73 protein-coding genes (1 of these 73 cut by a window edge) are annotated in these 88,969 nt (G+C 59.6%); 57 read left to right on the top strand and 16 right to left on the bottom strand.

What is annotated here, in order from left to right; genetic code table 11:
• Positions 1-731: 731 nt before the first annotated feature.
• From mraZ to QP982_RS06680, 20 genes are all read left to right on the top strand, one after another.
• Positions 732-1,163, top strand: coding sequence for a division/cell wall cluster transcriptional repressor MraZ (gene mraZ / locus QP982_RS06775; RefSeq protein ID WP_005510286.1), 432 nt, complete (start codon positions 732-734; stop codon positions 1,161-1,163).
• Positions 1,164-1,423: 260 nt separating this feature from the next.
• Positions 1,424-2,464, top strand: coding sequence for a 16S rRNA (cytosine(1402)-N(4))-methyltransferase RsmH (gene rsmH / locus QP982_RS06770; protein ID WP_070767281.1), 1,041 nt, complete (start codon positions 1,424-1,426; stop codon positions 2,462-2,464).
• A 64-nt stretch (positions 2,465-2,528) separates the two neighbouring features.
• The gene (gene ftsL, locus QP982_RS06765) at positions 2,529-3,359 is read left to right on the top strand and encodes a cell division protein FtsL (protein ID WP_070866631.1); all 831 of its coding nucleotides are present in this window, start codon (positions 2,529-2,531) and stop codon (positions 3,357-3,359) included.
• A 341-nt stretch (positions 3,360-3,700) separates the two neighbouring features.
• Entirely contained in the window at positions 3,701-5,611 is a 1,911-nt protein-coding gene (locus tag QP982_RS06760; protein WP_048731186.1) for a peptidoglycan D,D-transpeptidase FtsI family protein, read from the top strand.
• A gap of 138 nt (positions 5,612-5,749) precedes the next feature.
• Entirely contained in the window at positions 5,750-7,324 is a 1,575-nt protein-coding gene (locus tag QP982_RS06755; RefSeq protein WP_016423004.1) for a UDP-N-acetylmuramoyl-L-alanyl-D-glutamate--2,6-diaminopimelate ligase, read from the top strand.
• 132 nt (positions 7,325-7,456) lie between these two features.
• Positions 7,457-8,983 carry a UDP-N-acetylmuramoyl-tripeptide--D-alanyl-D-alanine ligase gene (locus QP982_RS06750; RefSeq protein WP_016423003.1) on the top strand — a complete coding sequence of 509 codons (1,527 nt, stop codon included), beginning with the start codon at positions 7,457-7,459 and terminating at the stop codon, positions 8,981-8,983.
• The gene (gene mraY, locus QP982_RS06745; RefSeq protein ID WP_016423002.1) at positions 8,984-10,090 is read left to right on the top strand and encodes a phospho-N-acetylmuramoyl-pentapeptide-transferase; all 1,107 of its coding nucleotides are present in this window, start codon (positions 8,984-8,986) and stop codon (positions 10,088-10,090) included. It abuts the gene before it with no gap.
• Positions 10,087-11,565: a UDP-N-acetylmuramoyl-L-alanine--D-glutamate ligase gene (gene murD / locus QP982_RS06740; protein WP_016423001.1), complete on the top strand. Its 1,479-nt coding sequence runs from the start codon at positions 10,087-10,089 to the stop codon at positions 11,563-11,565. The genes mraY and murD overlap by 4 nt, the downstream gene beginning before the upstream one ends.
• Positions 11,558-13,366: a putative lipid II flippase FtsW gene (ftsW, locus tag QP982_RS06735; RefSeq protein ID WP_016423000.1), complete on the top strand. Its 1,809-nt coding sequence runs from the start codon at positions 11,558-11,560 to the stop codon at positions 13,364-13,366. Before murD ends, ftsW begins: the two co-directional genes overlap by 8 nt.
• 4 nt (positions 13,367-13,370) lie before the next feature.
• Positions 13,371-14,543, top strand: a complete 1,173-nt coding sequence (gene murG, locus QP982_RS06730; RefSeq protein WP_016422999.1) for an undecaprenyldiphospho-muramoylpentapeptide beta-N-acetylglucosaminyltransferase — start codon at positions 13,371-13,373, stop codon at positions 14,541-14,543.
• 13 nt (positions 14,544-14,556) lie between these two features.
• Positions 14,557-16,050 (top strand): UDP-N-acetylmuramate--L-alanine ligase, encoded by a 1,494-nt coding sequence (murC, locus tag QP982_RS06725; protein ID WP_284870340.1) that lies wholly within the window; start codon positions 14,557-14,559, stop codon positions 16,048-16,050.
• 4 nt (positions 16,051-16,054) lie between these two features.
• Positions 16,055-16,831, top strand: a complete 777-nt coding sequence (locus QP982_RS06720) for a cell division protein FtsQ/DivIB (RefSeq protein WP_016422997.1) — start codon at positions 16,055-16,057, stop codon at positions 16,829-16,831.
• Positions 16,832-17,099: 268 nt separating this feature from the next.
• On the top strand, positions 17,100-18,407 hold the full coding sequence (ftsZ, locus tag QP982_RS06715) for a cell division protein FtsZ (protein WP_016422996.1): 1,308 nt from the start codon (positions 17,100-17,102) through the stop codon (positions 18,405-18,407).
• Between the two features lie 6 nt (positions 18,408-18,413).
• A complete protein-coding gene (pgeF, locus tag QP982_RS06710) occupies positions 18,414-19,136 on the top strand; it encodes a peptidoglycan editing factor PgeF (RefSeq protein ID WP_284870339.1) in 723 nt (240 codons plus the stop codon).
• Positions 19,137-19,258: 122 nt separating this feature from the next.
• Positions 19,259-19,780, top strand: coding sequence for a cell division protein SepF (gene sepF / locus QP982_RS06705; protein WP_016422994.1), 522 nt, complete (start codon positions 19,259-19,261; stop codon positions 19,778-19,780).
• Between the two features lie 63 nt (positions 19,781-19,843).
• Positions 19,844-20,143: a YggT family protein gene (locus QP982_RS06700; RefSeq protein WP_016422993.1), complete on the top strand. Its 300-nt coding sequence runs from the start codon at positions 19,844-19,846 to the stop codon at positions 20,141-20,143.
• 398 nt (positions 20,144-20,541) lie between these two features.
• Positions 20,542-21,555 (top strand): DivIVA domain-containing protein, encoded by a 1,014-nt coding sequence (locus QP982_RS06695; RefSeq protein WP_016422992.1) that lies wholly within the window; start codon positions 20,542-20,544, stop codon positions 21,553-21,555.
• 420 nt (positions 21,556-21,975) lie between these two features.
• A complete protein-coding gene (gene ileS, locus QP982_RS06690; RefSeq protein ID WP_284870338.1) occupies positions 21,976-25,236 on the top strand; it encodes an isoleucine--tRNA ligase in 3,261 nt (1,086 codons plus the stop codon).
• A gap of 15 nt (positions 25,237-25,251) precedes the next feature.
• Positions 25,252-26,718, top strand: coding sequence for a DNA polymerase IV (locus tag QP982_RS06685; RefSeq protein WP_284870337.1), 1,467 nt, complete (start codon positions 25,252-25,254; stop codon positions 26,716-26,718).
• 66 nt (positions 26,719-26,784) lie between these two features.
• On the top strand, positions 26,785-27,447 hold the full coding sequence (locus QP982_RS06680; RefSeq protein ID WP_016422989.1) for a sugar O-acetyltransferase: 663 nt from the start codon (positions 26,785-26,787) through the stop codon (positions 27,445-27,447).
• A 1-nt stretch (position 27,448) separates the two neighbouring features.
• On the opposite strand, the gene QP982_RS06675 is transcribed toward QP982_RS06680, so the two are convergent.
• On the bottom strand, positions 27,449-28,426 hold the full coding sequence (locus tag QP982_RS06675; RefSeq protein ID WP_502870638.1) for an asparaginase: 978 nt from the start codon (positions 28,424-28,426) through the stop codon (positions 27,449-27,451).
• A gap of 100 nt (positions 28,427-28,526) precedes the next feature.
• Here QP982_RS06675 and QP982_RS06670 point away from each other — a divergent pair, with 100 nt between their 5' ends.
• Positions 28,527-29,303, top strand: coding sequence for a WKL family lipoprotein (locus QP982_RS06670; RefSeq protein WP_070600860.1), 777 nt, complete (start codon positions 28,527-28,529; stop codon positions 29,301-29,303).
• Between the two features lie 170 nt (positions 29,304-29,473).
• Here QP982_RS06670 and QP982_RS06665 read toward each other — a convergent pair whose 3' ends face one another.
• Positions 29,474-30,502 (bottom strand): hypothetical protein, encoded by a 1,029-nt coding sequence (locus QP982_RS06665; RefSeq protein WP_241482437.1) that lies wholly within the window; start codon positions 30,500-30,502, stop codon positions 29,474-29,476.
• Positions 30,503-30,592: 90 nt separating this feature from the next.
• Here QP982_RS06665 and lspA point away from each other — a divergent pair, with 90 nt between their 5' ends.
• The 4 genes from lspA to rarD all read left to right on the top strand — a co-directional run bounded on the left by lspA (position 30,593) and on the right by rarD (position 33,956).
• Positions 30,593-31,162 carry a signal peptidase II gene (gene lspA / locus QP982_RS06660; protein ID WP_016422985.1) on the top strand — a complete coding sequence of 190 codons (570 nt, stop codon included), beginning with the start codon at positions 30,593-30,595 and terminating at the stop codon, positions 31,160-31,162.
• Positions 31,163-31,230: 68 nt separating this feature from the next.
• Positions 31,231-32,142: an RluA family pseudouridine synthase gene (locus QP982_RS06655; RefSeq protein ID WP_042389388.1), complete on the top strand. Its 912-nt coding sequence runs from the start codon at positions 31,231-31,233 to the stop codon at positions 32,140-32,142.
• A complete protein-coding gene (locus QP982_RS06650; RefSeq protein ID WP_048734791.1) occupies positions 32,139-32,864 on the top strand; it encodes a hypothetical protein in 726 nt (241 codons plus the stop codon). Before QP982_RS06655 ends, QP982_RS06650 begins: the two co-directional genes overlap by 4 nt.
• Before the next feature lie 123 nt (positions 32,865-32,987).
• Positions 32,988-33,956, top strand: a complete 969-nt coding sequence (gene rarD / locus QP982_RS06645) for an EamA family transporter RarD (RefSeq protein ID WP_049190448.1) — start codon at positions 32,988-32,990, stop codon at positions 33,954-33,956.
• Here the strand turns inward: rarD and QP982_RS06640 are convergent.
• From QP982_RS06640 to QP982_RS06630, 3 genes are all read right to left on the bottom strand, one after another.
• Entirely contained in the window at positions 33,953-35,380 is a 1,428-nt protein-coding gene (locus QP982_RS06640; protein WP_048734784.1) for a D-arabinono-1,4-lactone oxidase, read from the bottom strand. The two genes, rarD and QP982_RS06640, sit on opposite strands and share 4 nt — an antisense overlap.
• Complete coding sequence (locus tag QP982_RS06635; RefSeq protein WP_049190443.1) at positions 35,377-36,666, bottom strand: alanine racemase; 1,290 nt, start codon at positions 36,664-36,666, stop codon at positions 35,377-35,379. Before QP982_RS06635 ends, QP982_RS06640 begins: the two co-directional genes overlap by 4 nt.
• Positions 36,667-36,746: 80 nt before the next feature.
• Positions 36,747-36,911, bottom strand: coding sequence for a hypothetical protein (locus QP982_RS06630; RefSeq protein WP_016422979.1), 165 nt, complete (start codon positions 36,909-36,911; stop codon positions 36,747-36,749).
• A gap of 243 nt (positions 36,912-37,154) precedes the next feature.
• Between QP982_RS06630 and dnaE the strand changes: the two genes are divergently transcribed.
• The 3 genes from dnaE (at position 37,155) to QP982_RS06615 (ending at position 45,851) form a co-directional block, all read left to right on the top strand.
• Positions 37,155-40,712 carry a DNA polymerase III subunit alpha gene (gene dnaE / locus QP982_RS06625; RefSeq protein ID WP_070856471.1) on the top strand — a complete coding sequence of 1,186 codons (3,558 nt, stop codon included), beginning with the start codon at positions 37,155-37,157 and terminating at the stop codon, positions 40,710-40,712.
• Positions 40,713-40,768: 56 nt separating this feature from the next.
• Positions 40,769-42,064 carry a threonine ammonia-lyase IlvA gene (ilvA, locus tag QP982_RS06620; protein ID WP_284870335.1) on the top strand — a complete coding sequence of 432 codons (1,296 nt, stop codon included), beginning with the start codon at positions 40,769-40,771 and terminating at the stop codon, positions 42,062-42,064.
• Between the two features lie 106 nt (positions 42,065-42,170).
• The gene (locus tag QP982_RS06615; protein WP_284870334.1) at positions 42,171-45,851 is read left to right on the top strand and encodes a hypothetical protein; all 3,681 of its coding nucleotides are present in this window, start codon (positions 42,171-42,173) and stop codon (positions 45,849-45,851) included.
• On the opposite strand, the gene treZ is transcribed toward QP982_RS06615, so the two are convergent.
• The gene (gene treZ, locus QP982_RS06610) at positions 45,848-47,764 is read right to left on the bottom strand and encodes a malto-oligosyltrehalose trehalohydrolase (protein WP_284870333.1); all 1,917 of its coding nucleotides are present in this window, start codon (positions 47,762-47,764) and stop codon (positions 45,848-45,850) included. The genes QP982_RS06615 and treZ overlap by 4 nt on opposite strands.
• A 130-nt stretch (positions 47,765-47,894) precedes the next feature.
• Between treZ and QP982_RS06605 the strand changes: the two genes are divergently transcribed.
• Complete coding sequence (locus QP982_RS06605) at positions 47,895-48,596, top strand: YigZ family protein (protein ID WP_502870637.1); 702 nt, start codon at positions 47,895-47,897, stop codon at positions 48,594-48,596.
• Between the two features lie 6 nt (positions 48,597-48,602).
• On the opposite strand, the gene QP982_RS06600 is transcribed toward QP982_RS06605, so the two are convergent.
• Positions 48,603-49,349: a helix-turn-helix domain-containing protein gene (locus QP982_RS06600; RefSeq protein ID WP_016422973.1), complete on the bottom strand. Its 747-nt coding sequence runs from the start codon at positions 49,347-49,349 to the stop codon at positions 48,603-48,605.
• A gap of 152 nt (positions 49,350-49,501) precedes the next feature.
• Between QP982_RS06600 and QP982_RS06595 the strand changes: the two genes are divergently transcribed.
• Positions 49,502-49,747 (top strand): hypothetical protein, encoded by a 246-nt coding sequence (locus tag QP982_RS06595; RefSeq protein ID WP_005510313.1) that lies wholly within the window; start codon positions 49,502-49,504, stop codon positions 49,745-49,747.
• On the top strand, positions 49,748-50,140 hold the full coding sequence (locus QP982_RS06590; RefSeq protein WP_080969602.1) for an RNA-binding S4 domain-containing protein: 393 nt from the start codon (positions 49,748-49,750) through the stop codon (positions 50,138-50,140).
• On the opposite strand, the gene QP982_RS06585 is transcribed toward QP982_RS06590, so the two are convergent.
• From QP982_RS06585 to QP982_RS06575, 3 genes are all read right to left on the bottom strand, one after another.
• Positions 50,088-51,254, bottom strand: coding sequence for a GTP pyrophosphokinase (locus QP982_RS06585; protein ID WP_284870331.1), 1,167 nt, complete (start codon positions 51,252-51,254; stop codon positions 50,088-50,090). The two genes, QP982_RS06590 and QP982_RS06585, sit on opposite strands and share 53 nt — an antisense overlap.
• Entirely contained in the window at positions 51,244-53,706 is a 2,463-nt protein-coding gene (treY, locus tag QP982_RS06580; protein ID WP_070429576.1) for a malto-oligosyltrehalose synthase, read from the bottom strand. The genes QP982_RS06585 and treY overlap by 11 nt, the downstream gene beginning before the upstream one ends.
• Before the next feature lie 113 nt (positions 53,707-53,819).
• A complete protein-coding gene (locus tag QP982_RS06575; protein WP_070652771.1) occupies positions 53,820-55,463 on the bottom strand; it encodes an exonuclease domain-containing protein in 1,644 nt (547 codons plus the stop codon).
• Between the two features lie 323 nt (positions 55,464-55,786).
• Between QP982_RS06575 and QP982_RS06570 the strand changes: the two genes are divergently transcribed.
• Positions 55,787-56,029: a HigA family addiction module antitoxin gene (locus tag QP982_RS06570; protein WP_005510305.1), complete on the top strand. Its 243-nt coding sequence runs from the start codon at positions 55,787-55,789 to the stop codon at positions 56,027-56,029.
• 172 nt (positions 56,030-56,201) lie between these two features.
• Here the strand turns inward: QP982_RS06570 and glgX are convergent, their stop codons facing one another.
• Complete coding sequence (gene glgX, locus QP982_RS06565) at positions 56,202-58,343, bottom strand: glycogen debranching protein GlgX (RefSeq protein WP_048734718.1); 2,142 nt, start codon at positions 58,341-58,343, stop codon at positions 56,202-56,204.
• 274 nt (positions 58,344-58,617) lie between these two features.
• Here glgX and QP982_RS06560 point away from each other — a divergent pair, with 274 nt between their 5' ends.
• The 5 genes from QP982_RS06560 to QP982_RS06540 all read left to right on the top strand — a co-directional run bounded on the left by QP982_RS06560 (position 58,618) and on the right by QP982_RS06540 (position 63,941).
• On the top strand, positions 58,618-60,114 hold the full coding sequence (locus QP982_RS06560) for a methylmalonyl-CoA carboxytransferase subunit 5S (protein ID WP_070652772.1): 1,497 nt from the start codon (positions 58,618-58,620) through the stop codon (positions 60,112-60,114).
• A gap of 23 nt (positions 60,115-60,137) precedes the next feature.
• Positions 60,138-61,751 carry an acyl-CoA carboxylase subunit beta gene (locus QP982_RS06555; protein ID WP_070652773.1) on the top strand — a complete coding sequence of 538 codons (1,614 nt, stop codon included), beginning with the start codon at positions 60,138-60,140 and terminating at the stop codon, positions 61,749-61,751.
• Positions 61,751-62,056 carry a hypothetical protein gene (locus QP982_RS06550; RefSeq protein WP_016422965.1) on the top strand — a complete coding sequence of 102 codons (306 nt, stop codon included), beginning with the start codon at positions 61,751-61,753 and terminating at the stop codon, positions 62,054-62,056. Before QP982_RS06555 ends, QP982_RS06550 begins: the two co-directional genes overlap by 1 nt.
• Before the next feature lie 71 nt (positions 62,057-62,127).
• Entirely contained in the window at positions 62,128-62,487 is a 360-nt protein-coding gene (locus QP982_RS06545; protein WP_016422964.1) for a biotin/lipoyl-containing protein, read from the top strand.
• A gap of 89 nt (positions 62,488-62,576) precedes the next feature.
• Positions 62,577-63,941: a Na+/H+ antiporter family protein gene (locus QP982_RS06540; protein ID WP_016422963.1), complete on the top strand. Its 1,365-nt coding sequence runs from the start codon at positions 62,577-62,579 to the stop codon at positions 63,939-63,941.
• A gap of 40 nt (positions 63,942-63,981) precedes the next feature.
• Here the strand turns inward: QP982_RS06540 and QP982_RS06535 are convergent, their stop codons facing one another.
• The gene (locus tag QP982_RS06535) at positions 63,982-64,650 is read right to left on the bottom strand and encodes a TetR family transcriptional regulator (RefSeq protein ID WP_284870330.1); all 669 of its coding nucleotides are present in this window, start codon (positions 64,648-64,650) and stop codon (positions 63,982-63,984) included.
• 191 nt (positions 64,651-64,841) lie between these two features.
• On the opposite strand from QP982_RS06535, the gene bioB reads away from it, so the two are divergent.
• The 6 genes from bioB to nadC all read left to right on the top strand — a co-directional run bounded on the left by bioB (position 64,842) and on the right by nadC (position 70,624).
• Complete coding sequence (gene bioB, locus QP982_RS06530) at positions 64,842-65,849, top strand: biotin synthase BioB (RefSeq protein ID WP_284870329.1); 1,008 nt, start codon at positions 64,842-64,844, stop codon at positions 65,847-65,849.
• Positions 65,836-66,138: a biotin synthase auxiliary protein BsaP gene (gene bsaP / locus QP982_RS06525; RefSeq protein ID WP_016422960.1), complete on the top strand. Its 303-nt coding sequence runs from the start codon at positions 65,836-65,838 to the stop codon at positions 66,136-66,138. Before bioB ends, bsaP begins: the two co-directional genes overlap by 14 nt.
• Before the next feature lie 75 nt (positions 66,139-66,213).
• Entirely contained in the window at positions 66,214-66,792 is a 579-nt protein-coding gene (locus QP982_RS06520; protein ID WP_049190416.1) for a hypothetical protein, read from the top strand.
• Positions 66,793-67,089: 297 nt separating this feature from the next.
• A complete protein-coding gene (gene nadA / locus QP982_RS06515) occupies positions 67,090-68,166 on the top strand; it encodes a quinolinate synthase NadA (RefSeq protein WP_502870636.1) in 1,077 nt (358 codons plus the stop codon).
• Between the two features lie 10 nt (positions 68,167-68,176).
• Positions 68,177-69,736, top strand: a complete 1,560-nt coding sequence (gene nadB / locus QP982_RS06510; RefSeq protein ID WP_284870341.1) for an L-aspartate oxidase — start codon at positions 68,177-68,179, stop codon at positions 69,734-69,736.
• 6 nt (positions 69,737-69,742) lie between these two features.
• Complete coding sequence (nadC, locus tag QP982_RS06505) at positions 69,743-70,624, top strand: carboxylating nicotinate-nucleotide diphosphorylase (protein WP_016422956.1); 882 nt, start codon at positions 69,743-69,745, stop codon at positions 70,622-70,624.
• A 35-nt stretch (positions 70,625-70,659) separates the two neighbouring features.
• Here the strand turns inward: nadC and QP982_RS06500 are convergent, their stop codons facing one another.
• From QP982_RS06500 to QP982_RS06490, 3 genes are all read right to left on the bottom strand, one after another.
• The gene (locus QP982_RS06500; protein ID WP_070606981.1) at positions 70,660-71,235 is read right to left on the bottom strand and encodes a hypothetical protein; all 576 of its coding nucleotides are present in this window, start codon (positions 71,233-71,235) and stop codon (positions 70,660-70,662) included.
• 50 nt (positions 71,236-71,285) lie between these two features.
• Positions 71,286-73,076 carry a hypothetical protein gene (locus QP982_RS06495; protein ID WP_284870328.1) on the bottom strand — a complete coding sequence of 597 codons (1,791 nt, stop codon included), beginning with the start codon at positions 73,074-73,076 and terminating at the stop codon, positions 71,286-71,288.
• A 77-nt stretch (positions 73,077-73,153) separates the two neighbouring features.
• Positions 73,154-74,860: a hypothetical protein gene (locus QP982_RS06490; protein ID WP_284870327.1), complete on the bottom strand. Its 1,707-nt coding sequence runs from the start codon at positions 74,858-74,860 to the stop codon at positions 73,154-73,156.
• 296 nt (positions 74,861-75,156) lie between these two features.
• Between QP982_RS06490 and hisD the strand changes: the two genes are divergently transcribed.
• The 5 genes from hisD to QP982_RS06470 all read left to right on the top strand — a co-directional run bounded on the left by hisD (position 75,157) and on the right by QP982_RS06470 (position 80,038).
• Complete coding sequence (hisD, locus tag QP982_RS06485) at positions 75,157-76,506, top strand: histidinol dehydrogenase (protein WP_284870326.1); 1,350 nt, start codon at positions 75,157-75,159, stop codon at positions 76,504-76,506.
• On the top strand, positions 76,506-77,648 hold the full coding sequence (locus tag QP982_RS06480) for a histidinol-phosphate transaminase (RefSeq protein ID WP_070429587.1): 1,143 nt from the start codon (positions 76,506-76,508) through the stop codon (positions 77,646-77,648). Before hisD ends, QP982_RS06480 begins: the two co-directional genes overlap by 1 nt.
• 45 nt (positions 77,649-77,693) lie before the next feature.
• Positions 77,694-78,332 (top strand): imidazoleglycerol-phosphate dehydratase HisB, encoded by a 639-nt coding sequence (gene hisB / locus QP982_RS06475; RefSeq protein WP_005510321.1) that lies wholly within the window; start codon positions 77,694-77,696, stop codon positions 78,330-78,332.
• A 71-nt stretch (positions 78,333-78,403) separates the two neighbouring features.
• Positions 78,404-78,616, top strand: a complete 213-nt coding sequence (locus QP982_RS10700) for a CG2302 family histidine operon protein (protein ID WP_016422950.1) — start codon at positions 78,404-78,406, stop codon at positions 78,614-78,616.
• The gene (locus QP982_RS06470; protein WP_016422949.1) at positions 78,617-80,038 is read left to right on the top strand and encodes an MFS transporter; all 1,422 of its coding nucleotides are present in this window, start codon (positions 78,617-78,619) and stop codon (positions 80,036-80,038) included.
• Positions 80,039-80,143: 105 nt separating this feature from the next.
• Here the strand turns inward: QP982_RS06470 and QP982_RS06465 are convergent, their stop codons facing one another.
• A complete protein-coding gene (locus QP982_RS06465) occupies positions 80,144-80,767 on the bottom strand; it encodes an arsenate-mycothiol transferase ArsC (protein WP_284870325.1) in 624 nt (207 codons plus the stop codon).
• Between the two features lie 189 nt (positions 80,768-80,956).
• On the opposite strand from QP982_RS06465, the gene hisH reads away from it, so the two are divergent.
• From hisH to trpB, 9 genes are all read left to right on the top strand, one after another.
• A complete protein-coding gene (gene hisH / locus QP982_RS06460) occupies positions 80,957-81,655 on the top strand; it encodes an imidazole glycerol phosphate synthase subunit HisH (protein ID WP_016422947.1) in 699 nt (232 codons plus the stop codon).
• 147 nt (positions 81,656-81,802) lie between these two features.
• Complete coding sequence (priA, locus tag QP982_RS06455) at positions 81,803-82,537, top strand: bifunctional 1-(5-phosphoribosyl)-5-((5-phosphoribosylamino)methylideneamino)imidazole-4-carboxamide isomerase/phosphoribosylanthranilate isomerase PriA (protein ID WP_016422946.1); 735 nt, start codon at positions 81,803-81,805, stop codon at positions 82,535-82,537.
• Between the two features lie 103 nt (positions 82,538-82,640).
• Positions 82,641-83,453, top strand: a complete 813-nt coding sequence (locus QP982_RS06450; protein ID WP_284870324.1) for an inositol monophosphatase family protein — start codon at positions 82,641-82,643, stop codon at positions 83,451-83,453.
• An 83-nt stretch (positions 83,454-83,536) separates the two neighbouring features.
• Positions 83,537-84,313, top strand: a complete 777-nt coding sequence (gene hisF / locus QP982_RS06445; RefSeq protein WP_070566039.1) for an imidazole glycerol phosphate synthase subunit HisF — start codon at positions 83,537-83,539, stop codon at positions 84,311-84,313.
• Positions 84,310-84,708 carry a phosphoribosyl-AMP cyclohydrolase gene (gene hisI / locus QP982_RS06440; protein ID WP_070566041.1) on the top strand — a complete coding sequence of 133 codons (399 nt, stop codon included), beginning with the start codon at positions 84,310-84,312 and terminating at the stop codon, positions 84,706-84,708. Before hisF ends, hisI begins: the two co-directional genes overlap by 4 nt.
• A 110-nt stretch (positions 84,709-84,818) precedes the next feature.
• The gene (locus QP982_RS06435; RefSeq protein WP_070566043.1) at positions 84,819-86,363 is read left to right on the top strand and encodes an anthranilate synthase component I; all 1,545 of its coding nucleotides are present in this window, start codon (positions 84,819-84,821) and stop codon (positions 86,361-86,363) included.
• A gap of 7 nt (positions 86,364-86,370) precedes the next feature.
• The gene (locus QP982_RS06430; RefSeq protein ID WP_016422943.1) at positions 86,371-87,021 is read left to right on the top strand and encodes a TIGR02234 family membrane protein; all 651 of its coding nucleotides are present in this window, start codon (positions 86,371-86,373) and stop codon (positions 87,019-87,021) included.
• A gap of 4 nt (positions 87,022-87,025) precedes the next feature.
• Complete coding sequence (trpC, locus tag QP982_RS06425) at positions 87,026-87,832, top strand: indole-3-glycerol phosphate synthase TrpC (RefSeq protein ID WP_016422942.1); 807 nt, start codon at positions 87,026-87,028, stop codon at positions 87,830-87,832.
• A 147-nt stretch (positions 87,833-87,979) separates the two neighbouring features.
• On the top strand, positions 87,980-88,969 hold the 5' portion of the coding sequence (gene trpB, locus QP982_RS06420; protein WP_016422941.1) for a tryptophan synthase subunit beta. 300 nt of this gene lie beyond the right edge of the window; only the first 990 of its 1,290 coding nucleotides appear in the window; it begins with the start codon at positions 87,980-87,982; the stop codon falls past the right edge of the window.

Here is an 88,969-nt window from a genome sequence, read left to right as displayed (position 1 = left end):
GCTATTCTTTGGTGATTTGTGGTGTGTGGTCTGGGGTTATGGTGGCATGCGGACACACTTTTCTTTACTTAACCCTCACTTTTTTGTTTTTCTAGACGTGAATCGTCTCCACAAGATCTCACCCACTTTGCCCCACCCCGAGTCCCCACTTTCCTCCACTTAGCTATTGGGGTGAGGGAATTCTTATCTTCGGTCGTTGCTGGTATTTCCGAATGTTTGGCTCTGGCGACACAAAATTGCAGGTCAACGCGCTAATTCTGGCGATCAGGTTCAATCTGGATAGTTTCTAGCAGGTAGGTGGTGGGTAGTGGGGCGTAAACTGCTTTCTGTTAACAATGTGGTTGGTGTGGCGTCGTTGTCGGCGTGGTCGCGGGTGGGTGCCCCACTTTTTATTCGCACTTTAATTGTCGAGAGGATTCTTTAAAGTCCCAGGTCAATTGGGTTAAAATGGATGTCCTGGCGGTGGGGTTGCGCTGATGCTGTGACTATTTTTCTCCTTCTTGTGTTGATAGTGGCAGATAGTGGGGTAAAGTGGGGCGTGATGTTGATTGAGGTTGGTCAACATTGCAGAAGTGAATATCCGATTTGCGCTTAAAGTTTGGCGAGATTTTGGCACAGCGGGAAAGCACAGCCCTCTGGCTCTGCTTGAAGGCAACGCCTAAATCCCTGAATTCGGTAAGCGTTTGTGCGTTGACATTGAGGTTGACACGGGGATAGGAGGCCAGTGACGCATGTTTCTGGGCACCTATACGCCGAAGCTTGATGACAAAGGGCGCCTGACGTTGCCGGCGAAGTTCCGTGAGGATCTCGCAGGTGGCCTGATGGTCACTAAAGGGCAGGATCATTCTCTGGCGGTGTATCCGAAAGAGGAGTTCGTCAAATTAGCTCAGCGGGCTACTAAGGCCTCTCGTACGAATGCCAAGGCGCGAGCTTTCATCCGAAATCTTGCGGCGAGCACAGATGAGCAGCGTCCTGATGGCTCGGGGCGAATCACGTTATCGATGGATCACCGTCGGTACGCGAATCTCTCCAAGGAGTGCGTGGTTATCGGCTCTATTGACTTTCTGGAGATCTGGGACAAAGAGTCCTGGGAGGCCTACCAGGCGGAGCATGAAGCTGATTTCTCCGAAGGTGAGGATGACTCGCTGTTCGGCGTTTTATAAACCGCTTGGAATAACCGAAAAGAGGGAATGTCCGCATGGACTCTGCCTGATAGCCCCTGGTGTACTTCCCCGATACCAGGTTCTGTCAGGCGGGGCCCTGTGAACATCCCCGCTTTTTGTTTTAAGCACCGATAGCAGCATTCCCAGTAGTGCTCATGAGGTGCGGTCTGGTTGCTGGCGCGGCACTCGTCGTTAAGCAAACCGGGAATACACTCGATAGATTCTCTGACCAGTGCGAACATACCCGGTGAGGAGGGGAAATGAACGGATCGGCACCTGCGGATGATCGCAAGTCCGGCGAGTTTGGTCATGTCCCCGTTTTGCTTCACCGAGTAACTGATTTATTGCGCCCGGGCATCGAGGCACTGGGTGACGACGCAGTAGTTGTCGACGGCACTCTTGGTGCCGGTGGACACACGGAATACCTGTTGGAGCAGTTCCCGAAGCTCTGCGTTGTTGGACTCGATCGCGATGACAATGCATTGCGAGGGGCAGAAGAACGTCTCGCGCGCTTCGGTGATCGCTTTGTAGGGTTCCGTGTGCGTTTCGATTCGCTCGCCGAGGTGCTCAGTGGTGAAATTTCTGCAGCCGCTGGTGGAAGTGGCGCGGAGGACATTCTCGCCCGCGCCGCTGAGAAGGGCATTGCAGGTGCGCTTTTCGACCTCGGTGTTTCCTCGATGCAGCTTGACCAGGTCAATCGTGGATTCGCCTACCGAGTCGACGCCCCGCTGGACATGCGCATGGATGCAAGCCAGGGGATTACCGCAGCGGATGTGCTCAATACCTATTCGCACGGTGATATCGCGCGCATCCTATCGACTTACGGCGACGAGCGCTTCGCCGGCAAGATCGCCTCGGCAGTCCTGCGTGAGCGGGAGAAGGAACCGTTTACGACTTCCGGTCGTCTGGTTGAGCTGCTCTACGAAACCATTCCGGCGGCATCTCGTCGTAAGGGCGGACACCCGGCCAAGCGTACGTTCCAGGCTCTTCGTATCGAGGTAAATCGTGAGCTTGAAGCTCTGGAAAATGTGCTGCCGCAGGTCTGCGATGCACTCGCAGTCGATGGGCGTGCAGTGTTCATGAGCTACCAGAGTCTGGAAGACCGCATCGTCAAGAAGGACTTTGCGGAGCGCGTGAAGTCGACAACCCCACCGGGGCTCCCGATGGAGCTTCCGGGGCATGAACCGCACTTTGCTCTCATCACGAGAGGTGCGGAGAAGGCGTCGGCAAGCGAGATCGAAGACAACCCCCGAGCCGCACCGGTGAGAGTTCGCTGTATCGAGCGAATTCGAGCCGATTGACCCAAACCTTTCAACCGCACCAAACGCACCCTTAACGATCTAAGTACTGGGAGAACTTTCGAGCATGGCAACGACAATCACGGAGCACGCCCCCACCCGGCGCACCTCCCGCGGCGCATCTGCAACCGTCGCCGGTGCCAAGACGAAGACTCGTCAGCGCGGTCGCAGCGCCCGCACGAAACAGGATCTTTATCAGCGCCGGCGGTTTGGGCGCACAGGTTCTCAGCAGGTCATCTCGGTGCGTGGGCGTCGCGTTACGACGTCCTCGAGGGATAACCACAAGTTTGCCGGTGCGGCCGTGATGATCATTCTCGTCGTTGCCGGAATCGTGGCGGCGATGTGGCTGTCGGGTATTTCGACCTCGACATCCTTGCAGCTGGATGCTGCGCAGACCAAGGAAAAGGAGCTGCGTAACCAGCTTGAAGTGCTCGAGCGGGATGTTGCTTACATGAAGTCAACCGGTGCTATCGCGCAGCGTGCTGTGGAAGAGGGCATGGTCAATCCGGAGCAGCCTGCCGTTTTGACGACTGATCCGGAAGGCAAGGTCGTGGAAGTGCGACCGGGCGATGAGAAGCAGCAGAAGATTGTCGACCTCAACAGTGAGTCGCCGAATAATCCGCATGCGCCGTCGTCGAACCCGAAGGACACCGAGAATGTTCCGGGGATGCAGGCACCGGCTATTGAGGAAGCGCATCCACGTCCGAACGGGTTGCCGGCTACTGCTCCGTATGCGCCGCAGAACCACGCACCAGCACCAGCACCAGCACCTGCGCCGGCTCCGGCACCCGCGCCTGAGGCTGAAGCGCCAGCGCCAGCTCCGGAAGCGCCCGAAGCGCCAGCCGCGGCGCCGGAAGCACCGGAAGCTCCGGCACCCGAGCCAGCTCCAGCACCGTAGGAACTTAGAAAACAAACTGGGCCAAACTGGCCAACTGTCCGATATTCTGGCGGTTCCACTGTTTCTGGTCAGTCGACTGTAGACTAATTAATTCAGTACTCGCGATGGCAGGGAATACCGCCTAACGTTATCGCGCGCGGGAGAATCGACTTAGTAGAAAGCACTAGCGCATGATTCGATCTGAAGACGACTACCCCAACCGTGGAGGGGGGTATGACTTCGGCGAACGTGCTTACCGAATTACATCCCGTGAGCGCAGAGGCCAAAGTCGCGTTCGGGATGGTCAGCGCAGCCGGGGGCTCGATGCTAAAACCAACCGAAGCGTGCCCCCGCGCGAAAAAATGCGCATTAGTAATAAGGACTTCATCCGACGTCGCAACTGGCTGCAGTTTATAGGCGCTATCGCAGTTGTAGTGCTGGTCTCCCGTTTGGCTTGGGTGCAGCTCGTCGCAGGTCCTGACCTGTCGGCGGCGGCGCAGAATCAGCGCACGGTGGAAGTTGTTGATGCAGCTCGGCGCGGTGCGATTCTCGATCGTAACGGAGCTCAGCTTGCCTTCACTATGGAGGCACGCAGTATTACCGTTCACCCGAACACTTTGCGCAAGTGGATTGGGGACGCCCATAAGCAGCGCCCGGATGATGTCGCTACCTACGATGAACGCCTCGAGCAGATCGCCAAGGATTTGCCGAAGCTACTCGACGTGGCCGACATCGACGCGGAGAAGTCGGGAAGCAGTCGCCGTCGTCAAGCGGAACCCGAAACCGAGGAGAACTCGGTGATGAGCGCGCCGTCCCGGGTGAGCTCGAAGGACATTCTGGAGAAGCTGCGCAATGAGGACAGCACCTATGAGGTGCTCGTGCGTAATGTCGACCCGGACAAGGCCGCTGCCATCGTGGAAAAGTATCCGGAACTGGTGGCGGAGCGTCAGGATATTCGCCAGTACCCGAATGGGGCGACGGCGGCTAACGTCATCGGCAAGATTGGCATGGATGGCGTCGGCCAGTTCGGCTTTGAAGCCTCTCGTGATGCCACTTTGCAGGGTATTAACGGTGGCAAGACCATTGATATCGCCTCTAACGGTGTGGCAATCCCGGGATCCACGCGCGATGTCCACGCAGCTGTGGACGGTACGACTTACGAGCTGACCCTGGACCTCGACATGCAGTACTTTGTCCAGCAGCAGGTCAACCAGGCGAAGGCCAACTCGGGAGCGAAGGATGCGTCGGCAGTCGTGCTCGACGCGAAGACCGGCGAAGTGCTTGCAATGGCGCAGGCGGACACGGCTAACCCGAATAAGGATATGGGGGCCGAGCTCGAAGAGGGGCGCACTATCGGAAACTCCGCTGTATCGAACCCATTTGAGCCGGGCTCTGTAGCAAAGATCATTACCGCCGCGGCCGCTATCGAAGATGGCAAGACCACACCGGATGAGGTTCTGCAGGTCCCGGGCACGATTGATATGGCGGGTGTCACCGTGCGCGATGCATGGGAGCACGGCACGGAAGCTTTCACGACGACCGGTGTATTCGGCAAGTCCTCCAATGTCGGCACCCTAATGCTGGCAGAGCGTTTGGGTCAGGACCGCTTCGCTGAGATGCTGCATCTCTTCGGGCTGGGGCAGTCCACGGGTATCGAGTTGCCCAGTGAATCGTCCGGCTTTGTGCCACAGCGTCCGCAGTGGTCCGGCGGTACATTTGCGAACCTGCCCATTGGTCAGGGTATGGCCATGACACTGCTGCAGATGACAGGAGTTTTCCAGGCAATCGCCAACGATGGCGAGCGCATCCCGCCGCGTATGATTCGTTCGACAATTTCCCCGGACGGCACGAAGACGGCAACAGAGCGCCCGGAAACAGTGCGTGTGGTTAGCCCGGAGACCGCCCAAACTGTGCGCGCTATGTTTGAAGGCGTTATGCAGTCTGATCCCACGGGGCAGCAGTCGGGTACCGCGGCCGGCAATAGTATTGAGGGATACTCGCTCACAGGCAAGACAGGTACGGCGCAGAAGTTTGACCCCGACACCGGCGCGTACTCGAATTCCAAGTACCACATCACGTTTGCAGGCATCGCGCCTGCCGACGATCCCCGTTTTGTCATTGGCATTATGCTTGACGAACCCCAGCGTGGTGTCCATGGTGACGGCGGTCAGTCAGCAGCCCCACTGTTTAAGGACATCGCCGCTTGGGCGCTTAACCGCTACAACGTACCGCCGTCGCCACCCCGCGAGGGCAAGTTGTTGCTGCAGCCGTAACGAGGTCACCACCACAATGAAGTTACCGCGACAGCACTAATACACAGACTTTTATTACTTTGGTTTCTGCAAAGTGAATCTCTTGAATTTTTCCAATTTGTTGTACACCAACGACTGACTTGAAAGAGGGAACAGCCAATGACCGCCACCCTTGCGAAATTGTGTAACCTCGCGCATGGCCGACTTGACGGCATTACCGAATCCGCGGCGGCAGGAGCGGATATCGCCGCAATCGAACTCAACGCTGCCGAAGTGCCTGAAGGCGGAATGTTTGCTGCCGTCCCAGGTACTCGCACGCATGGTGCGCGCTACGCGCAGCAGTCGGCTGCTACAGCGATCCTGACTGATGAGGAAGGTCTGAAAATCCTGCGGGAAGCAGGGGAGACTCGACCAGTCCTGGTTGTCGACGATGTCCGGGCCGTCATGGGGCACGTTGCTGCAGAAATCTACGATCACCCCTCGGATTCACTGACCATCATTGGGGTTACCGGCACCTCTGGCAAGACCACCACGACCTACATGCTGGAGGGCGCGCTCCTGGCAGCTGGATGCTCGACAGGCATCATTGGTACTACCGGCACGCGCATCAATGGCCGTGCCGTTCCGTCGAGCCTGACTACCCCAGAGGCTCCAGCCCTCCAGCGCCTGTTCCACCAGATGCTCTCCGAGGGTGTGACGCACGTTGTCATGGAGGTTTCTTCCCACGCACTGTCGTTGGGACGTGTAGACGGAGTCAGTTTCGACGTCGGCTGTTTCCTCAACCTCTCGCAGGATCACCTGGACTTCCACAAGACCTTGGAAGAGTATTTCCAAGCCAAGGCCAAGCTCTTTGATCCTGAAGGTCCGACACATGCACCGAAGGCTGTCGTGTGCATCGACGACGACTGGGGTGTCCGCATGGCAGATATCGCTGCCGGCGACCCGGATGTCCAAGTCACCACTGTCCATACTCAGCATCGCGTAACCGACAAGACGCCAGCTGCCGAGGTCTTTGCAGAATGGCACGCCGCTGCAGCCACTGTCGCCACTAACGGTGTCCAGCATGTGGAGCTAACGCGAAACAACACTGACACAGTTGAGGTGGAAGTTCCTCTGCCGGGTGCTTTCAACGTTGCCAATGCCGCAGTCGCATGGGCTGTGCTCGATGCGATTGGGCATGCCAATGACGCGGCCAAGAGCGGTCTGGCACAGGTGCGTGTGCCAGGCCGCATGGAGCGCATCGATCGCGGACAGGACTTCCTGGCTGTGGTGGACTATGCCCACAAGCCAGCCGCAGTAGCTGAAGTGTTGGCCACCTTGCGTGCACAGACCGAAGGTCGCGTGCTGGTTGTCGTCGGCGCCGGTGGCGACCGCGATAGTGCCAAGCGTCCAATTATGGGAGCTGAGGCTGCATGCGGTGCCGATGTCGTCATCATCACCGATGACAATCCACGCTCCGAGGTGCCCTCTGAAATCCGTGCGGCCGTGGTCGCCGGTGCGAAGGAAGCGGTTGCCAGCAGCAAGGCCAGTTCTGACACGGTTGTTGAGGAAATCGGCGATCGCGGCCAGGCAATTCGCCGTGTCGTCGAACTTGCCCACAGCGGCGACAGCATCGTGGTGGCAGGCAAGGGACACGAAACCGGCCAGGATATCGGTGGCGTGATTCACCCGTTCGATGACCGTGAGCAGCTGGCCGAAGCACTCACACAGCGACTGGAGGGATCCGCTGATTGAGATTGCTGAAATCGCTGAGGAAGCGCACCACCTGACATGCCTACCGCGAACCATTCGCGGTAAGCGAATAGAATCAAGAAATCATCCTTTACTAGGCGCCTGGAACTCTAACCAACAAGGACTATAGACATCATGATTGCCCTGACCGCCGCGGAAATCGCTCACATCGTGGGAGGTGAACTCGCCCACGTCAATGATGACGCCACAGTGACTCAGCCCGCAGAATTCGATTCCCGAAAGATTCGCGAAGGCTCGCTCTTCCTCGCCCTACCGGGCGCGCGTGTCGACGGCCACGACTTCATCGATCAGGCTGTGGCAGCTGGAGCGACGATGGCACTGGCGGCACGAGATGTTGGGCAACCTGCGGTCGTCGTCAAGCCCCTTGGTAAGCAGGACTCCAATGCCGACGCATTTGCACACGATCCGGATGGTTCCGGGGCGGCGGTGCTGGAAGCGCTTGGTAAGTTGGCGCGTTACGTCGTCGACGAGCTGAAGAAGGATCAGCTGCATGTCGTCGGTGTGACGGGTTCGGCGGGAAAGACGTCGACGAAGGACATGATGGCGACGCTGCTGCGTACCGACGGTCCGACGGTGGCGCCGAAGGGGTCGTTTAACAACGAAATTGGACATCCGTACACGGTGCTGCAGTGCACTTCGGAGACGAAGTACCTGGTTGCGGAGATGAGCGCACGCGGAATTGGGCATGTGGCCCACCTGGCGCGCATTGCGCCACCGACTATTGGTGCGGTGCTCAATGTTGGCACGGCGCACCTTGGTGAGTTTGGCTCGCGCGAGGCAATCGCGCAGGCTAAGGGCGAGCTCGTGGAAGCGCTGCCGGCTGCGGAGCAGGGCGGTGTGGCCGTACTTAATGCCGACGATGACTACGTCACTGGCATGGCTCCGCGTACCCAGGCGAAGGTGGTGTTCTTCGCTGCAGATGAGAACTCCGAACGCCACGCAACCGCGGATTACCGCGCCACGAATGTGCAGCTCGACGATCTTGCTCGTGCATCTTTTGACCTGCATGTACCGGACGGGCGTACATTCCCGATCCAACTGCAGGTCTATGGTGCGCACCAAGTGGCCAATGCCCTGGCGGCGATTGCGGTGGCAGTGGAATCCGGTATTGATGCTGAGCAGGTCGCAAAGGCGATGGCCGCGCATGTGGCAGCGTCAGAGCGGCGCATGGATGTCCAGCAGCTCACTGGCAACATCGTCGTTATTAACGATTCCTACAATGCCAACCCTGATTCGATGCGTGCGGGGATTGATGCTCTGGCACGTACAGCAGCTGGCCCAACGCACCAGGACGCCTCATCGTGGGCCGTGCTGGGACAGATGGGTGAGCTTGGTGATTCCGCTGAAGATGAGCACTCGTCGCTTGGCGAGTACCTTGTGGGCCGCGGCATCGATCGACTAATTGCAGTCGGAGAGAGTTCTAATGTGCATGCCCTGGCCGACAAAGCGGAAGAGTTGGGGTTAAATACTTCTAGGGTGCCGGATACATCCACTGCCGCGGATTTGGTGGCGGCCGAGGTGCGTCCGGACGATGTGGTGTTAGTCAAGGCCTCCTATGCGGACGGTATGTGGCGGGTCGCGGACTCGCTGGCTGCCAAGGTTGGGACTACGCCCGAAGGTGAAAGCGGAGAGGAAAAGTAAGTGATTCAACTTATTCTCAGTGGTGCGATTGCATTTCTGGTGAGTGTCTTTTTAACACCAGTGCTTATTCGCAAATTCTCTGCTGAAGGTCTTGGCCAGGAGATCCGTGAAGAAGGGCCGAAGAGCCACCTGCGCAAGCGGGGAACTCCGACTATGGGCGGCATCGCCATCATCGCCGCAATCGTCGCTGGTTATTTCCTCTCACACCTCGTTACGTATATCCAGACTGGCGTGGGGCCGTCCGCCTCCGGTCTGTTGGTGATGTTCCTGGTTCTGGCGATGGGCGCATTGGGTTTTGCCGATGACTTCATCAAACTCTACAAAGGACGCAACCTGGGGCTGAACAAGACAGCGAAGCTGGTTGGGCAGCTGGCGGCAGCGCTGATTTTCGGCGTGCTGCTGCTGCAGTTCCCGGATGCGTCTGGCTTGACTCCCGGTTCGACGAGCTTGTCGCTGATTCGAGATATTCCGTTCCTGAATCTGGCACCGGGGCCTGTGTGGTTCGGCATGATTGTCTTCCTGGTATTTGTCTTCATCGTCATTGCCGCATGGACGAATGCCGTCAATCTCACTGATGGCCTTGACGGCCTGGCCGCTGGCGCCACCGCGCTGCTACTGGCCACCTACACGCTGATTTCCTTCTGGCAGTTCCGTAACTCTTGCGAGGCTTCGCTGGGCAGCGGTTGCTACAACGTCCGCGATCCGCTGGATATCGCCGTTATTTCCGTCGCGGGTCTGGGCGCCTGTTTGGGCTTCCTGTGGTGGAATGCAGCGCCGGCAAAGATCTTCATGGGAGATACCGGTTCGCTGGCTCTTGGCGGTTTGGTAGCGGGTCTGTCATTTGTCACCAAGACTGAGCTGCTGATGGTTATCATTGGCTTCATCTTCGTGATGGAAGTTGCTTCCGTGGCAATCCAGATCGCGGTTTTCCAGACGACTGGCAAGCGCGTATTCCGCATGGCTCCTCTCCATCACCACTTCGAAAACGGAGGTTGGGCGGAGACAACTGTTGTCGTTCGCTTCTGGCTACTCGCAGGCATTTTCAACATGATTGGCGCAGCCATCTTCTACAGTGACTGGCTCTCTCAGGTAGGCGTATTTCAATGATTAACTCACCAGACCCGACCAACCTCACCGATATCCGAAATCTCGACTTAGTCGCTACGGTGCGCTCTGGTCGAGTTCTGGTGGCAGGAGCCGGAGTTTCCGGTCGCGGTGCCATTGCGATGCTCAAGGACATCGGCTGTCCGGAAGTTGTCGTCGTGGACGATTCCGCTCTCGGCGCACTGGTTGCCGCTGACTTTTCGGTTCGGCATGTCACGACCGCAGACGCTCGCGACGAGCTTGCCGACGCGGTTGCGATTGTGACCTCGCCGGGGTGGCGTCCGACCAGTCCGCTGTTCGGCGCCGCCGCTGAGGCCGGTGTCCCGGTATTCGGCGATGTGGCGCTGGCTTTCGCCGGCGACTGTGCCCAGCTGTGGGGGCCGAAACGTACCTGGCTGGTAGTCACCGGCACTAACGGCAAGACCACAACCACCTCCATGCTGGCCGCCATGCTCGGGGAGCAGGGCGCAGCTGTGGGCAACATTGGTGTGGCTCTGTACGACGCACTGACTGCTGAGCCTCGTATCGAGGTCTTGGCCGCAGAGCTGTCCAGCTTCCAGCTGCACTGGGCTCCAAACATTCGCCCAGATGCGGGAGTACTGCTGAACCTGGCGGAAGACCACATCGACTGGCACGGTTCTTACGAAAACTACGGTCTGGACAAGACCCGTGCGCTGCGCGGTACTGTCGCAATCTACGGTGCGGATGACGCAGATGTCGTCGAGCACGTGGAAAAGATGCTGAAAAACGACGAGCTCGGCAACTCCGTCGTGGGCTTTACCGATGGTCCCCCGGAGGCACACCAGGTCGGAGTTCGCGACGGCATGATTGTCGACCGCGCTTTTGGCGGCGGCGATGCCGCAGCTGACGACTCTGGTCCGGGCATTGTCATCGCACCGGTAGCGGGAATTTCTCCTCCCGGCCGGGCAGGTGTTCTCGACGCGGTGGCCGCCACTGCGATGGCGCGCAGTATCGGTACCTCACCGGAGCAAATTGCAGCGGCATTGGAGACTTTCGAAGTTCGCGCACACCGCGGTCAGATTGTCCATAAGGCAAATGATGTCGTGTGGATTGATGACTCCAAGGCCACCAACCCCCACGCTGCCGACGCTGCACTGTCCGGTCATGAGCGTGTCGTTTGGATCGTCGGTGGTCAGCTCAAGGGCGCGGAAATCTCTCCGCTAGTGGCGAAGCATGCTCATCGCCTGCAGGCCGCCGTGGTTCTGGGCGTCGATAGGCAACTAGTCAGCGATGCGCTCTCCCGCATCGCACCTGCTGTGCCGGTCGTTGTCATTGATGACACCGATAAGGTCGATGCCATGGCAAAGGTCTGTATGGCAGCTAGTGAATATGCCAACCCTGGGGATGTGGTGCTGTTGGCACCAGCTGCCGCCAGCTTGGACATGTACTCCGGTATGGCTGAACGTGGCGACTTGTTCGCGCAATGGGCGCAGAAGGTGACGTCAACTGATGGATAACTCCCGCAAGGCTCGTAATTTAAGCGCTAGCGCCGCGACGGCACAAAAGGGGACGAAGGCTACCAGTTCACAGCGGCCTTCGTCGTCAAGCTCTAGTGCTCGAGAACGGCCGGCGTGGGTGGAGCGTTTCAACGACTGGAAGTCGCGTCCGCTGTTCGACTACCACCTACTGATGATCATCGTCGCGCTGCTGACGTCGATAGGCCTGGTGATGGTGCTGTCGGCATCCATGGCCAGCGCGGGTAACGACTCGGGCAGCGTGTGGTCGGTGTTCATCCGTCAGCTGGTCATGGTGGTGGCGGGTCTTATCTCCATGTGGATCGTGCTGCGAATGCGGGTGGAATTGATTCGCTCGCTATCGACAGCAGCGCTGATTTTGTCCTTTGTGCTGCTGGTTTTGGTGATTATCCCTGGTATCGGCATCGGCCTGGAGGAAACCGGTGCGCGTTCGTGGCTGAGTATTGGTGGTATCACCATGCAGCCGTCAGAAATCGCGAAGATCGCGCTGGCACTGTGGGGTTCGAAGCTGCTGGCTGAAAAGGTCCGCACTGCTGTGTCCTATACCGATTTGTTCGGGCTGTTCGGTGCGGTCAGCTTCGTGGTATTGGCACTGGTGATGCTGCAGCGTGACCTCGGCATGGTTGCTTCCATGGCGTTCGTCGTGGTGGCGTTGGCGTGGTTCGCTGGCCTGCCGCGCGTATTCATCACCGGGCTGCTTGCCGCTGCGGCTTTCGCCCTGGTGATTTTTACCGTCACCGCGGGTTTCCGTTCGGCGCGAATCAGGGTCTACTTGGACTCGCTGGTTGGTAACTTCAACGACGTGCAGGGCGATGCCTACCAGTCCTACCAAGGCTTTCTTTCGCTTGCCGACGGCTCTCTCACCGGTGTCGGTCTCGGTCAGTCGAGCGCGAAGTGGGGATACCTACCGGAGGCGAAGAATGACTTCATTTTCGCCATTATCGGTGAGGAGACTGGTTTCCTCGGCGCGCTGATGGTTATTTTGCTCTACGCAGCGCTCGGCTGGGTGGGACTTCGTATCGCCGGTCGTCAGAACGATCCGTTTCTCCGTCTGCTCGCGGGCACGATTACTGCTGCAACCGTGGTGCAGGCTTTCATCAACATCGGCTACGTCGTTGGTGCGTTGCCAGTGACTGGTCTGCAGCTGCCGCTGATTTCCGCCGGTGGTACATCGGCGATGGTGACGTTGTTCTCGATGGGTCTGCTGGCCACATGTGCCCGCCACGAATCGGAGGCAGTCTCTGCAATGCAGACTTCGGGACGTCCGGGGCTGGACAGGTTCCTGGGTATTCCGGAACCAATCCCGTATGACGAATCGCGTCGCCACGCGCCGAAGGTGCGTGCCCATCGCGATCCGCAACGCTTCGGTCCTCCCGTGGTGACCAGTGGAGCGCGTACTCCACGCGGCGAGGGGGCGCAGGTGCGGGAAACCTACAGTGGCCGAGCTGACCGACCCAATCGGCCCGGCCGTAGTGGAGGCAGCCGCAGTGGTCGAGGTGCCGCCCCGCAGCGTGGCTCCCGAACCTCCGGCAGCTCCGGAAACTCGGGCAGCGTTCGTGGCCGCGAAGTGGATTATTCCCCTCGCAGTGACAACGGACGGACGCGGGGTTTTACAGCGAGGTCGCCGCGGACTGGACGGTCACAGGGCTCCTGGTCGTCGTCAAGCTCAGGCCGGGGCAGTAGGATTCGGGGCGAAGGTCGTGGCGGACAGTCGCGTTCGCGCCAGCGCCCGGGCCGAAACAATAGGAACGGCGGTTCAGCACCGCGGAGGAGGAATCGATAACACCATGGCAGACAAGAATCTGGGCGCAGCCGCTGGGGCGAAAGGCGCTTCGGAGTCTGAGCAGTTTCTCAAGGAAGATGGCTCTGCTCCGACCATTGTGGTGGCCGGCGGTGGTACGGCTGGCCATATCGAACCTGCACTGGCAGTAGCGGATGCGATTTTGAAACTGCAGCCGGATGCCCGCGTCATTGCACTCGGTACGAATCGGGGGTTGGAGTCAACCCTCGTACCGGCGCGAGGCTATGACCTAGAGCTGATTCCGCCAGTGCCGGTGCCGCGCAAGCCGACTGCGGATTTGTTCAAGCTGCCTCTCAACGTCGCTCGTGCGGTGCGTGAGACCCGCAAGGTTTTCAAGCGCATTGACGCTGATGCGGTCATCGGCTTTGGTGGCTACGTATCGGCACCGGCCTACATGGCGTGCCGTGCGGGGAAGAAGATTCCGTTCCTGGTTCACGAGGCCAACGCCCGTGCGGGCCTGGCCAATAAGCTCGGTGTCGCACTCGGGGGCGTCGGTTTGGCTGCCGTGACTGGCTCTGGCCTGAAGGCCGAGGTTGTTGGCAATCCCGTGCGTGCCAGTCTCGCGGCGTTGGACCGCGACGCCAAGCGTGCCGAAGCCCGCGAGTTCTTCGGTTTACCGCAGGAGGGTCCGGTGCTCTTTGTCACCGGTGGTTCGCAGGGGGCACGTTCCATCAACGAAGCTGTTACCGGTGCAGCCGCAGAGCTCGCCAACGCCGGTGTATCTGTACTGCATGCCTACGGCAAGAAGAATCACGTCGAGGTCGAGGCTATCCGCGAGGACGCCCCCTATGTCGCTGTGCCGTACATCGACCGGATGGATCTGGCGTACTCCGCCGCCGACCTGATTTTGTGCCGTTCCGGTGCGATGACGGTGGCTGAAGTCTCAGCTGTCGGCTTGCCTGCGGTGTACGTTCCGCTGCCACACGGAAATGGGGAACAGGCGCTCAACGCCACCGATGTCATCGATGCTGGTGGCGGTATTCTCATCGCCGACGAGTCGCTGACTGCGGCATCAGTTTCGGATATCGTGATTCCGCTGGTCACGTCCCCAGAAAAGCTTGCCGACGGGCGCCGCGCCCTGGCCAACATTGGACATGGTAACGCTGCGGAGAACATCGCCCGTCGGGTGCTGTCTGCGGCTGTGAACTCTAAGAAGTAAAGCGAGCATAAACATGAACGTTAATTTCGATGACTTTCAGCCGGTAACGGGAGAGCTGCCCGCAAGTGTCCACATGATTGGCATTGGCGGTGCCGGTATGTCCGGTATCGCTCGCATCCTGTTGGCGCGTGGCATTCGTGTTACCGGTTCCGATGTCAAGGAGTCCCGCGCGGTGGTGGGACTACGTGCGATGGGAGCCACCATCGCCATTGGGCATGACCGTGCGAATCTCGAGCTTGCTGGCGAGGGAGAGCTGCCGGACGCAGTGGTCATTTCCTTCGCTGCTATCCCGAAGACGAATCCGGAGCTGGCCGGTGCACATGAGCTGGACATTCCGGTGCTCAAACGCTCCGATGTGTTAGCGCTGTTGATGCAGGACTCCAAGGCTCTCCTGATCGCCGGTACTCACGGCAAAACCTCGACTACATCGATGACCGTCGCCGCTTTGCAGGCAGCTGGTTTGGATCCGTCTTTTGCCGTTGGCGGTCTGATGAGCAAGGCCGGTGTCAATGCTCACCAGGGCAGTGGCGATGTCTTTGTTGCTGAGGCCGATGAGTCGGATGCCTCGTTGTTGACCTACCAGCCGGAAGTGGCCGTAATTACCAACATCGAGCCCGATCACCTTGACTTTTTCGGTGACGACGAGACCTACTACGCCGTCTTTGACGCTTTTGCAGAGCGCATTAAGGATGGCGGTCATCTGGTCATCTGTGCTGAGGATCCGCATGCGGCCGCATTGGGCGAGCGCGCGGTGGAGCGCGGCATTAACGTGCTGGCTTATGGTGGGGAAGAAGCCTTGGCTCAACACCCGACGCTGCCGGTCGGTGCCGTTTTGCACGGCTGGACTCCGGTCGGTGGTGGTGCCCGCGTGGAGGCCACTGTTGGCTCGACATCGGTGAGGTTTGAACTTCATCAGCCCGGCCGTCACATGGCGCTCAACGCGCTGGCTGCAATGGTCGGTGGCGACTGCGTCGGGGCAGATTTGGGGCGTATGGCGCGCGGTCTCGGTGAATTCACCGGTGTCCGTCGCCGCTTTGACTACCACGGCAGTATCGGCGAGGGGCCATTTGTTGGCGCTCGTATCTACGACGACTACGCGCATCACCCGACCGAGGTCTCCGCAGTTCTCGGCGCAGCTCGGGAGTTGGTCACCGAGGCCGGTCGTGGCAAGGTCATCGCTGTGTTCCAGCCTCACTTGTACTCGCGTACTCGCAGCTTTGCCGACGAGTTCGCTGCCGCCCTGTCTCTGGCGGACAAGGCCGTATTGCTCGATGTCTTCGGCGCCCGCGAGGAGCCACTGCCGGGCGTCGACGGCGCGCTCATTGCCAACAAAATGACCATCCCTGTGACGTATGAGCCGCATTTCACCAGCGTCCCGGCTCGCGTTCGCGAAATCGCCGAACCGCACGACGTCATCCTGACCATCGGCGCTGGCTCTGTGACGATGCTTGCCGACGAAATCGTGCGCGAGCTCAGCGGAGACAACGACGAACAGGTGGAGTCGTAGCACTGTGAAAACCAGCCGAAAGCAATCTCAGCAGACCGACGGTGCAGGCCGGGGCGCAACAGCGTCGCGGCGTCGGCGTTCAGCGCGCGCCCCGCGACGCGGCTGGCTCGTCGGCGGTGGCCTGGTCGCGATTATCGCCATCGTTGCAGCGGTGGTGTGGTTTTCGCCGTGGCTGGTTGTGAAAAACATCGATGTTGAGGGCGTCGTCCACGGGGATAAAGACGCGATTGTCGAGGCCAGTGGTATCTCCGAGAATCAAAAGCTCATTCGCTTGGACACGGATGCCTCAGCGCGCTCCGTGGCGGGGCAGCCGTGGGTCGATAGCGTGACTGTCAGTCGTTCGTGGCCGCAGGGCGTGACTATTTCGGTACGAGAATTCACCCCGGTGGTGTTTGTCCGTGCCACTGACGGAGAGCATCTGTTTTCCGCAAATGGTCAGGAGTTCGTCACGGCAGCCCCGCCGGCGGGTGTCATCGAGGTTGTTGATGCACCTCGTGTGGATGAGCCAACAGACGGCAAAGTTGACCCCGAACCGCGCGTTATCAAGGCGGTTTTGAACGTCGTCAAGGCGTTGCCAGAGCCCGTTGCACACCGTGTGGAGCGGATTAGCGCTCCTTCCGAGGCAGAGATCAAGCTATTTCTGACCGATGGATACGAGGTGTACTTCGGGTCCTCGGATAATGCGGCAGAAAAGGCACGCGCGACGGAGATTGTGCTGAACCGTGGCGAGAAGATTTGGAATGTCTCCAACCCCCGACTACCCGCTGCTAAGGGAGAGTAGAGAATGGTGGTGTCTGGAGTGATTTCTGTGGCTAAACACTATCCCTCAAGTGCAGGTTTAAGGTAGCGACACGCGCTAAAAGGTCGCTGAATTATTTGCAGTTTTCGACCACAATGGGGTCAACAGCTTTTCGGCCATGATGCACTTCTTCCGTGCGGTGTCATGGAGAGCTGTACTGCCCGGCGGTGCCAATGCTGTCGTGCGGCCCATGTGCAACGTGGCTAGATGAAATTATTTAGGACCTATAGGAAAGGGCGAGAAACGCGCAATGACCTCCCCGAATAACTACCTCGCCGTTATCAAAGTCGTCGGTGTCGGCGGCGGTGGCGTCAATGCTGTCAACCGCATGATCGAGGAGGGGCTGAAGGGTGTCGAATTTATCGCAGTCAACACCGACTCGCAGGCCCTGATGTTCTCCGACGCTGATGTCAAGCTCGACATTGGGCGTGAGGCAACTCGTGGTCTGGGAGCTGGCGCTAACCCCGAGGTTGGCCGCACTTCCGCGGAAGACCACAAGGACGAGATTGAAGAGACCCTCAAGGGCGCCGACATGGTCTTCGTTACCGCAGGTGAGGGCGGTGGAACCGGTACCGGTGCAGCTCCGGTTGTCGCGAGCATCGCCAAGAAGTCCGGTGCCCTGACTGTTGGTGTCGTAACCAAGCCGTTCGACTTCGAGGGCAAGCGCCGTGCACGCCAGGCCGCCGAGGGCATTGAAACCCTCAAGGAGGTCTGTGACACCCTTATCACCATTCCGAACCAGCGTCTGCTGCAGATTGGTGAACAGGATCTGTCCATGATGGACGCGTTCCGCTTCGCCGACGAGATTCTTTACAACGGTGTCCAGGGTATTACTGACCTGATTACCATTCCGGGCATGATTAACGTCGACTTCGCCGACGTCCGCTCGGTAATGGCTGAGGCTGGCTCGGCTCTGATGGGCGTTGGTTCCGCACGCGGCGACGACCGTGTGATGAACGCCGCTACTCAGGCCATTAACTCCCCGCTGCTGGAGTCCACCATGGATGGTGCACAGGGTGTGCTTATTTCCGTCGCCGGTGGCTCCGACCTGGGCTTGATGGAGGTCAATGCCGCCGCGTCCATCGTGGAGGAAAAGGCTGACCCGGATGCCAACATCATCTTCGGTACCATCATCGACGACAACCTCGGTGACGAAGTTCGCGTCACTGTGATTGCTACCGGTTTTGAGCAGGGTAACGGCAACCCGCTGGACAAGCCAGCCGCAGGTGCCGCTGCACGTCCGGCTGCACAGGATGCCGAGGCGCGTCCGGCCGCTGAGCAGGCACCGCGACAGGGCAGCGCACTGCCGGGCGGTGACAACCTCGGCGCTCCGGCCCCGCGTGTGGAGGAAGAGCGCCCGGTCGCACAGCCGCGCGAGCGTGAGGATCGCGACCGCTTTGTCCCGCGCACCAACCCGAACAGCGGTGGTCTGTTCACCGATAACCCGACACCGCGTACGCAGGAAAACCGCAACTACCGTGGTGCTCACCGCGATGACCGCGACGACCGTCGTGGCGGCTACCAGGCTTCCAGTGACCTGCCGGAGTGGGGCTTCTAAGAAATCATGACTGAATCCCGCCGCAGCCGAAAAATTCTGACGAATCGGCGCGGCGGGTTTTCGCTGCCACCATATGATTCCTTCAATCTTGGAGATCATGTCGGCGATGACCCGTCCGCAGTCGAACGCAACCGCCAGCGCTTGGCCGATTCTCTGGGAATCGACCGTGCCCGCTTCGTCTACATGGAGCAGCTTCACACCAACACGGTCACCGTCGTCAACGAACCACAAACTGAGCCTGTCTCGGCTACCGACGCCATCGTCACGACCACGCCGGGTCTCGCGCTGGTAGTGCTCGTTGCCGATTGCGTTCCCGTCTTGCTTTCCGACGATTATGCGGGTGTCGCCGCTGCGGTACACGCAGGGCGGACCGGTGCCCGCAACGGAATCGTTCGTAAATCTGTCGAGAAGATGATTGAGCTCGGTGCCACGCCCGAGAATATCCATGCGCTTCTCGGTGCGGCGGCTTCTGGCCACAATTACGAGGTGCCTGAGTCGATGGCCGATGACGTCGATAAGCATTTGCCCGGAGCGAAGATGCGAACGAAGCAGGGGACTGCCGGTGTCGACGTGCGCGCCGGCCTGATGCGTCAGCTCTATGACCTCGGTGTACGGCATGTCAATGTCGAGCCCAGCTGCACTATTGAAAATGAGCAGTACTTTTCCTACCGGCGGGAGGAGAAGACTGGCCGTCAGGCGGGCATCGTAATCTTGCCTGAGCAGGGCTAAGTTTCAAAGTTGTAATTTTGGCGCGCCAAATTTGCGCGTGTCTATGCGATATTGCCAACCCAGCCGGTAGGTTGTGGGTAGCACAGACTTAAATTCGCACACTAAGAAGGACGTAGCAGAAGATGGCTGATTTCTTCCGTGGGGTTTCAAATTTCTTCGGTCTTACCCCGACTGATGACGCGGCTTACGACGAGCACTACGACGAGTTTGACCGCCGTGACGAGGAGCGTTTTGATGACTCCTATGCCGACTCGCGTCGTGCGGAGCGTCACCGCTACGAGCTGCGCGAAGAGGCTCCACGTGAGGCTGCAAGTGTGAACTCCCGCGAGGAGGACTACCGCTACGGCAACCTGCACTCCGTTGCTGATACCAAGGAACCGGAGCAGGTCTTCATCAAGCCGGAAAGTGGTTTTCAGGACAAGTACTCCAAGGCTCCGGACATCGGTTCGCACTTCCGCGACGGTGACATCGTCACCTTCGATCTGAGTGAGCTTGACCCATCTGAGGCTAAGCGCTATGTCGACTTCGTTGCTGGACTGGTTTTCGGTCTGCGCGGCCGGATCAAGGCTGACGGCTCCGTGTTCACCCTGTACCCGCATGGCTGCGATGTCAACGAGGGCCAGTTCGACCGGATGTCCGGCTAGTCAGCCGGCTCGCATGGCTTGTTAGTGTTTCGTATTTCGATTAATTAGCTAGACTGTTTATTCGTGTCTTCACTACTGCTAGTTCTGCTAATCCTGCTGAAGCTTTTCACCTATCTGCTGTTGGCTCGCATTGTGATTGAAATGATTCAGTCATTTTCTCGCTCTTGGCGACCAGGCAGGGTGTTTTCGTCGATTGGTGAAGTTGTTTTTGTCATTACCGACCCGCCGGTGAAGCTGTTGCGCCGACTCATCCCGCCTATGCCGATGGGCAACGTGATGGTGGACATGTCTGTGCTTGTTTTGTTCTTCATCCTTATGATTCTGCGAATGGTGCTGCAGGTAGCTCTCGGCGCGGTGGTGTAAATATCGCTAACTGTTTGCTTGGGGTCCACAATGTGGATTTCGGTGGAGCTGTGTTGTTTTGACTGTCCCGAATGTGATGTTCTCGGGCATTGAATTGCTACCGGGGGTGTTAATCGGGGGCAATAATAGGAACCCGTTGGGGAATGTAATCCCCAATGGGTTTTTATTGTGTCGGGGGTAAAGTTCTGTGGCTAAAGGTGCAGGGTAAGGGCGAGGTTTAACGTTTTACTAGAACTTTGCCATTGGTTAGAACGTGGGGGATAGAGTCCTGCCCAAAATAAATGGGGTGAGGACTGTGACTAGAGCAGGTAGGATTGGCCGGGTAAACAGTACTACTGGAAATAATTCTCTTAAGATTTCTTAAGAACTGTCCGCTCAAAGTGTTAGGGGAACTCACCATGCCGTTGACTCCGGCTGATGTGCATAATGTGGCTTTCAGCAAGCCTCCGATTGGCAAGCGTGGTTACAACGAGGACGAGGTCGATCAGTTCCTCGACCTCGTAGAGGACGCACTGGGTGAGCTCCAGGATGAAAACGCTGAGCTGCGCCAGCGCGTTGAGGACCTTGAAGGTCAGCTAGAGCAGGGTGGCGGCGCAGACTACGCTGCTTCCGGTGCTGCCGCTGCGGCGCCGGCTGTCGATGAGGACAAGCTGCGCAAGGAAATTGAGCAGGAGCTGCGCGCTGAGTACAACGAGCGCCTGAGCGCTCAGCAGCAGGAGATTGAGGCTCACTACCAGGATCGTCTGGATGCTCTTGAGAAGCGTGCTTCTGAGGCAGAGGCTTCTGCACAGCAGGCTTCCTCCGCAGCTGCGGAGCAGCCGCAGGCAGTTGCAGCAAGCACCGGCACCGAGTCGCAGGAAGTTAGCCTCCGCGCTGCTCGTATCCTGCAGGCTGCTCAGGACACCGCTGATCGCGTCACCACTGACGCCGACGCTGAGGCCAACAAGCTTGTCACCGAGGCTCGTGAAAACGCTGACCGCACCGTGGCAGAGGCCAATGAAGAGGCCGAGCGCACTATCACCAACGCTCGCAATGAGGCAGAAGCAACTTTGGCTGATGCCAAGGAGCGCAGTGAGCAGCTGTTGGCTGATGCCCGCAACGAGTCTGAGTCGACCCTCACTGACGCTCGCCAGCGCAGCGAGCAGATGATCAGCGACGCAGACGCTCGCTCTAACGCCACCATCACCGCAGCGCAGCAGAAGGCAACCGCGCTGCAGGACGATGCAGAGCGCAAGCACCACGAGATCATGACCACCGTCAAGGAGCAGCAGACCGCTCTGGAGGGGCGCATCGAGGAGCTGCACATCTTCGAGCGCGAGTACCGCACCCGCCTGAAGACCTTCCTGGAGTCCCAGCTCGACGACCTGAACTCTCGCGAGTCGGCTGCCCCGGCCGACGGCTACAACAACTAATTACGTAGCCAACACGTAGAAAACCACCACGCTCGGCTCCCCAGAGAGGGGAGGCAGAGCGCGGTGGTTTTTGCTATCTTTCCCTGCGAACCAATCGCATTCTTTGTTCCGGTCAGGGTTGTAGTAGTTGCCTGAGACACTGCTATACTGACACCCATACGCGCAATGAGCCGGCCATCACCGGGGAGCGTTTCGGAAGAACAGTCCAGTAGAAAATGGGCCCAGTAGAACCGAACGGTTTGGCACCGTTACAAAGCCTTATTAAATAAGCGGGCTATCGCGTGAAACCGCATGGTTCTTGTTCGCAAGAACCGTCGTAAAGCGTGATGCCAAGCGGGGTGGTACCGCGCGAGACTCCTTTTCAGCGTCACCAGTAACAACGCTGAAGGGGCTAGGCATGCGTCCCCGTGGTGAGTATTAATGATGTTCGACCACGGAAGTGACGTAGAAACGGTGTCTAATTCGAACGATGTAAATGCCTCTGCTGAGGCCACTCCGGCAGGTGGCGCGTATCCGCGCACTGCTGACTTTGGTAAGTACACCTCCAGCCCGAAGTTTCCGGAACTGGAGGAAAAGGTTCTGGAGTACTGGGGCAAGGACAGCACTTTCCAGGCCTCTATCGATCAGCGTGATGGTGCTGACGAATACGTCTTTTATGATGGCCCGCCGTTCGCCAACGGTCTACCGCACTACGGTCACCTGCTGACCGGTTACGTCAAGGACATCGTCCCTCGTTACAAGACCATGCGTGGCTACCAGGTTGGTCGCGTCTTCGGCTGGGACTGCCACGGTCTTCCAGCTGAGCTGGAGGCAGAGAAGCAGCTCGGTATTAAGGACAAGGGCCAGATCGAGGAAATGGGTCTGGCTAACTTCAACAAGTACTGCGCTGAGTCGGTGTTGCGGTACGCGGGCGAGTGGAAGGAATATGTCACTCGTCAAGCGCGTTGGGTTGATTTCGACGGCGGATACAAGACCATGGACATGAGTTACATGGAGTCCGTGATTTGGGCCTTCAAGGAGCTCTACAACAAGGGCCTGGTCTACCAGGGATTCCGCGTGCTGCCGTACTCCTGGGCAGAGCACACCCCGCTGTCCAACCAGGAGACCCGCCTGGATGATTCCTACAAGATGCGGCAGGACCCGACCCTGACCGTGACCTTCCCGTTCACCGGCGCCAAGGCGGGCTCGGCAGCGGAGAAGACGCTGGCGGACAACCCGGTGCTCGCTGACACTGCGGCTATCGCTTGGACCACCACGCCGTGGACGCTGCCGTCCAACCTTGGTCTGGCCGTGAACCCGAAGGTCACCTACGCCGTAGTTAAGGTCGGCGAGGATTCCTCCGTGCCGGAGTTTGCAGGTAAGACCTTCCTGCTGGCAGAAGCACTGATTGGTGCCTACGCCAAGGAATTGGGCAAGGAACACGAGGTCGTGGCTACCTTCGCTGGTGCTGACCTGGAAGGCCTGACCTATCAGCCGATCTTCGACTACTTCGCAGATCACCTGAACGCTTTCCAGATTATGGTGGCGGACTATGTCACCACCGAGGACGGTACTGGTGTGGTCCACCAGGCGCCGGCCTTCGGTGAAGACGATATGAACACCTGTAATGAATACGGCATTGATGTCATCATTCCGGTGGACATGGACGGTAAGTTCACTTCGCAGGTGCCGGAGTACCAGGGCAAGTTGGTCTTTGACGCCAATAAGGACATCATCCGTGACCTGAAGGCCGCTGGCCGCGTCGTCCAGCACCGCACCATCGAGCACTCCTACCCGCACTCCTGGCGTTCGGGCGAGCCGCTGATCTACATGGCACTGCCGAGCTGGTTTGTGTCCGTTACCAAGATCCGCGAGCGCATGGTGGAGCTCAACCACAACGAGATTGAGTGGATGCCGGAGCACGTCCGCGACGGTCAGTTCGGCAAGTGGCTCGAGGGTGCACGTGACTGGAACATCTCCCGTACCCGCTACTGGGGATCGCCTATTCCGGTGTGGGTTTCCGACAACGACGAGTACCCGCGTGTCGACGTCTACGGTTCCCTCGATGAGCTGGAGGCGGACTTCGGCGTTCGCCCGACCACACTGCACCGCCCGGAGATTGACGAGCTGGTGCGCCCGAACCCGGACGACCCGACCGGCAAGTCCATGATGCGCCGCGTCCCGGATGTCCTGGATGTCTGGTTCGACTCCGGTTCCATGCCGTTTGCGCAGTTCCACTACCCGTTCGAGAACAAGGAGTGGTTCGAGTCCCACGCACCGGCCGACTTCATTGTGGAATACATCGGCCAGTCCCGCGGCTGGTTCTACCTGCTTCACGTCCTGTCTGTTGCACTGTTTGACCGCCCGGCGTTCAAGAAGGTCGTCGCCCACGGCATCGTGCTGGGTGATGACGGCAACAAGATGAGTAAGTCCAAGCGCAACTACCCGGATGTAAACGAGGTCTTCGACCGCGACGGCTCCGACGCCATGCGCTGGTTCCTCATGTCCAGCCCGATTCTGCGCGGCGGCAACCTGATTGTCACCGAGCAGGGCATTCGCGAGGGTGTGCGCCAGGCACTGTTGCCGATGTGGAACGCATACTCGTTCCTGCAGCTCTACGCTTCCAAGCCGGCCGAATGGTCAGTGGACTCCGACAACATCCTGGACAAGTACATCCTGGCCAAGCTTGCAGCAACTGTCCGTGCTGTCACTGAGTGCCTGGACAACACCGACATTGCTGCTGCCACCGATGAGGTCCGTCAGTTCTGTGACGCACTGACCAACTGGTACGTGCGCCGCTCCCGCGACCGCTTCTGGGCCGGCGATGTCAAGCACCCAGAGGCGTTCAACACCCTGTACACGGTGCTGGAGGTTCTCACCCGCGTGGCTGCTCCGCTGCTACCGATGGCCACCGAGGTCATCTGGCGCTCGCTCACTGGCGGCCGCTCGGTGCACCTGGAGGATTGGCCGGACGTCGACAAGCTGCCGACCGATGACGAACTCGTTGAGTCCATGGACATTGTCCGCAATGTCTGCTCGGCAACATCGCGCATCCGCAAGGCCAACCAGCTGCGTAACCGCCTGCCGCTGAAGAAGCTAACCCTGGCATTCCCGGATGCCGAACGTCTGCGTGATTACACCGACATCGTTTCCTCCGAGGTCAACGTCGACAAGGTGGAATTCACCTCCGACGTGGACTCGGTGGGACGTTTCGAGGTCTCCGTCAACGCTCGCGTGGCCGGTCCGCGCCTGGGTAAGGATGTCCAGAAGGTCATCAAGGCTGTGAAGTCTGGCAACTACGAGGTTGTCGACGGCGCGGTTGTCGCCGATGGCATTCCGCTGCAGGAGGGCGAGTACACCCGCAACCTGGTCGCGATCTCGCCGGATTCCACCGCTGAGGTCGACGGTGTCAATGGTCTGGTTGTGCTCGACACCGAGCTCGACGAGGACCTGGAGTCCCGTGGCTGGGCCGCTGACCGTATCCGTGGTCTGCAGGATGCCCGCAAGAACGCTGGCCTCGAGGTCACCGACCGTATCTCGGTGAAGCTGCAGGTCCCGTCCGAGCGTGAGGAATGGGCCAACCGCCACGCTGACCTCATCGCCCGCGAGGTTCTCGCAACTGCTTTCGAGGTCGTCGCTGGCGGAGAGTCCCTGAGCTACGACGTGGCGGACGGCTGCTCGGCGGATATTGCCAAGCAGTAGGGGAGAGTAATCTCTATGCCGACTTCCGGGCGGTGGGTTCTGCACATCGACATGGACGCGTTCTTCGCGTCGGTCGAGCAGCTCACTCGCCCGACTCTGCGCGGGCGGCCAGTTCTCGTCGGCGGACTGGGCGGTCGAGGTGTGGTCGCCGGTGCCTCCTATGAGGCCCGCACGTACGGCGCGCACTCGGCTATGCCGATGGCTCGCGCACGTCGTCTCATGCCACCGACCGCAGTGACGGTCAGTGCGCGCAAGGGCATCTACGGGCCGGTGTCGCGCCGCGTGTTCTCTGTAATCCGCGAGCGCGTGCCCGTGGTCGAGCAGCTTAGCGTCGACGAGGCTTTCATGGAACCCGAAGAGCTTCAGGGAGCCTCGAAGGAGCAGGTCATTGCCTGGGCGGAGCAGCTGCGGGCAGATATCCGGCGGGAGACCGGCTTGGCCTCGTCGATAGGCGCGGGCGCGGGCAAGCAGTTCGCGAAAATTGCTTCCGGCCTGGCGAAACCCGATGGCGTGTACGTGCTGGACCCCGCACGCAATCACGAGCTTCTGCACCCATTGCCGGTAGAGAAGCTCTGGGGCATCGGCCCTGTCACCGCTGCAAAACTGCACACGCTGGGCGTGGAGACGATTGGTGATTTTGCCGCCATGTCCCAGCGCGATGTTGAGGTTTCGCTGACATCCAAAACCGGTGTGATGCTGTGGCAGCTGGCGCAGGGGACAGACGATCGGCCGGTTAAGGAGCGCGATGTCGCCAAGTCTGTATCGGCGGAGTACACCTACCCTGAGGATCTGGAGTCGCAGGCTCAGCTCCACGCCGCCGTCGATCGTGCAGGTGAGTCCGCTTTTCGACGGCTCAAAAAAGATGGCCGTGGTGCCCGCACCATCACTTGCAAGGTGCGTCTGTCCGACCTGAGCATCCATACCCGATCTGAGACGCTCGCCTACGCCACACAGGATTTCGACACTCTTATGGCTGTGGCGCACCGAATCGCGTTCACGCCCGCGGAGGTCGGCCCAGTGCGACTGGTGGGGGTCGGTTTCTCCGGGCTGGATTCGCACATACAAGAAGTCCTGTTTCCTGAGCTCGACCGCGCAATCACCGTCGAAGATCGAGTACCAGCACCTGCGCTTTCCGACGCTCCCGCCGGCCTGGTCGAGCTATCTGGAACCGGTGCGTTGCCGACCGTTCGGCTTTCCGACTCCAAGTGGGCACCCACCTCGGACGTACACCACAGCGAGTACGGACATGGTTGGGTGCAGGGTTCGGGGCACGGGATTGTGACCGTCCGCTTTGAAAGCCGCACCAGTGGCCCCGGGCGCATGATTACGTTGAAGGAAGACGACCCGGAGCTGCGTCCGTGCTCCGCGGTGTGCAGTTTGGACTGGCCGGAGTGGCTGGCATCCGACGAAGCAGCAGCTCTCGACTTGCCGCAACCTGAGCGGGAAAGCGAAGACGATCTCGGCCCCGACGCGGATGCTTGATATGGCTGACTGCCTCAGTGCCGTTCGCGGCTCTCTGTTTATGCGCTGTCCGTAAACTGGGGCACTATGACTACCGCATCCCGCATTGCAGAGCTCGAGGCAGCTCGCCGCGCCTCGTTGCGCAACACCGATCGAGATCCGAATCCGTCGACCACACTTCCCGACGACGGTCTGGATAACCGCCAGCGCATGCTGAACGGTCAGTGGTATATCGCCGATCATCCGGAATCACAGGCTCTGAACGTGCGAATTGGCCAGGTGGCCGCTGAATTTGAGGTCGCATTCCGCGAAGACCAGCAGGCAGCACAGCAAGTGCTAGCACCGGCACTGGGGTCTTTCGGAGAGAGCAGCACCGTTCGCCCGCCGATCTACCTGGACTACGGCGATAACATCCACATCGGCGACAACGTTTTCATCAACTTTGGGCTCACCGCACTTGACGTGGTGAAGGTGACAATCTGCGACTATGCGCAGCTCGGGCCCAACGTACAGCTGCTTCCACCAGTACACCCACTGGGAGCTGAGGCCCGCGCCGCTTATCTAGAGTCTGGAGATGAAATCATCATCGGACGCAATGCCTGGATCGGTGGCGGAGCCATCATCCTCGGCGGTGTTCACGTCGGCGACAATTCTGTGGTCGCCGCGGGTGCCGTGGTGACTAAGGACGTTCCCGCGGGCGTAGTTGTGGCTGGAAACCCGGCGAAAATCATCCGCATCATCGAGGCGTGAATTAGAACAGCGTCTGCGGATGCACATTCGCAGCCAGCGCGGCGGCGAGAATGATGCGCGCCTGCGGTGCATGCACGCAACCAGCGCTAATCACACCGTGCCGAGCCAGCGTCGCACCGCCACCGGCACCGCCGTAGGCGGCGTGGACATCACCGCGCGGAACGCGCGTTGCCATCACGACGGTCACATCAGCCGCAATGGCCCGGTCAATGGCAGCGGCAAACTCATCGGAGACATTGCCCGACCCCAGGCCCTCTACGACAATGCCGCGTGCACCGGCGGCGACTGCCGAATCTAGCAGTGATCCATCTGCACCCAAGTAGGCGGGGATAATCTCTACCTTCGAGCCCGCCAAAGCCGCCAGAGGCAGCGGATCTGGACGAACCGGCTCCTCCGGTGCATTAGTGGCAAAAGCCAAAGGATCGGTTGTGTGCCACTTCGTCGCACCTCGTACCGGCAAGACTGCGTGGCCAAAGACAATAAGAACGCCAATTCCCTGCGCAGAGGCATCGGAAGCAATGGTCACGGCCTCAAAGAGGTTCCCCGGTCCGTCGGTTTCCGGATGATCATAGGGAAGTTGTGCACCAGTAAAGACAACCGGACGCGAGTCAGCATGGAAAATATCGGCAGCCATGGCCGTTTCCTCCATCGTGTCCGTGCCATGAGTTACGACGACACCGTCCACGGAGTCGTCGTCAAGCACTTCGTGAATAGTGGCGAGAATACGGTCAACGTCGGTGAACGCGAGATTCGACGAGTCCAGCATCCCGAGCTCACGAACCTCCAGCTCTAACATGCCCTCTGGATAACGCTGCGCGACCGCTGCGACAAGCTCCGTGCCCGAGATGGTCGGGGTTAGCGCACCGCTGTGATCCGTGGTGCAGGCGATGGTGCCGCCGGTGGTGATGACAACGATTCGGCGAGGGGAGGCCGTGCTAGACGAGGTCGAGCTAGCCGGGGAATGATCCTGAGTCGACATGTCCACCATCTTACCCAGGCGATGTTTTGGCCTTGTGTAGGATTATGGAAGGCGTGAAGCCAGCGAATCTTCATGCAGATTTTATTGGAGTAGTGCACATATGAAAGTCCCCTGCAACCAGCGCGTTAGCGGAATGCGTTGGCGCACAGCGCGTGGTGTGACAGTAGCGGCGATGGTCTCGGTCAGCGCACTTGGGCTAGCTGCCTGCGGTGGTGGCAATACTGCAGCGCCGACGACTGAATCGAAGACATCCAGCTCGGCGGAACCCGTCATCATGCTGCCGACGCGCGCAGAGCTTAACGACGTCCTCGCACGCCTTATCAACCCCGATTTACCTATCGAGGAAAAGGCGCTGACCATTGAGGACGGCGATACTGCCGGCGATTTCTTCGACATTGTCACCAATAGTGCCAATGAGCAGGAAATCAGCTTTGATGTCATTGATCCGATCACGCCCGGCTTCACGACGAAGCAGGCCGTAGCCGGTGTCAATATCCTCCGCCCGGAGGAAGATCCGATGCTCGTGGATCAGGTGGACTTCATTTACAGGGATGGCCGTTGGATGCTGAGCAAGGAATGGGCCTGCAACCTGGCATCGACGCTTGATCCGGAGCACAAGCCTGGGTTCTGCCTCGCGCCGGGCGAAACCCCTCCGCCGCCACCTGAGCCGGAGGAAGAAGCCCCAGTTGAAGAGGCTCCGGTTGAGGAGGCCCCAGCACCGGTCGAGGAGCCAGCCCCGGCTCCGGTGCCCGAACCACCCGCTGAGGAAGTTCCGCCTCCTGCACCTGAACCGCCGGCTGAGGAGGTCCCGCCTCCTGCGCCGGCCCCGGCTCCGGCTCCGGCGGAGGACGCGCCTCCTCCGCCTCCACCGGCTTAGGTGCCGTTGGCCCAGACATCACAGCCTAGCCCGGTCGGGTGCACTGGGCAGACAAAAGAAAGTGTCTAGGTTTATGACAGTTCCGCCCATTTTTTGGGAAGAAAAGTGACATAAACCTAGACACTTTCTCGTCTTCTAACCTTGCGCTGGCCAGAGCTATTTCTTCTGGGCTACTTCTTCGACCCGCTGCCGTCCTTAAACTCCAGCCCGCGGTGCGTCTGCTGAGTGATGCGCACATCGGAGTTGCCGTCGCCGTAGGTCACGGAGGTCACAAAGTCGATGTTGCCCTTCATCGGAAGCGGCTTAGTCAGGTCGATGGTGACGCGGTCGGCAAGCATGTCAGTCGTGGCCTCGACAACCTTCAGTGCACCCTCGCCGCCAGTGTCCAACTCCGTGACGGTCGGCACCTGCTTGACATCGACCTTCAAATTAACAATGTCGCCCGCACGGCTGAGCAGGGTATAGGTCACCTTCTGCGTCATCGTGGTCTGGCCTTCGACCTCGCTTTCGACCGTCCAGGTTGCATCCTTTCCGATGTCCTCGGAGGGGAAGACGATAGGTACGGAATGCAGCTGTTGCAGCGCCATCTCCACACCAGCGCGAGCGGTGTCGGTCGCCTTCTCCGGCGCTCCCAGTTTGAGTTCCTTGACCTCACCAGTGGCCGTTGTTGACCAATCAGAGATAAAGCCCCGTGCGGTAGCGATATCCTCATTCAGCTCATCGTTGGAGCCGTGGGGTTTACCCACCTCTGACGTCACCACACGAGTATCGTTATCGCTGGTAACAGTGCTGGTCAGGGGGATTTCCAGGCGGGTGTCCGGGAACGTCTGGTCGCTATCGGCGTTTCCGCCACGCTGCGCGAAGCCCTGCGTCACCGCCACGGTCGACTCCTGCTCTGCACCGTCGTCCTTCCAGCGCACGCTCGCCAGCTCACCGCTACCAGCACTGGTCAATTCGACCTTGGGTTGTGCAACGTCCACGGGTTGCGTTTCCACCGAGCTTTCCGACGAGCACGCGGCCAATGACACCACAGTGGTAGCGGCAACAACAGCGGTGCCGACCCTCGCCAGCAGGCCACGCTTGGTGTGACCAGGCTGGTCGCTGCGGCTAGGTCGACGGAACCACGAGGAGGTGGTGCCTCCTGCACGTCGTAAAGCAGAGGAGGCCGGAACAAACTGAGATTGGAAACGTCGAGTCACACCGGTTAGCGTACCGGTTTCGTGGTGGATATGAACCACCCGGGCGGTGTCAGTTGGCTGAATATGGGTTTGTTAGGCCATTATGGGACAGTGACTAAGAAGGAAACGAGGACATATTTCCCGCGGCGGGGGATTCTCGCTGCGGTTATTGTGTCAGTTGCGATCATTGATCAGCTGACCAAGATTATCGCTTTGAAGACTCTCGATGGCCGTCCTGCGGTGCAGGTGATCGGCGATCTCTTCGAGTTGCGGCTCGTTTTTAACCCTGGTGCGGCCTTTTCCTTTGGCACGAACGCCACCTGGGTTTTTACCACGTTGCAGCTGGTTTACATCCTGGCTGTGATGTGCTTTTCCCATTGGCTGCGCAGTCCTATATCGGCGACTGCAGCGGGGCTTATTGCTGGTGGTGCGCTGGGCAACCTCATCGATAGGCTGTTTCGGGAACCCGGTTTCTACGTCGGCCACGTCGTCGATTTCCTGTCGGTGAAGGGTTTTGCCGTATTTAATATCGCGGACTCCGCGATTACAGTGGGCGTTATTATCCTCGTTATCTGGATGGTTTTTTCCAAGGAGCCGGATCTCTTCGCTGATCAGATTGCAGCGGAGAAGAAATCTTCCCAGACGGATCAGAAGCAGTCGGCGGAGGGAGGACAGCAGTGAACGACAATGCAGTAAATACCGGTGCAGCACTCGGGGGAGCGCACCAGCCCGACCGAGAAACCCGGCAGATGCCCGTTCCACCGGGCTTGGCCGGTATGCGGGTAGACGCCGGTGTGGCTAAGTTGCTGGGACTCTCGCGCACAGCGGTGGCTGATTTGGCAGCGGCTGGGGACATCACGGTCGATGGCGTGAGCGTTGGTAAGTCCGACCGATTGGAAGAAAACGCTTTCCTCTCTGTGTTGTTGCCGCCGGTGGAAAAGCCATTGGTTCCCAAAGAGGAACTCGTCGAGGGCATGGACGTGCTCTACCACGACTCCGATTTGGTGGCTGTTCACAAGCCTGTCGGTGTGGCCGCACATCCGTCGGTCGGTTGGGAAGGCCCAACGGTTATCGGCGGACTGGCGGCTGCTGGTTTCCGCATTTCTACCTCCGGTCCGCCCGAGCGAAAAGGCATCGTGCATCGCCTCGATGTTGGCACCTCTGGCGTGATGGTTGTCGCCTGCTCCGAACGGGGCTACTCCGTGCTCAAGCGGGCGTTCAAAAACCGTGAGGTGTCCAAGACCTATCACGCTCTGGTTCAGGGGCATCCGGATCCGCTGTCGGGGACAATTGATGCGCCGATTGGCCGTCATCCTTCGGCGGGTTGGCGCTTTGCCGTCCGCCAGGATGGCAAGCATGCTGTGACGCACTACGAAACGCTTGAGGCCTTCGCCCCAGCAACGCTGCTGAAGGTGAATCTAGAGACTGGGCGCACGCACCAGATTCGCGTGCACTTCTCTGCGCTGAATCACCCATGCTGCGGCGATCCCATGTACGGTTCCGATCCGGCATTGGCCAAGCGGCTGGGGCTCAACCGCCAGTGGCTTCACGCGGTCTCGCTTGGTTTCCACCATCCGGCAGATGGGCGCTGGATGGAAATCGAATGTCCATACCCAGATGATTTGAACCACGCATTGGAAGTTTTGAGGCAGAGCGCATGACGCAGACCCCATCGGGATCCAAGAACCCACCACGCCGTGAAACTCGTGCGAAAAGCACTGGTGACGGCAGTATTTCGCCAGTGATGGCACTGATCTCTGGTTTCTGTGTTGTCATATTGGTGATTGTTTTAGCAGTCGCTTCGACTTCCGATCGGGTAAGCAAGCCGCAAAATCTCAACGGCGATGCGCTCGGCCCGGACCCGTGGGAAGCAACCGAGCAGTACGTAGAGCGTGCCGACGAGTCCCTCGCGAATATGAAGAAAGAGGACTACCGGCTAAAGACCGGCCAGCCAGTCGTGGAGGACCCGAAGTTCTGGGCGATGGTGACTTTTGACCGGCTGCTCGATGCGCAAGAAGCGGCACAGGTCTATGAAAAAGAGCCCTCTCTGCGAGTGTCGACTGCAATCATCGGCGGTGTGAGCACCCGGTATTTGCCGCAGCCGAGTAAAACAGCGAGCGAAGAAAAGCTGCTGCAAGATCAGCTGGAGTTAGCAGCTGCTTACGCAGACGTCGCGATTGACGACGAACGGCTCGGCTTCAACGGGTTACTGGTCTATGGTGACGCTGAATCGTTGATGGATGTCAAGAAAATGCCCGATGTGAAAGCTGTCGAGGCGCTGCCATCAGATGCGGCGCGTGGCCGTTTTGGTATTCGCCCGGTGCTGAGTTCCGGCTTCACGGATAAAGATCCGCTCTTTGCGCCGGGGCTGAGCCAGAACTAAGCGGTCAGAACTAATAGAAGCCAGAACTGAGTGCCCAAATCCAAACGACTAGGATGAAGCGGCTAGAACTCTGCCGCCAGTACGCAGTCAGTTTCAACGAGAACGAAAAGGAGTCAGTCAACAGTGATTCAGGCATTCGGTGCGTACCTTTTGTGGGCGCTGTTTCCGCTCTATTTCCCCTTGCTGGAACCAGCAGGGGCCGTAGAGATTTTGGCGCACCGATTCGTCTGGACCCTTGTCTTTATGGTCATTGCCCTCAGCTTCATGCGCGCATGGCCAGAGCTGAAGGCCGCGAGTGCCAAGACCTGGGGCACTATTTTTATTGCCGCACTGTTGATCTCCGTCAACTGGGGTGTGTACGTCTACCTGGTCAACAATGGGCAGGTGGCGGAGGCTGCGCTCGGCTACTTCATCAACCCGCTGGTCAGCGTTTTGTTGGCGATGATTTTCTTCCGTGAAAGCATCTCGCGGTTGCAGCTCGGCAGTGTCATCCTGGCAACCATTGCGGTCATTGTTCTCACAATTGGTGTGGGACATCCGCCGTTGGGTGCGCTGGCGCTGGCGTTCAGTTTCGGTTTTTACGGACTAATGAAGAAGCGGGTATCGCTTTCCTCTGCAGCTTCGCTGACGGCCGAGTCCGCCGTAATCACACCGATTGCGCTGGCCTACATCCTCTGGTTGACCTACAACGGGCAGAGCACCTTTACCTCCGAAGGAACTGGTCACGTGCTGCTCATGATGAGCGCCGGTGTTGCTACCGCCATTCCGTTGCTTCTCTTCGGCGAAGGTGCCAAGCGCCTGCCGTTGGCCACATTGGGCCTGATGCAGTACCTGACTCCAGTTCTCCAAATCACCCTGGCAGTCACTGTGCTGGGCGAGCAGCTCGAACCGGAGCGCTGGATCGGATTCTTCATCATCTGGGGTGCCGTCGCGCTGTTCATCTGCGACCTCATCCTGAAGATGCGCCGGCAGCGTCGGGTACGCCGGGAACTCCACAAGGCCGGTGTTGAACCGGCCGCGGTTTCCGACGATGCCGCCGACCAGACGGATGGGGCGGTTACCCGGGACGTCGTAAAGCCGGCAGATAATTAGCAGAAAAGTTCGCGCAGGTGCTCGTTGAGGAAGATTCCCTGCGGGTCGACCTTTTCCCGTAGTGCCTGGACCTCGCCGAACAGCGGATAACGTTCCGCGAAATCCTCCGCGCGGAGCGTGTGCAATTTGCCCCAGTGCGGGCGACCTTCGTGGGCCTTGAAAATCGGCTCGATGAGGTTGAAGTACTCTCGATAATTTTCCTTCCAGTAGCGGTGGATGGCGATGTAGGCACTGTCGCGACCGTACGCAGTGGATAGGGCCACATCATCGGCTTTCGCGGAGCGCACCTCGATGGGGAAGGAGACTTTCATCCTCTTGCGGGCAATCGCGTCGCGGATTTCCCCGAGGACATCGGAAGCGGCCTCGAGCGGGACGGAGTACTCCATCTCGGAAAAACGCACTCGGCGCGGCGAGACAAAGACCTTGTGCGCCTCATTGGAGTAGCTGCGCTCTGGCACGGTGTTGGTGGCAATCCGGTTGATGGTATCGGTCGTAGCGGGAATGGCCTTAGCAATCTCGCAGCACGCCAAGAGTCCCATGTTGTTGACGACTTCGTCGTTAAGATACGTACGCGCGCTGCCCAGGCGCTGCTTCAGGCTATTGCGGCTCGGGCGGCGGTGGCGCTGCGGTTCAATGCGAGTATTGTGCTTGACCAGCGTCTCGCGCTGTCCCGGGAACCAGAAAAACTCCAGGTGGTCAGCTTCTTTGCAGCGCTCGGCGAAACTCTTGCGCAGGGAATCAAACTCTTCGCGGTGCTCGTCGGCGTGCAGATCAAACGCTGGCACGACGGACATCGTGACCTCCGTAAGCACGCCGAAGACACCCAGTCCCAGCCGTCCGAGGCGGTAGAGCTCGCCGTCGATTCCCTCAGCGTCCGGATGGCAGTGCCTGACGACGCCATCCGCGGTGACAATCTTGAATCCTTTCACGGTGCCTGCGAAGCCGGTGAATCCAAGCCCGGTGCCGTGTGTGCCAGTAGAGATAGCACCGGCCAGCGACTGCGGATCGACATCGCCCTGGTTGGGAAGTGCCCAACCGAGCGGGCGCAGAATACCTGGAGTGTCGCGCAGGCGAGTGCCGGCACGCAGCGTGGCGGTCTGGTTGGCGGCGTCGAGTTCGACCAGACCAGAGCAGCGGTCGAGTTGAATGCGGTGCCCATCGGTGGTGGCCACGGAAGTAAAAGAATGACCGGCCCCTAGCGGGCGCACCGTAGTTCCTTCGGTCTTCGCCGCTTTAATTACCGAGATAACGCCCTCATCATCGTGCGGCTGATGAGTGTAGGACGGGGTGCACGATTGCGTGTGCGCCCAATTGCTCCAATGAGAGTTGGCGACGGCTTTTGCCTGCGCACGCCGACGTACGCGTGGTACGCGGGACTCAACTGTAGAGACTGTGAAGCGGGCGTTGTTGCGTGAATTGCTCATGTGAAGATCAATCCCTTTCCTCGGTACGTGGGCCAGTGGGCGATGATGGCGCCATCTCGAACTGCAATGACTTCTTGTGTGTGCTCGGCTATTTCGCCGGCCTTGGCGTGGCGGAACCACACGGGATCTCCCAGCGAAATTGCGTCGGCGGTCTTGCCGAGCAGCGGAGTCTGCACCTCACCTGGTCCTTCCTCTGCCGCGTAGCGCAGGCCAGTGGGGTACCAGGGGGTTGGCAGCCGGTCAGCTCCCGCCGGTCCAGAGGCAATTCGACCACCGCCGGACACCGTGACCACGCCCTTCTTAGGGCGTCGCGTCGCCGGCAACACAAACCAGGACGCCGGGCGCAGATTGAATGCGCGATAGTTATCGAAGAGGGTTGGTGCCAGGAACCCCGACCCCGCCGCTGCCTCGGTGACTGCGGCCTCGGCGCACGTCGACTCCAGCGACCCCGTGCCACCACCGTTGACAAACTCCAGCGGCCCCGCCACTTTCTCGACTGCAGCGACAACCTTCGCGCGGCGCTTTGCCAATTCCTTCTTTGAGACGGCCTGCATCACTCGAATTGCGCGCGCACGCAGGGAGTTTCCGGCATCGCCCACTCCGGCAATGTGTCCCTCATACATCATGATTCCGGCCAGCTGCAGCTCCGGGTGGGCAATGATCTGCTTGGCAAACGCCGCTGCCTGCTTCGGCGAGAACAGGCTTGAGCGCAGCGTACCGATATGCACGCCGGGGAGGGGACGAAAGGATGCGTCGACGTCCATGCACACGCGGATTGGCGCATTTTCGCTTGCCGACGACGCCAGCGCCTCCAGATGCTCGGGACGGTCAACCATGACGCAGATGGCGGCACGCGCTGCATCATCGTCGGCAAGCTCTGAGATAGCGCGGGCGTCAAGAGTTGGGTAGGCGACGACGATGTCGTCGCTAATGCCTTCTCGGAATAGGTACAGCGCCTCTGCCAGTGAATATGCCAGCACGCCCTGGAAACCGGGGAAGGCCAGGACGTGCGAAATAAGCTGTGGAATGCGAATCGATTTCGAGGCCACGCGGATAGGCATCCCGTTTGCACGGCGGAGCATATCGCGGGCATTGGCTTCGACCGCCGCGAGGTCGACGACGACTGCAGGAAGGGAAGTGCAGTTAAGCAGCGTGTCGGTAGCTAGTGGCGGGCGGGCTGTCTGGGGCGTCTGCGGCGGCAGCGCTTCAGGCAGGTGAGACATCGATGTCGGAGCCGGGCGGGATGTGTCCGAGGACTCCGGGGCAGAAGCTCGAGAAAGTTTCATGCCCTAAAACGTAATCATTGAAAACCTGTACTGTCTTTGATTTTGAAAAGAAAGTCAGAATTTTCCAGGTCTGCGCCCTTTTAGACCAGCCAGCTGTAGCGGGCGGCATCCATGTTGGAGGTGATGACATCGCCATCGATGAGGTAGCCGGCGGCAACTGGGCGGCGGTCGATGGTTGCAAGAACCTCGTCAAGCTCGGGCTTGGGGAAGTAGGTGAAGTGGCCATCGGAAAGTGGTGCGAACACTGTATTGCTCCTTTGGTTCTTTGCTTGAGGGCAGTGTGTTTCTCTATGGCCGCGAGGAAATATGAGGACTTCCTCACGAACCGTGGTGTTGAGTATTGTCAACTGGTTTTGAAAAGTAAAGGAAAAGTAAGAGTGATGTTGCACACGTCTTTAGCTATAACTGTGCAGGCATAAGGGGCTGCTTCATTTTGGGTGTTCGAAGGAATCTTGTTCAGTCCGGGGGATTGTCTACAATCTGGACTCATGGCTAACTCCTCCTTCGTGCACCTCCACAATCACACCGAGTACTCCATGCTCGACGGTATGGCGAAGATTGATTTGCTTGCCGACGAGGTTGCGCGACAGGGAATGCCTGCGGTCGGTGTCACCGACCATGGCAATATGTTTGGCTCGAATGCGTTCTATCGGCAGATGAAGTCCAAGGGCATCAAGCCAATCATCGGCATTGAGGCATATATGGCGCCGGAGAGCCGTTTTAATAAAAAGCGCATTCAGTGGGGTGAACCGCATCAGCGTCGAGACGACGTCTCGGGTCGTGGCTCCTACTTGCACCAGACCATGTTGGCTGCGAATGCGCAGGGCCTGCGGAACCTGTTCTACCTGTCGTCGATGGCGTCGTATGAGGGACAAATTAGTAAGTACCCGCGTATGGATGCCGAGTTGGTGGCAGAACGCGCCGAGGGCATTATCGCGACCACTGGTTGCCCGTCGGGTGATGTGCAGACGCGTCTGCGCCTGGGGCAGTTCGACGAGGCTCTGCAGGCCGCCGGGATGTGGCAGGACATCTACGGCAAGGAAAACTACTTCCTTGAGCTGATGGATCACGGGCTGGATATTGAGACCCGTGTGCGCAGTGAGCTACTGGAGATTGGCCGGAAGCTGAACCTGCCGCCGCTGGTTACGAATGACTGCCACTATGTCACCCGTGACCAGGCCAAGGCTCACGAGGCCATGCTCTGTGTGCAGACGGGTAAGACGCTCAATGACCCGGACCGTTTTAAGTTCGACGGTGACGGCTACTTTATTAAGTCCGCCGAAGAAATGCGCGCGACCTGGGATCACCTAGTCCCGGGTGCCTGCGATAACACGCTGCTCATCGCAGAGCGCGTCGAGGACTACGACGAGCTGTGGGAGGAGCACCCGCACGATCGCATGCCGAAGGCGGACGTTCCGGAAGGGGAAACGCCGACGACATGGCTGCATCACAACGTGATGGAGGGGCTGCGCAAGCGCTTTGAGGGGCGCGAAGTACCGGAGGAGTACATCCGGCGCGCGGAGTATGAGATTGAGGTCATTGACGGTAAGGGATACCCGTCGTACTTCCTCATCGTGGCGGAGCTGATTCGTCATGCCCGCGAGGTGGGCATCAAGGTCGGTCCGGGGCGTGGTTCCGCTGCCGGTTCCCTGGTCGCGTATGCGACGTGGATTACGAATATTGACCCGATTGAACACGGTTTGCTCTTCGAGCGATTCCTGAACCCAGAACGTCCGTCCGCGCCGGATATCGATATCGACTTCGATGACCGCCGCCGCGATGAAATGATTCGCTACGCTGCCGATCGCTGGGGCGAAGATAAGGTGGCGCAGGTGGTCACCTTCGGTACGGTGAAGACCAAGCAGGCTCTGAAGGACTCGGCGCGTGTGCAGTTCGGTCAGCCGGGTTACCAGATTGCAGACCGCATTACTAAGGCGCTGCCACCTGCGATTATGGCTAAGGACATTCCGCTGAGCGGCATCGTCGACCCGGAGCATCCACGCTACGGCGAGGCAGCCGAGGTCCGACAGCTTATTGAAACCGACCCGGATGTGGCTCGAATTTACGAGACAGCTCGTGGTCTCGAAGGCGTCGTTAGGCAGACCGGCGTGCACGCGTGTGCCGTGGTGATGGCGTCGGTGCCGCTCTTGGATCACATCCCGATGTGGAAGCGACAGGCTGACGGCGCGATCATCACTGGCTGGGACTACCCGGCATGTGAAGCCATTGGTCTGTTGAAGATGGACTTCCTGGGTCTTCGAAACCTGACGGTTATCGGTGACTGCATTGAGCACATCAAGTCCAACCGGGACGAGACAATTATGCTCGATGATCTTCAGACCGATGATCCGAAGGTCTATGAGCTGCTGTCGCGCGGTGACACCCTCGGTGTGTTCCAGCTCGATGGTGGCGGCATGCGTGAGCTGCTTAAACGAATGCAGCCAACGGGCTTCGACGACATCGTGGCATCGCTGGCGCTATACCGTCCGGGTCCGATGGGCGTGAACGCGCACTTTGACTACGCAGATATTAAGAATGGCCGCAAGCCCTACAACGCCATCCACCCGGAGCTGGATGAGCAGCTGAAGGACATCCTGGAAGAAACGCACGGCCTGATCGTGTACCAGGAGCAGATCATGAAGATCTCGCAGAAGCTGGCGAACTACACGGCGGGTCAAGCAGATGGTTTCCGTAAGGCCATGGGTAAGAAGAAGCCCGAGGTGTTGGCCAAGGAGTTCGTGAACTTCGAAGGCGGCATGTTGGAAAATGGTTTCTCCAAGGATGCTGTCCAGAAGCTGTGGGACATTATTCTGCCCTTCGCCTCGTACGCGTTTAACAAGTCCCACGCGGCGGGCTATGGCCTAGTGTCCTACTGGACCGCGTATCTGAAGGCCAACTACACCGCTGAGTACATGGCGGCGCTGTTGACCTCGGTGGCGGATGATAAGAACAAGCTGGCTATTTATCTGTCGGACTGTCGCCACCTTGGCATTAAGGTGCTGCCGCCGGATGTCAATGAGTCGGGTATGGATTTCGAGCCGGTCGGTGAAGATATTCGCTTCGGCCTCGGCGCTATCCGTAACGTTGGCCATGATGTGGTCGCGTCGATTGTGAAGACGCGCGAGGAGAAGGGCAAGTTCACGTCCTTCTCGGACTACCTGGACAAGATTGAAACGCTGCCATGTAACAAGCGCATCACCGAGTCGCTGATTAAGGCTGGCGCTTTCGACTCGCTTGGGCACCCACGAAAGGGCCTTGCGCTCATTCACGAAGAAGCCATTGACTCGGTGCTGTCGACCAAGAAGGCTGCAGACAAGGGACAGTTCGACCTGTTTGCGGGCTTCGGTGGGGAAGAGGACACCGGTTCGGAGAGCATCTTTGAAATCCGTGTGCCGGATGAAAATTGGGATCGCAAGCACGAGCTGACCCTGGAACGAGAAATGCTGGGCCTCTATGTCTCCGGTCATCCACTCGATGGGTTCGAAGAATCGCTGGCCGCGCAGACCGATACCGCTTTGACCACGGTCGTCGGTGGGGAGGTCGCTAACAACACCGAAATCACTATTGGTGGCATTGTCTCCAGCGTTGACCGTCGCGTGAATAAGAACGGTCAGCCCTGGGCGATTATCGGTATTGAGGACCACAACGGCGCGCGCGTGGAGGTTATGGCTTTTGCGAGAACCTACGCGATGATTGCCACCAGCATTGCTGAAGATGCCATCGTGCTTATTCGTGCTCGCGTTCAGTACCGCGATGACCGCATGAGTGTGGTCTGTGATGACCTGAAGCTGCCGGATCTTGGCCGCAATGGCTCCACTTCGGCGCCGCTGCGTCTGACCATGCGCACTGATCAGTGCACACCGGAGATGATTGCCAAGCTGAAGTCAGTCCTGTTGGATAACCCCGGCGACTCCGACGTTTATCTCAAGCTTGTCGACGGCGATTCCCACACCACTTTGGTTCTCGGCGAGCACTTGCGGGTCGACCGGGACGCCAGCTTGATTGGTGATTTGAAGGCGACGATTGGGGCCAGTATTTTGGGGTAGCTTATCGTGGCCCTGATTGTCGCAACCGATTGTATGACCGAGTAGAGTCATAGCTCATGAGTGAGAATTCTGTGCCTGCTTCCCAGCCCGAACGCCGACTTGTCCACGCGGCCGATATTCAGATTGCGCAGGCACGAATTTCTTCGGTTATTGCGGCCACTCCGCTGCAGTTCAGCCCACGTCTTTCCGAAATTACCGGCGCTAAGGTATTCCTCAAGCGGGAAGACCTCCAGGACGTGCGCTCGTACAAGATTCGCGGTGCCTACAACGCCATGGTCCAAGTCACCGACGAAGAGCGGGCAGCAGGCGTCGTTGCGGCATCTGCAGGAAACCACGCTCAAGGCGTGGCCTACGCATGCCGTCAGCTGGGTATTAAGGGGCGCATCTATGTGCCCAATGCCACGCCGAAGCAGAAGCGCGACCGTATCGCATACCACGGCCGCGATGCCGTTGAGATTGTCGTTGTCGGAGACTCCTTCGATGAGGCCGCCGCTGCTGCTCGTGCCGACGCACAGCGCACTGGTGCAACCATGGTGGAGCCATTCGACTCCTTCAACACCATCGTCGGACAAGGCACTGTCGCAGCTGAAATCATTGCGCAGCTCTCCGGTCAGGGGTTGACTCTGGATACCATCTGCGTACCGGTCGGCGGCGGTGGCCTGCTCAGCGGTGTCACCTCGTACCTGTCGGATATGTCGCCGAACACCCAGGTCATGGGCGTGGAACCTGCGGGCGCAGCCTGTATGCGAGCAGCCCTGGAGAACAACGGCCCGATCACGCTGGGGCACACCGACCCGTTCGTCGATGGCGCCGCGGTGGCCCGCTTTGGTGATCTGCCATGGCACATCCTGGAGGCCAACCGCAATCGTGTCCATCCGATGATTGCGCCAGAGGGCGCGGTCTGTGAGGCGCAGCTGGATCTCTACCAGAACGAAGGGATTATCGCTGAGCCGGCCGGTGCGCTGTCTGTGGCAGCTCTGGAGCAGATGCAGTTCGAGCCAGACGAGGTTGTTGTCTGCATCATCTCGGGTGGCAACAACGACGTGCTGCGCTATGCCGAGATCATGGAGCGCTCGCTGGTCTACCGCGGCCTCAAGCACTACTTCCTGGTGAACTTCCCGCAGAAGCCCGGCCAGCTGCGTATGTTCCTCAGCGAGGTTCTCGGCCCGGATGACGACATCTCGCAGTTCGAGTACCTCAAGCGGAACAACCGCGAAACTGGCGCGGCGCTCGTCGGTATTGAGCTGCGTCATGCTTCTGACCTCGAGGAATTGCTGGCACGCATGGATGCCTCGCCGCTGAAGTGCCGCCGACTAGTGCCCGGCACACCAGAGTATGACTTTTTGACCTAGACTTGCTGGGTCCAGCTGGGAAACTTCCGAGGGAGTCCTCCCAGGTCCATTAATTAAATGAATCTTTTCGAGCAAGCTTTGTAGCGAAAGGGAGCGTCCACCCATAATGACTGGGGCAAGCAGTGTCGACCAGGGTGTCCGAGTGGAAAATACCGTGATTGTCGAAATGTGGCTGGCTGCCGCAGAGCAGGATCTGGCCACCCGGATTCCAGGGCTGCTGGAATCTGCCACACAGGCCAAAGTTGAGCCATTGTTTGTCTGGTCAGGGCTGTCGATGGACGAGGTTGAGCGTATCGACCGCTTCTTGGGAACGCTCCTGGCCCATCATCTGGCTGGTGGTACCGCTGCCGATATTGATGCTGCGAAGAGCGTCGTTGACAATCACCCGCTGGTCACCCTCGCCTCGCTGGTAGGGCGCGCCGCGCGTGTTGCGTCGGCAAGCGAAATGTGGCTGGACTGGCCGGCGGCTCTGCAGCTGAATCCAGACGCCGATGCCACCGGCGCGCTCATCTCGCACCTCGCCGCCGCAGTGCCGACAATGCTAGCCAATGCCGGTTTGCCTAACGACGTCGACAGCAACCAGGCCGACTCGGATGAGCTGCAGCAAGCGGCACAGGTGCTTTTGCTGCACGCGGGAGTTCAGCTGTCAGTGATGCCATTGATTATCGAGCGCTGTGAGGAGCTTGCGGGCGTATCGGAGCTGACCAATCCTTCGGCCAATGACCTGGTACAGGCGTTGTCGAAGGTACATCCGCTGCTCGAGGGGCTGCTGACCGAAATCGCGGAGGCGGAAGATGGTGCCTACCCGCTGGCGCTGCGTCAGTTGGCCAGGACGGCACCCCGCCAGGCACACAAGTTGTTTAAGGCAACCCTCGGTTACGCCATTGCCACCGCCGCTGATCCGGCCAACTGGGAAGCTCGGGAAGAGCTGGGCCAGCTCGACGCGGGGCTGCCGCCCATACTGGTGGCCGCTGCGCGTGAAGAGCTGCGTATGCGTCCGGCGGGTACTGCGAACCGTCGTGAAGCCGTGGGCGTGGTGGCAACGACCGGCCGCCCACAGCTGTACTTCGATGAGCTGACACAGACCGTTGGCGTACAGCTACCGACGCCGCTGGACCCGGCGGGGCGGACCTGGCGCGTCACCTTCGGCGGCACGGTAGCAACGACGCCGGTGGTGGGCCTGCAGGATTCGCTGCCACGTCCAGTGGTGACCATTGATGAGCCGGTGCGCGATGTGCTGGTGGAAATCGGCGATGAGAAGCACTGGCGAGTCCCGGCGATTAGCACTGAGGACCCGATTCTCATTTTCGGTGCCGACGGTCAGTCGGTCACAGACAAGGTCTCGCTGCACTCGACTTCCGCCACGGTGGTCTACCCGGTTGATGCCACACTCGTTGACCCCGTCACCGGTGCTGAGGTGCCATTGCTATCGGACCCACGCCCATTCAACTGGGAGCTGTGGCAAGTCGCTGAGATCGATCTTCGCGATGTTCATGCAGTTCAGGTTCGTCGGTCCGGGGCGGCTGGCGAGGTTCGGTCGGCGTCACCGCAGCGTCAACCGCGAATGACCATGCCCCACGCGCGACTCGACGGCACGGTGTCTGCCTACGGCACCCCGGTTTACGCTGGCGGTCCGGTTGCCGTGTTTCCGCCGACGCTGTCCGGGAAGGATGAGTCCTGGCGTGCCATCGTCACCGATTTTGGCGGTTACGGTGCGTTTACCACGGATTCCGTCATGGTCTATGACCTCGAGGTACCCGCCGCGGGTGGCGAGGTTGAGATCCTTACCGATGATGATTACCCGTGGGTCGGCGAGTTCGTGGTTCGCCTGGTCAATCCGCGTGGCCGCAGCTTCCAGAAGCACTTCGCCATTGCGGAGCAGGCTGACCTCACTATCACTTACAGCGGTGGTGGTGACGGCTTCCGCATCCCGACCATCGATGGTCTGAGCCCCGCTGACATTCGCGTTGTCTCCGGTGACAAGCCGCTCGACGCCGAGCCCGCTATCGTGCGCCTCGGGGCGGACGAAGTCACAGGTACCGTCGAGCTTTCCACCGACGAGGGCGCATGGCTGCAGTTGCAGGTCACGCCAGGCACTCTGCAGTTTGAGGTTCCGCTTGCCGACGAATCCGTCGCCCGCCGCACCACTACCTTGGTCACCCGCCCGAAGCGTGTCGATGCCTTCGGCAAGATTGTCGTCAATGCCCCGGGCGAGCTGCGCCATGCGCATGTTGCAGTTTCCAGCGGTGAGCGCGACATCTGTCGCGTCCCCATCAAGCGTTTCGGCGATACTGGCTACGCGGAGTTCGGCAAGTTTGCCGACCGTATCTCTCTGCTGAAGGCCTTGCGTATCAGCTTGGACTGGACTCGTGTGACGGGACGTAAGCGCCTGTCTGTACCGCTGGTGGAGGCTTCCTCCCGCGATGCCATCCGTCAGATTGCCTTCAACGATGAAGCCACTGACATCATCGAGGTTGATGTCGCTGACGATGTTTCGCATTTGCCGATGACCCTGTGGCTCTGGGCCGCCGGTCAGCCGTGGCGCGAACCCGTCGCCCTGGAAGTCGTGGAGGGTGAATGCGAGCTTCCCGACGAGCTCCGCGGCCTTGGCCCATTCGTCGCGCAGGTGACTCTCGGCGTAGAAAAGGAACGCCATCCGCAGTGGCCGGCGGCCGGGTCGACCATTTTGCATCATGTTGATGATGCCGAGGCTGTCGATCTCGACAGCGAGGACACCAATCCCGTTGCTCGCGCGCAGGAACTGTGGGGCGAGCTAAATCAGGATCAGCTCGCACGTTTGTGGACGCTACTGGCGACCTTGCGCGCCGGTCGTGCAACCGACATGGCGCAGGCGAATCCGCTGCTGGCCGCGCCTAGGTTGGGTGCGATCTTGTGTGCTGAACCACGCGCTGGTCTGGCAGCGTTGAACCGCTCAGTCATCGCGTTGGACGATCAGCCGGGTATGTTTATCGCCTCCGGACTCGTTCTGGGAGACTTCAGCGCTACTAAGCCAGTGCCGGGGCGTCGCCGTGTGCCGTGGCTCGGTGCCTTGGCAGCATTGGCGGATCTCACTGATGAGAGCGTGGACCGTTCTCGTCAGCTGGATTACCTACGTACGACTGGTGGCCAGGGACTGCTGGACATTGCCGCCAGCGGCCAGGACACCACTCTGGAGTCCGCCACTATCGACCAGAGCTCGGTGCAGATTACCTCGCTGCCGGAAGCGCAGGCCAGCGCTATTTTGTCGCAGGTCTTTGATTCCTACCGCATGGTCCCGGGTCCGCTGACCGACGATGACGCTCGCTTCACCGCAATTTACGAAGTGGTACGCAATCGCGCTGAGATTGTGGAATCCGGTGTGATGACCCAGCTTGCCGCTGCCTCTCGGGTGTTGTTTAAGACGGTGTCGAAGGCGTCTCCACGACTGCGCAAGGCGGTCAATGTGCGCTTCCACAAGCTCGATGGCATCGATGCGGATGATCCTTCGCTGCACTGGACTCTGGTGCCGGGAACGTCACTGCTTATTGCAGTGGCTGCCCGCGTATTGGCCCGCACTCAGGCTGAGAATTCTGATGCCAGTGTCGCCGCTGTCCGTGAGCTGATTCCGATGTGGGCTCAGCTGGCGGACCTGGTTCCGACGTTGGTGATGAGCGATATTCTCATCGCAGACGCGTTGGTGGCTCACGCCCTCCACGGTGATGTCACCGAGCTGCCGTGGCCAGCATCCGAGTCGGGTGCGGCGGATGAGGAAGAGTCCGACACCGAGGCTGAAAATCCGGCTGACTAGCTGAGCGAGACGACAGCGTAGCCCCACGCTGGAAGCGAGATTTCGGGACCAGCAGCTTCGTCATTGATGATGCTGGCTGCTGCGTCCTCAAAAGTGTGTAGCAGGTGGGCGGAACCGAACTCGGAATCCAGGCTGACGCTGGTTTCGGCGTCGGAGAAATTCGCAACCAAAGCGACAGTTTCAAAGGCATCCGAGTTTCGGGCACCCATTTCGCGCTCATCCTGGCTGCGCACAACGACGAGGCAACGATTGTCCTCGTCATACTCAGTCACTACAGATGCCGACCACGGAGTGCGAAGCGACGGGTGTGACTTCCGCAGCGCGAAGAGATCGCGGTAGGCCGCCAGAATAGTGGCGTGCGAGCCCTCCGAGACCTCCTGCCAATTGAGCTTCGAGCGGTTAAAGGTCTCTGGATCGGATGGGTCGGATACCTCCTTCGGATCCCACCCGGCACGGGCAAACTCACGTAGGCGTCCCTCGCGCGTGAGCCGCTGCAGCTCCGGATCTTCATGGGAACAGAAGAAAGCAAACGGGGTAGAGGCGCCCCATTCCTCACCTTGGAAGAGCATCGGGGTGAAAGGACTGCAGGCGATAACTGCTGCCTTTAAAACCTGCTGCGCCGGGGTGAGGTTCATCGACGGACGGTCACCGACAGCGCGGTTTCCCGTTTGATCATGTGTGGTCGTGTACGTTACGAAAGCATGCATGGGCTGTACAGACAGGTCGAAGAGACGACCATGAGTGCGACCACGGAACGTCGACATTGTGCCCGTATGCCAGAAGCCAGTTTCCAAAGCACTAGCTAGCGCTTCCACCGACCCAAAGTCTGAGTAGTAGGCGTGGTCCTCGCCAGATACTAGCGTGTGCAGTGCATGGTGGACGTCATCATCCCACTGAGCGTTGAGGCCAAAGCCGCCGGCAGCGCGCGGGCGGACCAAACGCGGATCATTCTGGTCGGACTCTGCAATCAAAGAACGCGGAATACCAGTCTCGGCTGCGACAGTGTCTGCGACAACCTGCATCTGCTCCAGAATGTGGAATGCCCCCTCGTCATGCAGGGCATGGACTGCGTCCAGACGAAGACCGTCGACGTGGTAATCCACCAGCCATTGGCGCACTGCATCCAAAATATACGCACGCACCTCATCAGAGTTGTCGCCAGTGAGGTTGACAACCTCACCCCAACCCGTCGAGCCACCAGCGGTGTAGGGGCCGAAAAATCCCACATAGTTGCCGTCTGGACCAAAGTGGTTAAAGACCACATCCAAGATGACAGCCAAACCCTTTCGGTGGCACGTATCAATCAGCTTCCGTAGACCCCGCGGGCCACCGTAGCCCTCGTGCACGCTGTGCCAGGACACACCGTCATAGCCCCAATTACGGTCACCACCGAAAGGCTGCACTGGCATCAGCTCAATATGTGTTACCCCCAGCTCAATCAGATGGTCTAGATGTTCCACCAAACCTTCGAAATCACCAGAATCGCTGAAGGTGCCCACATGCAGCTCATAAATCAGACCTCCTGGCAGAATCCGGCCCGACCAGGCCGAGTCCTTCCACTTATAGGCACCCAGGTCAACGACCTCGGAGAAACCATGCGGACCATCCGGCTGCGACTGGGAACGCGGATCTGGCAGCGGTATTGTCCAGTCACCGACAGCGGGGGAGGAGTGGTCCCCCGATTCGTCGTCAGGCGCGCCGTATCCCGCATGTGCCCGCAGCGAAAATGCGTAGCGATCCCCCGGTGTGCGAGCCACATCAGCTTCAAACCAACCAGAGTTGGCGCCGTAGTCATCGGTCGCGTCAGCGATGGGATGCATATCCAAAATCGCTGGCGCGTCAGGATTGCCCAACAGCAGACGGACTTCGGAAGCGTACGGGGCCCAGACTCGGTAGTTGCTCATGGGCACCATGGTAGGTCAGTCAGCGGATGGGCACAGGGGAACCGTTTTCGAACACCGCGGATTCGAGGGGAGTCAAAGGTGAGGTCGAGAAAAGTACCGAGCGGCGGTGATTGGGTGTGCACTAAGCCCATAGGCAACAATGGACACTATGACCACCGAGCCATCCACTTCGACCGAAGCGACGCAGAATCAGCGTGACATCGAGCTGATTGTCCCCGCCGGCGGTGACATCGTCACGAATGAAATCGAGATTAAGAAATCTCGCTTCATTACGTGGATCGCGCGTGCTGACGACGAAGACAGCGCCCGAGAGGTCATCAATTTGGCCAAGGCGGAGTACCCGGATGCTCGCCACCACTGCAGCGCATACATTCATGAGGTCGTCGGAGGGAATCGGGTGGAGCGATCCTCAGATGACGGTGAACCTGGTGGCACGGCAGGGCGCCCAATGCTCGATGTGCTCCAGGGCTCTGGAATGACGAATGTCACCGCCGTAGTGATCCGCTATTTTGGCGGCATCAAATTAGGCACGGGTGGGCTTGTGAGGGCCTATTCAGATTCGGTCTCAGAGTGTCTAGAAAAAGTCACGCGCATGCGGCGCGTGCAAAGAGCCTTGAGAGTAGTGAGTGTCTCCGCCGCAGATGCCGGTCGCATCGAAGCGGAATTGCGTGCTCGTGGTTATGAGATCGTGGAAACGCGGTGGGGCCAGAACGTGGAGTTTTCCATCGCGGTGACTGCCGATGGGATTGCCCAGCTTGACGGCGAAATGCAGGCGCTGACTAAGGGAGCTAGCGAGCCGTCTACGGACGGTGGCGAAATCTGGTGGGAGCTGCGCGCTTAACAGCCACTAACCCTGGTTCGGGGATTCCTCGCCGTTGTGTGCGCCGCGATGGCGCTTGAGAATTTCCACCAGCTCGTCCTTATTTTCCGCAATCTTTTCTGGCCGACCGAAGACGCAGACTGCCGCGACAGTAGCACCGTCTTCCTCCACTGCGATAGAGACACCGTCAACGCCACCGCCTTCGGCAATACCCGGGGCAGCACAGACGCCGGTCTCTGCGATTTCCCCGGCCTGGCGGAGGAAATCATCCACATAGACCTGGTCTTCCGGCCGCGCGGAGTTCAGGTAGGACCACAGTTCGCGCTTTTCAAACCGACTCATCAAAACCCAACCTGCAGAGGTGCGCAACAGCGAGCGCGGCAGGAAGTTCTCCGTCAGGTACTGGTAGCGCATGGATTCACCGACGGTTTTGAGGTAGAAAAGCTTGCCACCAACCGGCAGTGCCAGCACGGTAATCAAGCCAGTTTCGTTGTGAATCGCCTCGAGCTCAGCCGTCGGAACGTTGACCATGCGACGACCGGCCATGACGTTGAGCAGAAACGGTGCCATGCCGAGCGTGTAACGCTTGTTGGACTCGTCGAGGTAACCTGTCACAGTCAGACCGTTGACAAGGCCCTGCGTGGTACTGAGCGGATAGTTCAGCGTGTGAGCGATGTCAGTGAGGGTTAGACCTTCGTTAGAGCGCGCAACGAGTTCGAGGATCGCCGCAACGCGGTCGACCATGCGGTGGCGGGGGCGGACAGTTTCTGTCATAGGACTAACACTAGCAATCAACCTACGCCATTGTGTTAATTACCTACCCAAATAGGAATATCTAGCAGGTTTGCTATAGCTGTAGAAATTTTTCCCGAATTGTACGCCCTATCGACCTATGCGATGCGTCAGGGCGACCAGAACGCTCTAATATGTACTCCATGAGCTATCTTCAGCCCCAACCTCAGAACCCCATTGAGCTCCGCAAGAACGCGGTGCGAAAGTACTCCCGCAATGCCGTTGTATGGGCAGGCAGTGGTGTCGTCGGCGGTGCAGTGCTCGGACTTCTAGCCGGAAGCATGTCTCTATTCCTCATCCTGGCAGTAGTCGGCCTGGTCGGTGGTTTTCTCAATTGGCAAAAGGTTCAGCGGATTGTGAACTACAAGGATCCGCAGTAAATGCCTGCTCAGCAGCAATTGTCTACCGAGCCAGTGCGTATTGATGCCTGGATTTGGGCGGTCAGGTTGCTGAAAACTCGCTCATTGGCCGCAGATGCGTGCCGTGGCGGCCACGTCAAAGTCAACGGCGAAGCCGTGAAACCCTCAGTTCTGGTCGTTCCAGGGGATAGAGTGCGACTGTGGGCAAACCACCGCGAACACATTGTTGAGGTCACCAAGACGGTGAAGAAGCGGGTCGGAGCTCCGGTGGCCAGGCAGTGCTATATCGACCACTCTCCGCCGCCGCCCCCTAGGGAGATTCTCGCATCGATGCCGACGCGCGACCGCGGTGCCGGGCGGCCTACGAAGCGCGATCGCCGTCAGCTCGATCGTCTTCGGGGACGTCGCTCATAGGCATCCCGGCCTCCGCTAGTTGCTGCAACCGTGCGCGCAAACGGGCTGGTCGACGCTTCGGGTTATGGCTGGTATCTGCAGTGGCCTTGATGTGCTTTTCACCGCGAGCCGCTAGTAGTAGGTCATCGATAACACGCACATGGCCTGGGTTAAAGCGGTACTTCATGGCCTTGCTTACCGCACTGAGGCGCTGTGGATTAAGTAGCTCTCGCAGCTGCCCGACAGTGCGAATGCCATTGCGCTCCAGCAGTTCTTCTGCCCAGCCGTAATGTTCTGATTTCGATCGGGGCGCATCTGGAAGCAGCATCGTCAGCACGCCGGGTAGGGTTTCCTCAGTCACCACAATGTCATCGGCTGTGGTCTTTGCCGGAGCTGAGGGCTGTTTGCCCTCTCCCTGCGCGGAATCGTCCGGCGTGGATTCCTCCAGCACGGCAACGACTTGGTCGAACTGCTGATCCGCGAGCTCAATAAGGCCAGCGGCCAGCGCAAAAGCTCGATCAATCCGCGGGTCTGTCGCTCCCTCAGGGGCCTTATAGCGAATATCGTGCTCAAATTCCGCCCACGCATGCTGCAGCACAGTGCGCAGTTGCACCTCAAACTGCATATCCGCATATGGAGCTAGCTCTGACGGCGCCGCCGTCGACACCTTGCAGATCAAGTGCTGGGAGCCGTATCCCAACCGGCCGCTGATTCGTGTCTCCGCGGTTTTGTCAATCCTACGCAGCACAGTCAGCGAATCTCCCAGCGCATCCATGATCGCGGGAATCTCCGTCGAATGGTACGTGGTTACACGCACACCGATGATGTCGTGGATACCGTGCCACGGGTCAGGGTAGACGTAGTTGCCGTCCGCTTCACGACGCAGGGCCTTCTGCCGCAATGAGCGGAAAGACTTCACCCGCGCCGTGACATTGTCAAAGGCCAAACCGGCATCGGAGAGAATCTCTTTAATCGCATCGACAAAGTCCTGTGCGGCAGTGGGGTGCCGAGTTGCCCACGAGTCGTACTTCGACTGCAGCGCACGTGTAACCTCTCGATCCTCCGCCAACTGAGCCTTGCGGGTCTGCTCGCGGGAATCGTCGGCAAGCGAATCCTTCATCCGATTAGTCGTCATCGTCCTCGCGTACCAGCAGTGCTACTGGGAAGGAGCTGAACAGAGAAGCCACGGCGATGGTGCCTGACCAGGTATGGCCGGTGAAACGGTCGGTCCAAAACCCCTTGGGAAGTGTCACTGTAGTGTCGCCCCAACCGCCTTCGCGCTGCAGCCCCAGCGGACGGCGCGTCACCAGCGCGATAACATCTTCCGGCTCGCCCTTCGGTCCACGCGCCGCGCCGACCAGATGACGCTCGCCCACACCAACGGCGAATACTGGCTGGTAGGCACCGCCGACGAAGGACTCCGGGCGCTCCGCACGTAGCTTCACGCCGTGGTGAGTCACCATCAGCTTTGCGACGTCCGCATCGGCATCCGTAAAGTCCTCCGGCAGCTCAGCTGGGTGCTCTGGACTCTTAGTTACCGACGTGACCTCATCGCGGGCAACCTTATCCAGCGCCGCGACGCGCGCATCGTAGTCGACGAACCGGCGGTTGTCGGGATCAACCAGGGAGTCCTCTGTGAACTCCGTCCCCTGGTAGGTATCGGGGATGCCGGGGCCGACAAGCTGGAGGAGTTTGCGCGACAGAGACGTGGTCAGGGCAGCTGGCGCAATGGAGCGGACGAACTCTGTGATGGAGTCGGTCAGGGGGCCGTCGAGAAGCGCGTCGATCCAGCTGCGGATGCCGAGTTCGAACTCCTCGACCGGCTCCGTCCAGGAGGTGTGAACATCTGCCTCACGGATGGCCTTAATGGCGTAGTCGTGGAGGCGCTCGCGCAGTTCATCGGTAATTACGCCGTCGGTCGGCCAGACTCCGATGATGTTCTGCAACAGGAAGTAGCCGGTGGCATCGTCCGGGGCGGGGGTGATGGCCATCCAGTTGCGGACATTTTCAGCCCAGTCGCCGGAGACATCGGAGAGCTGGAGAATGCGGGCTCGGACATCTTCGCCGCGCTTGGTGTCGTGCGTGGACAGCGTGGTCATGGTTCGTGGCCAGAGGCGAGCACGTTCCGACTGCAACAGGTGGAACTCCGCCGCAGACATGCCGTAGCGACCCAAATCACCGCCGACTTCGTTCAGGCTGATCAGGCGGCAGGCACGGTAGAAGGTCGTGTCTTCGACACCCTTTGCCATGACCGCACCACAGACCTGCGCGAACCGCGTGGCGGCCTCACCACCGGCTACCAAACCTGCCGAAATGAGGTCGAGAGCAAAGACACGCGAGGGGAAACGCGCTGCCATTTCACCAATGACCGTGGAAGCCACTCGTGACAGGGAGACATAGTCCGAACGGTAGACAGGCATGGCAGCGACCAGCTTGCAGATGGTGTCGATAAGTACCTCATCGCTGACGCTGGTACCGCTGATAGACCAGTTATCGCGGCGCAGGGCACGTGCTAGACGACGGACTTCTGCAGCCAACTCGTGCGCTGCGACATCGTGTTTGAGAGCCTGCGCAGTTGCCTGCACGGCAGTTTTGTCCCAGGTTGAGCCGGACTGCTGCAGAGCCAACATGCTCATGGCGTCTCGGGAGTCGCGGTTGACGAAGACATTGTCGAACTCACGCAGGGCGTCGTAACCCGTGGTGCCGTCAACCTGGAGCCTCGGATCCAGTGGCTCTTCGGCACCCAGAATCTTCTCGATAACCAGCCACTTGTCATCGCCGAGTAGACGGCGCAGCTCACTGAGGTATCCGAATGGGTTGCTGAGGCCATCTGGGTGGTCAATGCGGACACCGTCAATGATGTCCGCAGCTAGCAGCTCGCGGATGATGCGGTGTGTGTGCTCGAATACCACCGGGTTTTCCTGGCGGATGCCGGCCAGGCCGTTGACGCTGAAGAATCGACGGTAGCCAATGACCCCGTCCTTCCAGTACATCAGGCGATAGGCCTGGCGATCATGTACTTCCTGCGGGGTGCCGTCCTCGGTGCCGGGGCGCACCGGGAATGTGTTGTCGTAGTAACGCAGAAGTGGCTCGTCGCCAGAGGTGTCGAGCTCCAGCTTGTCGATATCCTCCGGGGATCCCAGAACCGGCAACCCCATCTTGCCGTTGGCACCGTTGTCCTCGTGCCAGTCGATATCGAAGTATGGCTCGAACTGAGAATCCTTGCCATAGGTCAGAACGTCCCACCACCAGGCATTGAGCTTGGGCTCCTCAACACCGAGGTGGTTCGGTACCAGGTCGATAATGATGCCCAGACCGGCCTTGTGCGCCACCTGCGCGAGCTTCTGCAGCTCTTCCATGCCGCCGAGCTCCGGGTTCACCGTCGTCGGATCGATGACATCGTAGCCATGGTTAGACTCCGGTACGGCGGTGAGGATAGGCGACAGATACAGGTGTGAAATTCCGAGGTCTGCCAAGTAGCCGACCTGTTCAGCCGCGTCAGCGAACGTGAAAGCGCGCCCGTTTGGGTCGGCCTTGGGGCCACGGAGTTGGAGACGGTAGGTGGACGTAATTGGTCGGCGACTCATGTTCCCCTTTATACCGCCCACCAGGAAAAGCTGCTGCCTGACCGCTGTGGCAGCAGCTAGCCCCAGAGTCTGCACCCGCCGTCCGAATGCGAATTTTTTCTCGTGAACGTGGCCTAGAAGGGTGGCATTCCGTCATCGCCCGGCAGGGAAGTGGAACCAAACATTGGAACCGACTCACTGGAGTTGTCCCCGGTGCTGGCGCTAGGTGTTCCTTCCGCAGTGTCTCCCGCTTCGGACGCGCCATCCTCTTCCGGATTCAGCCCGAGTGCGGTGAAGAGCTCCTTCTCAGTCCAAATCTGGATTTCCTGGCCTTCGGCCTGCAGCTGTCGAGCCCTCTTCTCCTTCGACGTCACCGAATCCCACGGACCGGCGACCAAAATGGTCGTTTTCTTCGTGACACCCTTATTGATATTCGCACCTGCAAAGGCGATCTTATCCCACAGAAAACCCTTGTCATACGGTGCAAAATCGCCGGTCAGTGTCACCCGCTGCTGGTACAGCAGGCCGCTTGGATCCGCGTCCGGATTCGGGTCTGGAATGGTGTCCGGTGTCTTTGCCGCATCCCATTTCGCATTGCGACGCGGCCGACGTGACGGCGCGGAACTGCCGGACTGCGCACCAGCACCAGCACCAGTTCCCGCGTTGGTCCCGGCACCAGTGCTGGCGACGCCAGCCGGGTCATAGCGCACCATCCGCACTCGTCCACTGCCAATCTGGCCCAAGCTCAGCGAGACCTTCTGGCTCAAATCAGCCACCGATGTTGCGCGCTGCTGCTCCATCAACCACAGCGCTACCTCAGCACATGCGACCGCATCTGCCGTCGCATCATGATGATTCTCCAGCGACGCCCCCGCGGCCTCCGCCAACGTCGGCAGCTTCAAGTTGGGCAGCCCCAACTGCATCTGCCGAGCCCACATATAAGTACACGCAAAATTCAACTTCGGTGCTGGAATGCCTTCCGTCCGGCACGCCCGCGACAGGGCTGTGAAATCAAACCGCGCATTGTGAGCAACTACGTCCAAATCCCCAACGACGTCAACAAACTTCGCCAGCTGCTCCGGAAATGACGGCTCACCGGCCACATCCGCCGCCGTGATGCCATGAATCGCGACATTGGCTTCATCAAAATACTCCAGCCCCTTTGGCGGACGGCACATCCAGGAATAACGCTCCGTCACCTTCCCGCCACGCACGACCGCAACGCCAAGCTGAATAATCGAGCCGGTGTCTTCGTTCGCTGTCTCTACATCGAACGCCGCAAACGGTGCGATGTCCGACGCCGCAACCTCATCCCCCGTAGGAAGCGGTGCAAAAGGCACAGACTGCTTTACGACGTCGCCCGCGCCCTCAACCACACTCACGCCTTCGGTGACCGCCGCACGCTGTGCCACCCACGGCATCAACGTGGAAGTAAAAGCATCTGCTGAGTTGTAGAACTCCGGATTCTTGGCCATCTCCGCCACGAGGTCTGCCAGCAACTGCGCTGCTGCCTGACGATGAGGCATCACACGGGCCTTTGGCAAAGCTACTCCGAGGTCCACCGTGCCGGGGAAAAAGCGGTTGGCCGGAGTGTAGACACCGTTTTTACTTGCCGATGCGACCTCCGCAACGTCGGCAAGCGGGAGGGGCTTCGCGGGGTCGGTGCTAGCCGTGTTGATGGTGTGGGTAAGGCGGAGCCCATCTGCGGTAATAGTCACCGTGTCGCCTGTGAGCTCGAAGACGACGGCGGGCTCGGAGGATGGCGTGGTCGTAGTCATGCACTAGATGGTAGCGCCGATGGCGGATTGAGCCCCATAGAGGCTGCGGTACCTGCGGTTCTCGCCGAGTACACATGGCTTCCGACAATGTGGAAATGCCCACAAAAATAGGAATATTTATGGAGCGTTCGGACAGTGGGGGTGTCTGTACCCCTGAAAACCACATGTTTTGGGGGGTTAAATGTCCGGATGCATTTTGAGCGGGCGCTCCTTATACTTTTCGACGAACGGCGGTAACTGGTCGTTCGAGCTTTCGAGCTCAAGCGTAGGGCAAAGCGGAAACAACGTATGCCAGTGAAGCGATGAAATAAGGAGTAAACATTTTGAGCACGCATCCTGTGCACCCTGGTTCTATCTTGAACGATAATTTCCTCGAGCCGCGACACCTCTCTATCTACCGACTGGCTCTTGCCATCGGCGTGCCAAGCTCAACTCTGGAGCGCTTTCGCACCGGCCGCACTGCGGTCACTACTGACCTCGCAAATCGACTGTCCGACTACTTTGACACCGAGCCGGAGTACTGGTTGAACTCTCAGGCGGAGTTCAATATGCGCGCATCTGCGTAAGAAGACTTCACGCCAGCTCGGCTCCCGCAGTGCTGTGTTGACCCAAACCCTGTTTTGAGTTGAACTCAGAGCCGAAAATCCCCTGTCAGTGGAAGAAAAGCCTTCCGCCGACAGGGGATTTTTGTGTAGGAACCAACCCAGGCCCAGGCCCCTACACCCAACGCGGACGCGGCTAGTGTCGCTCGATCAGCACGATGGTAGAACGGGCTGGCACGCGGAGCTCGCCTTCTGGCTCAACGATGCGCTCGCGGGTCGGGCGACCCGTGATCTCTGTGGTGTCGATGATGACTTCCCAGCTGTGTGCGTATTCGGTGCCCGGAATTTGGAACATGATGTCCTCGTGGTGGGCGTTGAAGCACAGCAGGAAGGAGTCATCCTCAATCCTGTGACCTCGGCGGTCAGGCTCAGTGATGGCATCGCCGTTGAGCCAGACCATCAACGACTTGCCGAAGTCGAAGTTCCAGTCATCGGTCGTCATGACACGACCCTCATAGGTCAGCCAGGCAATGTCACGATCGTCGGTTTCCGCACCGAGCGGGCCACCGCGCAGGAAGCGGCGGCGTCGGAAGACTGGGTGTTCCGCACGCAGCTCAGTCAGGAACTGGGTGTATTCGACCAGTTCAGAGTTGGTACGAGTCTGATTCCAGTCGACCCAGGCCAAACGGTTGTCCTGGCAGTAGACGTTGTTGTTGCCCTTCTGGCCACGTCCCATTTCGTCACCGTGGCTAATCATCGGAGTGCCCTGGGACAGCAGGAGAGTGGTCAGGAAGTTACGATGCTGGCGAGCGCGCAGCGAAATGATGCGCTCGTCGTCGGTCGGGCCTTCCACACCGCAGTTCCACGAACGGTTGTGGGACTCGCCATCGCGGTTGTCCTCGCCGTTGGCCATATTGTGCTTCTCGTTGTAGCTGACCAAGTCATTGAGAGTAAAACCGTCATGCGCGGTCACGAAGTTAATCGACGCAGTTGGGCGGCGGTCATTGTTTGCATACAGGTCCGAGGAACCGGTGATACGTGAAGCGAACTCGCCGAGCGTGGATGGCTCACCGCGCCAGAAGTCGCGGATAGTGTCGCGGTACTTACCGTTCCATTCAGTCCACTGCGGTGGGAAGTTACCGACCTGGTAGCCACCTTCGCCGACATCCCACGGTTCTGCGATGAGCTTGACCTGGCTGACAATCGGATCCTGCTGCACCAAGTCAAAGAAGGCAGAGAGGCGATCCACATCGTGGAATTCTCGAGCCAGGGTGGATGCCAAATCGAAGCGGAAGCCGTCGACATGCATCTCGGAGACCCAGTAGCGCAGCGAATCCATGATGAGCTGCAGCGAGTGCGGGTGGCGCACATTCAGGGAGTTACCGGTGCCGGTGTAGTCCATGTAGTGCTGGCGATCGCCTTCGACCAGGCGGTAGTAGGCCTCGTTGTCGATGCCTCGGAAGCAGATGGTTGGGCCCATGTGGTTGCCCTCGGCGGTGTGGTTGTAGACCACGTCGAGGATAACCTCAATGCCGGCATCGTGAAATGCGCGCACCATGCCCTTGAACTCGCTGACTGCTCCGCCTGGCTTTTGGGAAGCCGAGTAGTCCTGATGTGGTGCTAGGAAACCGAAGGTGTTGTAGCCCCAGTAGTTGCGTAGCCCCTTTTCGCGCAGGTGGTCGTCCTGGAGGAACTGGTGGACCGGCATCAGTTCGATAGCCGTGACACCAAGGTCCTTGAGGTAGTCAATAATCGCCGGATGCGCGAGACCGGCATAGGTACCACGTAGCTCCTCCGGAATATCCGGGTGAGTCATGGTCATGCCCTTGACGTGGGCCTCGTAAATCACGGTCTCGTTGTACGGCGTGCGAGGTGCGCGGTCAGCGCCCCAGTCGAAGAATGGGTTGATGACCACGGAGGTCATGGTGTGTCCCAGGCTGTCCTCGGTGTTGCGCTTCGAGTGGTCATGAATGTCATAGTTGAACAGTGATGGGTGACCGTCGAATTCGCCGTCGAAAGCCTTGGCGTATGGGTCGACCAGCAGCTTGTTGGGGTCGCAACGCTTACCGTTGGCCGGATCGAATGGGCCGTGTACGCGGTAGGCGTAGCGCTGGCCCGGCATGATGGACGGGATGTAGCAGTGCCAGATATGCGCATCGACTTCTTCCAACTCAATGCGTGTTTCTTCGCCTTCGGCGCTAATCAGACAAAGCTCAACCTTTTCCGCAACGTCGGAAAAGAGTGCAAAGTTGGTGCCAGCGCCGTCGTAGGTAGATCCGAGCGGGTAAGGCTCACCCGGCCATACTTGATAATCGCCGACTGTATTTGCTTGGTTCATGTGACTACCTTAACCGTTTTGTAAAAAACATGAGCCTTTTTCGGTCCCGTGTGGGCGCGCCATCCGTCCCATCTGTCGAGCGCAATTCGCAAAAACGACCCCCAAGGAAAAATTCGAGTCGAACGATTAAGAGCATAAACTTCGCGTGAAAATAAGTATTTAACCCTGCAAGTGGGCAATTTGACACTCTAAACGCACCTTGGCGGGCGCCGAATCCCCAATACTCGCGGTCACCAACGCGCGAAGATCCCCAAAGGCCTTTACTTTTGGAGTTATGAGTCCACGAACCATTGGTGTAACGGAAGTAGCGTTCCGAGACGCTCATCAGAGCCTCATGGCAACGCGAATGGCTATGGAAGACATGGTCGATGTCTGTGAAGAAATGGACAAGGCCGGTTTTTGGAGTGTGGAGTGCTGGGGCGGCGCAACCTTTGACGCCTGCATCCGCTTCCTTAATGAAGATCCCTGGGAGCGCCTGCGGACATTCCGCAAGCTGATGCCGAACAGTCGCCTGCAGATGCTGCTGCGCGGCCAGAATCTTCTCGGTTACCGCCACTACGAGGACATGGTGGTTGACAAGTTCGTCGAGAAGTCCGCTGAAAACGGTATGGACGTATTCCGTGTTTTCGACGCGCTCAACGACCCACGCAATCTCGAGCACGCCATGCGCGCGGTCAAGAACGTCGACAAGCATGCGCAGGGCACGATCTGCTATACGACGTCTCCGCTTCACGACGTCGACGGGTACGTTAAGCTCGCTGGTCGTCTACTGGATATGGGGGCGGACTCCATTGCGTTGAAGGACATGGCAGCGCTGCTGAAACCTCAGCCGGCTTACGACATCATCCGCGGCATCAAGGAAACTTACGGCGAGGACACCCAGATTAACGTCCACTGTCACTCGACCACCGGTGTCACGATGGTGACTTTGATGAAAGCCATCGAAGCTGGTGCGGATGTCGTGGACACGGCAATTTCGTCGATGTCGCTGGGCCCGGGGCACAACCCGACCGAGTCGCTGGTGGAAATGTTGGAGGGAACCGACTACACCACCGACCTGAACATGGATAACCTGATCACCATTCGTGACCACTTCCGCAAGGTGCGCCCGAAGTACGCAGAGTTCGAGTCGAAAACCCTGGTCAATACCGACATTTTCATGTCGCAGATCCCCGGCGGCATGTTGTCGAACATGGAAAACCAGCTCAAGGCCCAGGGCGCGGGCGACCGCGTCGAAGAGGTCATGCGTGAAGTACCGATTGTCCGCAAGGACGCCGGTTACCCGCCGCTGGTGACTCCGAGCTCGCAGATCGTCGGCACGCAAGCTGTGTTTAACGTGCTGATGGGACGCTACAAGGTTATGACGGCTGAGTTCGCTGACCTCATGCTCGGCTATTACGGGCAGTGCCCGGGTGAGCGCAACCCAGAGCTGATTAAGCAGGCAGCGGAACAGACCAAGAAGGAAGAAATCACGGTTCGCCCGGCTGATCTTCTCGAGCCAGAGTGGGACGACCTGGTCGAGCAGGCCAAGGAGCTCGACGGTTACAACGGCACCGCCGAAGACGTCCTGACCAACGCACTGTTCCCATCCGTCGCACCGGGATTCTTCACCACGCGCGGCGAAGGGCCGAAGAACGTCGGTAAGACTGCCGAACAGCTCAAGCGCGAGGCGGAGCAGGCCTCTGGTGCTGCCAATGTCATTCGCGAGCCAATTCGCTACAAGGTTACCGTTGGCGGTCGCTCACAGACCGTCCAGGTGGAACCCGCCTAGGAACATCGGGAGAAGAGATAGCAATGTCGCAAAGTTCAGCAAACCAGCCGAATTCGGCGGATGCCGTCGCGCCGGGAGTCGATGCCTCGATGGCGGAGCGCCTGGATTTTTTGGATGCTCAGCGTCGCCGTGTTGAGGCCGGTGGCGGTGAAGCCCGCCAGGCCAAGCAGCACGAACGTGGGAAGATGACTGCCCGCGAGCGTATCGACAACTTCGTCGACGAGGGCACTTTCCGTGAAACCGGCATGTTCATGACTCACCGCACCACCGACTTCGGCATGGATACTGCCGACGCGCCTGCCGACGGTGTGGTCACCGGCACTGCCGCGGTTCTCGGCCGGGCAGTGCACGTGGCCTCCCAGGACTTCACGGTCATGGGTGGCTCCGCTGGTGAAACGCAGTCCCGCAAGGTTGCGGCCACCATGCGCGCTGCTGCCGACAACGGCACTCCGTTCGTGTTTATCAACGACTCCGGTGGTGCTCGCATTCAAGAGGGGATTGACTCTCTGTCGGGCTATGGCCAGGTCTTCTACAACAACGTGTGGCTATCCGGTCTGGTGCCGCAGATCTCCATCATTGCAGGCCCATGTGCTGGTGGCGCTGCCTACTCGCCAGCGCTGACCGACTTCATCATTCAGACTCGCAAGGCACAGATGTTCATCACCGGCCCGGGCGTTATTAAGTCTGTGACCGGCGAGGAAGTCACCTCCGAGCAGCTCGGTGGCGCTGATGCGCACATGGCCAAGGCCGGCAATATTGACTTCGTTGCCGACGATGACGAGCAGGCCATCCTGATTGCGCAGAAGCTCTTAAGCTTCCTGCCACAGAACAACACGGAAGAGCCGCCAATCGTGGATCCGGTATTCGACGCCGAGCCGGATCCAGAGCTCCGCGACATCGTCTCCGTCGATGGCAAGAAGGGCTACGACGTCCGCGAGGTCATCATCCGTATCGCCGACAATGGCGATTTCCTCGAGTGCCAGGCGGGTTTTGCCACCAACCTGGTTGTCGGCTTTGGTCGAGTTTTGGGCCGTACCGTGGGCTTTGTCGCCAACCAACCGAACGTGATGTCCGGTGTGCTGGACATCAATTCCTCGGACAAGGGCGCAAAGTTCATCCGCTTCTGCAATGCCTTTAACATCCCGCTGGTCACCCTGGTTGACGTTCCTGGCTTCATGCCGGGCGTCACCCAGGAGCATGGCGGCATCATCCGCCACGGCGCAAAGATGCTCTACGCATACTCCGCAGCGTCTGTGCCCAAGGTGACCGTCGTCATGCGTAAGGCCTACGGCGGTGCGTACCTGGCGATGTGCTCGAAGGACCTCGGTGCGGACTACGTATTCGCATGGCCGACCGCGGAAATTGCGGTGATGGGCGCAGAGGGCGCGGTCAACGTGGTCTTCCGAAAGGAAATTGCCGCCGCGGGCGACGAGGAAGAGCAGGCGCGCGTGCGCGACGAGCGTATCGCCGAATACAAGACACGCTTCTCGACGCCGTATGTCGCCGCCTCGCGAGGACTGGTCGACGACGTGATTGACCCGGCCGAAACCCGCCTGCGCGTGGCTGACGCACTGTCGGTTCTGCGTAACAAGCGCGAGGTTCGCCCGGCCAAGAAGCACGGATTGGGGCCGCAGTAATGTCTGACGGCATCGGTGAGATTAAGGAGCTGCGAGCGCTCGTCGCTGAACTGACCGACCGGTTGGATGCGACCTCGACAAGCTTGCAGAAGGCCACGGCACGCCTGAATCAGGCAGAAAGCGAGTTGGCTGAACTGCGCAAACGCGTGGACGCAGATATCCCCGAGGATACTGTCATCGCCATTTCGGCAGCGGTGTCTGCGTACCTGGGCAATCGCGGCAAGGTGAAGGCAATTCGATACAACCGCCATAAGACGTGGGCTGCGCAGGGACGCCAGATCCAGCAGCAGCGCAACCTGCGTTAGTTGGAAATTTTCGATACCCGACTTAATTGAGTCTGACTCATTGACTTTTGCTACGTGAGGATTGTTGAGCCATGAAATTGAAAGTGACTGTCGGCGGCATTGCCTACGATGTCGACGTTGAAGTAGTTGAGGAGCCCAAGCGTCTTTCGCCCATCGTGTTGGGTGGATCGTCGAGCGCTTCCGTTGAGCCGGCCACCGCTAGTGTCTCGGGTGTCTCCGCCAATTCGGTGGTGGCGCCACTGGCAGGTTCGGTCAGCAAGATTTTGGTCGAGGAAGGCCAGAAGATTGAGGCTGGGGAGGTGCTGCTCATTCTCGAGGCAATGAAGATGGAAACCGAGATTACGGCCCCGGCTGCAGGCACCGTCGGCTCTATTCATGTCGAAGTCGGCGACGCAGTGCAGGGCGGCCAGGGACTCGTCTCGATTGATTAGCCGCATTAGCCGGGGTGTAAAGATTTTGGGGTGAAGTCTTTCTAGCCCCGGTTGCTGGAAATACTTAAGGTTGCCTTAATATTTTCCTTATGAATGCCGTTCTTCTCGCCGTTTTGGTGATGCTAATCCTGGCGGTCTGCCGGGTACACGTTGTGCTAGCGCTGTTTATTGGCGCCTTAGTCGGTGGTCTTTCCGCCGGTATGGGGCTCGATGCCACAATGGTTGCCTTCCAGGAAGGCCTCTCTGGTGGTGCGAAGATTGCCCTGAGCTATGCCATGCTGGGTGCCTTTGCCATGGCAGTGGCATCCTCTGGGTTGCCCAAATTGCTGGCCGATTGGCTGATTGCCAAGATCGGTACGGAGGATGAAGGCGCTAAATCTAAGGCAGAGGCATGGACCAAGTGGGGTATGGTCGCCGGCATTTTGGCCATGGCGATTATGTCGCAGAACCTCATCCCAGTTCACATTGCGTTTATCCCGCTGATTATTCCGCCGCTGTTGCCGGTATTTAACCGCCTCAACATCGACCGTCGAATGATTACCAGTGTGATGACCTTCGGTTTGGTCACCACCTACATGTGGGTTCCGGTCGGATTCGGTTCTATCTTCCTGAACGACATCCTGCTGGGGAACATCGAGAATGCTGGCCTTGATGTTTCCAATATCAACATCATGATGACGATGGGCATCCCGGCTCTCGGCATGCTGGCCGGTCTGGCCATTGCCGTATTTTTCTCCTACCGGAAGCCACGGCATTACGAAGATCGGCCGATTGCCCAGTCCTCACACGCAGAAACCCAGTCTGACGAACCGGTGTCGAAGTACCGAGTTATCGTCGCTCTCGTTGCAATCGTGGTGACTTTCGTCGTCCAGATTGTGATGAATTCTATGGAGACCGATGCCGATCCGTTGCTGATTGGTGCACTCACTGGTCTGGCAATCTTCATGCTCACCGGCGCCGTGCGCTGGCGTGAGGCGGACGACGTGTTCACCGCCGGTATGAAGATGATGGCCCTGATTGGTTTCATCATGATTTCTGCACAGGGCTTCGCCTCGGTGATGTCGGAGTCCGGCCAGATCGAGCCGCTGGTGACCGCTACTGCAGAGCTGTTTGCGGGCAACAAGCCTGCCGCTGCATTCGCCATGCTGGTCGTTGGTCTGGTGGTCACGATGGGTATTGGTTCGTCCTTCTCGACGCTGCCGATTATCGCCATCATCTATGTGCCGTTGTGTGTATCGCTGGGCTTCTCGCCGATGGCTACCGTCGCCATCATTGGTACTGCAGGTGCTCTGGGCGATGCTGGTTCGCCGGCATCGGACTCGACGCTCGGCCCGACGATGGGTCTCAATGCCGACGGGCAGCACGACCACATTCGCGATTCGGTTATTCCGACCTTCCTGCACTTCAACCTGCCGCTGCTGGCAGCTGGTTGGGTAGCAGCTCTGGTGCTCTAGCGCCGCGGCTTGACCGTGAGTGTGATTGCTCCAGCGGGGCTTAATGACCTGCGATTCCCTTAGTCCCCGCAACCCCCGCAATTCCGGCGATAAAGAGCTCGGTTCCCAGTGCAATGCGCTGGCGGCCGAGCTCTTTTGCCTGTGCAGCCGCATCTTCAGAGGAAGTCTCGACCTCAGCGTCCTCATCGGCGGTGTCCTCGCCTCTGGTGTCACCCTTGTCGGAAGCGCCCGTGGCACCGTTCAGATTAAGCGCGATGGCTGTCTGCTGGTCGACTGTCGCTCCGAGAATGAAGTACACGAGGACAGACGCGGTATCAGCCACTGATGGGGTGCTGATGGAGGTTTCAGGTGCATTCTCCAGGACGTCGGCAAGCAGTTGTTCGGGGCGAATCGTGGCGGTGCCCGTAGCGAGCGCGGCCGAGACGACCTCGGCGCCATCCCGATGAGCGGTGAGGCAGGAGTAGAGCAGCTCGGCGACGGCTTCGATGTCGGCACGCCAATCGCCGGTGGCGGAAAACTCTGTGCAGGGAGCCAAGATGCGGTCAGCGACGGCGCCCAGCAGTGCCTGCTTGGAAGGGTAGTGCCAGTACATTGCGCCAGCGGCGGTACCCAAGTGGCGAGTCAGACGGCGGATCGTGAGATCGCCGAGTCCGTACTCGTTGAGAATGGTGAGAGCTGCGTCGACAATGATGTCCTTGGTCAATTGCACACTGCCTACCGTAGACGAAAGAAGAATCATCTGGAAGATGTCTCAAGGCTGAAATGGGGAGCGTAAATCCGCGACACGACGGGAATTGAACCCTGTTCGACATTCTGTAGACGCAGTATTAAGTTTGATAACTGAACAACTTCTGAAACGGTGTTCAAGTTTTATCCCCAGCCTCAAGGAGCATCACCCCCATGACTCAACAGCAGCAGGACATTTTGGAACTCGCCCGAGAAAAGGTGCTCGGCCGCGGTGAGGGGCTGAACTATGAGGAGACCCTGGCAGTTCTGAACCTCGATGATGACAGCATCGAGGATCTGCTGGGGCTGGCTCACGAGGTGCGCTTGAAGTGGTGCGGCGAAGAGGTCGAGGTTGAAGGCATTATCTCGCTGAAGACTGGCGGCTGCCCAGAGGACTGCCACTTCTGTTCGCAGTCGGGTCTGTTCGAGTCCCCGGTGCGTTCGGCATGGCTGGATATCCCGGCCCTGGTGGACGCCGCCAAGCAGACCGCAAAGTCGGGTGCGACTGAGTTCTGCATCGTTGCTGCAGTAAAGGGGCCGGACGAGCGACTGCTCAGCCAGATGGAACAGGCCGTCGCCGCCATTCAGGCAGAGGTTGACATTAATGTGGCCGCCTCTATGGGCATTCTGACGCAGGAGCAGGTAGATCGCCTGGCCAAGGCTGGTATTCACCGCTACAACCACAACCTCGAGACCGCCAAGAGCTACTTCCCGCAGGTCGTGACCACCCACACTTGGGAAGAGCGCCATGACACCCTGCGTATGGTCGGCGAAGCCGGCATGGAGGTCTGCTGTGGCGGCATCCTGGGTATGGGAGAGACCCTTGAGCAGCGTGCCGAGTTCGCTCAGGACCTGGCAGCTCTCAACCCGACCGAGGTGCCGATGAACTTCCTCGACCCGCGCCCGGGCACTCCGTTCGCCGGTCGCGAGCCGATGCCAGCCAAGGACGCACTGCGTGCCATCGGTGCCTTCCGTCTGGCACTGCCGAAGACCATCCTGCGTTTTGCTGGCGGTCGTGAGCTCACCCTGGGCGACCTGGGCGCAGAAAAGGGGCTACTCGGCGGTATCAACGCTGTCATTGTCGGTAATTACCTGACCACTCTGGGCCGTCCGGCGGAGCAGGACCTGGACATGCTTGGCAAGGTACGACTCCCAATTAAGGCCCTCAATGCAACTGTCTAAGCCTCGGACATCTAGCCCGCGCTCGCCGCGGAGTAAGAAAGTCGACTCCACAGAGCTGCTCCAGGCCATGGTGCTGGGAGATGAGCCCAAGTTCGATCCTTTTACCGGCGCCGACCTCGAAGCTGGTGAAGTGCGCGAACGCTCCTATGGTGCAAAAGCTGGACTGGAGGCGCCTCGGTTCTGCCAGCTCTGTGGGCGCCGGATGGTGGTGCAGGTGCGTCCGGACGGCTGGACTGCAAAGTGCTCGCGCCACGGCGAAGTGGACTCCGTTATGTTGGAGCAGCGATAAAAGGCGCTGATTGTGCTAGTGCGCCATTCGGGCACGCTAGTACCGGATGTGCGCCGTGAGGTAAGTTAGTCAACTATGACTATGAAAAATACCCGAGTCCCACACGTTGAAAAGCAGAGCGTGGCAATGGCCTCGGGTATTGTTCTCTTCTCCGTCGTAACGGGAACGATAGCCGGAGTGGCCTGGGCATTCCTACGCCCCAAGCAGCAAGTGCAAATGCTCCCGGATAACCAACTAGCGATTATTCAAGAAACCGTTGACGCTGGTTTTATTGGGCTGCTCTGGTTTGTTGCTGTCACTGCCATCAGCGGCCTGGTGCTGGGAATTACTACCTTCCGAAACCGTGCCATCACGACTCCTGTGCAGATGCTCACGGCAATTGGATGGGCAGGTTTCTCCGCGTTGATGAGCGCAGCAGTGACGTACCTCGTCGGTCAGTCGGTTGCGGCATTGCTCCAGCCGGATCTGGCGGGAATGCAGCCGGGCGATAAGTTCTCGGTGATTCCGGACTTCAAAACCTATGTAGCACTGCTGGTCGCGCCACTGGTTGCCATGCTCGCACTGTGGTCCCGGGTGCTGTTCCAAACGGACTTCACGGAAGGCAACGAGAGCGCTGCAGACAATGCTACGGACGCAGATTCGGTCACTAAGTGAGACGGTGAGGTTCGGCGTGGGGGGGGGGCCGTCGTAAAGCACTATTTCCTACTGAACAGGGGTAGTTATTGGGAAATAGGCTTATACAAGCCTTACAATTTTGGGAAATAGGTTCGTCTTCGATGTCAGTATTCGCCCCGATTTAGGGGCTTTTTCGATATTGTGTGGCGAGCTTAGGTCTCTTGCACTTGCCCGTTTGAGTCCGCTGCGAATGCCTCCGGGGACCGTTGCCGGTAACGGTGACGGCGTTTTCTCCGGTCGTAGCCACAGCCCATTGAAGTAAGGACGTAGTTTTCCGTGAATACCAGCCTTGCGGCCAATGCTTCCAGCCTGCCGCGCCTTGAATCGGATCTGTACGAATCGGTAGTCGATAAAGATGGCCGCTACGGTGGCGTAGTTGCAGATGAGCGCTGGGCCCAGGAGATTAAGCGCCTCGCCCGCGAATGCAATGCCGTAATTCTTGCGCACAACTACCAGCTGCCGGAGATTCAGGATATTGCCGATTACACAGGCGACTCCCTCGGACTTTCCCGCATCGCTGCGGAAACCGATGCTGACGTCATCGTCTTCTGTGGTGTTCACTTCATGGCGGAAACCGCCAAAATTCTGAGCCCAGAGAAGACCGTCCTTATTCCGGACGAGCGCGCCGGCTGCTCCCTGGCGGACTCCATCACCGCAGATGAACTGGCCGAGTGGAAGGCAGAGAATCCCGGCGCACTGGTAGTCAGCTACGTCAACACCACGGCAGACGTAAAGGCTCTGACCGACATCTGCTGTACTTCCTCCAACGCCGTCGACGTGGTCAAGTCCATCCCGGAAGACCAGGAGATCCTGTTCAACCCGGATCAGTTCCTCGGCGCACACGTCCGCCGTGAGACCGGCCGCGACAACATCAAGGTATGGGCTGGTGAGTGCCATGTCCACGCCAACATCAACGGTGAGGAACTCGCGCACCGCGCGGAGGAGAACGCCGATTCGCAGCTGTTCATTCACCCGGAGTGCGGTTGCGCGAACTCTGCGATTTACCTCGCAGGTGAAGGCACCATCGAGCCCGAGCGCGTGCAGATGCTCTCCACCGGCGAGATGCTGACCGAGGCGCAGAAGCTGAAGGAGAACAAGCCCAACGGCAAGGTGCTCGTGGCCACTGAGGTGGGCATGCTCCACCAGCTGCGCAAGGCCGCACCGGATGTCGACTTTGAGCCGGTCAACGACCGCGCTTCCTGCTCGTACATGAAGCTCATCACTCCGGCGGCTCTGCTGCGCTGCCTCGTTGAGGGCACTGATGAAGTCGATGTCGAGCCGGATGTCGCCGACAAGGCGCGCGCTTCGGTCGAGCGCATGATCGCCATCGGTAACCCAGGCGGAGGCGAGTAACACGTTTGGTCTGCGCCCATCATTCGACAGTTGGACACTGACGTGTGACTTCCTCGTCATCGGCGGGGGAGTCGCAGGGCTCAGTGCTGCGCGTCGGGCTCTTGAGCTCGGCCTCGACGTGCTGGTTATCGACAGCGTCGAGTGGCGCGTCGGTGCCCGCAAACAGCTGCGTTTCGCCGATGCTGCCACGAATCTCGCCCAGGGCGGGCTCGCGGTCGTCGGGCTTGACGACGACCCCAGCGGCCATGTGGCCAACGGGTTCGACGACACCACTGATTCCCATATCGCGGATACTCTCGATGCCGGTGCCGGACACGGCGATGAAGAGGCTGTGGCTTCCATCATCCGCGCCGGCGCTGCGGCGACCGAGTGGCTAATCGGGCTAGGCGCTACATTCGACCCGGCACCGGATAACCCGGCCGTTTATTCCCGCACTAAAGAGGGCGGACACCACGCGCGGCGCATCATTCATGCCGGCGGTGACGCCACTGGTGCTGAAATCGAGCGCGCCCTAGAAGCCTCAGTTACCGGCGTGCGAGTACTACAAAACGCCACAGCGCGCCAGCTCATCGTTGGCAAAGACGGCCGCGTGCTGGGGGCGCTGGTAGCGGATCCCCGTGGGGGTGGAGCTATTCGAGCAGGCGCCACTCTGCTGGCTACCGGCGGCGTGGGCCATATTTACCGCGCGACCACGGCCCCCTCGGGTGCCCGCGGTGAGGCTATCGGCATGGCCTCCGATGCTGGCGCGGAGATTCGGGACATGGAGTTTATCCAGTTTCACCCGACGGTGCTCTATGACGAGCGCTCGGCATCAGATGGCACCGGCCGACGCCATCTCATCAGCGAGGCTGTCCGTGGTGAAGGAGCCATTCTCGTCGACTCCCGGGGCAACAGTGTGACCGCCGGCGTTGACCCTCGCGGGGACCTGGCTCCGCGCGATATCGTCTCGCGCGCCATCGCGACTCGCATGCGCGAGCTCGGCGAGGACCACGTCTTCCTCGACGCACGTCACATCGACAACTTCGCCGCCCGCTTTCCGACGATCACAGCGGGCCTGACCGCAGCGGAGATTGATCCGACCAAGGACCTCATTCCCGTGGCCCCGGCGGTCCACTACACCTGTGGTGGTATTGCCGTCGACCCATTCGGTGCAACTAGTGTGCCGGGCCTCTATGCGGCCGGCGAATGCTCCGCAACAGGGCTCCACGGTGCCAACAGGTTGGCCTCCAATTCGTTGCTGGAGGGCCTGGTCGTCGGCAAGCGGGTGGCCGAAAAAGTCGCTGAAACACACGCTGTGCCGGTCGGGGACGAGGAATTCGCAGCGGCCGTTGAAAGCCTGCCTCAGCCACGGCCAGAACTGGAACCACGGCAGCTTTTCCGGTTGCAGACGGCGATGCAGGAAGGCGCTGGTGTAACGCGTAATGAGCAGAGCTTGCGGCAGGCGTTGGCGGTTATCGATCGGCTCCCGCAATCGGTTCAGGTCGTGGCCGCAAGGAAAGTCGTCGAAGCAGCATTGGCACGACCATATACTTTGGGGTGCCACACTTGGTTTGAAAAGGATGGGGATTAGCTAACCATGACTCTTGAGAAGGACACTCTGCGCGGGGTGCTGAACGAAAACATCACCCGTGGCCTCATTCGGACGGCACTACAGGAAGACATGAGCTTCGGGCCGGATGTGACCTCGCTGTCGACAGTCTCGGCATCTGCGCAGGCACTCGCCCGCCTGGTGGCCCGGCAAGAGGGCGTTATCGCGGCAATCGATGCGGTGGAGTGGACGCTGCAGGAGGTCATCTCGGGTGAGTTCACCGTCGAAAAGCACGTTGAAGATGGCACCCTGGTGCGTCCTGGCACAGTGCTGGCAACGATTTCTGCGCCGACTCGGGGGTTGCTGACTGCTGAGCGGACAATGCTGAATATCCTCACGCACGCCAGTGGTGTAGCTACTGCGACGCGCCAGTGGGCTGACGCGATTATCGGCACCGGTGCGCGGGTGCGCGATTCCCGAAAGACGCTGCCGGGGCTGCGCAACCTGGAAAAGTATGCTGTGACCTGCGGCGGCGGAATTAACCACCGCTACGCTTTGGGCGATGAAGCACTGATTAAGGACAATCACGTGGTGGCTGTCGGTTCCGTGTCCGGTGCGTTGAAGAGGGTGCGGGATCAGTACCCGGAGCTGCCGTGTGAGGTGGAAGTCGATACCCTCGCACAGCTCGATGAGATCCTGCCGATGAAGCCGGACATCGTCATGCTGGACAACTTCGAGGTCTGGGAGACCCAGATTGCGGTGCAGCGCCGCTCGCAGATTTCTCCGGCCACGCAGCTTGAGTCCTCTGGTGGACTGACCATCGATGTGGCTCGTGAGTACGCGTCCTGTGGTGTCGATTACCTGGCTGTGGGCGCGCTAACCCACTCGGCCAAGGTGTTCGATGTCGGACTCGACTTCGACGAGCAGTAGCTGAATCAGCCCCCGGTATCGCTTCGCAGCTTCGCCTACAGGCGACGGGCGATTTCCGCGCCAATCTCGCTTAGTGCCGACCCCCAGCGCTCCCGCGATTGCTCATCACAGGTTTCCTGTGCGCGGTAAAGTGCCTTCTCTGCAGCAGCGACATCGCCCAAATGCAGGTGGCACTGTGCAATTTGTGCAAGCAGAGGCACGGCCTGGATATTGAGGTTATCGGACTGGAAAAGTCCCGCCGCCAACTCCAGGTGATCAATGGCGCGCCCTTGATGTCCTCGACGAATCTCTGCTTGGCCGTTCAAGGTGTGCCACATCGCCCAGCGCAGGTGGCGCGGTGGGGTGTCCGCAGTCGGCTCGAAGCCGTCTTTCTCCAGGTTATCCAGCAAATCCAACCAGTCCGCGGCCTTGTCCATCAGCTTCGGTGCAGAGCCACGGATGGGGCGCCCTAGACTGTCGGTCTGCGGGGCATCAGCCTTGTCGCCGAGCTCCTCGAACCCCTGCATCAGAGTTAGGGCTGCTTCCCAGAGGTTGTTTTCCTCAGCCAATGCCGTGGCGGCGTCGAAAAGCTGCTGCGGGCTAGAAGTCGCGGAATCACCAGAAGTAGTCATGACCTAACACTCTACTTTGTGCCACCGCCAGCACTGAAGTGGGCGGGGCGCTAGTATTCGTCGTCAAGCGACTGAATGATGATGACGTCAAGGGCATCGAGAACAGGATGGCCTTCCCACACGTCGCGGGGCAGAAGCTCTTCGACGCGCCGGGCGTAGGCGGCGGCACCGTCGGAATCACCCGCGTCGAGACGGTATCGAACCCCCGCCAGCAGCGCGCGGGCGGCTTCCTCGCCATCGCCGGACTGCAGGTAGCCCTTCGCGGCGGCTTCCACATGGTTGATGGCCAAAGTGTCGCGGCCAGCGGAGTAGAAGACGTAGGCGGCATCGTCGTGCCAGTCGGCGAGTGACCAGTCGTCGGAGATGAGCTTCTGAGAACGCAGCAGAAGGTCCTCAGCCTCGTTGAGCGTGTGGTCAATGACGGCGGAAGCGTCCTCGGAGACGATCTCGGCGGTGAATTCGGAGCCCTCTTCGGAAATGACCAGGTCAATAACATGAATGATGGAACGTGCAGCCTGGCGGTAGGCCTTGGCAGCGCCCTTGGTATCGCCGTTGCGTTCAAGGTGCTCGCCGTGTTCGATGAGCAGCTTTGCCGCCTGGCGGGGATTATTGCCGAGCCCCGCGGCTGCGGAGGCAATAGAAAAAGCCGCGTCGGTGCGTTCTTCATCGGCGGTAAATGCTGACCAGTGCGCAACTGGTTCGGCAAAGCGCAGCGCCTCGTCAACCTCGTCGGCGTCGAGGAGACTGCGGGCCAGAACGAGCTGGATATCCATGGTGATGGGGTTGACCGGAATGCCTTCGGCGCTGGCGAGCGCGCGGCGGGCAATTGCGGCGGATTCCGCGAAATCGCCGTGGGCGTTGAGAAGCGCACAGAGCAGACGCACGCTGCGAAGCACCGCGACCGTGAGTCCTGCATCGAGACCAGCCTGCACGATTGGGCGTAGCTGGCGGATTGCCTCCGCTTCCTCACCAGCTTCCAGAGAGAGGAAAGCCAGGAATTGGCGAGCTTCAATCGTCGTGGTGACGGGTTCCGACTGAGGGGCTGCCGCGACGCTGGCTGCGATGCGGGCGGCCCTGCGCAGCTCACCACGGCTGTGCGCGAGCTGCGCCTCCAATAGCTTGCGGTCATCAAAACTGCTTCGCTTTGGTGCCCAGCGTGCGGACCATTCAGAGAGTTGACCGGCGATTTCCGCCCGGCGCGCCAGCGATGCTGCGGCACCAGCAACAGCCGCGCTGACCAGGTAGTAATAGGCCTCCCCGGGCTGTGGTGTGGTGGCGACGATGTCCTTAGTAAGACTGATCAGCTCTGGGATTTCGGAGTCCTCGGGGCGCCGGCCGGTGATGGCATCACCTGGGTTGGCGTCGATGAAGGCCTCTGCCTCGGCGAATGCTCCGTAGGAGCGTGCGTGCAAGATCGCGGGGCGGATGTTGGCCTCAGTTGCCCAGCGCAGCCACTCGGCGCGTGCAGCAGCGGCTTCTTCTACTAATTCCAGTTGGTCGGCGACTGCGTGCCTGAGTGCGTGGAATTCGCCAACGACATCGGGGGAGTTGGTAGGCGCGTCGGCCAACCAGTGCGTGTGGGCGAACTTGGTGACAGCGCGCCAACTGGTGACGTGGTCGAGCGTGGCACCGGCCTTGCGGGAAATAACCAGCAACTCCGGGAGAGAGTCCGGCAATGCTTTCAGCGGATTGGGCAGGGGAGGAAAGTCCAGGGGTTCGGACGAGTTCTCCGTTGCTGCTGCGCTTTCTGAATTCCCTGACGCGTAGTCGGCCGCGATGCCGGTATCCCAATCGCCAACTTGAATTCCAGACTCAGAGTTTTCTTCTTCCCACCAGACCATTGGACTATCTTCGCCCGTGGCATCGGGAAGATGCAAAAACTGCTTTGTTTTTCAGACCTGTGCAGTCGGGTGCGCTGTTAATCCGGGTTTGAAAAGCTACGCATTAGTCCACGAACTTCATCGCGCACCGGGTGATCCGGGCCGACTAGGTCGCCGATGCGAACCGCGAACCGGCGGGCGCGTTCCTCATTGTTATCACTAGCAGCAGCACGCACCGCGATGGTCAGTGTGCGGGCGGCGTCGGCAGGGGCGTGGGCTTCTAAGAAAAGCTCGGCAGCTTCGTCGGCGTACTTGTACACGCCGTCGTTGTCCCACACAGACCAGCACAACAGCGCCTGTGCTTCGTGCCACTTGGCCGATTCCCAGGACCCAACCACGTAGCCACGTGAGCGTTCCATCAGGTGGTCGGTCAGCTCACTTGTGGCGCCCACGTTACTGAGTGATAGTGCGGCATCCATCAGAGTTTCCGCAGGCGAAATCGGGGACGAGTATCCGGCACGAATATCGGCCAGCGCGTCGAAGAGCACTGCAGCATGCTCAGTATTTCCCTCTTGGACTGCCGATTCCGCCGCAATGGCACAGGAAAAATCAGTACGTGCGGCATCCTGGGTAGGCTCAGACCACTTTGCAACCGACTCTGCTTCCTGGCCGGCATGACGGAAATCTCCGAGTTCGTACAGTGCCGTTGCCTTCAGCAGCGCGATTTCCATGGTGACTTCACAGTTGGGGTAGTCTGCCGACACATCCTGGGCGCGCTGAGTCAGCTTCAGCATCTCCGCGGCATCGGGCTTGTTATGTGCCACCTCGAAGTTGATGTCTGCCATCTCACGAACCGCGAGAATATAGTCAGTGTCAAGTCTGTGCTGGTCCGCGACTGCCACATTGTTCGACAGCATTCGGAACGCGGTATCGCTATTACCGGTCTCTATCGAGTACCGTGCCAAATTCTGCCTCAGCTCAAGGCCCGCGATTACGGAGCGGTTACCGATTGCATTGAGCTGTGAGGCGCAAAGTCGCGCTGCGTCGACGACTTTCCCGGCTCGGTGCAGCAGTGATGCCTCCGTCAGAGTCTTCGCCAGCGCAATCGACTCAAACTTATCCTCATTTGGCAGTGCACGAATCATCTCGTGCAGCTCCCGTGCCAAGTCCTCGCGGTTGACCTTTCGCAGGGCGCTTGCAATCCGAATCAGCGCGTCAGTCAGTGCCGCCCGCTTCTTCCACTGGCGTGGGCTAAACGGCTCCTCCGCTTCTTCGCTTGCCGACGATTCCTGCGGCCGCGGCCCATCCGCATCCGTGGTCACCGCGCTGTGACTGCTGGTTGGGGCATCCAGATCGTCGGCAAGCACGAGTGCCCGGTACGAGGTGATCTCCCTGCTCATGCGTGCGATGAGTGGGATTTCGGTCTCTGCGGCAGCAGAGGTGGGGCCATCGGCGATAAAGGTGGTGTAGCGGCGGGCTTCATCCGCCGCTAGCCGTGCCCGGGCGCGCCAGTACTCCGGGACGTTGTCGTTATCGGATGCCCATACCATCCAGTTCAGGGCGGCATCGTGCGCAGCCGTCATCATGCCGAGCGATTCGGTGACCTCGCGGACTATGCGGTAAAACGCGCCGACGTGTTCGGTAACGCCGTGGGCTTCCGGGTCAGAAAAGAGCTGTGGGTTGTAGAAATGATGCGCGAAAACTGATTCCAGTTGGCGCGTGGCCAGGGAATTGTCGGCTGCGGTCGCGTCTGCATAGGCTGCGACGAGCTCCGGCAAATCCGGGCTGTTTCCTTCCTGGTTCAACAGCTGACCTTTCTACGACTGGTTACTACTTTCCTTAACACTGTAATGGGTCACTGTGGCGGAGCTAACTTGCGCCACAGTATGAGGGGTTAAATGGGGCAATCGGTATGAACCTAACGTGAGAAAGATATGCTTAGTTCATACTCAAGGGTGCCTTTAAGGGCGAATAGTAGCGAAAACCGTGGATAAAGTCTTTGGCTTTGACCCAGATTTTCAATACTTTGTTGTCATTTCTTTGTCACTCTGAAGTGCTCACGTATGAATCCATCGTGCGAATAGGCGGTTACTAATTAATTATGTTGTCCACTATTGATCTTCGCGGTCAGACTCCCACCACCGCCACTCTGCGTCGAGTGTTGCCGCGTGGTGCGGCAGACGTTGATTCGATGATTCCCACGGTCAAGCCCGTTGTCGATGACGTGGCAGTCCGTGGTGTGGAAGCGGCGATGGAGTACTCCGAGAAGTTTGACCGTATTCGTCCGGCATCCATGCGCGTTCCAGCGGAGGTTATCGATGCCGCGGAAGCTGCGCTGGAAGACGATGTCCGCTCTGCTCTGCAGGAGTCCATCGGGCGCGTGCGCGCGTTCCACGCTGCTCAGAAGCCGAATGATAAGACTGTTGAAATTCTGCCCGGCGGCATTGTCCGCGAGAAGTGGATTCCGGTTTCGCGCGTCGGTCTTTACGTCCCCGGGGGCAACGCCGTCTACCCGTCGTCCGTATTGATGAACGTCATCCCAGCTCAGGAAGCTGGTGTGGAGTCCCTCGTCGTCGCCTCTCCGCCGCAGGCCGACAACGACGGCTGGCCGCACCCGACCATCCTGGCTGCCTGCAAGCTGCTTGGCGTGACCGAGGTGTGGGCCGTCGGTGGTGCACAGGCCGTCGCACTGCTCGCATACGGCGATGAAAACGAGAGCCTCGAGCCGGTCGACATGGTCACCGGTCCGGGCAACATCTTCGTTACCGCCGCCAAACGCCTGTGCCGCTCGGTCGTCGGTATCGACGCCGAAGCTGGCCCGACCGAAATTGCCATTCTCGCAGATAACACCGCTGATCCTGTCTCCGTCGCCTACGACCTGATTTCCCAGGCTGAGCACGACGTCATGGCCGCCAGCGTGCTTATCACCGACGACGCCGATTTCGCCGCCACCGTCGACCGCGAGGTCGAAAACCGCTACGAGGTCACCATGAACGCCGACCGCGTTCGCGAGGCGCTCACCGGCGATCAGTCTGGCATCGTGCTTGTCGACGACATGAATATCGGCATCCAGGTTGCAGATGCCTACGCCGCTGAGCACCTGGAGATCCACACCGAAAACGCGCAGGCCGATGCCGAACGCATTACCAATGCCGGCGCAATCTTCATCGGTCGCTTCTCGCCGGTGCCACTGGGCGATTACTCGGCCGGCTCTAACCACGTGTTGCCGACCTCCGGCACCGCCCGCCACGCCTCGGGCCTGTCAACGCACACCTTCCTCAAGTCGGTCCACATGATTGACTACAACGAGGCCGCGTTGAAGGAAGTTGCCGACAGCGTAGTAGTCCTGGCCAACGAAGAACGACTGCCAGCGCACGGCGAGGCCATCCGTGCCCGCTTTGAGACGCTTCTCGGCTCTGAGATCAATGGCGCAGAAAAGGGGAACAACTAATGAGCAACCAGCCTGAGAATCAGCCACAGCCGTCAGTAGCCAAGTTGGCGCTGGCAGATTTGCCACTGCGCGACGAACTGCGCGGCGAGGAAGCCTACGGTGCCCCGCAGCTCGACGTCGATGTTCGCCTGAACACCAACGAAAACCCGTACCCGCCATCCGATGACCTCATCGCCGACCTGGTGGCGCAACTGGAGAAGGTCGCCTCTGACCTCAACCGCTACCCGGACCGTGACGCAGTAGCACTGCGCAGCGCACTCGCCGACTATGTCACCCGCCAGACCGGCGTGGACATCACCGTCGACCAGGTATGGGCCGCCAACGGCTCCAATGAGATTCTCCAGCAGCTGCTGCAGGCATTTGGCGGGCCGGGGCGCAGCGCAATGGGCTTTGTGCCCAGCTACTCGATGCACCCGATCCTCTCGTCCGGCACGCAGACGGAGTTCATCGGCATCGACCGCGACCCGGAGACCTTCGACATCGACATGGATAGTGCGCTCGCGGCCATTGCCGAGCACCGTCCTGACGTCATCTTCATCACGACTCCGAACAACCCGACTGGCAACCTGACCACGCTCGCTGACCTGCGCCGCATTATTGAAGCCGCGCCGGGCATCGTCATTGTCGATGAGGCCTACGCCGAGTTCACTGAGGAGCCGTCGGCGACAACGCTGCTGGCTGAGTTCCCGTCGAAGCTGGTTGTCTCCCGCACGATGAGCAAGGCTTTCGACTTCGCCGGAGGCCGCCTCGGCTACTTCGTTGCTAACCCAGCATTTATTGATGCTGTGATGCTCGTACGTCTGCCATACCACCTGTCGACGTTGACGCAGGCCGCAGCCACGGTTGCACTCCGCCACTCGGATGCGACGCTGTCGACCGTCGCAAAGCTTGCCGACGAGCGTGACCGCGTCGTAGCCGCCCTGAACAGCTATGGCTACGACGTGATTGACTCGTACTCCAACTTCGTCTTCTTCGGGCGCTTCGCCGATGCCGCGACGGCATGGCAGAGCTTCTTGGATGAGGGAGTACTCATCCGCGATGTTGGCGTGCCCGGTCGTCTCCGTGCCACTATTGGTCTGCCCAGCGAAAATGATGCGCTGCTGGCGGCGGCCAAGAAATTGGCAGCGACCGCGCTGGCTTAAGCGAAATGCTGCCGGTACATCCCACTACAAGGAGAGATCTGACTTATGCACTTCAGTGATAAGGACCATCTGGAGGCAGAGCGCACTGAGCGCGTTGGCCGTGTCGAGCGCGCCACCCGCGAATCGAGCATCGTCTGCTCGGTGAATCTCGATGGCACCGGCAAGACCGATATTTCGACCGGTCTGCCGTTCTTCGACCACATGTTGACCGCTTTCGGCTCCCACGGCAGCTTCGACCTGACTGTGCACGCCAACGGCGACACCGAGGTCGATGCGCACCACACGGTGGAGGATACCGGCATTGTGATGGGGCAGGCCTTCGCCCAGGCGTTGGGGGACAAGTCTGGTATTCGTCGCTTTGGTGACTGCTATATCCCGATGGATGAAACGCTGGCACACGCAGTGGTTGATGTGTCTGGTCGCCCGTACTTCGTTGGCACTGGCGAACCAGAGCAGATGTTGACTGCCGTCATTGGTGGTCACTACGCAACGGTTATCAACGAGCATTTCTTTGAGTCCTTCGCCCTAAATGCCCGTATTGCGCTGCATGTTCGCTGTCTCTACGGGCGCGATCCGCACCACATCACCGAGGCTGAGTACAAGGCTGTGGCCCGTGCCCTGCGTGCTGCCGTCGAGGACGACCCGCGCGTCCACGGTGTGCCGTCGACCAAGGGCACTCTGTAGGTCGCAGCTGAAGTAGACGGCCACTGTAGGAAACCGGAAAATCCGCCTTAGCTGGCATTTTAGGGGAATCGATGGTAACAACGTCTGTAGACGTGCTTTTAGCGCAGGTGTCTACCGCATCGACGCTGAGCACTTATTTTTTGTTCATTGTCGCTGGTCTGCTGGTGGGCGGAACATGGTCACTCTATAAATCCGGATCGAGGGTCGGAACAATTGTCCTTGGTCTCTTATCTGTGATCGCGCTCGCCGGCGCAATTTTGTGGTTGATAGGAGTGATGGAGTAAATGGCGTCCCGGGTGATGGACCGCAGGCAGTTGGACGAACTGGACAGCATGTGGAAAGCGCCCGGACTAGTACCTACGCTAGTCGCCGTGATGGCCGCCTTCGGTGGCTGGTCACTCCTCATGCCTGTCATTCCGCAGGCAATTCTTGACGATGGCGGTGGAACCTCGCTCGCCGGTGCCTACACCGGTGTTTTTATGGCCGCTACCGTTCTCACACAGACGCAGACTCCACGTATGTGTCGCCGTCTTGGCTACGGCATGACCATGCTGATTTCAGGTCTGTTTCTGGGCTTGCCGACGATTCTGCACATCTTTGGCACCGATGCTGCTTTGGTGCTCATCATTGCGGTTCTCCGCGGTATGGGCTTCGGTGCGTTGACTGTCGCCGAGTCCGCATTGATTGCCGAGCTAGTGCCAATGAAATTTCTGGGTAAGGCCTCTGGCGTTCTCGGTGTGGCAGTTGGTTTATCTGAGCTCATTTTCTTGCCACTAGGACTAATCATTGCGGACAAGACGGGTTCTTACACCCCTGTTTATGTCTTGGGCGCCGTCATCTCGCTTGTCGGTTCGTTGATGGCACTCTTTATCCCGAAGATTAAGCCAGCGCCGAAGGAGGGCAAGGGCGGCAAGGAAGACGTCGGCGATCCTGTGCCCGGATCTGCAGCAACTCAGCCGAGCCCCGTTGAGCACGTTGCCACATGGAAGCTGGTGGCCATTCCCGCGCTCGCAATTTGCACGATTGCGATGGGCTTTGGTGGTATTTCCGCATTCCTTGCCCCGGCAGCTCGCGAAATCGATCTGGTCTCCGGTGCGGTTGTGGCTGGCCTGTCGCTGTCTGTTCTCGGTGGCGCGCAGATGGTGTTCCGTTATTTCGCAGGAATCTACGCCGACCGGAAGTCGGAGGCTGGAATTCTGCTGATTCCGGCATTGATCAGTGGTTTTATTGGTCTGCTGATGATGTCCGGCGTGGTTCTCTTTGATTTGTCGGCCTGGCTGCTGCTGGTTGCGGCCGTTTTCTACGGCGCGGGCTTCGGCATAGTGCAAAATGAGGCTCTGCTGCTGATGTTTGCCCGCCTGCCGCGTGACCGTACTGCTGAGGCCAGTGCCTTCTGGAACATGTCCTTTGACTCGGGCACTGGTATCGGCTCGTTCGTTCTGGGAGCCGTAGCCGCGGCTGCACTCCGTCCGTACCCGGCTGTCTTTGCCTTTGCGGCAGCTCTGCTGGCAGTTGGCCTCATTGGTGCGGTGCTCGACCGAATCATCGGAAAGCACCGCGTGGCGGAGTACCAGAACACCCGCGCTACGCTGCGTCGTCTGGGGGATGCCGTGAAGCGTCGTACGCCGGAGGCCGCTGTGCGTGTTGCCCGCCCGGCAAAGAATGCAGTGACGCGTTTGACGGTTCGGGACCGCAAGAAGAAGTAACTACATACAAAGAGACGTTTGAAAAAGAGTGGCTGCGCAAGTTCTTGCGCAGCCACTCTTTTGGTTATTAGATGCAACCCCCGGTGTGGGGTCAGCCGTGCTTGTTTATGCGACGGCGACGTCCATCTCGGTGAAGAGAGCCCGCAGGCGGGTTTCGATATCGTCGATAAGCGACTGCAGCTCATCGTCTGTGAGACTGTCCGGATCTGCGACATCCCATTCCACGTAGCGGTCGCCGGGGACTGCTGGTGTCTCGTCGATGCCCATGAGCACGACAACATCGGCGCGGTGGGAAACGCGGGGAGTAATCGCCTTTTGGGTGAGGCGTGAGGTGTCCACGCCACGGTCGTGAAGAGCCGCGACGACGCGAGGGTTCAGGCCATCCTCTGGATTGAGGCCGATAGTGCGGATAAAGACTTCGTCACCAACCAGGTGGTAGGCCAGGGCAGTGGCAATCTGGCTACGGCCGGAACCGCGACTATCGGCAAAGAGAATCTCTTGGCGCGGGGCGAAGTCCTTGCATCCGCTCGCGGCCTTGATGCGTTCGGTGGCCTCGTGTTCGGCGAGGACGGGGAGGAAGTTAGTCACCTTCGCAGAGTTGGACAGCTCTGCAATGACATCGTCGAGGATGGAATCGATGGTCGCAGCATCGCAGGCTGCACCGTAGAGCCGGTGAAGGTCCTCGCGGACAATGGCAAATGATTTACTAAGAACGGATGCGGTAGTCATGGCGTCGGAGCCTCTCTGTGAAAAAGTAATCAGGGGTATTAGGGATAAATCAATAACTTAGTTAACCTGTTGTTAACCTTGAGTTTACCAAAGTATTCGGTAGTTGTATACCAGTGCTTCTGCCTATCCAGGCAGTTTTCTTGGGGTAAGTGGCAAACATCGATTCCCAGCGCCTTAAAATGTCCAACTATGGAACAAGTCTCACCTTCGACGAAGACCCCGACCGTTGCCATCCTTGATTACGGCTCCGGTAATTTGCGTTCAGCTGAGCGCGCTGTGGCCACCACGGGTGCCGAGGTTATTGTGACCGCCGATCCGAAGACCGTGATGGAGGCCGATGGTCTGCTCGTTCCCGGCGTCGGCGCCTATGCCGCATGCATGGAGGGTTTGCATCGAGTACAAGGGCCGCGCCTGATCGGCTCTCGACTCGCAGGTGGTCGACCAGTGATGGGAATCTGCGTCGGTATGCAGGTGCTCTTTGACCGCGGCGTCGAGTACGCCGACGGCATCCACGCAGCGGAGACCGACGCATCCGCAGCTGTCACCGGCACCCCGGGTTGTGGTGAATGGCCCGGTACTGTCGAGCGTCTCGAGGCGTCGATTCTGCCGCACATGGGCTGGAACACGGTTGAAGTACCGGAAGGCTCAAAGATGTTTAAGGGACTGGAAGATCAGCGTTTTTACTTCGTCCACTCCTACGGTGTGCGCAAGTGGGACCTTAATACGGATTCTCGCATCGCTCCGCCGCTGGTGACGTGGTCTGCCCACGAATCCGATCGGTTTATCGCAGCCGTGGAAAACGGTCCGCTGTGGGCCACGCAGTTCCACCCTGAGAAGTCTGGTGAAGCAGGGTTGAAGCTGCTGCAGAACTGGGTGGACACGCTGTAGTTGCCCAATCGGTAGTATCTGCCCTAACCGCACTACCTGGTAGGTGGCGGAATTTCGCCACCTAGACCACCTATACTGAGATAACTAGCAACAAGCGTCGTGGTGACTATGGCCACAACGCCCAAAGTCGAAGAGAGTAGAGCCCCCATGAGTTTGACCCTGCTGCCCGCTGTAGACGTAGCCGATGGCCAGGCTGTGCGCCTTGTTCAGGGTGCTGCTGGAACCGAGACTTCCTACGGTGCACCGCTGGAAGCTGCCATGAATTGGCAGAACGCAGGCGCTGAGTGGATCCACCTGGTCGACCTCGACGCCGCGTTTGGTCGCGGTTCGAACTACGACCTGCTTGCCGACGTTGTGGGCAAGCTCGACGTGAAGGTAGAGCTCTCCGGCGGTATCCGTGACAACGCTTCGCTCGAAGCTGCGCTGGCCACCGGCTGCGCCCGTGTCAATATTGGCACCGCCGCACTGGAGAATCCGGAGTGGTGCCGCGAGGTTATCGCCAACTACGGCGACCGTGTAGCCATTGGTCTGGATGTTCTTAACGAAGAGGGGCAGTGGCGCTTGCGCGGCCGCGGCTGGGTCTCCGACGGCGGTGACCTCTGGGAGGTGCTGGAGCGCCTGGATGCTCAGGGTGCATCCCGTTTCGTGGTGACTGACGTCTCCAAGGACGGCACCCTGCAGGGGCCGAATGTGGAACTGCTGCGCGAGGTCGCTGCTGCTACCGATGCTCCAATCGTCGCTTCCGGCGGTGTCAGCAGCCTGGACGACATTGCAGCTATTGCCACACTGGTCGATGAGGGCGTTGACTCCGCAATTGTGGGTAAGGCGCTCTACGCAGGGCGTTTCACCCTGGAAGAGGCCCTGGCAGTAGCTCGCGGCTAAAAAGAACACTTTCGTGGCCGGACCGGGGAGACGTCGTCAAGCGAAAGCGTTAACGAGCAAACGGCACCCCGGCTGAGACGGCGGATGAAGGACTTAGAAAAGTATGGATGCCCTGGAACCGCGGGCGATGCTCGCTATTGCTGAAGCGGCGCTCGATGAGGTTGAAGGCCTGTTCACGCAGCAGGTGGGCGCGGACCCGATTGTCATGAAGCCGCGCGGAGATTTCGCGACGGAGACTGACCTGGAAATTGAGCGTCGTCTGCGCAAGCTCCTCACGCAGTATTCTGGGCTGCCCGTCTACGGCGAGGAATTCGGTGGCAAAGTCCCCGAGGAACATACCGCCTGGGTCATCGATCCGATTGACGGCACCACGAACTATTCCAACGGTTTTCCGCTGTGTGCCATGCTGCTCACACTCATGCATGAGGGGGAGCCGGTGGTCGGCATCACCTCCATGCCTCTGCTGCGCCGTCGTATCACCGCAGCTAAGGGCAGCGGCACGTTTGTCAACGGCCGTCGCGTCAACATCGATGCCGAGGCTGGCCGTCCGGTTTCGATTGCCTTCGGGTCCGTCATCGCGAGTACTGACGGCACACTCCCGCGCAAGTGGCGCCAACTGCTGCTGTCAAAGGTGGGCGAGCGCTATCCGACGATCCGAATTACCGGCTCTGTCGGAGTGGACTTGGGCTCCACTGCGATGGGGGCATTCGGCGGCACCGTGACTTTCTCGCCGCATGTGTGGGATAACGCAGCTGGTGTACTGCAGATTTCCGAAGCCGGTGGCGTGGTCACGGACTTGGCGGGCAATCCCTGGCGACATGATTCGGTAGGCGTGCTGGCGGGAACTCGAGATGTTCATGCCACGCTGCGGTCGATTATTGACCAACTGGGTCGTCCGGAGACCTTCCGGAGCTAAAACGTGGGCAATGCCCCGAGCTGGGTGGTTGCGCAAACCGTCGAGCCACAATTTTGAGCTAACACGAGGAGAACTTAAAAACCATGTCTCTGGCAGTACGCGTGATTCCTTGCCTGGATGTCAACAATGGGCGGGTCGTCAAGGGGGTTAACTTTGAGAATCTCCGTGATGCCGGCGATCCGGTGGAGCTGGCCCGCCGCTATGGCGAGGAGGGTGCTGATGAGCTGACCTTCCTGGATGTCACGGCTTCCAAGGATGGCCGTGGCACCATGCTCGAGGTGGTGCGCCGCACCGCGAGTGAGGTCTTCATTCCGCTGACGGTTGGCGGTGGCGTGCGCAGCGTCGAGGATGTCGATCAGCTGCTCCGCGCCGGAGCCGACAAGGTCAGTGTCAATACCGCTGCGATTGCACGCCCGGAACTGCTCAGCGAGCTGTCGCGTCGTTTCGGCGCGCAGTGCGTCGTCCTGTCGGTGGATGCCCGCCGTGTTCCCGAGGGAGGCACGCCCCAGCCGTCGGGCTTCGAGGTCACTACGCATGGTGGTTCCCGCTCGGCCGGAATCGACGCCGTCGAGTGGGCGCGCCGCGGCGAGGAACTCGGTGTCGGCGAGATTCTTCTGAACTCCATGGACGGCGACGGCACCAAGGACGGCTTCGACCTGGAGCTGCTGGAGAAAGTCCGCGCTGCCGTCGACGTCCCGGTGATTGCCTCTGGCGGTGCGGGCAAGGCAGAGCACTTCCCGCCAGCAGTGCGCGCCGGTGCCAACGCGGTGTTGGCCGCATCCATTTTCCACTTCGGCGAGGTCAGCATTGCTGAGGTTAAGGAAGAGATGGCCCGCGAGGGAATCGAGGTGCGCCAGTGACTGGTCTAGCCCCGGGCGCTGCAGCTTACGGCGCCGGCGACGATCCGCGTGAGTACACGCTCCCAGCAGATATCGCGAACATCGCCAAGTTCAACGCTGACGGCTTGATTCCCGCTATTGTGCAGGAGGAATCCACTGGCCGCGTGCTCATGATGGCGTGGATGGATTCCCACGCACTGGCATATACCATCGCTACCAAGCGCGGCACCTACTGGTCGCGCTCCCGGTCCGAGTACTGGATTAAGGGGCTTACCAGCGGCCATTTCCAGACCGTGACATCGCTGGCGTTGGACTGTGATGGCGATACCGTGCTGATGCAGGTAGTGCAGGACGGCGCGGCATGCCACACTGGCTCGCACAGCTGCTTTGACGTGCATCCCGTGTTCGAGGACTAGGCAGTCAACCCCGGCTGCCGAGGTGGGGATTTCGTCGTCAAGCGCGCCCACCTCCGGTGAAGTCCGGGGTTAAGTGATGTGCAATCCGGGTGCGTGGCACAATAGCGGCTATGACTCGTATCACCATGACCACGCGTGAGCGCTTTCGTGAACTGGCTGCACACCATCGGGTCGTGCCCGTGGTTCGCAAGGTTTTGGCGGACGGCGAAACGGCGCTGTCGGCCTACCGCAAGCTCGCGGCCGATCGTCCCGGCACTTTCTTGCTGGAGTCCTCCGATGTGGGGCAGTCGTGGTCGCGCTGGTCATTTATCGGTTGCGGCAGTCGTGCTGCGCTGACGGTGGATGATGCGGGGGAGGCAACCTGGATTGGCAATGCGCCGTCGGGTGCGCCAGAGGGCGGAAATCCGTTGGATGCTCTGCGTCGCACGCTGGAGCTGCTGCACACGGAGCTTCCGCTTGCCGACGATGCCTCGGTACCCAAGCTCACCTCTGGTCTCGTTGGCTACTTCGGGCATGACATTGTCCGCTACATCGAGCCACAGCTGCCGGATACCACTGACAATGATTTGCAGATTCCTGAGCTCATGCAGTTGCTGGTGGAGGACCTGGCTGCTTTTGACCACCACGAGGGCGTGCTGTGGCTGATTTCTAATGCAGTGAACTGGGACGGCTCGGATGAGCGGATTGACCAGGCGTATGACACCGCCTGTGATCGGGTCAATGCGATGGTGGAGCGGCTGTCGGGGTCCTCTGATCTGCGTCCGGCGGAAATTAGCTTCCCAGAGCCGGTGATTCGTCGCCAGCGCGCCGCCGACGACCACATGGATCGTATTGAGCGTTGCAAGGACCACATCCGAGCTGGTGATGCGTTCCAGATTGTGCTCTCGCAGCGGTTCGAGATGGACACGCAGGCGTCAGCATTTGATATCTACCGCATCCTGCGGGTTTCCAATCCGTCGCCCTACATGTTCCTGGTCAACGTTCCAACCAAGGACTTCTCCGCTACCGCTTTTCAAATTGTCGGTTCCTCCCCGGAATCACTCGTGGCAGTTCAGGGCAGTGAGGTCATCACCAATCCCATCGCGGGCACACGTCCGCGCGGTGCCACGGTGGAGCAGGACAATGCGCTGGAAGCTGATTTGCTGGCAGACGAGAAGGAAAATAGTGAGCATCTGATGCTCGTTGATCTTGGCCGCAATGACCTCGGACGTGTCTGCCGCCCAGGCAGTGTTGTTGTGCACGACTTCCGTCATATTGAGCGCTACAGTCACGTTATGCATCTGGTCTCTACGGTCACCGGCGAGCTTTCCAGCGACGCCACTGCCGTCGACGCGTTCGCGGCCACCTTCCCAGCGGGAACGCTGTCGGGTGCGCCGAAGCCTTCCGCGCTGAGCATTATCGACAAGTTCGAAGACACGCGTCGGGGTGTTTACGGCGGCACTGTTGGATACTTTGACTTCCGGGGCAATACCGATCAGGCAATTGCCATCCGCACAGGTGTGAAGAAGGGCGATACGGTCTATGTTCAGGCTGGCGGCGGAATTGTCAGTGACTCTGACCCGGTGGCAGAGGATGAGGAGACCCGCAACAAGGCCGCGGCCGTGCTGCGAGCTGTCGCGGCAGCTGAGACACTAGTCCCAGCGGAAAGGAGCTAGGTTTTCGATGAAGTCGACAACGATGCTCTCCGGTGGCCTCATTGGCGTGGCCGCAGCGGGAATGTGGTTGTGCAGCCGAAGCGCGTGGCTGACGGTCGATACTGTTGATGACAAGTCCGGTCCAGCGACCACAGATTTGGTGGGCGCAGTTTGGGCTCCAGAGTTGACGTCGATTGCGCTGGCAATGGTGGCTGCACTGTTTGCCACCACCATTTTGGGCTCACTGGGGCGCCGTATTGTCGGTGGCCTCGCGGCGCTGCTCGCAATTGCGGCGTCGTGGACTCCGATGACTCTGCTTGCCAGCGGAGAAGACGGTGTGGACTCCCAGCGGGCACTGGATTTGTTGACGTCGGGAAGCGCCTCACAACGCGCCAGTGATGCGGTGACTGTGGCAGACTGGGCGCAGATCTCAGCGATTGAAGTGCATGCGATGGGGCCAGCCCTGGCCTTGCTGTGCTGCGCATTGGCGCTGGTCGGGGCGGTATTGTTGGTGCGTCGACCGGGTACTGTGAAGAAGCAGAAGTCCAGCGCGTATGAGACCCCGGAGGTACGCCGTCAGCGTATCGCCGAGGACCTGGAGGAAGACCCACAGTCGGGTCGAGTTCTGTGGGATGCTTTGGATGCCGGTGTAGATCCTACGGATCTGGATAAGGAGTAAGGCCGTGGCTAACGTTCTGGACAAGATTATTGAGGGCGTGCGGGAAGATCTCGCTGCTCGGGAAGCCAAGATTTCCTACGGTGAAATCAAGGAGCTCTCGCTGAAGGCGCCGTCGCCGATTGATGCCGTGGCGGCACTGGCTAAGCCCGGGGTGCAGGTGATTGCAGAGGTCAAGCGTGCCTCTCCGTCGAAGGGAGAGCTGGCTGACATCCCTTCGCCGGAGGTCTTGGCGGCAGAGTACGAGCAGGGTGGCGCGGCTGTCATTTCCTGTCTGACTGAGGAGCGCCGCTTCCGCGGTTCGCTCGCCGACCTCGATGCCGTGCGCCGCGCGGTCAACATTCCAGTGCTGCGCAAGGATTTCATCGTCACTCCGTACCAGGTCCATGAGGCCCGCGCACACGGTGCCGACCTGGTGCTGCTGATGTGCTCCGCTTTGGATCAGCCGACGCTGGAATCCCTGCTGGATCGCACCGAGTCGCTTGGCATGAACGCTCTGGTTGAGGCGCACACCGAAGAAGAGGTCGAGCGCGCCGAGGCCGCTGGTGCCAAGATCCTCGGCATCAACGCCCGCAATCTAAAGACCCTCGACGTGGATCTCTCCGTGTACGAACGCCTTGCGCCGATGTTGCCGGATCATGTTGTGAAGGTGGCAGAGTCCGGTGTCAAGGGGCCGGAGGAACTGCGCTACTACGCCTCCCACGGCGCCGACGCGGTACTGGTGGGCGAGGGCCTGGTTACCGCGGGCAAGCCGGGTGAGGCTTGCCGACGTCTCGTTGCCGCCGGTGTCCACCCGACACTCCGCAGCGAGTAGTGATAGACCGCAGTTGCGATAAGCAGCTGTACCGCGCTGCGAACTGCGCCTAGTTTAGTTGCGTGTCACACCTGTTGTGCTGGCACACCACAGTTTCTTAGGCCTTATGTCCCCGCAACCGGTGGGGATAGTCCACAATAGATAACTGTGAGTGACCAAGATTTCAAGAATCATGATGCCCGCGGTGACCGCCTGCCCACGATGGGTGAGGTTATCGCGGAGACAACGAACCACGAATCAGATGCCATTGGGCACTGGGGTAAGTGGGGCGGCCAGTTTGTGCCGGAGGCGCTGATGGCCGTTATCGGTGAGGTCACCGATGGCTACGCGAAGGCCCGCGTTGATCAGGATTTTCTCGATGAGCTCGACCGGCTTCAGCGTACTTATGTCGGACGTCCCTCGCCGCTGTACTACGCGGAGAAGTTCTCCGCTGATATCGGCGCTGACGTCTGGCTCAAGCGCGAGGATTTGAATCACACCGGTAGCCACAAGATTAATAACGTCTTGGGGCAGGTTCTGCTTGCTAAGCGCATGGGCAAGAAGAACATCATTGCCGAGACCGGTGCCGGCCAGCACGGTGTCGCAACCGCGACTGCCTGTGCGCTGCTCGGCCTTAACTGCCGTATCTACATGGGCAAGGTCGACGCAATCCGCCAGCGCCTCAATATCGCCCGCATGCGCCTGCTTGGTGCCGAGGTTATCGAGGTCGAGATTGGTTCGAAGACTCTCAAGGACGCGATCAATGAGGCCATGCGTTTTTGGGTTTCACACGCCGATGACACCTACTACTGCTTCGGCACTGCAGCCGGCCCGCACCCGTTCCCAACAATGGTGCGCGACTTCCAGCGCATCATCAGCGCCGAGGCACGCCAGCAGATTCTCGCGGAGACCGGCTCGCTTCCCGACGCTGTCGTGGCCTGTGTCGGCGGCGGTTCTAATGCGATCGGCGCGTTCCACCACTTCATCGATGATGAATCGGTTCGACTGATTGGCGCTGAAGCTGGCGGTGACGGTGTTGAGACCGGTCGCCATGCAGCACCGATTTCGGCCGCCGGTAATCCGGGTGTGTTCCAGGGCTCCTTCGCAGCCCTGATGCAGAACGAGGACGGTCAGATTACAGAGTCGCACTCGATTTCC

It is taken from the genome of Corynebacterium sp. MSK019, from assembly GCF_030232425.1.
Lineage (GTDB): Bacteria > Actinomycetota > Actinomycetes > Mycobacteriales > Mycobacteriaceae > Corynebacterium > Corynebacterium jeikeium_D.
Note: the sequence above shows the minus strand (reverse complement) of the source record. Positions and strands in the feature narration are given on the sequence as shown.

Excerpts from the sequence above, each read along its gene's own strand:
- ileS (WP_284870338.1), top strand. The coding sequence starts at position 21,976 with ATGATGTTCGACCACGGAAGTGACGTAGAAACGGTGTCTAATTCGAAC.
- QP982_RS06675 (WP_502870638.1), bottom strand. The coding sequence starts at position 28,426 with ATGTCGACTCAGGATCATTCCCCGGCTAGCTCGACCTCGTCTAGCACG.
- hisB (WP_005510321.1), top strand. The coding sequence starts at position 77,694 with ATGCACTTCAGTGATAAGGACCATCTGGAGGCAGAGCGCACTGAGCGC.
- QP982_RS10700 (WP_016422950.1), top strand. The coding sequence starts at position 78,404 with ATGGTAACAACGTCTGTAGACGTGCTTTTAGCGCAGGTGTCTACCGCA.
- QP982_RS06680 (WP_016422989.1), top strand. The coding sequence starts at position 26,785 with ATGACTACCGCATCCCGCATTGCAGAGCTCGAGGCAGCTCGCCGCGCC.
- QP982_RS06755 (WP_016423004.1), top strand. The coding sequence starts at position 5,750 with ATGACCGCCACCCTTGCGAAATTGTGTAACCTCGCGCATGGCCGACTT.
- QP982_RS06560 (WP_070652772.1), top strand. The coding sequence starts at position 58,618 with ATGAGTCCACGAACCATTGGTGTAACGGAAGTAGCGTTCCGAGACGCT.
- QP982_RS06595 (WP_005510313.1), top strand. The coding sequence starts at position 49,502 with ATGTACTCCATGAGCTATCTTCAGCCCCAACCTCAGAACCCCATTGAG.
- QP982_RS06555 (WP_070652773.1), top strand. The coding sequence starts at position 60,138 with ATGTCGCAAAGTTCAGCAAACCAGCCGAATTCGGCGGATGCCGTCGCG.
- hisF (WP_070566039.1), top strand. The coding sequence starts at position 83,537 with ATGTCTCTGGCAGTACGCGTGATTCCTTGCCTGGATGTCAACAATGGG.
- QP982_RS06600 (WP_016422973.1), bottom strand. The coding sequence starts at position 49,349 with ATGACAGAAACTGTCCGCCCCCGCCACCGCATGGTCGACCGCGTTGCG.
- treZ (WP_284870333.1), bottom strand. The coding sequence starts at position 47,764 with ATGGTGCCCATGAGCAACTACCGAGTCTGGGCCCCGTACGCTTCCGAA.
- QP982_RS06590 (WP_080969602.1), top strand. The coding sequence starts at position 49,748 with ATGCCTGCTCAGCAGCAATTGTCTACCGAGCCAGTGCGTATTGATGCC.
- mraZ (WP_005510286.1), top strand. The coding sequence starts at position 732 with ATGTTTCTGGGCACCTATACGCCGAAGCTTGATGACAAAGGGCGCCTG.
- ftsZ (WP_016422996.1), top strand. The coding sequence starts at position 17,100 with ATGACCTCCCCGAATAACTACCTCGCCGTTATCAAAGTCGTCGGTGTC.
- QP982_RS06760 (WP_048731186.1), top strand. The coding sequence starts at position 3,701 with ATGCGCATTAGTAATAAGGACTTCATCCGACGTCGCAACTGGCTGCAG.
- QP982_RS06465 (WP_284870325.1), bottom strand. The coding sequence starts at position 80,767 with ATGACTACCGCATCCGTTCTTAGTAAATCATTTGCCATTGTCCGCGAG.
- QP982_RS06670 (WP_070600860.1), top strand. The coding sequence starts at position 28,527 with ATGAAAGTCCCCTGCAACCAGCGCGTTAGCGGAATGCGTTGGCGCACA.
- treY (WP_070429576.1), bottom strand. The coding sequence starts at position 53,706 with ATGAGTCGCCGACCAATTACGTCCACCTACCGTCTCCAACTCCGTGGC.
- ilvA (WP_284870335.1), top strand. The coding sequence starts at position 40,769 with ATGAGTGAGAATTCTGTGCCTGCTTCCCAGCCCGAACGCCGACTTGTC.
- nadC (WP_016422956.1), top strand. The coding sequence starts at position 69,743 with ATGACTCTTGAGAAGGACACTCTGCGCGGGGTGCTGAACGAAAACATC.
- QP982_RS06430 (WP_016422943.1), top strand. The coding sequence starts at position 86,371 with ATGAAGTCGACAACGATGCTCTCCGGTGGCCTCATTGGCGTGGCCGCA.
- murC (WP_284870340.1), top strand. The coding sequence starts at position 14,557 with ATGAACGTTAATTTCGATGACTTTCAGCCGGTAACGGGAGAGCTGCCC.
- hisH (WP_016422947.1), top strand. The coding sequence starts at position 80,957 with ATGGAACAAGTCTCACCTTCGACGAAGACCCCGACCGTTGCCATCCTT.
- QP982_RS06500 (WP_070606981.1), bottom strand. The coding sequence starts at position 71,235 with ATGACTACTTCTGGTGATTCCGCGACTTCTAGCCCGCAGCAGCTTTTC.
- dnaE (WP_070856471.1), top strand. The coding sequence starts at position 37,155 with ATGGCTAACTCCTCCTTCGTGCACCTCCACAATCACACCGAGTACTCC.
- QP982_RS06685 (WP_284870337.1), top strand. The coding sequence starts at position 25,252 with ATGCCGACTTCCGGGCGGTGGGTTCTGCACATCGACATGGACGCGTTC.
- QP982_RS06545 (WP_016422964.1), top strand. The coding sequence starts at position 62,128 with ATGAAATTGAAAGTGACTGTCGGCGGCATTGCCTACGATGTCGACGTT.
- bsaP (WP_016422960.1), top strand. The coding sequence starts at position 65,836 with ATGCAACTGTCTAAGCCTCGGACATCTAGCCCGCGCTCGCCGCGGAGT.
- QP982_RS06480 (WP_070429587.1), top strand. The coding sequence starts at position 76,506 with ATGAGCAACCAGCCTGAGAATCAGCCACAGCCGTCAGTAGCCAAGTTG.
- QP982_RS06655 (WP_042389388.1), top strand. The coding sequence starts at position 31,231 with ATGCCCGTTCCACCGGGCTTGGCCGGTATGCGGGTAGACGCCGGTGTG.
- bioB (WP_284870329.1), top strand. The coding sequence starts at position 64,842 with ATGACTCAACAGCAGCAGGACATTTTGGAACTCGCCCGAGAAAAGGTG.
- rsmH (WP_070767281.1), top strand. The coding sequence starts at position 1,424 with ATGAACGGATCGGCACCTGCGGATGATCGCAAGTCCGGCGAGTTTGGT.
- QP982_RS06435 (WP_070566043.1), top strand. The coding sequence starts at position 84,819 with ATGACTCGTATCACCATGACCACGCGTGAGCGCTTTCGTGAACTGGCT.
- QP982_RS06635 (WP_049190443.1), bottom strand. The coding sequence starts at position 36,666 with ATGAAACTTTCTCGAGCTTCTGCCCCGGAGTCCTCGGACACATCCCGC.
- QP982_RS06605 (WP_502870637.1), top strand. The coding sequence starts at position 47,895 with ATGGACACTATGACCACCGAGCCATCCACTTCGACCGAAGCGACGCAG.
- QP982_RS06585 (WP_284870331.1), bottom strand. The coding sequence starts at position 51,254 with ATGACGACTAATCGGATGAAGGATTCGCTTGCCGACGATTCCCGCGAG.
- QP982_RS06450 (WP_284870324.1), top strand. The coding sequence starts at position 82,641 with ATGGATGCCCTGGAACCGCGGGCGATGCTCGCTATTGCTGAAGCGGCG.
- QP982_RS06695 (WP_016422992.1), top strand. The coding sequence starts at position 20,542 with ATGCCGTTGACTCCGGCTGATGTGCATAATGTGGCTTTCAGCAAGCCT.
- murG (WP_016422999.1), top strand. The coding sequence starts at position 13,371 with ATGGCAGACAAGAATCTGGGCGCAGCCGCTGGGGCGAAAGGCGCTTCG.
- QP982_RS06575 (WP_070652771.1), bottom strand. The coding sequence starts at position 55,463 with ATGACTACGACCACGCCATCCTCCGAGCCCGCCGTCGTCTTCGAGCTC.
- pgeF (WP_284870339.1), top strand. The coding sequence starts at position 18,414 with ATGACTGAATCCCGCCGCAGCCGAAAAATTCTGACGAATCGGCGCGGC.
- QP982_RS06520 (WP_049190416.1), top strand. The coding sequence starts at position 66,214 with ATGACTATGAAAAATACCCGAGTCCCACACGTTGAAAAGCAGAGCGTG.
- hisD (WP_284870326.1), top strand. The coding sequence starts at position 75,157 with ATGTTGTCCACTATTGATCTTCGCGGTCAGACTCCCACCACCGCCACT.
- QP982_RS06640 (WP_048734784.1), bottom strand. The coding sequence starts at position 35,380 with ATGAGCAATTCACGCAACAACGCCCGCTTCACAGTCTCTACAGTTGAG.
- QP982_RS06550 (WP_016422965.1), top strand. The coding sequence starts at position 61,751 with ATGTCTGACGGCATCGGTGAGATTAAGGAGCTGCGAGCGCTCGTCGCT.
- QP982_RS06540 (WP_016422963.1), top strand. The coding sequence starts at position 62,577 with ATGAATGCCGTTCTTCTCGCCGTTTTGGTGATGCTAATCCTGGCGGTC.
- ftsW (WP_016423000.1), top strand. The coding sequence starts at position 11,558 with ATGGATAACTCCCGCAAGGCTCGTAATTTAAGCGCTAGCGCCGCGACG.
- QP982_RS06615 (WP_284870334.1), top strand. The coding sequence starts at position 42,171 with ATGACTGGGGCAAGCAGTGTCGACCAGGGTGTCCGAGTGGAAAATACC.
- priA (WP_016422946.1), top strand. The coding sequence starts at position 81,803 with ATGAGTTTGACCCTGCTGCCCGCTGTAGACGTAGCCGATGGCCAGGCT.
- QP982_RS06750 (WP_016423003.1), top strand. The coding sequence starts at position 7,457 with ATGATTGCCCTGACCGCCGCGGAAATCGCTCACATCGTGGGAGGTGAA.
- QP982_RS06650 (WP_048734791.1), top strand. The coding sequence starts at position 32,139 with ATGACGCAGACCCCATCGGGATCCAAGAACCCACCACGCCGTGAAACT.
- QP982_RS06495 (WP_284870328.1), bottom strand. The coding sequence starts at position 73,076 with ATGGTCTGGTGGGAAGAAGAAAACTCTGAGTCTGGAATTCAAGTTGGC.
- glgX (WP_048734718.1), bottom strand. The coding sequence starts at position 58,343 with ATGAACCAAGCAAATACAGTCGGCGATTATCAAGTATGGCCGGGTGAG.
- sepF (WP_016422994.1), top strand. The coding sequence starts at position 19,259 with ATGGCTGATTTCTTCCGTGGGGTTTCAAATTTCTTCGGTCTTACCCCG.
- QP982_RS06470 (WP_016422949.1), top strand. The coding sequence starts at position 78,617 with ATGGCGTCCCGGGTGATGGACCGCAGGCAGTTGGACGAACTGGACAGC.
- ftsL (WP_070866631.1), top strand. The coding sequence starts at position 2,529 with ATGGCAACGACAATCACGGAGCACGCCCCCACCCGGCGCACCTCCCGC.
- murD (WP_016423001.1), top strand. The coding sequence starts at position 10,087 with ATGATTAACTCACCAGACCCGACCAACCTCACCGATATCCGAAATCTC.